Origin of the sequence: Candidatus Deianiraea vastatrix, from assembly GCF_007993655.1 — a bacterium.
Lineage (GTDB): Bacteria > Pseudomonadota > Alphaproteobacteria > Rickettsiales > Deianiraeaceae > Deianiraea > Deianiraea vastatrix.
In genome coordinates this window covers 1-111,984 of record NZ_CP029077.1, presented here as the reverse complement: position 1 = coordinate 111,984, position 111,984 = coordinate 1, and the positions used below count along the sequence as shown (strand labels likewise).

At 33.8% G+C, this 111,984-nt stretch carries 91 protein-coding genes, 1 tRNA gene and 1 pseudogene; 42 read left to right on the top strand and 51 right to left on the bottom strand.

The genetic code is table 11. From position 1 onward, the window contains the following. Window positions 1–117: 117 nt before the first annotated feature. The 3 genes from deia_RS00455 to deia_RS00445 all read right to left on the bottom strand — a co-directional run bounded on the left by deia_RS00455 (window position 118) and on the right by deia_RS00445 (window position 2,133). The gene (locus deia_RS00455; protein ID WP_146820214.1) at window positions 118–456 is read right to left on the bottom strand and encodes a ribosome-binding factor A; all 339 of its coding nucleotides are present in this window, start codon (window positions 454–456) and stop codon (window positions 118–120) included. Window positions 457–468: 12 nt separating this feature from the next. After that, window positions 469–750 (bottom strand): 30S ribosomal protein S21, encoded by a 282-nt coding sequence (locus deia_RS00450; protein ID WP_146820213.1) that lies wholly within the window; start codon window positions 748–750, stop codon window positions 469–471. A 99-nt stretch (window positions 751–849) separates the two neighbouring features. Then, window positions 850–2,133, bottom strand: a complete 1,284-nt coding sequence (locus deia_RS00445) for an N-acetylmuramoyl-L-alanine amidase (RefSeq protein WP_146820212.1) — start codon at window positions 2,131–2,133, stop codon at window positions 850–852. Between the two features lie 123 nt (window positions 2,134–2,256). Here deia_RS00445 and deia_RS00440 point away from each other — a divergent pair. Continuing rightward, window positions 2,257–2,344: transfer RNA gene (locus deia_RS00440), tRNA-Ser, on the top strand. 453 nt (window positions 2,345–2,797) lie between these two features. Here the strand turns inward: deia_RS00440 and deia_RS00435 are convergent. After that, a complete protein-coding gene (locus deia_RS00435; protein ID WP_222912630.1) occupies window positions 2,798–3,118 on the bottom strand; it encodes a recombinase family protein in 321 nt (106 codons plus the stop codon). A gap of 339 nt (window positions 3,119–3,457) precedes the next feature. Between deia_RS00435 and deia_RS00430 the strand changes: the two genes are divergently transcribed. Next, window positions 3,458–3,805, top strand: a complete 348-nt coding sequence (locus tag deia_RS00430) for a hypothetical protein (RefSeq protein WP_146820211.1) — start codon at window positions 3,458–3,460, stop codon at window positions 3,803–3,805. A 63-nt stretch (window positions 3,806–3,868) separates the two neighbouring features. Here deia_RS00430 and deia_RS00425 read toward each other — a convergent pair whose 3' ends face one another. The 9 genes from deia_RS00425 to deia_RS00385 all read right to left on the bottom strand — a co-directional run bounded on the left by deia_RS00425 (window position 3,869) and on the right by deia_RS00385 (window position 12,127). Further along, window positions 3,869–4,681 (bottom strand): TrbG/VirB9 family P-type conjugative transfer protein, encoded by an 813-nt coding sequence (locus deia_RS00425; RefSeq protein ID WP_146820210.1) that lies wholly within the window; start codon window positions 4,679–4,681, stop codon window positions 3,869–3,871. Beyond that, entirely contained in the window at window positions 4,672–5,631 is a 960-nt protein-coding gene (gene rfbD / locus deia_RS00420; RefSeq protein ID WP_161982752.1) for a dTDP-4-dehydrorhamnose reductase, read from the bottom strand. Before rfbD ends, deia_RS00425 begins: the two co-directional genes overlap by 10 nt. A 191-nt stretch (window positions 5,632–5,822) precedes the next feature. Further along, window positions 5,823–7,697, bottom strand: a complete 1,875-nt coding sequence (gene dnaK, locus deia_RS00415; protein WP_146820208.1) for a molecular chaperone DnaK — start codon at window positions 7,695–7,697, stop codon at window positions 5,823–5,825. Window positions 7,698–7,814: 117 nt separating this feature from the next. Then, complete coding sequence (locus tag deia_RS00410; RefSeq protein WP_146820207.1) at window positions 7,815–8,282, bottom strand: hypothetical protein; 468 nt, start codon at window positions 8,280–8,282, stop codon at window positions 7,815–7,817. A gap of 141 nt (window positions 8,283–8,423) precedes the next feature. After that, window positions 8,424–8,672 (bottom strand): hypothetical protein, encoded by a 249-nt coding sequence (locus deia_RS00405; protein WP_146820206.1) that lies wholly within the window; start codon window positions 8,670–8,672, stop codon window positions 8,424–8,426. Window positions 8,673–8,795: 123 nt separating this feature from the next. Beyond that, window positions 8,796–9,878 (bottom strand): flavodoxin-dependent (E)-4-hydroxy-3-methylbut-2-enyl-diphosphate synthase, encoded by a 1,083-nt coding sequence (gene ispG, locus deia_RS00400; protein WP_146820205.1) that lies wholly within the window; start codon window positions 9,876–9,878, stop codon window positions 8,796–8,798. Between the two features lie 4 nt (window positions 9,879–9,882). Continuing rightward, window positions 9,883–10,224, bottom strand: a complete 342-nt coding sequence (locus deia_RS00395) for a hypothetical protein (protein ID WP_146820204.1) — start codon at window positions 10,222–10,224, stop codon at window positions 9,883–9,885. Window positions 10,225–10,227: 3 nt separating this feature from the next. Next, window positions 10,228–10,776 (bottom strand): Panacea domain-containing protein, encoded by a 549-nt coding sequence (locus deia_RS00390; RefSeq protein WP_146820203.1) that lies wholly within the window; start codon window positions 10,774–10,776, stop codon window positions 10,228–10,230. A gap of 145 nt (window positions 10,777–10,921) precedes the next feature. Then, window positions 10,922–12,127, bottom strand: a complete 1,206-nt coding sequence (locus deia_RS00385) for a pyridoxal phosphate-dependent aminotransferase (protein ID WP_146820202.1) — start codon at window positions 12,125–12,127, stop codon at window positions 10,922–10,924. A 155-nt stretch (window positions 12,128–12,282) separates the two neighbouring features. Here deia_RS00385 and deia_RS00380 point away from each other — a divergent pair, with 155 nt between their 5' ends. From deia_RS00380 to sdhA, 5 genes are all read left to right on the top strand, one after another. Continuing rightward, window positions 12,283–12,834: an ImmA/IrrE family metallo-endopeptidase gene (locus deia_RS00380; RefSeq protein ID WP_146820201.1), complete on the top strand. Its 552-nt coding sequence runs from the start codon at window positions 12,283–12,285 to the stop codon at window positions 12,832–12,834. Then, a complete protein-coding gene (locus deia_RS00375; RefSeq protein WP_146820200.1) occupies window positions 12,831–13,136 on the top strand; it encodes a hypothetical protein in 306 nt (101 codons plus the stop codon). The genes deia_RS00380 and deia_RS00375 overlap by 4 nt, the downstream gene beginning before the upstream one ends. Window positions 13,137–13,148: 12 nt before the next feature. After that, window positions 13,149–14,243 carry a redox-regulated ATPase YchF gene (gene ychF / locus deia_RS00370; protein WP_146820199.1) on the top strand — a complete coding sequence of 365 codons (1,095 nt, stop codon included), beginning with the start codon at window positions 13,149–13,151 and terminating at the stop codon, window positions 14,241–14,243. 73 nt (window positions 14,244–14,316) lie between these two features. Then, window positions 14,317–15,948: a membrane protein insertase YidC gene (gene yidC, locus deia_RS00365; protein WP_146820198.1), complete on the top strand. Its 1,632-nt coding sequence runs from the start codon at window positions 14,317–14,319 to the stop codon at window positions 15,946–15,948. Between the two features lie 68 nt (window positions 15,949–16,016). Beyond that, entirely contained in the window at window positions 16,017–17,795 is a 1,779-nt protein-coding gene (gene sdhA / locus deia_RS00360; protein ID WP_146820197.1) for a succinate dehydrogenase flavoprotein subunit, read from the top strand. Window positions 17,796–17,918: 123 nt separating this feature from the next. Here sdhA and deia_RS00355 read toward each other — a convergent pair whose 3' ends face one another. The 6 genes from deia_RS00355 to sucC all read right to left on the bottom strand — a co-directional run bounded on the left by deia_RS00355 (window position 17,919) and on the right by sucC (window position 23,393). Further along, window positions 17,919–18,515 carry a hypothetical protein gene (locus deia_RS00355; protein ID WP_146820196.1) on the bottom strand — a complete coding sequence of 199 codons (597 nt, stop codon included), beginning with the start codon at window positions 18,513–18,515 and terminating at the stop codon, window positions 17,919–17,921. Window positions 18,516–18,620: 105 nt separating this feature from the next. Beyond that, window positions 18,621–19,286: a phosphatidylserine decarboxylase gene (locus deia_RS00350; RefSeq protein ID WP_146820195.1), complete on the bottom strand. Its 666-nt coding sequence runs from the start codon at window positions 19,284–19,286 to the stop codon at window positions 18,621–18,623. A 64-nt stretch (window positions 19,287–19,350) separates the two neighbouring features. After that, entirely contained in the window at window positions 19,351–20,520 is a 1,170-nt protein-coding gene (gene odhB, locus deia_RS00345) for a 2-oxoglutarate dehydrogenase complex dihydrolipoyllysine-residue succinyltransferase (protein WP_146820194.1), read from the bottom strand. Between the two features lie 279 nt (window positions 20,521–20,799). Continuing rightward, a complete protein-coding gene (gene sucD / locus deia_RS00340; RefSeq protein ID WP_146820193.1) occupies window positions 20,800–21,681 on the bottom strand; it encodes a succinate--CoA ligase subunit alpha in 882 nt (293 codons plus the stop codon). Window positions 21,682–21,685: 4 nt separating this feature from the next. After that, a complete protein-coding gene (locus deia_RS00335; RefSeq protein WP_161982751.1) occupies window positions 21,686–22,231 on the bottom strand; it encodes a phosphotransferase-like protein in 546 nt (181 codons plus the stop codon). Continuing rightward, window positions 22,221–23,393, bottom strand: a complete 1,173-nt coding sequence (gene sucC, locus deia_RS00330; protein ID WP_146820191.1) for an ADP-forming succinate--CoA ligase subunit beta — start codon at window positions 23,391–23,393, stop codon at window positions 22,221–22,223. The genes deia_RS00335 and sucC overlap by 11 nt, the downstream gene beginning before the upstream one ends. Window positions 23,394–23,502: 109 nt before the next feature. Between sucC and deia_RS00325 the strand changes: the two genes are divergently transcribed. After that, window positions 23,503–24,723 (top strand): 3-deoxy-D-manno-octulosonic acid transferase, encoded by a 1,221-nt coding sequence (locus deia_RS00325; RefSeq protein WP_146820190.1) that lies wholly within the window; start codon window positions 23,503–23,505, stop codon window positions 24,721–24,723. Here deia_RS00325 and ilvB read toward each other — a convergent pair whose 3' ends face one another. Continuing rightward, window positions 24,724–26,415 (bottom strand): biosynthetic-type acetolactate synthase large subunit, encoded by a 1,692-nt coding sequence (ilvB, locus tag deia_RS00320; RefSeq protein ID WP_146820189.1) that lies wholly within the window; start codon window positions 26,413–26,415, stop codon window positions 24,724–24,726. Between the two features lie 171 nt (window positions 26,416–26,586). Here ilvB and deia_RS00315 point away from each other — a divergent pair, with 171 nt between their 5' ends. Continuing rightward, a complete protein-coding gene (locus tag deia_RS00315; protein ID WP_146820188.1) occupies window positions 26,587–28,074 on the top strand; it encodes an ABC-F family ATP-binding cassette domain-containing protein in 1,488 nt (495 codons plus the stop codon). A gap of 28 nt (window positions 28,075–28,102) precedes the next feature. Here deia_RS00315 and deia_RS00310 read toward each other — a convergent pair whose 3' ends face one another. Next, window positions 28,103–29,089, bottom strand: a complete 987-nt coding sequence (locus deia_RS00310; RefSeq protein ID WP_146820187.1) for a PIN domain-containing protein — start codon at window positions 29,087–29,089, stop codon at window positions 28,103–28,105. A 182-nt stretch (window positions 29,090–29,271) separates the two neighbouring features. Between deia_RS00310 and deia_RS00305 the strand changes: the two genes are divergently transcribed. Together deia_RS00305 and deia_RS00300 are read left to right on the top strand one after the other, a co-directional pair. Beyond that, window positions 29,272–30,264, top strand: coding sequence for a ribonucleotide-diphosphate reductase subunit beta (locus deia_RS00305; protein WP_146820186.1), 993 nt, complete (start codon window positions 29,272–29,274; stop codon window positions 30,262–30,264). 3 nt (window positions 30,265–30,267) lie between these two features. Beyond that, window positions 30,268–30,987 (top strand): phosphatase PAP2 family protein, encoded by a 720-nt coding sequence (locus deia_RS00300; RefSeq protein WP_146820185.1) that lies wholly within the window; start codon window positions 30,268–30,270, stop codon window positions 30,985–30,987. Between the two features lie 223 nt (window positions 30,988–31,210). On the opposite strand, the gene deia_RS00295 is transcribed toward deia_RS00300, so the two are convergent. Beyond that, complete coding sequence (locus tag deia_RS00295; protein WP_146820184.1) at window positions 31,211–33,355, bottom strand: MORN repeat-containing protein; 2,145 nt, start codon at window positions 33,353–33,355, stop codon at window positions 31,211–31,213. Window positions 33,356–33,466: 111 nt separating this feature from the next. Here deia_RS00295 and deia_RS00290 point away from each other — a divergent pair, with 111 nt between their 5' ends. Then, complete coding sequence (locus deia_RS00290; RefSeq protein WP_146820183.1) at window positions 33,467–35,020, top strand: porin family protein; 1,554 nt, start codon at window positions 33,467–33,469, stop codon at window positions 35,018–35,020. Window positions 35,021–35,031: 11 nt separating this feature from the next. On the opposite strand, the gene deia_RS00285 is transcribed toward deia_RS00290, so the two are convergent. After that, window positions 35,032–36,561 (bottom strand): hypothetical protein, encoded by a 1,530-nt coding sequence (locus deia_RS00285; RefSeq protein ID WP_146820182.1) that lies wholly within the window; start codon window positions 36,559–36,561, stop codon window positions 35,032–35,034. 107 nt (window positions 36,562–36,668) lie between these two features. On the opposite strand from deia_RS00285, the gene gltX reads away from it, so the two are divergent. Beyond that, on the top strand, window positions 36,669–38,045 hold the full coding sequence (gene gltX / locus deia_RS00280; protein WP_146820181.1) for a glutamate--tRNA ligase: 1,377 nt from the start codon (window positions 36,669–36,671) through the stop codon (window positions 38,043–38,045). Window positions 38,046–38,051: 6 nt separating this feature from the next. On the opposite strand, the gene deia_RS00275 is transcribed toward gltX, so the two are convergent. Then, window positions 38,052–39,317, bottom strand: a complete 1,266-nt coding sequence (locus deia_RS00275; protein ID WP_146820180.1) for an ABC transporter permease — start codon at window positions 39,315–39,317, stop codon at window positions 38,052–38,054. 96 nt (window positions 39,318–39,413) lie between these two features. On the opposite strand from deia_RS00275, the gene mreC reads away from it, so the two are divergent. After that, complete coding sequence (gene mreC, locus deia_RS00270) at window positions 39,414–40,253, top strand: rod shape-determining protein MreC (RefSeq protein ID WP_146820179.1); 840 nt, start codon at window positions 39,414–39,416, stop codon at window positions 40,251–40,253. Window positions 40,254–40,259: 6 nt separating this feature from the next. Here mreC and dut read toward each other — a convergent pair whose 3' ends face one another. The 10 genes from dut to deia_RS00220 all read right to left on the bottom strand — a co-directional run bounded on the left by dut (window position 40,260) and on the right by deia_RS00220 (window position 52,546). Continuing rightward, a complete protein-coding gene (gene dut, locus deia_RS00265) occupies window positions 40,260–40,751 on the bottom strand; it encodes a dUTP diphosphatase (RefSeq protein WP_146820178.1) in 492 nt (163 codons plus the stop codon). Window positions 40,752–40,755: 4 nt separating this feature from the next. Beyond that, window positions 40,756–41,748: an alpha/beta fold hydrolase gene (locus tag deia_RS00260; RefSeq protein ID WP_146820177.1), complete on the bottom strand. Its 993-nt coding sequence runs from the start codon at window positions 41,746–41,748 to the stop codon at window positions 40,756–40,758. Window positions 41,749–41,856: 108 nt separating this feature from the next. Further along, on the bottom strand, window positions 41,857–42,468 hold the full coding sequence (locus deia_RS00255; protein ID WP_146820176.1) for a M15 family metallopeptidase: 612 nt from the start codon (window positions 42,466–42,468) through the stop codon (window positions 41,857–41,859). Between the two features lie 8 nt (window positions 42,469–42,476). Next, entirely contained in the window at window positions 42,477–43,736 is a 1,260-nt protein-coding gene (locus deia_RS00250; RefSeq protein ID WP_146820175.1) for a pyruvate dehydrogenase complex dihydrolipoamide acetyltransferase, read from the bottom strand. Window positions 43,737–43,811: 75 nt separating this feature from the next. After that, window positions 43,812–45,194: a phosphomannomutase/phosphoglucomutase gene (locus deia_RS00245; RefSeq protein WP_146820174.1), complete on the bottom strand. Its 1,383-nt coding sequence runs from the start codon at window positions 45,192–45,194 to the stop codon at window positions 43,812–43,814. 85 nt (window positions 45,195–45,279) lie between these two features. Beyond that, window positions 45,280–48,150, bottom strand: a complete 2,871-nt coding sequence (locus deia_RS00240; protein WP_146820173.1) for a class I tRNA ligase family protein — start codon at window positions 48,148–48,150, stop codon at window positions 45,280–45,282. Window positions 48,151–48,198: 48 nt separating this feature from the next. Beyond that, the gene (locus deia_RS00235; RefSeq protein ID WP_146820172.1) at window positions 48,199–49,107 is read right to left on the bottom strand and encodes a PLP-dependent cysteine synthase family protein; all 909 of its coding nucleotides are present in this window, start codon (window positions 49,105–49,107) and stop codon (window positions 48,199–48,201) included. Window positions 49,108–49,259: 152 nt separating this feature from the next. Continuing rightward, the gene (locus tag deia_RS00230) at window positions 49,260–50,255 is read right to left on the bottom strand and encodes a hypothetical protein (protein ID WP_146820171.1); all 996 of its coding nucleotides are present in this window, start codon (window positions 50,253–50,255) and stop codon (window positions 49,260–49,262) included. 156 nt (window positions 50,256–50,411) lie between these two features. Continuing rightward, window positions 50,412–51,944 (bottom strand): phosphoethanolamine transferase, encoded by a 1,533-nt coding sequence (locus deia_RS00225; RefSeq protein ID WP_146820170.1) that lies wholly within the window; start codon window positions 51,942–51,944, stop codon window positions 50,412–50,414. Beyond that, window positions 51,941–52,546, bottom strand: coding sequence for a diacylglycerol/polyprenol kinase family protein (locus tag deia_RS00220; RefSeq protein WP_146820169.1), 606 nt, complete (start codon window positions 52,544–52,546; stop codon window positions 51,941–51,943). Before deia_RS00220 ends, deia_RS00225 begins: the two co-directional genes overlap by 4 nt. A 118-nt stretch (window positions 52,547–52,664) precedes the next feature. Here deia_RS00220 and dapA point away from each other — a divergent pair, with 118 nt between their 5' ends. From dapA to deia_RS00190, 7 genes are all read left to right on the top strand, one after another. Next, window positions 52,665–53,552: a 4-hydroxy-tetrahydrodipicolinate synthase gene (gene dapA, locus deia_RS00215; RefSeq protein WP_146820168.1), complete on the top strand. Its 888-nt coding sequence runs from the start codon at window positions 52,665–52,667 to the stop codon at window positions 53,550–53,552. Window positions 53,553–53,685: 133 nt separating this feature from the next. After that, window positions 53,686–57,249: a hypothetical protein gene (locus deia_RS00210; protein WP_146820167.1), complete on the top strand. Its 3,564-nt coding sequence runs from the start codon at window positions 53,686–53,688 to the stop codon at window positions 57,247–57,249. Between the two features lie 87 nt (window positions 57,250–57,336). Then, a complete protein-coding gene (gene folE, locus deia_RS00205) occupies window positions 57,337–57,909 on the top strand; it encodes a GTP cyclohydrolase I (RefSeq protein ID WP_146820166.1) in 573 nt (190 codons plus the stop codon). 11 nt (window positions 57,910–57,920) lie between these two features. Then, the gene (locus deia_RS00200) at window positions 57,921–58,928 is read left to right on the top strand and encodes an ABC transporter transmembrane domain-containing protein (RefSeq protein WP_146820165.1); all 1,008 of its coding nucleotides are present in this window, start codon (window positions 57,921–57,923) and stop codon (window positions 58,926–58,928) included. Window positions 58,929–58,935: 7 nt separating this feature from the next. Beyond that, window positions 58,936–59,940, top strand: a complete 1,005-nt coding sequence (locus tag deia_RS05855) for an ABC transporter transmembrane domain-containing protein (protein WP_246117022.1) — start codon at window positions 58,936–58,938, stop codon at window positions 59,938–59,940. Between the two features lie 9 nt (window positions 59,941–59,949). After that, window positions 59,950–60,753, top strand: coding sequence for an ABC transporter ATP-binding protein (locus deia_RS05850; protein ID WP_246117021.1), 804 nt, complete (start codon window positions 59,950–59,952; stop codon window positions 60,751–60,753). An 88-nt stretch (window positions 60,754–60,841) separates the two neighbouring features. Then, window positions 60,842–61,744 carry a hypothetical protein gene (locus deia_RS00190; RefSeq protein ID WP_146820164.1) on the top strand — a complete coding sequence of 301 codons (903 nt, stop codon included), beginning with the start codon at window positions 60,842–60,844 and terminating at the stop codon, window positions 61,742–61,744. Here the strand turns inward: deia_RS00190 and deia_RS05770 are convergent. Together deia_RS05770 and rho are read right to left on the bottom strand one after the other, a co-directional pair. Then, complete coding sequence (locus tag deia_RS05770) at window positions 61,722–61,886, bottom strand: hypothetical protein (RefSeq protein ID WP_153259909.1); 165 nt, start codon at window positions 61,884–61,886, stop codon at window positions 61,722–61,724. The two genes, deia_RS00190 and deia_RS05770, sit on opposite strands and share 23 nt — an antisense overlap. Window positions 61,887–61,946: 60 nt before the next feature. After that, window positions 61,947–63,281, bottom strand: a complete 1,335-nt coding sequence (gene rho / locus deia_RS00185) for a transcription termination factor Rho (RefSeq protein WP_146821470.1) — start codon at window positions 63,279–63,281, stop codon at window positions 61,947–61,949. A gap of 594 nt (window positions 63,282–63,875) precedes the next feature. Here rho and yajC point away from each other — a divergent pair. The 3 genes from yajC to deia_RS00170 all read left to right on the top strand — a co-directional run bounded on the left by yajC (window position 63,876) and on the right by deia_RS00170 (window position 67,847). Then, window positions 63,876–64,244, top strand: coding sequence for a preprotein translocase subunit YajC (gene yajC, locus deia_RS00180; protein ID WP_146820163.1), 369 nt, complete (start codon window positions 63,876–63,878; stop codon window positions 64,242–64,244). Window positions 64,245–64,315: 71 nt separating this feature from the next. Beyond that, window positions 64,316–65,482, top strand: coding sequence for an aspartate aminotransferase family protein (locus deia_RS00175; RefSeq protein ID WP_146820162.1), 1,167 nt, complete (start codon window positions 64,316–64,318; stop codon window positions 65,480–65,482). Between the two features lie 250 nt (window positions 65,483–65,732). Then, the gene (locus deia_RS00170; RefSeq protein ID WP_146820161.1) at window positions 65,733–67,847 is read left to right on the top strand and encodes a RelA/SpoT family protein; all 2,115 of its coding nucleotides are present in this window, start codon (window positions 65,733–65,735) and stop codon (window positions 67,845–67,847) included. Window positions 67,848–67,933: 86 nt separating this feature from the next. On the opposite strand, the gene deia_RS00165 is transcribed toward deia_RS00170, so the two are convergent. After that, entirely contained in the window at window positions 67,934–69,694 is a 1,761-nt protein-coding gene (locus tag deia_RS00165) for a hypothetical protein (RefSeq protein ID WP_146820160.1), read from the bottom strand. Window positions 69,695–69,879: 185 nt separating this feature from the next. After that, complete coding sequence (locus tag deia_RS00160; RefSeq protein WP_146820159.1) at window positions 69,880–71,133, bottom strand: M16 family metallopeptidase; 1,254 nt, start codon at window positions 71,131–71,133, stop codon at window positions 69,880–69,882. Between the two features lie 114 nt (window positions 71,134–71,247). On the opposite strand from deia_RS00160, the gene deia_RS00155 reads away from it, so the two are divergent. Genes deia_RS00155 through murG form a run of 3 tightly spaced genes read left to right on the top strand, consistent with a single transcriptional unit; the run spans window position 71,248 to window position 74,853 of the window. After that, on the top strand, window positions 71,248–72,462 hold the full coding sequence (locus deia_RS00155) for a trans-sulfuration enzyme family protein (protein WP_222912629.1): 1,215 nt from the start codon (window positions 71,248–71,250) through the stop codon (window positions 72,460–72,462). A 2-nt stretch (window positions 72,463–72,464) separates the two neighbouring features. After that, window positions 72,465–73,643, top strand: coding sequence for an FtsW/RodA/SpoVE family cell cycle protein (locus deia_RS00150; protein WP_146820157.1), 1,179 nt, complete (start codon window positions 72,465–72,467; stop codon window positions 73,641–73,643). A 7-nt stretch (window positions 73,644–73,650) separates the two neighbouring features. After that, complete coding sequence (gene murG, locus deia_RS00145) at window positions 73,651–74,853, top strand: undecaprenyldiphospho-muramoylpentapeptide beta-N-acetylglucosaminyltransferase (protein ID WP_146820156.1); 1,203 nt, start codon at window positions 73,651–73,653, stop codon at window positions 74,851–74,853. Window positions 74,854–74,864: 11 nt separating this feature from the next. Here murG and deia_RS00140 read toward each other — a convergent pair whose 3' ends face one another. Both deia_RS00140 and nuoH read right to left on the bottom strand, forming a co-directional pair. Further along, window positions 74,865–76,259, bottom strand: coding sequence for a TraB/TrbI/VirB10 family type IV secretion system protein (locus deia_RS00140; RefSeq protein WP_146820155.1), 1,395 nt, complete (start codon window positions 76,257–76,259; stop codon window positions 74,865–74,867). A gap of 50 nt (window positions 76,260–76,309) precedes the next feature. Continuing rightward, window positions 76,310–77,296, bottom strand: coding sequence for an NADH-quinone oxidoreductase subunit NuoH (nuoH, locus tag deia_RS00135; RefSeq protein WP_410519470.1), 987 nt, complete (start codon window positions 77,294–77,296; stop codon window positions 76,310–76,312). Window positions 77,297–77,403: 107 nt separating this feature from the next. On the opposite strand from nuoH, the gene deia_RS00130 reads away from it, so the two are divergent. Both deia_RS00130 and uvrC read left to right on the top strand, forming a co-directional pair. Beyond that, window positions 77,404–78,600, top strand: coding sequence for a hypothetical protein (locus deia_RS00130; RefSeq protein ID WP_146820153.1), 1,197 nt, complete (start codon window positions 77,404–77,406; stop codon window positions 78,598–78,600). A 3-nt stretch (window positions 78,601–78,603) separates the two neighbouring features. Next, a complete protein-coding gene (gene uvrC, locus deia_RS00125) occupies window positions 78,604–80,397 on the top strand; it encodes an excinuclease ABC subunit UvrC (RefSeq protein ID WP_146820152.1) in 1,794 nt (597 codons plus the stop codon). Window positions 80,398–80,404: 7 nt separating this feature from the next. On the opposite strand, the gene deia_RS00120 is transcribed toward uvrC, so the two are convergent. From deia_RS00120 to fabF, 5 genes and pseudogenes are all read right to left on the bottom strand, one after another. Next, window positions 80,405–80,593, bottom strand: a complete 189-nt coding sequence (locus deia_RS00120) for a hypothetical protein (protein ID WP_146820151.1) — start codon at window positions 80,591–80,593, stop codon at window positions 80,405–80,407. A 5-nt stretch (window positions 80,594–80,598) separates the two neighbouring features. Next, window positions 80,599–82,902 (bottom strand): ATP-dependent helicase, encoded by a 2,304-nt coding sequence (locus deia_RS00115; RefSeq protein WP_146820150.1) that lies wholly within the window; start codon window positions 82,900–82,902, stop codon window positions 80,599–80,601. Window positions 82,903–83,319: 417 nt separating this feature from the next. Further along, window positions 83,320–84,300, bottom strand: a pseudogene (gene virB11, locus deia_RS00110) (P-type DNA transfer ATPase VirB11); the annotation flags it as partial. A gap of 113 nt (window positions 84,301–84,413) precedes the next feature. Further along, on the bottom strand, window positions 84,414–85,430 hold the full coding sequence (locus deia_RS00105; RefSeq protein WP_146820148.1) for a type I glutamate--ammonia ligase: 1,017 nt from the start codon (window positions 85,428–85,430) through the stop codon (window positions 84,414–84,416). 113 nt (window positions 85,431–85,543) lie between these two features. Then, the gene (gene fabF / locus deia_RS00100) at window positions 85,544–86,830 is read right to left on the bottom strand and encodes a beta-ketoacyl-ACP synthase II (protein ID WP_146820147.1); all 1,287 of its coding nucleotides are present in this window, start codon (window positions 86,828–86,830) and stop codon (window positions 85,544–85,546) included. A gap of 269 nt (window positions 86,831–87,099) precedes the next feature. Here fabF and acpP point away from each other — a divergent pair, with 269 nt between their 5' ends. The 4 genes from acpP to deia_RS00080 all read left to right on the top strand — a co-directional run bounded on the left by acpP (window position 87,100) and on the right by deia_RS00080 (window position 91,180). Next, window positions 87,100–87,336: an acyl carrier protein gene (gene acpP, locus deia_RS00095; protein ID WP_146820146.1), complete on the top strand. Its 237-nt coding sequence runs from the start codon at window positions 87,100–87,102 to the stop codon at window positions 87,334–87,336. Between the two features lie 16 nt (window positions 87,337–87,352). Further along, the gene (locus deia_RS00090) at window positions 87,353–88,318 is read left to right on the top strand and encodes a polyprenyl synthetase family protein (protein WP_146820145.1); all 966 of its coding nucleotides are present in this window, start codon (window positions 87,353–87,355) and stop codon (window positions 88,316–88,318) included. Window positions 88,319–88,484: 166 nt separating this feature from the next. Further along, a complete protein-coding gene (locus deia_RS00085; RefSeq protein WP_161982750.1) occupies window positions 88,485–90,881 on the top strand; it encodes a penicillin-binding protein 1A in 2,397 nt (798 codons plus the stop codon). 2 nt (window positions 90,882–90,883) lie between these two features. Next, window positions 90,884–91,180, top strand: a complete 297-nt coding sequence (locus deia_RS00080) for a PLP-dependent transferase (protein WP_146820143.1) — start codon at window positions 90,884–90,886, stop codon at window positions 91,178–91,180. Between the two features lie 25 nt (window positions 91,181–91,205). On the opposite strand, the gene deia_RS00075 is transcribed toward deia_RS00080, so the two are convergent. Beyond that, window positions 91,206–91,838 carry a ribonuclease D gene (locus tag deia_RS00075; protein WP_146820142.1) on the bottom strand — a complete coding sequence of 211 codons (633 nt, stop codon included), beginning with the start codon at window positions 91,836–91,838 and terminating at the stop codon, window positions 91,206–91,208. Between the two features lie 104 nt (window positions 91,839–91,942). Here deia_RS00075 and deia_RS00070 point away from each other — a divergent pair, with 104 nt between their 5' ends. The 3 genes from deia_RS00070 to deia_RS00060 all read left to right on the top strand — a co-directional run bounded on the left by deia_RS00070 (window position 91,943) and on the right by deia_RS00060 (window position 94,272). Beyond that, window positions 91,943–92,104: a zinc-finger domain-containing protein gene (locus deia_RS00070; RefSeq protein WP_146820141.1), complete on the top strand. Its 162-nt coding sequence runs from the start codon at window positions 91,943–91,945 to the stop codon at window positions 92,102–92,104. Next, entirely contained in the window at window positions 92,094–93,131 is a 1,038-nt protein-coding gene (locus deia_RS00065) for a glycosyltransferase (protein ID WP_146820140.1), read from the top strand. Before deia_RS00070 ends, deia_RS00065 begins: the two co-directional genes overlap by 11 nt. A gap of 73 nt (window positions 93,132–93,204) precedes the next feature. After that, the gene (locus tag deia_RS00060) at window positions 93,205–94,272 is read left to right on the top strand and encodes a serine hydrolase domain-containing protein (RefSeq protein ID WP_146820139.1); all 1,068 of its coding nucleotides are present in this window, start codon (window positions 93,205–93,207) and stop codon (window positions 94,270–94,272) included. Window positions 94,273–94,297: 25 nt separating this feature from the next. Here deia_RS00060 and deia_RS00055 read toward each other — a convergent pair whose 3' ends face one another. Continuing rightward, window positions 94,298–104,269 carry a TrbL/VirB6 family protein gene (locus deia_RS00055; RefSeq protein WP_146820138.1) on the bottom strand — a complete coding sequence of 3,324 codons (9,972 nt, stop codon included), beginning with the start codon at window positions 104,267–104,269 and terminating at the stop codon, window positions 94,298–94,300. Window positions 104,270–104,396: 127 nt separating this feature from the next. Between deia_RS00055 and deia_RS05765 the strand changes: the two genes are divergently transcribed. Both deia_RS05765 and deia_RS00050 read left to right on the top strand, forming a co-directional pair. Further along, a complete protein-coding gene (locus deia_RS05765) occupies window positions 104,397–104,585 on the top strand; it encodes a hypothetical protein (RefSeq protein ID WP_161982747.1) in 189 nt (62 codons plus the stop codon). 5 nt (window positions 104,586–104,590) lie between these two features. Then, window positions 104,591–105,490, top strand: a complete 900-nt coding sequence (locus deia_RS00050) for a hypothetical protein (RefSeq protein WP_146820137.1) — start codon at window positions 104,591–104,593, stop codon at window positions 105,488–105,490. Between the two features lies 1 nt (window position 105,491). On the opposite strand, the gene deia_RS00045 is transcribed toward deia_RS00050, so the two are convergent. Both deia_RS00045 and deia_RS00040 read right to left on the bottom strand, forming a co-directional pair. Then, entirely contained in the window at window positions 105,492–106,055 is a 564-nt protein-coding gene (locus tag deia_RS00045; protein WP_146820136.1) for a hypothetical protein, read from the bottom strand. Next, window positions 106,052–106,612, bottom strand: coding sequence for an NADH-quinone oxidoreductase subunit J family protein (locus deia_RS00040; RefSeq protein ID WP_146820135.1), 561 nt, complete (start codon window positions 106,610–106,612; stop codon window positions 106,052–106,054). The genes deia_RS00045 and deia_RS00040 overlap by 4 nt, the downstream gene beginning before the upstream one ends. Before the next feature lie 118 nt (window positions 106,613–106,730). Here deia_RS00040 and deia_RS00035 point away from each other — a divergent pair, with 118 nt between their 5' ends. From deia_RS00035 to deia_RS00020, 4 genes are all read left to right on the top strand, one after another. Further along, window positions 106,731–107,315: an OmpH/Skp family outer membrane protein gene (locus deia_RS00035; RefSeq protein ID WP_146820134.1), complete on the top strand. Its 585-nt coding sequence runs from the start codon at window positions 106,731–106,733 to the stop codon at window positions 107,313–107,315. A gap of 11 nt (window positions 107,316–107,326) precedes the next feature. Beyond that, complete coding sequence (gene lpxD / locus deia_RS00030; protein ID WP_146820133.1) at window positions 107,327–108,406, top strand: UDP-3-O-(3-hydroxymyristoyl)glucosamine N-acyltransferase; 1,080 nt, start codon at window positions 107,327–107,329, stop codon at window positions 108,404–108,406. Beyond that, complete coding sequence (locus tag deia_RS00025) at window positions 108,396–108,845, top strand: nucleoside deaminase (RefSeq protein ID WP_146820132.1); 450 nt, start codon at window positions 108,396–108,398, stop codon at window positions 108,843–108,845. Before lpxD ends, deia_RS00025 begins: the two co-directional genes overlap by 11 nt. A gap of 141 nt (window positions 108,846–108,986) precedes the next feature. Beyond that, complete coding sequence (locus tag deia_RS00020; RefSeq protein WP_146820131.1) at window positions 108,987–110,024, top strand: DUF2497 domain-containing protein; 1,038 nt, start codon at window positions 108,987–108,989, stop codon at window positions 110,022–110,024. A gap of 88 nt (window positions 110,025–110,112) precedes the next feature. Here the strand turns inward: deia_RS00020 and gmk are convergent, their stop codons facing one another. Beyond that, on the bottom strand, window positions 110,113–110,715 hold the full coding sequence (gene gmk, locus deia_RS00015) for a guanylate kinase (RefSeq protein ID WP_146820130.1): 603 nt from the start codon (window positions 110,713–110,715) through the stop codon (window positions 110,113–110,115). Next, a complete protein-coding gene (locus deia_RS05810; RefSeq protein WP_187694790.1) occupies window positions 110,716–111,984 on the bottom strand; it encodes a DnaA ATPase domain-containing protein in 1,269 nt (422 codons plus the stop codon).

Genomic DNA, 111,984 nt, shown 5'->3' with positions numbered 1-111,984 from the left:
GCTCACCCCCAAAAAACCCTTTCGCAGTCGAGGTAAATTGTGATTTCGGGGATGTGTTTAGGGTTTGGAAAAGATTTCAAGAAAAATACGCCAGGTTTAGTTTGGAAAATTGGAGGCTCACCCCCAAAAAACCCTTTCGCAGTCGAGGTAAATTGTGATTTCGGGGATGTGTTTGAGATGCAGGTCTGAAGATATTTTTTTCTTTATATGCAGAATTATAGTTTTGTCAACCTCAAGTTTTTTGTCTAGAACCGGTGCGATAATTTCGCTAGTAAAAAATTCCGACCACAAAAATATGTCAACTTTTTTCAAGTCTGAAGATGCAACAACCCTTGAGCAAAAAACAAAAAAACCCAATAGGCATATAGGATTTTCAGTAATAAATGAGGATACACAACGCAAAACAAGAGATGAAAATCTTTTTTGCCGCACAGATGGATTGTTAATTTTTATCATTTAGCACTGAATTTACTGATTTTGTAACTCTATTTTTTGATGTGAAACCGTATATGATATGCTTGAATTATTATCAACTTGACCAATTTTCCCAGATCTTGCTTTTTGTCTTCTATTGTAAGCCTGCAGTTGTTTATATTTTTTTCTCTCAGCACATTTTAAATGATATTTTTTTATCTTCAAACGCACAAAAGTACCCTCTTTTTGCATTATGTGTCTCAGCTTGCCAAGCGCCGATAAAACCTCATTATCATTACCATTTACACTAACGGAAGGCCCAGTATTACTATTCATAAAAAATCAGAATGCAGGGATTAGTAACATATAAAATATATTTTGCAAGGGTTTTTTTGTTTACTTAAAAAGAAAAATTGATGTACAATGTATAAATTATCACTGCACACTGTAACGAAGACTACATTCACTTTTTCTTTTTCTCAAACTCTCAACACAAGACTGATTTTGTGTATTTTGACTATGCTGCATTTGACAATACTGCTTACTTTCATTATATTGATTGCCTTGCATTTTATTATAAATTTGCTCTTGTTTATTGATCTTTTTTATATTATTATCAATAAAATTTTCCAATTTCACACTATGTGATATTCTTGTATAATCATAAAAATTCAGCCCACCATCTTCCGTCTTCCATTTTTCTTTCTCCTGTTTGCAAAAATTATCATACTGCTGTTCAGATGTACCAAGCACAGTAAGAAATAATTCTCTGTCTGCATGAAAAAGGTAATCCATCATGCAATTATGTAAATTTGCAGAGGTATCAAGATATCTATACCCAACATCATGTAACTCCTTCGCACACTCTTCGTAGCCACCATTACCAAAAATATAGCCAACAATTTTCTCATGATTCGGTGATTTTTGCGGCCAAGATTGCACACCAGGAACACTTTCTTCAATACTTTTAAGAAACTCTGGTGGCATTTGATTGTAGCATGGATCGGTTTTTCTACATGGCGAAATTGTACCATGCGTTGCTACGAATTTAATATCTGGATATTGAGTTTTCAAATATTGCAATAATAAAATCAATGAATCGTATTGGCCCTGATTTATCTTATTATATTCAGGTGTAAATATTTCTATTCCAATTGAATATGGATTCAGATTTTTAAGATCTTTAAAATGACTAACTCCTGCGTGAAATGTAAGAAGATCTGCAGGAACAAGGCAATGTATTTTACCATTAATATCAATGCCATAATTTGCACTTACCCCATATTGATGATATACATCAATAGCTTCTTTAGCAGGAAGTGATGTTGTGTGAATAACTATTGATGAAATAGATCTGTCTTTATTTACACGAGCAATACCCTGTTTGAGATTTTGCGATGACTGTATTCTTGTGTCATCTTTTAGCAAATTTAACAGCTCAGGCATTTCTTTTTGATTAAGTTCAGTCAATCGATTAATTAAGCCGCTCATTTCTTCTTCATTAAATTTATCACCATTTTTATTATAATCTTCTACAAAAGCTTTTAAAGCTTTTATATCTGTTTCTTCTATACCTGTTTCATTAAAAAATTCTAATGCATCGTTTAAACCTGGCATACTTTTTTTAAGATCATCTGATACATAATCTTTTAACAAATTAATAACTAACCTTGTTTTATTAAACATGTAGTCCTCTTTAATATTAATACCTTGTTGCATAAAAAAATAAATACCCTAAATATTATATTAATTATTTTATTTGTCAATAGTAAATTTTAATATACATATAAATCTTATGAAAAAAAACTTGATTATTATTTTTTTTAATCCACAATCCACATTGGACAGATGGTCGAGCGGTTTAAGGCTCCGGTCTTGAAAACCGGCGTGGGGCAACCCACCGGGGGTTCGAATCCCTCTCTGTCCGCCATGATGGATGACTATCTAAATTTACTATTAGTTTCTTAATCTGATGATGTATAAACTTGATGGCTAAATACTTCTTGGTTATTGTTTAGCTTATCAGATTTATATTCCTTCAAGCTCAATAATGAATCTCTATTTACTTCCAATTTCAATTCATCATCTTTGTAAATTACTTTGCTAATTAAGTGCCTTATAAAACCTTTTTGCTGTTGATTTGTTAAAGTGCTCCAACAAAAAATCTTTCCTGATTTAGCCTGCCATTGTTTGGTGTTTATTCCCAGAGTTTAACTTCTCTTTGAGAAGATTAATTGATTTTACTTTAAGATATGATTCAAAAAGGTAATTTACTGTTTCCATTTCTTCTGCATTTGGTATCAATTTTCTTTATACCCAAGTGGCACAATTCCATCCATCCACATGCCTTTCTTTTTACTTGGGTATATTTATCTCTGATTCGCTATCCCGTAACTTCACGTTCAAATTGAGCAAAGGATAGTAATATATTCAATTTCAATTTACCCATTGAGTTTGTTGTATTGCAACTTTGGGCTACCGAGACGAATGAAATGTTTTGCTTCTCAAAAGTCTCCATTATCTTGAAGAAATCTGATAGGGATCTTGATAGTCTATCTAGTTTATAAACCACCACGCAATTGATATATCCGCTTTTACTATCTTGCTTAAAGCCAATTGTTAAAACTTGTAAAAATTCCCCATCCGAATCACGATTTGTCACCACCCGGTTGTTAAAAAATGCATTTGCGCTTAAGTTTTTCATGTTTGAAAAAAAATTTGGGTTTTTGCTCTAAATAAAAAATTAATCTGGAAACAAAAAACTTATAAAATACATATAAAATCAGCTTAATTGACCTAAATTTCGATGAAATTACGCAACAATTTTTTTGATCATGACATTTTTGCAAACTTGTTTGTACAAGAGTGAGATATAGGGGTTGGTAATGAAAAAATAAAGCTTGGTTTGACGTTTTTGCCTAATACGAAAATATTTTAAAGTCAAAAAGTGAGAAAATTAGCTCAAAATAATAAAAAATTAATAAAATATTTGACAAATAAAATAGTGATAATGGTTATGTCATAATATAATTTTTCGCTTAATATGAAAGACATTTTTAGATTTTACCTTGGCATTGTTTCATTAATTTCAGTAATAGCAATTACTATAACATTTTCCGCACTTACAATAAATGTTGCTAAATTCCTCATAATATCCGATAATGAATACATTGACTATAAGAAAAGTAGTGATTTGTGTAAAAATCAAAAAAAATACACCCAAAGTGAAATTGATATATGCAATGAAAATATCGGTAAAAAGCAAATTAAAGATAGAAGATTTAATGTCAAAAGTAATGCACTTGAATGGATAGTATGGCTATTTTCTTTTACCGTATTATTTATATTTCATTATCCAAAACTTTGTAAAATTAGCAAAGATTTCAAATAGCATATAAATAGCCAATTTTCTTATCATTGTGTTTGAAGCGATTTTTTTGAATATTTGATAGATTTACTTTATATCCTTTGAATTGACAGGCTTTTTCATTGCAAAATCGTTATTACTTTTTTTCATAGATTCATTAAATACGCACACTATATCAGAGCCATGTCGTAATGTTAATATTTGCGATATTGACTCAAGTATTACATAATCTCCAATAATTCTAAAATTTGCTATTTCCTCATATCCTTTGCTATCTACCTTAAATACAGCTGGCAGTGTAGCATTTTTATCCTTAAACTCAAGATATGTAAACTGTCCATCGTCAAAAATTTTAATTGGAGCTATTGTGTCAGATCCAGCTATGGTATAGTTAAAGTTATAATTTTGCGGTTTGCTTAAATCTGGAGCCGATTTTGTTGCATATTTAATCACAGTTGTTTCCTCGGTTTTTCCATCAGCATTAGATTGCTCTTTTGGATATTGAAACGCAACGCCAAAAGCAAGCCTTGGATCAAAAGGATTTTTCGCAATTTTGACATGGAATTCAAAAAAATATGTCCTTTTATTTGTTAAAATAATTGCTATAGTGTCTCCATCTTCGGATATCGGTTTTAAAAATAATTTTGAACCGTTTGTCTCAAATGACCATTTATCTTCAACGGCGGTCGAAACATTACTCACCGTTTCACCATCCTCAAATTCTATATAAGATGGAATATTTAAAAAGCCAGTATACTTAAATACAGCATTTGGATAATAACGCCAATATTTCAGTCTTTTCTCTGCGCCGTATGCCTGTGGCTCTATCGTTGTTGCATAAGAATTGCAATTTGCAAAAATAAATATTATTATAAATGTTATTTTTAGTATTACTTGCATGGATTACCTGAAAGACATTTAAACGCACAATCAAGAGAATATATCCAATCTTTCATTTCTATACCAAGTTTATTTTTTATCTTTGTTGCATCAAGCCTTGAATTTAAAGGCCTTTGAACATCTTTATGATCTGAAGCAATTGGTGTAATTTCAATATTATGCAATTTATCGGAAATACCATGTAAATCTGCATATTCTATAACTTTTTGCGCAAATTCATACCTTGATGTAAAGCTATTTGGACAAAGGTGGTATATGCCAAAAATATCATTTACAACCTGAGTTTTATCATCTTTAGAAATATGCATTTTACTTTTCCAAGTTGGAATTCTATGCAAAACTTCATATGTGCATTTTGCAATATCAAAAGCATTTGAAGGACCTCCAAATTGATCATTTACAACCGATAACTTACCATTTTCCTCTGCCCATTTAATTACTTTTGCAACAAAATTATTTTTATCAAAAACGGAATATACCCAAGAAACACGCAATATAATATACTTTTCCAATGTCTCAATGATAGCTTTTTCGCCAAGTAGCTTACTTTCGCCGTAATAATTTACTGGATTTGGCACATCATTTTCATCATACAAACCATCTTTATTCCCATCAAAAACGAAATCCGTTGAATAGTGTAATAGCGGTATATCTGCTTTTCTGCAAAACTCAGCAAGCATTCTCACGCATGTTGAATTAACTTTTAAAGCCATTGCCTTGTCTTTTTCCGCTCTTGCAACATCTGTGTATGCCGCAGCATTTATAATACACGATACTTTTTTTCCATCTAGTGCCTCGTAAAGCTGTATTTTGAATAACCTTTCATCCGAAAAATCAAGACTCCTTCTATTTAAAATCATAGTCTGATTCCTCGGCATTACACGCTCAAGAGACTTACCAACTTGCCCATTACCAATTACAACGGTGATAAAATTATTACTTGACTTCACAAGAGGAACATACAACCCAAGGCATTATATATTCAGCAATATAATAATCAAGTATTTTTTTAAATGGCGTTTATTTTAAATCTTAATACGATAAAAATTTGCTTTTATTAATGGGTATTTACAGAAGATACAGGATTATAGAAGTAAAAAACCCCGCCGAAACGGGGCTTTATGTTGTTTTGAGTTTAAAATCAACCAACATCTTTTGGACCTTCGCTGCCAGATGAAGAGCTTTCAGATGATTCACTTTCTGCCTCATTATTTCCCTTGCCATACATAATTTCACCAATTTTCATCAGTGCATTTTGTAGTGCATCGGTTTTAGATTTCACTGCATCAAGATCGTCTTTTTCACGAACATCTTTCAGGTCTTTAATAGCATTTTCAATATCACTTTTTTCTTTTTCCGGAAGCTTGTCTTTATATTCGTTTAAAGATTTTTCCGCTTGGTGAATAGCAACATCAGCTTGATTTTTTGCCTCGGCAAGCTCCTTTTTAGTCTTGTCTTTTTCAGCATTTTCCTCAGCTTCTTTTACCATCTTTTTAATTTCATCTTCAGAAAGACCGCCGGATGATTTAATGGTAATTTTTTGCTCTTTTCCAGACGATTTATCCTTTGCCGAAACATGTAAAATACCATTTGCGTCAATGTCAAAAGACACCTCAATTTGCGGCATTCCGCGTGGCGCAGGAGGAATTCCATCTAGCATAAATTCGCCAAGATTTTTGTTATCTGCCGCCATTTTTCTCTCACCTTGGAAGACTCTAATGCCAACTGAGTGTTGATTATCATCTGCCGTTGAGAAAACTTGCGACTTTTTAGTTGGAATTGTTGTGTTTTTCTCAATTAAAACAGTCATAACGCCACCCATAGTTTCAATACCAAGTGAAAGTGGAGTAACGTCAAGCAATACAACATCTTTTACATCACCTCTTAAAACCCCACCTTGAATTGCCGCACCAATTGCAACAACTTCATCAGGATTTACCCCTCTGTGCGGGTCTTTTCCAAAAAATTCCTTTACTTGCTCGATAACTTTTGGCATTCTTGTCATACCACCAACCAAGACAACTTCATGAATATCAGATGGAGAAAGCCCAGCATCCTTCAATGCTTTTTTGCATGGCTCTATAGTTTTTTGAATCAAATCATCAACTAATTGCTCAAGTTTCGCGCGGCTAAGCTTTATATTCATGTGCTTTGGACCTGTAGCGTCTGCTGTAATGTAAGGTAAGTTAATGTCAGTTTCAAGAGCGCTTGAAAGCTCAATTTTCGCCTTTTCCGCCGCCTCTTTTAATCTTTGCACAGCAAGTGGGTCTTTTGCAATATCAACACCTGTATCTTTTTTAAATTCATCGATTAGATATTGTTGAATGCGATAGTCAAAGTCTTCACCACCAAGGAATGTATCACCATTAGTTGATTTTACTTCAAATACACCACCGCCAATTTCAAGAACCGAGACATCAAATGTACCGCCACCTAAGTCGTAGACTACGATTTTTTTATCACCCTTTTTATCAAGGCCGTAAGCAAGAGCCGCAGCCGTTGGTTCATTGATAATACGCAAAACTTCAAGACCTGCGATTGTTCCTGCGTCTTTTGTTGCTTGTCTTTGTGCATCATTAAAGTAAGCCGGCACTGTAATTACAGCTTTTGTAACTTTTTCACCAAGGTAAGCCTCCGCAGTTTCCTTCATTTTAGTTAGTACATAAGCACCCATTTGGCTTGGTGAATATTCTTTGCTGTCAATTCTTATCCAAGCATCACCAGATTTTGATTTAATAATATCAAATGCTGAGTGCTCTTGTTGTTTTTTAACCTCTAAGTCTTCAAACGATCTACCAATTAGTCTTTTTGATCCATTTACAGTTTTTTTAGGATTAGTCACAGCTTGTCTTTTTGCAACCGTTCCAACTAAAATGTCTTTGTCTGTAAAGCCTACTATTGAAGGAGTTGTATTTGCACCTTCAGAGTTCATAATAACCTTTGGTGTTCCGCCTTCCATAACTGCAACGCACGAATTTGTTGTTCCAAGGTCGATACCTATAATTTGTCCTGACATATAAAATAAAACAATGTTCAAGATTTATATATTCAATTTTTTTCAAATTTCAAGAGATGTGAAAAAAATAATTTTATTTTTTACTAATTATAGAAAAAAATATTTACCAAATCAAAATCACTTAACTTGGAACTGTAATTTCTGTTTTTTGTCTTTTTCTTTTTGCTGCCATTTATTCAGATCGTTTGTTATTTTAACTTTCTCTACCGTGCCACCATTGTTCTTTGAATTTTTATTGTATGTGTCTTGATATGTTTTGCCATAGTGCTTAATGTTACATTGCGCCACTATTAGTAAATTATCATTATCATTGTTTCTTGGCGTAACCTGTATCACCAACCCTCTTTCGGTGAAAGGTCGCGATGCCCTAGTTACCGAAAGTATGCGCGGTATGCCTGATACAACAATGCTAATATCTTTAAGCTCTGGAGTGTTTTTAACCTTGAGAAATACATCTTCAGCAAAGCAATTTTCTGGATTATCAGTTACATATTTTCCATCAAGAAAAACATCAACTGGTCTTCCTCCTTGTTTTACACTTTCCTCAAAACCTTGGTTTAAAATTATCAAATTACTATTTTTCATTTTTGCAGTTCCACACCCGAAAACTTTAACTGTTACTGACTTAATTGATTAATTTTGACTATAAATCGCCTTGCATATTTCAGCTATATCAGATGAATTGAATTTTTCCAAAGAAAGCTTACCATTATTACGTTCCAAATATTATAATTCACCTAAAAATGTCAATTTTAATTCTTTTATTTCTTTATGACTTTCTTTAATACCGTTATTAATTGTTTTTATAACCCCTTCTGTGCCTTTATATTCCTTTGAAACAGGAAAATCCAAATCAAAAGAAATGCGATATGTATCATAATATTCGATATGAGATCTTTCACCCTCATTCTTGTTACTTGCAAGAGGCATAAAAACCTTAAAAACACTTGAATCTTTTTGTTTTTGTTGTAACATATAATAAATTAAATCTCGCTATTATACCGCAAAATTTAGCAAATGTCAACTAAAAATTGATAATTTTTTTCACACAACATATCAATAATACATAACAATAGTTTAAGATTTTAGTAAAAATTTTTACTCATTATCCATTTCCAACGCAAGTTTTATTACATGATCTGCAACATCACTTCCCGCTGGGATTTTATGATCTGGTTTGCCGTTTATATAAACAAGATGTTGCCCAGAGCCAGCGCCAGTTATTCCGATATTTGTATGTTTTGCTTCGCCTATTCCATTTACAACGCACCCAAGAACGGAGATTGAAATTGGTTTTACGATATGCGCCGTTGCGGCCTCGATTTTTGCAATTGTTTTGCATACATCAAATTGCTGACGAGCGCAAGATGGGCAAGAAATTATATTTACCCCACGATTACGCAGCTTTAAAGACTTTAAAATGTCGTATGCAACTGCTATTTCCTCTTCTGGACTAATGGAAAGTGAAACACGCATAGTATCTCCAATTCCCTGCATAAGCAAATGACCAAGGCCGATGGACGATCGAACTGTGCCAATATTCCTTGTTCCTGCCTCGGTTATTCCAAGATGAAGTGGGTAGTCACACGCAGCTGAAAGCAATTCATAGCTTTTAATTGCAAGCATAACATCTGATGCTTTAACGCTTATTTTCGTCTGGTAAAAGTCCAAATCTTCAAGGATTTTAACTGACTCCATTGCGCTTTCAAGCAGGGCATCAGGGCATGGTTCTTGATATTTTTCAAGCAGTTTTTCCTCCAAACTTCCGGCATTTACGCCAATTCTTATACTGCATCCATTATCTTTTGCAGCTTTTACAACCTCTTTTGCACGATCAATTGAGCCAATAGTTCCAGGGTTTATGCGAAGGCATTTAGCCCCATTTTGCGCCGCTTCTATTCCGCGTTTATAGTGAAAATGAACATCTGCTATTATTGGAACTGGTGAATTTTTCGAAATTTCCCGCATTGCATCGGTTGATTCTTTATCCGGCACAGAAACACGAATTACTTCAGCCCCTGCCTTTACGCATCTTTCAATTTGTTCTAAAGTTGCTTTTGCATCGCTTGTTAAGGTGTTTGTCATGGTTTGAACAACTATAGGATTTCCCGCGCCAATTTTGACATCTCCAACCGAGATTTCCCTTGTTTTTTTGCGATTTATTTTATATTCGAAGGACATATGGTTATAGTTTATTGCGTTTTTCTTCTGCCTCAAAAAGGCCACGAAGTATTATATAAGTCAGCCCGACAATTGATGCATAAAATGTGCCAAGTAATGCGATTAAGACGGTGGAATCTAATTTAAAATTACCATCTTTATATCCAGTTTTATACAAAAGATCAAATATGAAGAATGTACATACACAGCTATAAATTCCAACACAAAGCATCATCCAAAATCTCCATTTATGCTCATCTTTTGCTTTTTTAAGCGCAAAAGACTGTTCTTGCTTGGTGTGAGACTGTTTTTTGACTTTTTTATTTTCTGATTTTTTAAAAATTTTCCAGAATTTGAAATATTTCATCCGTTATACACAAAAAACCTCTTCCATTTCAGCCTCAAAAATTGATAAATCCTTTAAATCACTCAGTGCTTTATCTTTAACATCATTTCCATTGTCTGTCACGGTATACCAAGCTCCATCTTTCATGTGGCTTAAATTTCTTAGCTTAATTGCACTTTTATCACCAAGCGCATCCAAAACTGCAACAATCGATTCTTTTACGCCATCTTTTAATTCTGTTGCAATTGTAACATTCTGACCCTCTTCTTGTATGAATTCTTCAATTGCATCACTTCCATAATCTTTAAATGCATGATAAACAGCCTGATTTACAGGACCATGTTTCCAGAAAGAAATTAAATCTGGTTTAATTAAAAACTGTTTATTTTTTATAAAATGATATCCGTTTACATAGTATATCAATTTTTGAAGATGCATATTTGTAACATCATCTATATCATTTCCATTGCATATAGCAAGTATCAAATTTGCAAGACCACATGGGTTTAATCCACGATTACCATTTATAAGCGGAACCTGTTTTATATCGGTAATGTTATTAGTATTTTCCATACAAAAAACAAATTGTAACTAAAAAATAATCTTATTATTATTAAAATCAAGAATTAAATTATGTTAATTCATAATAAACATTTTATTTCAGGGAAGCAATTTAACAGTAAAACAATATCTTTGTATTCAGTAGTTTTTGCCAAAACTATCCAAGCGACATTATAAATTCACGAATTTTCTCAATCCCGCTTTTGATAGTTTCCATGTCTGTTGAAAACGATAGTCTAAAGTGATTTGGCGTTCCAAATGCCTCGCCGCTTACCGTTGCTACATATTTTTGTGCAAGTAACTCATTGCAAAAATCATTACCAGAGCTAATTTTTACACCATTTTTTGTCACCCTCCCAATTAAGGCAGAAATATCGGAAAAAGCATAAAAAGCGCCCTGCCCCATCAAGGTTTTGATGCCGTCGATTTTTGAAAGCTCTGCATATACAAAATCACGCCTTTCTTGCATTATTTTTCTCATTTCCAGTATTTTAACCATACTTTCGCTTGAATTGAGTGCAATTTGAGCCGCATATTGCGCCATTGCATTTGGGCTTGATGTTGATTGAGATTGAATTGTACGCATTGCGCCTATTAAATTCTTGTTTTTACACGCTCCATATCCAATTCTAAAACCAGTCATGCAATAGGATTTTGAAACGCCATTAATTATCATCACTTTTTCACTTAAATCTGGCGCAATATTTAAAATATTTGTAAATTTCAGGTCATCAAAAATTATGTGTTCGTAAATATCGTCAGTCATAATATTTACATGTGGATTTTTACGCAAAACATCAGCAATTTCCGCAAGACTTTCAGGGCTATAGACACTTCCAGTCGGATTTGAAGGCGAATTTAGCATTAACCACTTGGTTTTTGGTGTGATTTTTGCCTCTAAATCAGCAGCTTTTAAGCAGAAATTATCCTCCATTTTTGTTGGCACTAAAACTGGAACGCCGTCAAACATTGCAACTATATCAACATAAGAAACCCAAGATGGAGTTGGAATTATCACCTCGTCACCTGCATTTATACTTGCCATCATGGCGTTAAAAATTACCTGTTTTGCACCTGTTCCAACGCTTATTTCGGAAATATCGTAATTTAAGCCATTTTCACGCAGTAACTTACCGCAAATCGCCTTGCGAAGATCGATGGTTCCATCGACGATTGTATACCTTGTCATGCCTTTTTCCATTGCCTCGTTTACAGCATCGCATATATGCTTTGGAGTTGGTAAATCCGGCTCTCCAACACTAAAATCAATAACATAAATGCCCTGATTTTTCAGCTCTTTTGCACGATTTGACATAGCAATGGTAGGTGATGGCTTAATTTTTGAAAGCAAATTTGAGATCATATACCAATAATTTGAAAACAATATAAAGCAGATTTTTTACTTTGCAAGTTTTTTCTTATTTGTAATTTAATTTTTAATTTTTGTTCTTGAAAAATAAAAAATTGCTTCCATAATGCAAACAAGATAGGTTTCACCTTGTTAATTTTGTTTTGTTTATGAGTAAGTATCATGTGAATGCAAGTACATCGAAAGATGATATTCATCATATATTTTGGACTTTACATGCAGAATACGTTAGTCTTGGCAAAATACCTATTCCAATTACAGAAATATGTGATAAAATGAACATTACAATAAATAGAGAACAACTTCAAGAGGAATATGACGGAAATATAAAGGTTGATAATGACAATTTTATCATCACAATTAATACTGTAAAACGGAGTGTGCAAAGGCAATTTTTTACTCTTGCACATGAAATTGGACATTTATTAAATGATAAAAACAAATTAGTTGAAGAAAAAATGATTTGCGACAGAAAAGATGATTATTCAAATATTGAAAAAACAAAAAGGGCTGAAATTATCAAAATGGAAAGACTTGCAAATATTCGTGCCGCGGAAATATTAATGCCAGAAGATGTATTTACAAAATATTTTATACACAAATCTTATAAATACACCAAGGAATCTATAGCAAAAATCTTTGGCGTTTCCGTTATGGCTGTTTCTGTGCGTGCAAATGAATTGGGTTTATCAATTTTATGAGAAATAATAAAGAGAATTTCTTTGAATTAATTGAGCGCGAATCGGTGGAAGCGGAAGAAATTGCCGATTTAAGGCACTATAGAACATTGCGAAATATATCTACTTATACAACTTTTGTAATAATTTCATTGTGGTTGATTTTTATTACAATTGTTGTCATTTTATCAGGATTAAGTATCTTGGAAATTGATAAAAATGTAATGATAACACTTCTTGCAACAACAACGGCGAATGTAATAGGTCTGCCGTGGGCGATTATTAAAGGTGTTTTTAAATATGAAAAAAATGATAAAAAAGAATAATTTGTTTTATTTATGCCCCTAAACTGTGGAATTGTAGGTCTGCCAAATGTTGGAAAGTCAACCTTGTTTAATGCGATTACAAATACAAGTAATGCCCAAGCCGCAAACTATCCTTTTTGCACAATTGAGCCAAATTCCGGCATTGTTCCAGTTGGCGACGAGAGGCTTGAAAAGCTTGCAAAAATCGCTGGATCTGAGAAAATTATCCCAAATACTATAGAGATAATCGACATTGCAGGGCTTGTAAAGGGCGCAAGCAAAGGCGAAGGTCTTGGTAATCAATTCCTTGGCAATATTCGCCAAGTTGACGCAATTTTGCATGTTGTTCGATGCTTTGAAGACGACGATATTATACACGTTGACGGAAATGTCGATCCACTGCGCGATATTGAGGTGATTGAAACCGAGCTTTTACTTGCAGACATCGCAGTTCTTGAAAAGCGCGCGGATAATTTGCAAAAAAAGATGAAAACTCAAAAAGATGCAGGATTAGAGCTTGAAATTGCAAAAAAGCTGATTAATGCTATGAATAATGGCACTATGGCAAGTAATGTGTCTCTTTCAAATGACGAAATACAAATTGCAAAAACATTTCAGTTAATTACGCAAAAACCTGTAATTTATATCATAAATACTGACGAAAAAGGCCTTAAAAACACCAATAAATACGCACAAAGCGTTATGGAATTTGCTAAAAAACGCAATATAAATACCGTAACAATTTGCGCAAAAGTTGAGGCAGAGCTTTCAGAATTTGAGGGAGAAGATAAAAAAACAATGCTTGCAGAACTAGGGCTTACGTCCAGCGGTCTTGAGAAAATCGCACGCTCTGCATTTGATATTCTTGATTTAATCACATTTTTTACAATCGGACCAAAAGAAGCTCATGCTTGGAGCATAAAACGCGGCGGTAGCGCGCCAAACGCCGCTGGCGTAATTCACACAGATTTTGAAAAAGGCTTTATAAAAGCTGAGGTAATATCATATAATGACTATGTAACCCTTGGCGGCGAAGCGGGTGCAAAGCAAGCTGGAAAATTTCGCCTAGAAGGCAAAGAATATCTAATCTGTGACGGAGATATTGTGCATTTTAAATTTAATGTTTAATATTTTCTACTTTTTATTAATTTCTGTTGACTTTAATTTAACCTTTGTATAAAAATAAAAAAAATTTATCAAAATGAATACACAGCTTGAGCAAATGCAGCAAATAAAAAGACTAGTTTTGGTATCGGCAATTTGCATGTTTATCCTGATGTTTTTTAGCGATAATGGCAAAAAACAAAATGTAAAAGATGTTAAAAAAACTACTACCAACGCTCAAACTGAGGAAAAAAATAACAAGGTTGTAAAATTTAAAAGCCGTGATGAAGCAATTCAGCAAAGAAATAGTGAAAAGCAAATAAAATTTGAAAATGAATCAATATCTGGGTCCATTTCACTAAAAGGACTAAAAATCGACGATCTAACGCTAAAAAATTACCTACAAGACGAAGATAAAACCAAAAATGTAAATATTTTATCACCAGTTTCTGCACCAAATTATTACTATATAGACTTCGGATGGACTGGCGAAAATGTTCCAAATAAAGATACAATATGGAATGTGCAAAAAAATGAAAATCAAATGATCTTTACAGCTAATATATCATCAAATATCTTTAAAGTTGTAATGCAAATGCAGGAAAAATATCTGTGGAAAATAGAAATGTCAAATTCACAAAAAAATAACAAATTAAATCCATACATCAGAATTCGTAGATCTATAAACGACCTAAAACAATCAGCAACAAACATACACGAAGGCATAATCTTGGTTAAAGATTCAATTTTAAAAGAGGAAAAATATAGCGATATAAATAACAGAATTTCCCTTGATACAACTTCAAAATCTTGGATTGGATTTGGCGATAAATACTGGTTCTCTGGCATTATATCAACAAATTCCTCACAAAAAACAATAAGCTATGGCACAATATCTGATTGTAAAAAATGCTATCAAATCGACATTATATCAGATGAAAACGGTGAAAAAGCAGAATTCATGATATACAGTGGCGCAAAAGAATTTGACGAAATTAAATCAAATGAAGAAAAGTACTCAATCCCACTTTTTGATAGAGTGATAGATTTTGGTTGGTTTTATTTCTTAACAAAGCCTATACTAATATTAATTAAATTCTTGTATAACCTAGTTGGCAATTTTGGTATTGCAATTATAATGCTAACGGTATTTATAAGAATACTTCTATTTCCTCTTGCTCATAAATCCTATAAATCCATGGCAAAATTGAAGGTCGTAACGCCAAAAATAAAAGAATTGAAAGAAAGATTTGGTAGCGATAAAAAGGCATTTAATATGGCAATTGTCAATCTTTACAAAGAAGAAAAAGTCAATCCTGCAGCTGGCTGCCTTCCAATGTTTTTACAAATTCCAGTATTTTTCGCCCTATATAAAGTTTTAATCGTTGCAATTGAAATGAGAGATGCACCTTTTGCCCTTTGGATAGTGGATTTATCAGAAAGAGATCCAACTTCAATATTTAATTTATTCGGACTTCTCGGTTTTCATGTACCGGCTTTCTTGCAAATTGGAATATTGCCAATATTTATGGGATTTACCCTATATTTACAACAGAAATTCAGCCCGCAACCCGCAGATCCAACCCAGGCTAGGATGATGAAAATACTGCCTCCGTTATTTACGATTTTATTTGCAAGCTTTCCGTCAGGTCTTGTTCTTTACTGGAGTATAAATAATCTAATTAGCATACTTCAGCAATGGATTGTTGCCAGAAATTCAAAATCATAGAAAGTTCTAAAATAAAACTTGATAAATAAAAAAAGGTTTTTAAAATACATTATATCTTAATTTGTGCAATGCAGAGTTATAAAATACAAGAACATGAATACGATGTTGTGGTAATTGGAGCTGGCGGCGCTGGACTGCGCGCCAGTCTTGGAATGGCATCAAAAGGAATAAAAACTGCCTGCATTAGTAAGGTATTTCCAACAAGAAGCCATACAGTTGCGGCGCAAGGTGGGATTTCGGCTGCACTTGGAAATATGAGCGATGACTCATGGCAATGGCATATGTACGATACGGTAAAAGGTTCGGACTGGCTTGGAGATCAAGACGCAATTGAATATATGTGCAAAAACGCAATTGACGCTGTAGTTGAGCTTGAGCATTTCGGGCTTCCATTTTCAAGGACTAAAGATGGCAAGATTTATCAACGCCCATTTGGCGGAATGACGAAAAATTTCGGCGAAGGCGGCCCTGCACAACGCACATGCGCCGCGGCAGACAGAACGGGACATGCCATGCTTCATACCCTTTATCAGCAATGTTTAAAGCACGATGTTGAGTTTTTCGTAGAGTATTTCTCAACAGATTTAATTCAAGGGAAAAATGGCGGATTTTCAGGCTGTCTTGCTCTCGATCTTGCAACTGGTGAATTACATTTATTTAAAGCTAAGATTATAGTTCTTGCAACTGGTGGCTATGGAAGGGCTTATTTTTCAGCAACATCGGCTCATACTTGCACTGGCGATGGGGGTGGAATGGTTGCGCGAAGCGGGCTTTGCCTTGAAGACATGGAGTTTGTTCAGTTCCATCCAACTGGAATTTATGGCTCTGGATGCTTGATTACCGAAGGAGTTCGTGGCGAAGGCGGATATTTAGTCAATTCAAACGGCGAAAGATTTATGGAGCGCTATGCACCAAGTGCCAAAGATTTAGCATCGAGAGATGTTGTCTCAAGGTCTATGACAATTGAGATTAATGAAGGTCGTGGCTGTGGAAAAGATAAGGATCATGTGCTTTTACGCCTTGATCACTTGGACGCAGATGTTATACATTCTCGTCTTCCTGGTATTGCGGAAAGCGCAAAAATTTTCGCAGGAGTTGATGTCACAAAAGAGCCAATTCCGGTGCTTCCAACCGTGCATTATAACATGGGGGGCATTCCAACTAATTACCACGGACAGGTGACAAATGAAAAATGCGAGATTGTAGCAGGCTTAATGGCAATTGGAGAGGCGGCATGTGTATCTGTTCACGGGGCAAATAGGCTTGGGTCAAATTCCCTGCTTGACTTGGTTGTTTTTGGAAGGGCGGCTGCAATTTGCGCAAGTGAAATTCTTGCAAAAGGCGAGCTTTCATCGGAAATTAACAAGAGTAGTCTTGAGCTTGCAATTGCAAGATTTGACAAGATCCGCCATAGCAATGGAGACATTACAACGGCGGAGCTTCGCTTGCAAATGCAAAAAACCATGCAGCAACACGCGGCTGTATTTCGTGATGAAAAAACACTTAGCGATGGCTGCGTTAAAATGCGTGATATATTCAAAAGTTTTGCAAACATAAAGACAACAGATAAAAGTTTAATTTGGAATAGCGATTTAATCGAGACTTTTGAGCTTTCAAATTTACTTTATCAGGCGTTAGCAACTATTAATGGGGCTCTGCTTCGAAAGGAATCACGCGGTGCGCATGCAAGGGAAGATTTCCCAGACAGGGACGATAAAAACTTCATGAAACACTCCATGATTAAAGTTGAGAGTAACGGCGAAGTTGATGTGAAATACAAAGATGTTCATTTATTTACGCTAACCGATGAGTGCGAGGTTATTGAGCCGAAAAAGCGGGTTTATTAAGCATCAAGCATGCTTGATTTATAATTTTTACACAATTTTAGGAAGCAGATTTTTTAATGATTTCCATAATTTATAAATTCTTGATTTTTTAGAGTAAAAAGATTTGTTTTATCAATTCCTCGTTTAATTATATAACAAATTCTGACCATTTCTAGATTGGAAATTTGCTTTCTGAAGTTGTTTTATCATTTTTTGCATTGTATCTTTTTGCGGATAAATTATTTGCCTTGGATTATGAATTTTTGGCTTTGGATTGCCGATTTTATATGGATTTAGTGTTTGCTTTGGTCTTGGATTTTGTTGAAGTTCACGCACAAGCTTATTGAGTTCCGAATTTTCTTTTTCTAATAATTGAATTTTCTTTCTGCGGTCTTCCAGGAAAATTCGTAGTAATTCACATTCTCTCTGCTGTATCGTGCGTTCTAGCTCTTGTTTGTTTGCTAAATATGAAAAATTTTCCATCATTGAAGTATGTCGTGTATTCCCTCCCTCGCTTTGTAACCGATCAAGTTCGTCTTGCTGCATTTTATTTACATCTTTAAGGTGAGAAAATTTTATAACAAGACCCTTATATTGTTTTTTCAAAGAATCATATTTACCAAATAAATTGTTATATTTACTGTTAAGATCTTCATATTCCTTACGATGTTGTTCGTCTAAAGCATTTATTTTTTCTGATAATACAGCTCTATCCAGACCACATGCTTGACATTGACCCATAAAAAAACTAAAAACAATTCATTCTAAGGCTATTTTCATAAAAAGCAAGGGGTTTTGTATATAAATTATGAATAAAATGCAATATTAAAATCAATTTTTTCAGAATTAAATTTTTGCAATAATGGTTTCGCCACCAACGGTAATTTGACCCTCTACAACATTTACAATATACTTAGTTGGCATGTAAATATCCATTCTAGACCCAAATCTAATAATACCATATCTATCACCAATATTATATTCCATGCCATCTTTTGCCTCAGATACAATACGACGGGCAATTAAACCAGCAATCTGTACGCAACCTATCTTGTCATTATTTTCCGTCTGTATAACTATAGCATTTCTTTCATTTTCAGCAGAAGATTTTTCAAGCTCTGCACTAATAAATTTACCAGGAATATAATTTGTCTCTATTATTTTTCCACCAACTGGAACGCGGCTTACATGTATGTCAAAAACACTTAAAAATATACTAACTTTTAGCATTTCTTGCCCAGCTAATGACTTTATTTCAGCAGGAGCCTCAACAATTGCAACCTTAGTAACTTTACCATCACCAGGTGCTAAAATAATTCCAGACTGCTTAGGAATCATCTTTTCTGGATCTCTAAAAAATCCTATACAGCACAAAGTAAGGAAAAATGAAATCGTACATAAAACCGAATTCATGAAAAATAAAATAACGGTAGCTATCGCAAACATTATTACGAAACGCTCACCTTCTTTATGAATGCTTATTACATAACTATCTCCAATTGGGAATCTCATGGTAAAATATCAAATATGATGTATTAGAACTAAATCAAAAATAAAATAAAAGTCAAGAAAAAAATTACAAATCCAAAACCAGCCTTCTTGGATCTTCAATTAATTCCTTTATACGAACTAAAAATGTTACAGCTTCCTTGCCATCAACAATTCTGTGATCGTAAGATAATGCAATATACATCATTGGGCGAATTACAATTTCGTCATTTACCACAACTGCACGCTTTACTATGTTATGAAGACCTAAAATGCCTGATTGCGGCGGATTAATTATTGGGGTTGAAAGAAGAGAGCCATAAACCCCACCATTTGATATAGTAAATGTTCCGCCTTGCATTTCGTCAACCGATAATTTTCCATCGCGAGCTTTTTTGCCGTATTCAACTATTTTAGATTCAATTTGCGCGTAAGACATTTTATCGCAGTCACGCACCACTGGAACAACAAGTCCATTTTCCGTTCCAACTGCAACACCAATATCGTAGAAATTCTTGAAAATTATATCAGCTCCATCAATTTCTGCGTTAATAGCTGGTATTTCACGAAGTGCGGCAACTGCAGCTTTTACAAAAAAAGACATAAAACCAAGCTTTGCACCATATTTTTTCTCAAATTTCTCCTTATATTGATTGCGCAATTCCATAACGGCAGACATATCAACCTCATTAAAAGTCGTCAGTATTGCAGCGGTATTTTGTGAATCTTTCAAACGCTTTGCAATAACTTGACGAAGTTTTGTCATCTTCACACGCTCAAAAGATTTGCTTGATGTAAAATCACTTTTAGCAGCTACCTCACAAGGTTTTGACGATGCAGATTGATTTATTACATAGCTTAGCACATCTTCCTTTAAGACCTGCCCTGCTCTACCTGTTCCGTTTATATCTTTTGCACTAACATTGTTTTCATGTATTGCTTTTTGCGCAGATGGAGACGGATTTCTATCGCTTGAAGCTACATTTTCTTTAGCAGAGTCTGACGCAGCAACACTTGCAACACCACTTGGATTTATAGCCCCAATAACATCGCCAGCATGCACAGTATCTCCTTCTTTAAAGGCATATCTCTCAATAACTCCATCAGATGCAGCACAAACCTCAAGCATAACTTTTTCAGTCTCTATTTCAACGATTAATTCATCTTTTTTCACAGCCTGACCAATTTTTTTATGAAATTTTGCAATTGTCGCCTCAGTTACAGACTCGCCAAGCGTTGGAGTTAATATATTAATCATATTTAAAATCAGTTCTTTAATATATCATAAAACTATTTTTACTATTTTCAAGAAAAAAATTATTTTTTACAAATAATACTTTTTCAAATTCTTAAATCGGCAAAATTAAACGCAACAAAGTAAACAAATTTACCAAAGCATCAAAAAAACATTCGCATCGCTTATTTCTAAAAGCAAAAGTAAAACGCTAATCTTTATCTTAGAATGTAAAAAGCCATAAAGACAAGACTTTAGCTTATTTTAATCAAAAAATAGCATCTTAAGATAGCTCAAAACAGACTATTTAGCCTTACTTATCGCATCAACTAAAGCCTGACCTATACGAGCCGGAGACTCAGAAACAATAATTCCCGCAGATTTCATCGCTTCCATTTTTGAGCCGGCATCGCCCTTACCGCCGGAAACTATAGCTCCGGCATGGCCCATTGTTCTGCCTTCTGGTGCTGTGCGGCCTGCGATAAATCCAGCCATTGGCTTTTTAATCTTCGATTTTTTGATAAATTCACACGCATTTTCCTCAGCCTCGCCGCCAATTTCACCTATCATTATTATAGCCTCAGTTTGCTCATCCGCAAGGAACATTTCGATGCAATCTGTAAAATTCGTGCCATTTAAAGGATCTCCACCTATTCCAATGCAAGTTGACTGTCCAAGACCGATATTTGTCGTTTGGAAAACCGCTTCATAAGTGAGGGTTCCAGAGCGAGAAACTATTCCAACTTTTCCAGGTTTATGAATGTGACCTGGCATAATACCGATTTTACATTCACCAGGAGTGATAATTCCAGGGCAATTTGGACCAATTAATCTAGATCTTGAATTTTTTAGTGCATTTTTAACCTTTAACATGTCGTGAACTGGAATTCCCTCAGTTATGCAGACTATAAGAGGAATTTCCGCGTCAATTGCTTCAAAAATCGCATCGGCAGCAAAAGGCGGCGGAACATAAATCACGCTGGCATTGCAATCCGTCTTCTTTTTTGCATCCAAAACCGTGTCAAAAACTGGCAAATCCAAGTGCGTAGATCCACCTTTTCCAGGGGTCACCCCGCCCACCATTTTTGTTCCATAAGCTATGGCCTGCTCACTATGAAAAGTTCCCTGCTGACCAGTGAAACCTTGACAAATTACCTTTGTATTTTTATTAACAAGAACCGACATATCATTAATTAAAACTTAAACTCACACCTATTTTAGCCAAAATCTGCTTTGCAATATCATTTGCCGACATTTTTATAGTATCAAAAACTTCACTATAAAGCGATTTACATAATTCAAAAACACCCTCATGCTCAATAATCGCTTTTTCATTTCTTCTTGGGTTGTCATTTTGCACCTTAAATCTTTTTAGCCTTTCAGTTAACGCACATTCAATTCCAGCAAATAAAACCTTTTGATTTTGAAAAAAATCAAGATGCTTTTTAGCAATTAAAACAGCATCATCGCCATTAAATATTGTGTCAATTACGACATTTTTTCCATTTTTTAGGAAAATATCTGCAGTTTGGAGCAATATATCATCACAAATTTGTCTTCCAATATGCCTTAGTGTTGATTTCTGATCTAGTATTGTAGATAGATAATTCTTAGCCTCATCAACTTGCAAATGCACAAATTTATCATCCGATAACTTGCAAATCTCTTTAGCAATGGTGCTTTTCCCGCTGCATGATGGACCGTTTAGAATCACAACCATAATATTAATTACCAACAGCGGAAACAATTTTTTGCGCAGCGTCATCTAAATCGTCTGCCGATATTACATTTAAGCCAGATTCATTAATGATTTTCTTTCCAAGCTCAACATTTGTTCCCTCAAGGCGAACAACTAGTGGAATTTTAATCCCAACCTCTTTAACGGCAGCCAAAATGCCATCTGCAATTATATCGCAACGCATAATTCCGCCAAAAATATTGACCAAAACGCCCTTTACATTTTCATCTGATAATATAATTTTAAACGCCTGAGTGACTTTTTCCTTATTCGCACCACCGCCAACATCAAGGAAATTTGCAGGCTCCTTGCCGTATAATTTAATAATATCCATAGTCGCCATCGCAAGACCAGCTCCATTTACCATGCACCCGATATTTCCATTCATTTTCACATAATTTAGGCCGTATTTTCCAGCTTCAGTTTCAAGCGGATCTTCCTCGTTTGGATCGCGAAGCTGTGCAATATCCGGATGTCTAAAAAGCGCATTTGCGTCAAATCCAAATTTTGCGTCAAGGCATATCAAAGAATCTTTTTCATCTGCAACTAATGGATTAATTTCAATCTGCATCGCATCTTTTTCGATTAAGATCTTATACAAACCTTCAACAATTTTGCCAAATTCCTTTAATTGAGTCGCTTTTAAGCCAATTCCAAAGCCAAGTTGACGCACGTGCATAGGCAAAAGTCCAGATTCTATGCCAACTTTTGCTTTAATTATTTTCTCAGGAGTTTTGTGGGCAACCTCTTCAATTTCAACCCCGCCCTCGCTTGATGCAATAAAGACTACTGCAGCACTTGCTCTATCCAAAACAGCCGATAAATAATATTCTTTTGCGATACTTGAGCCAGATTCTATATACAGTCTTTTGACAATTCTGCCTTCTTTTCCGGTCTGATGTGTTACCAAATTCATTCCAAGCATTCTTTGGGCTTCTTTTTTTACATCATCAATAGTTTTTACAACCTTGACACCGCCAGCTTTTCCCCGTCCACCAGCGTGAATTTGAGCCTTCACAACAAACACTGATGCTCCATCTTTTTGCAATTTTTCAGCCGAAGAAACAGCTTCATCAACGCTAAAAGCAGCGTAGCCAAAAGATGTTGGAACGTTATAACCGCGAAGAATTTCTTTCGCCTGATGCTCGTGTATATTCATAATATTTGTCATCAAAATGCCATCATTACTAGTTTATAAAAAATAATTTGCAAGTTTTTTCTTGAAAATAATTTTAAAACTTTTATCAAAGGTTAATTTTGGGTGAAAAATGTTAATTTATCAAATAATAACGCTAATTATAGTAATATTTTACCCATTAATACTCATCTTTCGCGCCTTTACCAAAAAAGAAAATTTACACTCAATTATAAACAGATTTGGGCTATTTTGTCCGATTTTTACTCGTAAAAATGTGATATATATTCATGCAGCAAGCGTTGGAGAGGCAAAAAGCGCTTTTAAGATGATAGAAACTTTAATTAAAGACGGATATTTTGTGAAAATCACCGTGATGACAAAAACAAGTTTTTCAATGCTGATGGGGGTTTTTGGCAAAAATAAAGCAATCCATATATCTTACATTCCATTTGATTTTGCACCATTTGTACTGATTTTTTTAGCAATTTTACGCCCAAAAATCGTCATTTTTATTGAATCTGAAATATGGGCAAATATGATATTTTTCTCAAGATTTTTTGCAAAAAAACGAGTATTTATGGTCAATTTACGCATGTCCGTCAAAAGTATTTCAAGGTGGCATGGTATAAAAAAGTTAATAAATTTCAATCCAATTGGATATTTTAAGCATATTTTCACAGCCGAAGAAAAAATAGTTGAAAACATTAAAATATTTAACAAAAATGTAGACTTTATCGGCAATATTAAGGCAGATTATGTTCCAATTTACAACCCTAAAATCGATATTAAAAAATACATTCAAAATGAAGTTCTGTTGATTTCAAGCAGCCATGAAGGTGAAGAGGAAATTGCGCTAAAAGCTATACTGGATCTAGGTTTTCAGGTAATAATAGCACCACGTAGACCACATAGAGCAATTGATGTATTAAATATAGTCAAAAACTACGATAAAAAGCCTATTTTGCTCACAAATTTTCTAAAAAATCCCCATGAAATCACAAAAGACGACATATTAATAGTCAATGAAATAGGCTGCATGGCACATTTTTACGATATTGCAAAATTAGTTTTTGTTTGCGGAAGTTTTGTGCCAAATATTGGCGGACATAATCCACTTGAGTCAATTTTCCATAAAAAACCAGTAATTATCGGTAAATTTCATGAAAATTGCAAAGAAAATGTCAATAATTTAAGTGGAAAATGCCTTGAAGTCTCAGATAATGAAAATATCACAAAAATAACGCAAAATATCATTCAAAATTACAATAAATATATACAAAATATTGAAAAATTCGTATCTAGTCAGCAGTGCGTAAGCGAAAATATTATTAATAAAATAATGAAATATTAACTATCCAAGCAGCATCTCACTATGCCCTGCCCCAGGTGGAATCATCGGATATACATTTTCGTCTCTTTTAGTTCGAACAACAAGCAAAAATGCACCATTATGACTCATCATTTCGCAAATTCCCGCGTCTACTTCAGATGGTTTATCAACGAATTTTGCGCAAATTCCAAAAGATGCACAAAGTGCGATAAAATCTGGGCAAATTGGAGTAAAATCCACTTCCGTGTGTCGATTTGAGTAAAATTCATCCTGCCATTGACGCACCATTCCAAGAAAATTGTTGTTCAGCATTACGATTTTCACCGGCAAATTGTATCTCTTAATAGTTGCAAGCTCCTGCATATTCATCATGAAAGAACCCTCACCAGTAATGCAAATTACAGCGTTTTCAGGCTTTGCAAACTGCGCCCCAATTGCCGCAGGAAGACCAAAGCCCATAGTTCCAAGGCCTGCCGATGTAATAAAGTGCTTTGGCATTGAGGTTTTTAAATATTGCGCCGCCCACATTTGATGCTGTCCGACATCGGTTGTAAAATATGGATTTTTCTCTTTTGTAAGCTCATAAACCCTTGAAAGCGCATATTGCGGCAGGATTTCTGCGTCATTTTTCTGATCAAAACCAAAACAATTTCGCCCTCTCCAGTTTTCAATTTCAGCCCACCAAGGCTCAAGATTTTGCATAGTTTTGCCATCTAGCATTTTCAAGATTTTACTAATTGCAATACCGCAATCCCCGCGAATTGCAGCGTCAACTTTAACATTTTTGTTAAACTCAGATGGGTCGATATCTATATGAATTTTCTTTGAATTAGGTGAAAATTTCGCAAGATTTCCTGTCACTCTATCGTCAAAACGAACCCCTATTGCAATTAGCAAATCTGCATTATTCATCGCCATATTTGCCTCATAACTGCCATGCATTCCAAGCATTTGTAAATTTTGTTTATCACTTCCTGCAAAAACACCAAGCCCCATAAGGGTTGTTGTCACTGGAAAGCCTGTTTTATGAGCAAGTTTTGTCACATTTTCAGACACCTCATCACAGCTTGCCGAAATCCCGCCGCCAAGGTAAAAAATCGGCTTTTTTGCAGCTAAAATCATGTCAATTGCGGGCATTAATTCCTCTTGGCTAATATCAGTTTTTACAAAATAAGAATCGCGAATTTTATAGTCTACATCGGCATAATCGCTATAAATTGCGGCGTGCACATCCTTTGGAATGTCGACCACAACAGGGCCTTTTCGTCCAGTGGATGCTATATTTATCGCTTCGCTTACAATTTTTGCAACATCTTCAACCTTTTTAACCAAGTAATTATGTTTAGTTATCGGCTTTGTTATGCCAATTACGTCAGCTTCTTGAAAGGCATCAGAGCCAATAACATAAGTTGGAACCTGCGAAGTTATTATCAAAATTGGCGTTGAATCAAGCATAGCATCGGCAATTCCGGTAACGCCATTTGTTGCGCCGGGGCCAGATGTCAAAAAAACAACTCCAAGGCGACCTGTTGCACGAGAAAACCCTTGTGCAGCATGCATTGCAGCCTGTTCATGACATGTTAAAACATGCTTTATATCGCTTTGCTGATGAATTTCGTCATAAAGAGTCAAATTCGCCCCGCCAGGATAGCCAAAAACAGTCTCTACACCGTGCTTTTTTAGTATTTTTAACAAAATTTTGGCACCATTCATATTTATGAGGTATTTTTAGAAATAAAAACCAAGGAAATTAATTGTCAAGCATAAATGCACATAATAAAATATTCCAAAATAATAGATAAAATCTAGAAACAAAATATAACGAAGTTTTGCTTGCATTTTATTTATTTAGCTTAACATTTAAAAAAACTACATTTACTGAGTATGATAAATATCCGTGAACTTTCTATAGAATTCAATGGCAGATGTATTTTCGAAGATGTTAATTTCTCGATTAACCCTGGTGAAAAAATCGGTCTAATAGGGCGAAATGGAACAGGAAAAACAACATTTTTAAAGCTACTACTTAAAAAACTTGAGCCAAGTTCTGGTAAAATTGAAATTCCAGACTACTATAGAGTGGGTTACCTTGAGCAGCACTTTGATTTTACCCATCCAACCGCGGCTGAGGAGGTTTATAGCGTTCTTCCACCAGAGCGTGAATCTGAGGCTTGGAAAGGCGACATGATACTTATGGGGCTTGGGTTTTCTGGTGAGCAAATGTTTCAAGATCCAAAAGAATTGTCAGGCGGTTATCAAGTTAAGGTAAATCTTGCCAAAATGCTTCTTATGGAATCTGAACTTTTAATATTGGATGAACCAACAAACTACCTTGATATTTACTCAATTCGCTGGCTTGCGGACTTTCTTAAAAAATGGGAGGGCGAATTAATATTAATTACACACGATAGAAATTTTATGGACAAGGTAATTACGCATACTCTCATTATTCACCGTAATAATTTTAGAAAAATTCAAGGAAAACCGCAGAAAATTAAAGAGCAAATTAAACAAGAAGAGGAAATATATGAAAAAACACGCCTTGCCGAGGAAAAAGAAAGGAAAGAGCTTGAAGACTGGATACGAAGATTTGGCGCAACAGCAAGTAAGGCAAGTCAAGTGCAATCAAGAATAAAAATGCTTGAGAAAAAAGAAGTTCGTAAAAAACTTGACAATATTCAAGATCTTGACTTTAAATTCAGCTTTACGCCATATGACACAAAAGACGATGTTATACAAGTAAAAAACCTAACATTTGGCTTTGAAGAAAGTAAGGATTTAATAACCAATCTTAGCTTTGAAGTTAAAAAAGGTGATAAAATATGCATAATCGGGCGAAATGGACAGGGTAAATCAACTCTTTTACAGCTAATTGGTGGAATTTTAACACCAAAAGAAGGTGAAATTTCGATAAACGAGAAGGCTAAATATGGATACTTCGGGCAGACAAATGTTGAGCGCCTAAATCCAGATCTTGCAATATGGGAAGAACTTCAAGAGTCAAGCCCTGAGTCAGACTACGGAACAGTTCGCAGAATTTGTGCATATATGCTATTTCCAGGGCAACTTGCTGAGAAGAAAATCGGTGTGCTTTCAGGTGGTGAAAAAAGCCGTGTTATGCTTGGAAAAATCCTGCTAAATAAAGTAAATTTACTAATGCTGGATGAGCCAACAAACCACTTTGACATGGAATCTTCTGAAGCCCTGCTTGATGCAATTAAGGAATTTGAAGGCGCAGTTTTAATGGTCACCCACGATGAGGAATATCTCTTTGAAGTTGCAAACAAGCTTATTGTCTTTGACGGCGGCAAAACCTTCCTTTTCCACGGCGGATACAAGGAATTCTTGAAGGAGATTGGGTGGAAGGAGTAGTTAGGGGGTTTGGTTTGCTTTTAAATTTTTAATACTCCTTACATTCCAAAATATTGAAGTTGTCAATTTCCATATCTTCGTAGTTTTTACTACATTTAAAATCTGCCGTTACTTTTGTTTCACAATACCGATAAAACTCGTGTGGCAAAGGAACTTTGTAATAAAAATCATCCCATACTTCAACATCTTGTAGCCAAAAAAAACTCACATGAGCTTCAAAGAAAATCTTGCCTGTTATTAAATTATTTTCATGTTTAATATTGTCTATTGTAATAATATTAATTAATTCTGTTGATCCGTCAAGTTCGTAAGCGTCAGGTGAAAGATAAGCATTGCATTCTATTTCAGCTTTAATAATTTCCTCCACAGAAAACAAATGATTCAACAAAGCATGTTCTAAGTCCTTATCTTTCTTCAAATGCGCATCAAATCTTTGGTTAATAGCTTTAAAATCTGGCAATCCACGTATAAAAGAAATATTAAATTCATTTTCTCCAATACCTTCAAAATCTCCATCTTTTGATACAAACCAAACATCGTATTCATTTTTATTTAACTCAGCCCATTTTTTAACATATATTAGATTTAAAACATCTTTCCATGAGTTTGTCTTCTTATGAAATGGCGGTTGTTTTTTATACTCCCTTTCACAGCCAAATTTTATATCATCTGGACTCAATTGAATATCTATTGATTTGCAATGCTGAATATATTTTTCAATTGTTTCTTTGTAATAATCTCTATATTTATGAATATTTTTGGTAATTTCATCATCGTCCTCCTTATCAAAAGAAATATAATCTGAAAATATTTTTGCCGTTTCCTCAAATGAAATTAAATTATTTATTTTATCTTCAATTTCTGATTTAAAAATTTGAGTTTTTAGAAATATAACATTTTCATTTCGTAATATGTAATCATAAATTTGATGCATCATCTTTGGTATTGGTAAATATTTTTCACCTTGACGCTTGCAAAAATAATTCGTATCTATAAATATAGCTAATTTTTTCATATCTAATTCTCAAAATCACAAACAGCGTATAGATATATATAATCACAAAACCCAACTTTTCAACCCCGAAAATAAAAATTCATAATACACTAAATGGCAAAATACGCAAAATACTTGTAACTAAAAAAGTGTTGCAATTTATTTTCTGTGTATTAAAAAATCCTGACAATTATATTATTTTTATGTCGCTGCTAAAAGAAAGAAAGAATTTTAAACCATTTGACTATCCTTGGGCTTTTGATGCCTGGAAAATGCAGCAACAAACGCATTGGCTGCCAGAAGAGGTGCCTATGTCAGACGATATTCGTGACTGGAAAAACAGGCTTACTCTTGCAGAAAAAAATCTCTGCACCCAGATATTTAAGCTATTTACCCAGATGGATATTGAGGTAAATGACTGCTATATGCAAAGATATGCCAATATTTTCCAGCCAGTTGAAGTAAAAATGATGCTTGCGGCGTTTTCAAATATGGAAACTATACATGTTGTTGCCTATTCTCACCTTGTTGAAACCCTTGGAATGCCTGACGATATATATATCGAATTTCTAAAATACAAAGAAATGAAAGATAAATGCGACTATTTACACCAAATTAAACACGACAGCATAGAGGGAATAGCAATTACACTTGCAACTTTTGGCGCATTTACAGAAGGAATGCAGCTTTTTGCCTCTTTTGTAATACTGCTTAATTTCACAAGATTTGGAAAAATGAAGGGCATGGGTCAAATTATTACTTGGTCAGTTCGAGATGAAACCCTGCATTGCCTAAGTATAATCAGGCTTTTCCATGAATTTATAAACGAAAATCCACAGATTGATTTAAAAAAATTACACAAAAAAATACAGAAAATAGCACAAGAAATGGTTATAAATGAAGATAAATTCGTAGATCTTGCATTTGAAATTGACGGCGCCGTTGAGGGTTTGTCTGCTGCGGAAGTTAAAGAATATATCAGATATATCGCAGATAGAAGGCTTATACAGCTTGGAATTGAGCCTGTTTTTGGTGTTAAGAAAAATCCAATAGGGTATTGGCTTGACCCAATTTTAAACGGGGTTGAGCACGCTAATTTCTTTGAGGTTCGCTCTACTGAGTATTCAAAATCTGCAACAACGGGAACTTGGGAAGATGCCTTTAAAATTCATGAAAGAACCCTTTTTGATTCGTAAAATATGCTAAAATTTCTAAAAATCCGCAATAGATTCGATAAAATATCCCTGCTTTTTGCGCTCATAACCCTCTCGTTTGTTGCAATTTTCAAGCTTTTTCCAGAAAAATTTGGAATAGACTGGACAAAAAGTAAAAAACAGATACACAAAAATATCGATCTTTTACACGATGAAAACGGCAGATTGCTTACCAAGCACGAGGGCAAAATAAAGTACTTTAAAATGCTTGGAAAGACTGACGAGCAAATCAAAGCCGATGAGATAGCAACGTATTACCTGCGTGGCGCATGGGTTTTTCCACAATTTATGCCACAATTTTTCAATGTTTCCGCAGTTGGAGGCTTGTATAACGTCTCTCTTGCCTCAACCTATGTCATAACGCATGCACTAAAGGTCGCGGTACATAAAAAACGCCCGGATGGTGGAAATTACAAGTCCTTTCCGTCTGGCCATACCTCTGGAACTGTTGTTCTTGGGGGATTTTTGCACAGATTTCATGGAATAAAAATCGGCGCACCATTTTATCTTTTAGGAATTGCAACAGGAGCTAGCCGAATTTACGCTGACAGACACGATATTTATGATGTTACAGCCGGCGCTATAGTTGGATTTTTCTGCGGGTATTACATAAACTCAATTTTAATTGCAATTGTAAATCGCATATTACCAAAAAGCAAAAGATTGCAGAGGTTGCATCGATATCTATTTGAACCATTGAAATAAAATCTCAATAGATTTAAGTAACATTGACTTTCAAAATGCAAAAGCTTGAGCTATTTGTCAGATTTTTCTGCGGATATTATGTCAGTTCGATATACATAACACCGCAGTAAAGAAGGCTACAGAGAATACATACTATCTTTTTGATAATTTACGATAAATATTGCAAATTACCTCGTCTAGATTACTGTCTCCCCGTAACATCTTGGTTGTTTTATTAAATTTGTTAAACAGCTTTAATATTATTATTACCTAGATTCCTCTCTTCTTGCTGCTTCACAAAACTACCTACTGGTGCTACTTGGCTCACTTCCCGTTTTTGTATGCAAGGACTTTGATATGGTGTAGCGCCACTTACCGGTGCAACTGGATTCTTATTATGGGAATCTTTGTCGATAACTTTGCTTTTATGAGACAAATCATCATCTTGTGCTAAGCTAATCTCATTAGCAACGTCTACCTGAACAGCTTCATCTCCACTGCAGCAAGAAAAGAAGTTTTTAATTCCAGACCAAACCTTTTTGCACCAACCCCAAATTCCACCTTGCTCCTGTTCTGGAGTACCAGACTGTTGAACACTGCCAGATACTTCTTCGTTAACTTCTTGGATTGCATTAATTTCTTCTCTTTTTGTGTAAATAATTTCATTTTCAACATACAACTCTTTACTGGTAATCTTGCCATTGTTGCATTGAACTTCATAAGTAGTTTCCTTTTCAAAATATCGACCACTACCATGCATTACAATATTGCCATTATCGTCCACTTTCACATCACCATCATAATAACACTCACCTTTGTCATTAAATAACTTGCCATGTGAAGGTTCACCAGATGCATTAAAATTTCCCTCATAGATTTTATATTGCCCCTCGGGATTGCTGTTACTTTGCTTTAATTCTTCTTTATAACCATATATAATTCCATAAGATCTTATACCATTGCTCCAAGTTCCTTCGTATATAAGTCGTTCACATTTATCATAAAGTTCACCTTGGCCGTGTATTTCATCATCTTTCCATTCTCCTTCATATATGACTTGACTATTTTGATCATAAAGCCTACCGTAGCCATGTCGGTTCATATTACCATTAAACTCTCCACTATACACCAAAATTCCGTTTACATAATATTCACCATTACCTTTCGGCTCACCATTTTCAAAATCCCCTTTGTAACATCCTCCATCAGGATAATACAATATACCTTGGCCGTGCATTGTGTCATTTTCAAAATCCCCTTCGTAACGTTTTTCTCCTTGATCATAATATATACCACGTCCATGTCGGTTCATATCACCATTAAACTCTCCATCATACACCAAAATTTCTTTTCCATCTTTTTTTACATAATATTGACCATTACCTTTCGGCTCACCATTTTCAAAATTCCCTTCGTAACGTCCTCCATTAGGATAACAATAATAACCTTTGCCGTGCCTTTTGCCATTTGCAAAATCCCCTTGATAAAATGAATAATCATCTGCATATAACAATGTACCTTTGCCTTCTTGCTTGCCATTTACCCAATGACCATCATAGTAAGATCCATTAGGAAAATAAAGCTTGCCTTTGCCATGCATTGTGTCATTTTCAAAATTCCCTTCGTAAGTTTTTATTAGCACATCTTTATCATTTTCCTTTTTATACCAAAACATCTTACCTTTGCCATTTATTATCTTCTTTCCTTCACTCATCGCACCTTGGTACTCTACTTTCCATCGATTATCATCACGAATAGTGACAACATTTCTATTTTGCTGTAATATAACTTGTTGTTGATTTTGTACTTGTTGTTGATTTGAAGACTGTAGATCTTGCTGACTACCTTGTACTTGTTGGATATTTGGTAAAGGCTGTTGTTGATTTAAAGACTGTGTAACTTGCTGATTACCTTGTCCTTGTTGTCTTTGCTGGGAAACAGGATTGGCTTGAGTATTGGTATTACCTCCTTGTTCAGGTAATCCTGCTTGTTGATAAATATTTTGTCGTTCTGACTCATTCTTTTGCCGCTGATATTCAGCAGCTAAAGTTGCAAATTTTTTATAACTTGTTTTATCATATGATTGTCCTTGGGCAGATTTGGATGTATATTTTTTATTATCATCAATTTCCGACAATTGATTAATATCGGTAATTTTTCCATCTTTCAATTCTACTTTCAAAGCAAATGGTATGGGACTAGCCTTGTGTGTATAAAAAAAGCCAGTTGCAATATCTCCATTTAGTTTTCCACCAAATTGAACATTTTTTTCTTCATCATCATGTTTAAAAACAATGTTTATCGTGCCATCTTCTTGTATTTTTACATCTGTAAATTTTAGTGTTTTTTGCCCATCAAGACTAAGGAATGGTTTAGTATTTTGCTGCATAAATAAAAAAATAATTTTACTATTATACCACAAATTTTATATAATGTCAAGTAAAAAAAACTTGCATTTTAATTTCTTGTAAATATTTTTTCAAAAATCATTGCAATATAAGTGAAAATAGCTCTTTTTATCCTGACATTTCTACTCTATCAAAGCCTTGCTCTTGCAAAGGATGAAGAGGTAAAAGACAAGGTATTTTTATCACTTGGCGGCTATGTTGACTCAAATTTTGCAAATACATCTCAAAGCGAGGCTTACTCAAGATCTGTAATGCCAAACTACAATTCCACTCTCGATTCAGTAAATAGGCAAAACTCAACAACAAGCCTACAAACCAGAACGCATTCAAGAATAGACTTAAGCGGCGGGGTAAATCTTGCAAATGGAACAAAAATCGGTGCAACTGTAGTCATGAACTCACTAATTACCCAAAGCGATGACGACAAGGGTAGCTATGCAAATCAAAACTTTGTATTCCTTGAAACAGACTATGGCCGCACGGAACTTGGTGTTTCTCCGTCAGCTTCTTCAAGAATGAGAGTGGACGCAGTTTCAATTGCTCGCGCCACAGGTGGTATTGGCGGTGATTGGTGGAGATTTGTCGGCATGCCAACTTTTAACACAAGCGGGCTTACAACAGCTGCTGCAAATGAGCTTTCAGCAGGCTATATGCCAATGTTTATCTTTGCTCCAATGCTTCCAAATGAAGCAGGTTTTACAACAGGTGCCTCGTCTTCAATGTTTATTTACCAAGGTCAAAATCAGACAAATCCACAAATGACAAATGGAAAATACGATGTAATGTATTATAATCGCCAGCAACCAAGATATGGATATGGCCTGCAAAACGGAATAAACTATTTCACGCCTCGCTATAATGGCATTCAATTCGGGCTTTCATTCGCGCCAGATACAGGAAATGCAGGCGGTGTGGCCCAAAGCAATTCATCATTCCTCAGAAACGGCGCAGGAAATCAAGTTGGCATAGGCGGAAGAACAACATCTGCATCAGGGGATGTAAGAAATTACATAAGCATGGGGCTAAACTACAAAGAGCAATTTGACAACCTTGGCGTTGCAATTGGTGCAACTTATGAGACAGGAAAAGCAGAAGATATATACAATCCATACGGCATAAACGGCGGCTGCGGCGGCTTTGGCGGGTCTTGCGTAAATGGATATAACGGAAGACGCAATCTTTCAGCTTGGTCAATTGGATCAAAACTTCTATACGGTGGATTTTCGCTTGCCGGATCATACGGTTCATGGGGTAACAGCTTGCAGCCAAATGCAAACTTTACAAAAGACTCAAGCGGAAATTATCTATATCCATGGCTAGTTCCGTTTAACAGCGATGGCTCTGTAAGATCTGACTATCAAAAATCAGGATTTTATAACTATGGCGTAGCATACGGCTTTGGACCAATCAACTTTAGCATAACTCAAATTCACACAAACTATGTCGGCAATAAAATGGATGCAACTTCGTTTGGAACAGATTTTAAAGTCGGCACTGGAAAATTTAAAGGCTTTATTCCATATATAGAATATACAATATTTAAAATGCAAGGCGCACCTGTCTATCTTCAAAGCATGGGTCAAACATTCACGCCAATTGAAAATAAGGGCTCAGTACTACTCACCGGTGTTCGCGTAATATTTTAATTTTATCCAAACTACTTTTGATATTGTTGCTGCACAGGTGGTTTTTTTAATTTCTGTGTTAATTCATCGTTTTTGCTAATGGTTACTCTGCAAAGATACGAGTTTTCCTTAATTTTCCCATATTGATTCGCCTCTAACTCCGTTACATTATATACACTAATATTACCACTTGAATTTTTATACACAAATTCTCTATAAACATCTCTGCTAAGCTTAGCATAAGCTGCCTTGTCGTCTATCTTCATTTTAAACTCCATTTGCATCAATTCTTCATTGCCTTGATTATTAACCAAGCTAAGATTGCAATTGGGAATTTCCTTACCATATTCTTTGCTTATATTGTCTTTAAATGATTGAAATCTAGATATCTCATCCGCATTTTTATCATAGCTTTCATCTGAGAATTTTACCAACTCAATATTGTCAATATAATCAATCTTCTCTTCAACCACTTCTATTGCCTGAAGTTGTTCTTTTTTATGACGCTCTTCTCGATATTCTGCAAAATCTTGATTATTGTTTTTTACTGCATCCCACGATTTCCTTGAAAATTTAAAAACTGCTTCGTTGTCTTTAAATCTCGTTAATCCTTTACCACTACCATTACTATAAAGTTGATAAAAATATCGGTAATCTTTTGAACTTGCATTAAAATCAATGAAGCATGAATTAGGTGTCACAGAGCCTTGATGTGGGTGGGGAATTGTACCATTTTTCCTAAACCGAAATTCCTGAACATTATAATGGTCCGCATTTACACCCATTATTCCAATGAGCAATCTTTTCGTTAGTTTAATATTTTTATTTATTTCCTCTAATGATTTTACCTTTACAGATTGTAATTTTGATAATTTTTCTTGCGTGAGTAATTCTAAATTAGAAATATCGTTGTCTAAAAATACCGCATTCTGAAAATCACAATCCTTCATGATTCCTATAATATATTGTTTGGGAACGAAATAGGTGGATTTATTCGCACCATTTGAAACCATTGTAACATTATCCCCGGATATAGTAAATTTTTCATAGTACGGAATTTCATTACCTTGATTATCAATAAAGAAATGCTGAGTATATATTCTAAATTCTTTTACACCAAATTTACTATGAACAAACTTTGCAAATTCTTTTTTTTGATCATCGGTAAAACCAGTAAGTGCTGGGCTTAAGAACCAAAGTTGTGTATCTGGATTGTCTTTGAAGTGCTGTACAAGCATTTGTATATATTGGTCATTACTGAAGCACTCTCCAATCTCATCTGCCGTTATAGGTCCTAGTTCATTATATTTATGTTCACGCATCAGCGTAGTAACTAAATCTTGGCTTTTAACTTTGTCAGTGAGCCTATTTTTATGATTCTGGTATGTAATTGATGACGTGTAGTTTTGTAATATGCAATTAACAATACAGCTATCTATATCAGAAACAACCGTTTTAACGCCTTTCATGTTTTTTTGAAAGTCATTGTAAATATATTCATGTGTTGGAAATTCGATTAGTTCTTGATCACCATTAATTTGCACTGGTTGTTTTTGATCCATATAAAAATAATTAACTGAAATCATGATATAAGTAAATTAATAATTGTCAAGTAAAAAACCTTGACTATTAAAAAAAACGCCGTTACTAATGAAAAAATGCTGGTTTTATGATACGAGTTAGATTTGCCCCATCGCCAACTGGAATGCTTCATATTGGAGGCGCAAGAACTGCCCTTTTTAACTACATTTTTGCAAAATCAATGGGTGGGAAATTCGTTATGAGAATTGAAGATACAGACAAAGAACGCTCAACAAAAGCCTCAGTTGACGCAATTTTAGACGGCATGAAATGGCTTAATTTAAACCCGGATGAAGAGATAGTTTATCAATCCTCACGGTACGCAAGACATCTTGAAGTTGCAAAAAGCCTTATAGAATCAGGCAATGCATATTATGCCTATGACACAAAAGAGGAGCTTGACAAGCAGCGCGAAATTGCAGAAAGTGAAAAAAGAAGCTTTAGATATAGCGGAAAATGGCGCGATCAAAGCCTTCCAAAGCCAGACGGCGTAGAGCCTGTAATTCGCATTAAAGTTCCACAAGGCGAAATAAAATTAAATGACATGATAAAAGGCGAAGTTACCTTTACTGACGAGGCTTTTGACGATTTTATTATAGTTCGCTCAGATGGAACGCCAACCTATATGTTCGCAGTTGTCGTAGATGACATTGACATGAAAATAACGCATGTTATTCGCGGCGACGACCATTTAAGCAACACTCCAAAACAAATGGTGATTTACAACGCAATTGGTGCAAAAATGCCGGAATTTGGACATCTTCCGCTAATTCACGATGAAAGTGGGAAAAAAATGTCAAAACGAAAAAACGCAGTTGCGGTCGCAGATTATGCAGGTCTTGGAATTTTGCCTGATGCACTTAAAATGTATTTGCTAAGCCTTGGCTGGAGCTATGAAGGTGATTTTATTACACAAGATGAAGCAATTTCACGCTTTAAAATCTCAGATGTTGGCGCGTCACCATCCCGTTTTGATATGCAAAAATTATATAGCGTAAATTTACAACACATTAAAATCACGAAAGATGCAGATTTAATCGACTTAATTTGCACGCAAGTTGAGCTTCAATCTCAAATAAAACTAGGCAGTAATGAAATTTCGATACTTGAAAAAATCATGCCAGAGCTTAAAAAATGCAATAATCTAAACGAAATTGCCGCAAACGCTGTAAAATATGTAACAAAAGATGTTAATTACAGCCCAGAAGCACTTGAGTTTATTCAAAAAGACAAGATTATAACTGCAAAAATCATAGAATTTATGCAAAGCACAGACCTTGATAATTTTAAAAGCAAATGGGATGAATTTCTGGTGCAAAATGGCTTTAAATTCGGACAAGTTGGCCCAATTCTTCGCTCAATCTTAATCGGAATTACAAGCTCAACGGCGTTAACTGCTATAATCTCAGCCCTTCCAAAAGAGGTTATTTTGCATAGGCTTGATGCGGTAAAAAATACCCTATAATACTAATTAAATCTGCCTTAATGTATCCGATATTTTCACTCTGCTTGCTCTAACTGCAGGTAAAATAGACGATATAATCGTAAAAAACAAAGACATGCAAACTACAAAAATTACATCAGATATAAATACCTTCGATGGCAAATATGATAAAAAGTATACAGCACCATTAAATAGCTCGACACCGCTAAAACTTTCTAAAAATCTTTTAATACCCTCAATATTACTTGCAAACAATACACCAACAATAACACCGCAAATTGTTCCAAAAATACCTATAATAGAGCCAGATATAAAAAAAATCTGCGCAATATTCCTACGCCCAACCCCCATAGAAAGCATGATTGCAATATTCTTTATCTTTGACATCACCAAACTGTTCATATTGGCAAAAATACCAAACATCGATACGATTAAAAATAAACTTAATATAAACGACATCACAACTCTCTCAACCTTCATTGCGCTAAATAAGCCATCATTACTTGTCTGCCAATCAAAAATAATACCTTTCCACAGTCCCTTTGTTTCAACAAAATGCCGAAATTCATCAACCTTTAAATGATCTTTTAAGTAAATTTCAACGCCAGATGCACCATTTTTATACTTAAACAGAATTTGCGCCATTTCAAAAGATGTAAGCACCATACTAGAATCTGTTAAACTTGTTCCAGTTTCAAAAACGCCACATATAAAAAAATCCTTATACCTTGGCACAAAACCAAAAATCGTTTTATCTCCAATCGCAGTTACAAGCGATACATTCTGCCCTACCCCAATTCCTAAACTTCTTGCAAGTAGGCTGCCAATTAATACTCCATTTTTGCCATTAAAAAGATCTTTATCTTCGCAGTCCGGATGTAGTAATATCGATTTATACAAATCGCTTTTATATTCAAGATCTTTTACTAAATATCCCCTAACCAATACACCACTTGAAGCATTATTCCTAGCATTTATCAGCATTCCCTGGCCTTCAACTACAGGATTTGCATATACAACATTATTAACATCTTTAAATTCATCAACAACTTTGCTATAGTATTCAATATTACCAAAGCCATCATTACTAAGCGTTATATGAGCATTTGTGCCAAGAATCTTCTGCGAAAGCTCGCTTACAAAGCCATTCATTACAGATAAAACAACTATCAAAGTTGCAACGCTAATTGTAACACCAATGCACGAAATAATACTTGCAGATGAGAAACTCTTATGATTTTTGCTTGATTTTAAATATCTATAAGATATACTTACAATTGTACTTTTTCTCATATCTAATGCACTTTAAATCTTTTTATATTATTAAATTAAAAAAGCAATTGATTTTTATTTTATTTTTATTCCAAATTAATAGCATGATTTATAAAAATGAAAAAATTTCGTAATTTTGAAGAACATGAAATTGGATTAATTAATATTATTAATCTTGGAATACTTAATAAATATGTCAATAGAATACGCTATATTTTTGGATGCATATATGGAATATCGGCAATTTATTTTTCCATCAACTACACTCAAAATAGAGATATTATAGCAATGTCAATAACAACTAAAATGAATTCATTGGTTACATTTTTCCAGTTTCCAATGTATGCAATTAGATCAACTTTTAACCTTGTTGAAGATATATTTCTTGTCTACCATGATAATATTATACTTAGGGAAAATAATCAGAAATTACGAGAAAATCTGATTTATCAAAAAATGATATATGATAATTTAATTACATCATCCAAATTATCCCAAGTAAATATTAAAATATCAGATTCAATTAAAAATTATCAAATCGCATATTTTTCAGAAGCATCAAATGTTGTAATACTGAAAACAGGAACAGATCAAATTAAAGATTACTCACCAGTGCTATGTAATGGCGGTCTTGCAGGCAGAACAATTTCATCATTTAACGGAATGACAAAAGTTGTTTTAATACAAAGCTCCAAATCATATATTCCAGTATCAACATCCATTACTGGAACAAAGGGTGTTGCCTCTGGTAATGATAGTAACATAAAAATGATATATACCAACGAAACGCCAAAATCTGGTGAAATTGTATATACTATGTCAGGCGATAATCTCTTTTACAGTGGTATACCAATTGGTATAATATCAAAAGTTGTAGACAATGAAACAATTTTTATAGAGCCGTATTGCAATATATCAAAATTAAATCAACTCAGCGTTATAACTGGATCAAAGTAAATAAATCTATCTCGTGCCACTTGACCCAAAGCCGCCGCTTGACCTTTCGGTGTCTTCAAGATTTTCTGTAAATTCAAATTCAGCCTTAATTACTGGGCAAATTACCGCTTGTGCAATTCTGTCGCCTTGTGTAATTTTAAAGGATACATCGGATGTATTTAGTAAAATAACCCCGATTTCACCACGATAATCGCTGTCAATTGTTCCAGGAGTATTAACTATTGTAATTCCAGATTTGAGCGCAAGACCAGATCTTGGGCGGATTTGCATTTCAAAACTTGCGTCAAATGATGTTGAAATTCCAGTCTTTACAAGACATCTTTTGTGTGCGCCAAGCTCAAAATCGCAAGCACTTAAAGGCATTTCGTTGCCATCTTGTAAAATTGACACAGCACGTAAATCAAAACCGCTAGAAAACTGCGTTGCATATTGCAATAATTTACCATTTTCATATACATTTTCTGCAATCTCAGATATAAATTTTACTTTTAGTTTCATATAATTATTTTAAAGCCTTTGTAATTTCAATTTCGTTATTTTTGTCATATTTACCATGTCCAGCGCCATAAATAGTGATAAATTGTGCATTTGGAAGCAGTTTTTTTAGCTGCCAGCCTTGATTAAAAAAAGCATCAAGGTCATATCTAGACTTAAGTATGACAGTTGGAATATTGTCATTTATAATCTTCATTTTTTCAGCATTTATCCAATTATTTTCATCGAGGAAAAAATTATTTTTTGTATATGCCAAATAAATCTGCATTTCAAGCATGGCTTCATCTGTAATTTCCTCAGGCTTTAAAGGCTTTTCAAGCTGATTTTCATTTGTAAACATTTTACTAATTGGAATATGGAAATTATGAAATTTTGCAGCTGCAATTTTGCGAAGATTTTCATCTTTTTGCACGCAAATTAAATCATAATACTGCGATAAAATGTCCTTTTCACTTGGCAAAATTGATATTAAATCTTCATAATAGTCGGGAAATATAATTTTATTAATATTAATCCAGTTTTCATCGTCAACTTTGCGTGCTAAAAATACTCCGGAAAGAATCATTTTCTCTATATTTTCGGGATATTTTTGAGCATAATTTAAAGCAAGTGTAGAGCCCCAAGAATATCCATAAATTCTATATTTTTTAATATCTAAATGCGAAATTAAGAGTCTTGCATCTTCTATAATATCCTGTGTTGTATTTTCCTTAAAAACACCGACTGGAATTGACTTTCCACAGCCTCTTTGATCAAATAATATAACATAATATTTTTTAAGGTCAAAAAATCTTAGCATTTTTTGGTCCATTCCATTACCTGGCCCCCCATGAAAAACCAACACCGGAACTCCGTTTTTATTACCATGAGTTTCATAGTAAATTGATACTTTTTCATCAATTTTTAAATATCCAGACAAAACTGGATTTTTCGCAAATGCTACCTTATCAGCAAATAAAAAAATACAGCATGCAAAAAAGGTTTTAATGTATTTTTTCAAACAAAAATAAAAAACAATTGCTAATTTGTAAACCAATTTTTTTAAATTGCAAGATGTCTTTTTATATTAATAAATCAATATCTCAAAGCGATAAAGAACAAATAAACATTACATTTTTGGATATTTACTGCCATAATCTGGATATATTTCATAAATTCTTAAATTATAATGCCACCACTCACTTGGAAGTGGGGTAAAGCCGGAAATTGCCATAATTCCAGCAAGAATGGTCCTGTTTTGCAAGATTTTTGGGTCAATATTCGGGTTGTGGTGCGCCTTTTCCTCAAATGAGTCAAATTCCGTACCCATGTCAAGCTCTTTATTGGTTTTTTTGTCAACAAGAGTGACATCAAGCGCAACGCCACGAGTATGACTTGCAACTCCGCTATCTGGATTACTTACATAAATCTCATTTGAAACCTCAGTATATAATTTTCGCTGAACACTAAGCGGGCGAAAACCGTCAAATAATTTAATCTTATAGCCAAGTTTATCAGCATACAAAGTTGCAATTTTCAGGTTTTTTGCAGCATCTTTATGTAGGTAAACATTCGCATTTTCGTATATTTTACGCCCAAGAAAATTATTACTTGTTGCATATCTTATGTCAAATATAATATCGTAGTCATGTTGATTTATTGCGACTAAATCAGTAGATTTTGTACACTTGCAGCCTGTAATGATGGCAAAAAGTAGCAAAAATGACAGTAACCTAAACATAAAAAATTTTACAAAATCCCAAGTATAGGATTTTCAATTAAATTCTTTAGCTCGGACAAAAATTCTGCAGCTTTAGCGCCGTCAATCACGCGGTGGTCAACGGAAATTGAAATATTCATGACATTTGCAACTTCAATTTGCCCAGATTTTACAACAGGTTTTTGGATAACAGCCCCAACTGCCAAGATGCAGGCTTGAGGTGGATTTACTATCGCATTAAAGCTTTCAATTCCATACATTCCAAGATTTGAAATTGAAAAGCCTCCACCTTGAAATTCCTCAAGCTTTAATTGATTTTTTCTAGCCCTTGATGCAAGATCTTTAATGTCAGCAGAAATTGCTAGAACACCCTTTTGATCGGCATTTTTCACAATTGGTGTAATAAGGCCATCCGGAATTGAAACCGCAATTGATATGTCAATATTGTTATACTGACGCACAAATCCGTCCATCCACGACGCATTTACAAAGTTTTTATTGCGAATAGCCATTGCCGTAAGTTTTACAACAAGGTCGTTTACTGAAATCTTATATGCAGGCTTTCCGTCTTTGTCTTTTGGCGCAGTAGAATTTATCATTTCCCTTGAAAGCAAAAGATTATCAACCACACAGTCGCATGAAAGGTAGAAATGTGGTACATTTTGCTTTGATTCCTGAAGTCTTTGAGCTATAACATTACGCATTGTTGAAACTTTTTCATCCGTATACTCAACTTGATTTCTTCCAATTTGACTGCATGGAGTTTGAAAACTTTGAACATTTGCACACTCAACATCACGCTTTACAACTCTTCCATGAGGCCCTGTGCCTTGAATTTTTGAAATATCAACGCCATTATTTGCAGCTATGTTTTTTGCAAGTGGTGATGCATAAATTCTATCAGATTTCGCCTCTTGTGCTAAAGGTTGTTTTTGGTTGCTAGCTGTGGTACTTTTTATTTCTTTTTCAACTGGCGGTTGTTTTTGAGTCTCTTGTCCATGCTGCATTCCCTTAATTTGATATGTATCCAAAACCGATTTATCTTCGCCTTTTTCCAAGATTAAGCCAATTACAGTATTGACTTTTACATTCGAAGTGCCGCCTGCGACAAGTATTTTTCCAAGAGTTCCGTTTTCAATTGACTCAACTTCCATCATAGCTTTGTCTGTTTCAATTTCAGCAAGCATCTGACCAGATTTAATCTCTTCACCCTCTTTTTTTGCCCATTTTGCAAGATTTCCCTCTTTCATTGTTGGCGATAAAGCCGGCATTAAAATTTCAATTGGCATGCGTAAAAATCAAATTCTAAACCAAATAAATAGCAAAAAAAATAAAATGCAAGTTTTAATTCAATCGCATACAATTTATTGCTTTAAATTCAATTCATATCTATTCAAAACTTCATGCGTAGTATCAAATAATTTCGCAAGATTTTCGCTGTTATCTGCTTCAAAGCGAATTACAAGGCAGTTTGTTGTGTTTGAGGCGCGAACAAGAAGCCATCCGAAATCAAAATTAACACGAATGCCATCTATGTCGATAAAATCTGTATATTTTGCCTTAAAATCATGGATGATTTTTCCCATAATCTCAAATTTTTGGCTCTCATCAACTTTAACTGTAATTTCAGGGCTGGTAACGGTTTTTGGCAGGGCATCAATTAAATCTGAGATTTTTACTTTATGCTTTTGAACAATCTCAATTAATTTCATGCCGGCAAAAATTCCATCGTCATAACCATAGTATCCATGCTTATAAAACACATGTCCAGACATCTCACCTGCAAGAGCGGCGCCGGTTTTTTTCATTTTGTCTTTAATTAGCGAATGTCCACTTTGCCACATTATGCCGTTTCCGCCTAGCCTTTTTATCTCGTCAAAAACAACTTTACTTGCCTTAACATCAGAAATTATCGTAGCATTTGGAACTTCAAGTAGCAAAAATTTTGATAAAATGCAAAGCAAGGTGTCTCCATATACAAAACGCCCTTTATCGTCAACTATGCCGATTCTATCTGCATCTCCGTCAAGACCAATTCCAAAATCTGCTTTTTTCTCAATGACAAGATTTGCAAGATCTTTCATGTTTTTCTCAATTGTTGGATCTGGGTGGTGATTTGGAAAATTGCCGTCAATATCGCAAAATAGCAAATTATCCTGTGGAATTCCTATCTTTTTTGCAACATCTGTTACAATCTGCCCAGATGCGCCATTTCCAGCATCAATGCAAACATTTACCGAGCTTTTATCTATAAAACTTGTTATTTCATCGATATATTTTGCACTAATATCAACATTTGAAACGCTTGCATCGCGACCTGAATTTAAAAACGCACCACTTTCGCAAATTTTGCCTATTTCAAGCACGCTATCGCCGTAAAATGCTTCATCTTTAATCATAATTTTAAATCCATTATAGTCTTTTGGATTATGAGATCCGGTAATCATTACCCCTGCATTTTGCCCCAAGTTATATACAGAAAAATACAAACACGGTGTTGGAACCAGGCCAACGTCAATCACGCTTACTCCACATTTTGTTATGCCAGATACAAGGCTATCACGCAATTTTTCAGACGAAAGCCTTCCATCACGCCCGACGCATATAGAAAAAATACCCTTTCTAATGAGAATTGTTGCAATTGACATGCCAATAAAAACTGCATCATCATAGCTTAAATCAACGCCAATTATGCCACGAATATCGTATTTACGAAGAATATTTTTATTTAAAATGTGTGCATTCATGATAGTAATATTTTTTTTAGTCAAGATATACTATTTTTATATTGTCAAGCTTTTTATATCAATTACACAAAATAATGGATTAAAATTAAAGTGTTACAATAATTTCATCACTATTTGCAACCTGCATGCTTGATAAATCAAAAATTCCAGCATAGGAAAGGTCTTTTATGCCATCGGATGTCTTTATGTCGTCGAAGATTTTTGCAAGTCTCTCTGGAATTTGAATTTCTTTTACCCCTGTTTTAAGAGACACATTTGCATCAGATTTCGCCTTGCGAATTGCGTCTAAAATCTCAGTAATTGCGTCATATTTATCAATTACAGCCTGCGAAAATTCAAGATTTTCAAGTACAACTGCAAAAAATCCACGGGAGTTTGGCGATGTAATTCTGTTATTTTTCCCCGAAACCTTCTGTGCTAGTGTAGAATTTTGCCATATTTCATCGCAGATATTTGGAAGGAATACAGCAAACATCCCAAGAATACGCAAAATAACAAAATACATAACGCTTGCAACGCTATTTTGCCCTTTAATAATGATTATTTTCTCATTTTCATCAATGGTTTTTTCACTATAAATTTGCGCAAGCAGCCCATAAGATCTAACTTTTGCAAGCTCAAGATAATTATCGCAAAAATCCGTCCAGAAAAATTTCTCAACCACGTCAAGTGCTTTAGAATATTCAAATTGAGCCATGAAATCTGAATATTTTGTGCATACTGCAGAGATTTTTTGAATAATTGCCGCATCTATTTCATTGCTGCATTTTAGAGCTATATCAATTATTTCATCGTGATTTTTTGCCTTTATTTCCGATGTTTCAATAGTTTGCATGCAAAGTTTTGCGGCATTTTTTAGCTTCGTTACAAGCCTTTGCCCGACTTTAATTTGCCCCTCGCTGTATGGGGTATCTGCGCCAAGAGTTGAGCTTCCAGACCAATATCTTACCGCATCACATCCAAAATTTTCGATTAAATCAGTAGGTGTTACAATATTTCCTTTAGATTTACTCATTTTTGTTTTATCCGACGCAAGGCACCAGCCAGAAAGCATTATGTCCTTCCACGGTAGATGCTCAAAGTTTGGCTTATCGCACTTTAAAAATTTATCCCCAGATTTTACAATAATATAATCTTTATCAGCAATTTCAATAGGCAAATCTGACGCATGAATGTCAATTTCACTAGTCTCGCTCGTGATTTTCGTTCCAAGATTTAAGTAAGATTGAACAAGGGTTACAAATGTCCAAGTTCGTATAATCTCATGTGCTTGCGGGCGAAGTGACATTACAGGATCGGCGTTTTTTCGTATAGGATTTTTTTCAAGATTAAGTGAGTCATTTTGTAAATTTTCGTGTAAAATGGTCGATAAATGCGGCGAAAGCCCAGATGTAAACCAAGTATCTAGCACCCATGGGCAGTTTTCATTGACCAAGAGTGGAAAATTATCACTATTAATGCAATTCCATTGCATCTCATCGTTAGCTTCACTTTTGACTGGAACTGGAATTCCAAAAAAACGATTTCGCGAAATACACCAATCTTGCGACAAGCCATTTATCCAGTTTTCAAGCTTGATTCTCATCGATTGTGGGTGAAAATTCACAAGTTTTGACATTTCAAGCAGAATATTTTTAAACGGCAAAACACGAATATACCATTGCTGCGCTGGAATTATTTCAAGAGGGCGACCGGAACGCTCAGCGCACTTTACAGGGTGGGAAATGTCTTTTTTTGATACTAAAAGCCCATCATTTTCAATTATTTGCACAGCTTTTTTACGCGCTTCTTCAACTTTAAGACTGTCAATACTGCCGTTTTCTTTGGTTATTTGTGCATATTGTGCGTTAACTTTTCCATCTTCGGCAATGATAATAACCTCAGTTAGATTGTGTCTTTTTGCCCAAATTACATCCTGCCAATCGCCGTATGTACAACACATAACAACGCCGGTTCCTTTGTCAATTTTCACATCTTTATCGGCTAAAATTGGAACTTTATGCAAGCCAATTGGAACAATTGCAGATTTACCATTTAGGTCAATACCGATAGACGAAACCTCAGTTCCATCGGACATTTTTACAACAACTTGCTGTCCAGTTTTTTTGCCATTAAAACGCTCGTCATCTGGGTTAAAAAGCAATGCACGACACGCCGGAATCATCTCAGGACGGGTGCTCATCACAAGTAGTTTATCGCCATTTTCGATTGTAAAATGAAACTCAGCTTGCACGCCAACCATTTCTTTGTCTTCAATTTCTGTATTTGCAGTCGCAGTTTTATCAGCAGTACACCAATAAACAGGGGCGTGTTTTGTATAAATTAGCCCTTTTTCAAATAAATTGTTAAAAGTTGTCTGTGCGATTTTCGCAGAATTATCCGATATAGATTGATATTTATAGTCCCAGTCTACCGAAAGATTTATCGTGCGAAACAGTTTTTCAAATTCAATTTCAGCATCATTTACTATTATTCTGCAAATTTCAATAAACTGCGATTTTTCACATATTCCATCGTACTTTTTGCCACTAAAATTTAATAACTTTTCTTTAATTTCGCCGTCATTTTTGATAAATTTTTCAAGATCTGATACAGAAATTCCAGTTAGATTATGAACAAGAGTTGCATTGTTTTTACTTGGATTTTGAGCAAAATTATGCACAAAATCACGCGTTATTTGCACTAAAGTTTCAACGCTTTTGTCGCTGTATTTAAAGCCAACTTTTACCCCAGTTATTTTCTCAACTAATCTTTCAGTTGGAAGCCCATTATCGTCAAATCCTATTGGATAAAACACATTTTTCCCACTCATTCTCTGAAATCTTGCGATAAAATCTGCATGGCAATACGAAAAAACATGCCCCATATGCAAATGCCCAGAAACAGTTGGAGGAGGGGTGTCTATTGAAAAAACATTACTATCTTTAGCATCAAATTTATAATTACTATCTGACATATTTTACTTTTTAATAATCAAATTTACAACTTTTTTTATACACAAAAATCACACATCAAACATATCTGTGGACAAATATCTTTCGGAAAAAGATGCAACCATAAATACAATGTTTTTGCCCTTGTTTTCTGGCTTTTTTGCCTCAGTTATTGCTGCAAATGCCGTAGCGCCGCTTGTAATACCGCCTGCAATTGCGTTTTCTGATAAAATTTCCAAGCCAATTTTAGCTTCATCTTTTGAAATATGCGTGATTTTATCTATTAAATCTGCTTTAAAATTATTTGGTATGAAATTTGGCCCAATTCCTTGAAGACTGTGAGTTGAAAATTGACTACCGCCACACAAAATATCGTTTTCCACAGGCTCTATCGCAATTGATTTAAAATTTGGATTTTTGTACTTCATATAATGGGAAACACCGCTTATACATCCACAAGTTCCCGCTCCTGCAATGAAAATATCGACATCGCCTTTCATTTGATCGTAAATTTCACGACCTGTATTTTTATGCTCTTCAAAATTTGCCAAATTTGAGTACTGATCAAGGTTTAACGCATTTTCCATTGACGCAACAATTTCCTTGGCTTTAGCAATAGCACCGCCAAAACCAAGTTTTGCATCTGTTAAAACAACCTGCGCACCGTATATTTTTGCCATTTTTCTCCTTTCTATACTCATGTTTTCAGGCATGGTTAAAATAAGCCTATATCCACGAATTTTACACACAAAAGCAAGGGAAATACCCATATTTCCGCTTGTTGGCTCAACTAATGTTGTATCTTTATTTAAAATGCCTTTACTTTCAGCGTCTTTTACCATTGCAAGAGCAATTCTGTCTTTTAAAGAATGAGTTGGATTAAAATATTCAAGCTTTGCAAAAACATTACCAAATAATGCATCTTTGGTTTTAACCATTACAATAGGCGTATTTCCAATTAATCCAAGCTGGTTTTCCATATATTTTCTATCAAATAATATGTCTTTAAACAAGCCTAGTATATAGAAAAAATAATTTGCAAGAATTTAGTGAAAAAAGTGTATAAACAAAAAAGCCCAGTTAATTTTCATTAACCAGACTCTTTTGTGCATAAAATGCCTAATATAATAAATTACATTATATTGCAATCAGATAGCCAACTTTTATTCTGCTTCTTTTGCAAGTCTTGAACATGCTTCTTTTGCAATTCTCGAGCTTCATAACCAGGAAACTCGTCATTTACTGCTCCAGTGCGACCTTGTGAAGGTTGAAGATTGATAACACTACTCATTCCATAAGGCACATCTTGCTCATTTACGTTATCCTTAGGTTTTTGACCAGATATAATTTGAGATTTTCTGATATTGAGTTTATGCCCACCTTCATGTTGGTTTTTATATGCATCAAGTTGTATAACTTTTGTATCTTCTTTTTTCTCACTACGATCTTCGTTTGGCACTTCAACTTGCTTAAATTCAGGAATTTGAACTTCAGCCATATTAATCTTATACTCTTCTTTCTCTTGTCTTTCGATGTTTTCAAGTTGCAGAGATCTTGGAATTTCTTTATGCTCTGCTCCTTCTATGACTAAAATTGGCTTTTGATTTCCTCTAAGGTTGTCTGGATCAGTTGCTTGTGCAAATAATTGCTCAAAAGAAACTTCTGGATTTTTTGCACAATATTCTGCAACTTTTTGTGCACATTCTTTAATTTTAGCAAGCGAGAATGATGAACATTTTGATGCACATTCAAATACAGATTTGAGGAAAGCCGCAGGAAGTTTGCATGTTAGTGTATCACGAACTAAAACCGCTCCACAAGTAAGCGATGTATTTACAGTAGCAAGAGCAAATGCAATAGCTAGCAAATCTAGATTTACCGCTGAACCTATTATTGCAGCGTCTAAATATGGCCCTACAGCATCATCATATTTTCTATTTGTGAATTCTGAGAATAACATAAATGCCATCAAATACGCGAGATCGCGCCCAATCACATATAAAACATATCCCTCATAATCAGCAAATGGACAACATATCATAGCTAATATACTTGCATTACGGGAGTCCATTTCCTCAAATGTATCACTTTGACAAAAGTCTTGAAAGTACTCTGTTAGATTTTGCATAATAATAAAAAAAAATTAATATAAAACAATAAATTTAACTATTATACCACAATTTTTCATTAATGTCAAGAGAAATAAACTATTACTTTATTTTTTTGGGTTGATGTCTTTGTAAAAACCCTCGTATTAATTGATTATTTTGCTTAAAATTATTTTTTAATTTTTCTTAAATATATCAAGATTTTTGTCATAATATTTCGTTTTTACATTCAAAATGCCAAGAGTTGTATGAAATATATTATCATGTGAATATTGACTATTTTTGTCAATTTTCGATAAATTGTAGTATTTTTTCTCAAAACTATCATTTGCCCATATTATAAAAGGTATTTCCTTTTGCTCTTTTGGTGCAAGATTGTATGGAAAGCCATGTAAAAATAAGCCATATTCACCCAAAGATTCACCATGATCAGAGGCGTATATCATTATTACAGGCTTTTTTACACCTTTTAATTTCGATATTATTGTATGTAAGAAAAAATCAGTATACAAGATTGTATTATCATATGCGTTAAATAGCTCCTGGCTTTTGCATTTAGAAACATCTGCCCTGTTACACGATGGCTTAAAATGATTAAAGTTTTCAGTATATCTTTGAAAATACAGCGGTCCATGTGACCCATTTTGATGTAAAACAATAATATCTTCATACACGCTAAGATTTTTTAACTTTCCTTCAAAAGATTCAAGCATAATTCCATCGGGTGAGCCATTAAAATACTGTTTTTCAACATCATCGCATAGCCCATAACAGCCACCAAAATTATTCTCAAGCCACGATATTTTTACATTCAATCTCTTTAGCATTGATATCATATTTTCATATTTTAAATGATCAAAATCTGACTTTGCACTTGGGGAAAAAATACATGGAACCGACACATTGGTTGATGTTCCACATGAGGTTGCATTTAAAGATGTAATCTTTTCCTTTTCAAGCAGTGGATTGGTTTTTCTGCTGTATCCATATAGTGAAAAATTCTTCTTTCTTGCCGTCTCTCCAACAACTAAAACAATTAATACATCGTTATTTTTTGTAATTACAGCATCGTCAATTAAAATTGGCTTTGCTTTAGATTTAAATATATATTTTGCATAGGTAATAGATGAAGAAATGAAATTCGATGGCACAAAATAACCACCAAGTGAATTATGCTTTCTAAAAAATGCCGCAAGTTTAACATAATTTGGTAAAATAACAACTAGAGCAAGAAACAAAGCAAGGAGTAAAATTCTTATCCTCAAAGAAATTGATATACTCTTAACCTTCACCCTTGTTATAACAATAATTGGAATAAAAATTAAGAATACAAAATATACAATCATTTTCCATGAAAATAGCCCAATAACTTCGTTAAAATCTGTGGAAAATACATTTGCAATCATAAATCTATCAATTACAATGCCATATGTTGATATAAAATATGAACACAAACCACATATAAATATAATTAATATCGATAATATTTTCACAGTAATTTTATAGAAAATTAATGTAAAAAATATAAATAAAAGTAAATATACCCCAATAAAAATTGTAATAGGTAAAATTGCATCAGCAATATTTTCTATTTCTGCAAATTTTAATATCTTCCCCCATGTGTATAAATTATTGAATATTAATACAAAAAATGTAAATATCGCCGTAAACGCAAATATACTACACCCTGATTCATCTTTTTTTTTCATAAACCAAAACAATTATAAACATTATACGCAATGCAAAATCCCACAGGAATTAAAATATTATCATCAACTCTTATTTTCTTGCTATAAAGCTCAAGAATTGCAGATATTAGTGATGCAAAAATTAATGCAGGCATGTAAAGATATAGGTGTAAATAGCCACTATATGAAATCACAATAGCAGATATTACAAAAGCAAAAAGACCGGAAATGCCTTTATTTCCTACAATTTTTCGAGATGGAATAAGCATGCCACAAAGTGATGCGCATGTATCTGATATTATCAGTATAAACATCGATATTATAGCAAGATTTTTCTCAAACAATAATACAACAATCAGGCAACCAATTACAAAATATGTCGATCCAAGCAGCGTTTTTGCCTCAAAAGATCTTATAAAATCTGTAAAAAATCTTTTAAATAAAGTAGATATTGCAGAAAATTTTAACCTTAAAATATCAAATACAAGGCAAATAATTGCAATACATAACATTACACAAGTCATTTGTTTTTTATCCAGAAATACAAGATATAACAAGGGAAATATACTGGAAGACATATGTATAGCCTTTCTTTTTAGCTCATTTTTCAATACATTTGACATCTTATAAAACTAACTCAAGCCTAAAATATCGCTATAAAAATAATTTGCAACAAAATACCAATAAAAAAATTTGACAAATATTTTTTATAATATATTATTTATCAAATTTCGTAAAGTTATGTTCACTGGCGTTGCAACTGCAATAATCACACCATTTAAAAACGGTGAAATTGACATAAAATCCCTTGAAAAAATAGTACAGTTCCAAATAGATAACAAAATATCGGCAATATGCCCGTGCGGAACAACTGGCGAGATAGCAACTCTTACCATCGATGAATACAAAAAAGTGATTGAAACTGTTGTGAAAATTGCCAAAGGAAAAGCTTTTATTTTAGCAGGAGTCGGAGGAAATGACACCGCAAAAGTCATCAAAAACATCGATATAGCAACCAAATGTGGCGCAGATGGAGTGCTTTGCGTTATGCCATACTACAACAAACCAAGCCAAGATGGACTAATCGCCCATTTTTCCGAGATTTCATCAAATTCAAGCCTTCCAATAATGCTATACAACGTTCCAAGCCGCACTGTAACTGATATTTCAGACGATACAATAGCCCGCCTTGCGGCAAAATGCAAAAATATTGTCGCTCTAAAAGATGCAAGCGGAAATCTTGAAAGAGTAGCTCTGCTTCGCCAAAAACTCAAAGAAAATAATGTAAATAATTTTAAAATCTACTCAGGTGACGACATAACAACTCTTGCATATATCGCAATGGGCGCGGTTGGTTTAATTTCAGTTGCATCAAACATAATACCAAAGCAATGCGAAGAGATGGTAACACTTTGCCTTGAGCAAAACTTCGAAAAAGCACGAATACTACAGGATAAATATGCAAAATTATTTGACGCAATGTTTATAGATACCAACCCCGCACCTGTGAAATTTGCGCTTTCTAAGCTTGGTTTTTGCGACAATGAACTTCGCCTTCCGCTTGTAAAAATGAATGAAAAATGCGAGGAAATTGTTGAAAAAACACTGAAAGAATGCAATTTATTATAAAAAAATAATGCAACTTTCAAGCTAAAACCTGCAATAATAAGTAAAATTATCAAAAACAACTAATATTTTAGCATAAAAACACTTGACAATAATAAAAATAGTATGTTTAATGCAAGGTATATTTTTTTACCCTATGAACAACCTAGATTTCGTCTCAGATCCTATAGAAACTAACTCAAGTGCGATGCAAAAAATGTTTGAACAAACTTACAGTGAATACAATGCAAAATTAGAAGAATATAATACAAAATTAGACAATATTCCTCCTAAGGCACAACAACAATCAAATAATTCAATGAATAATATGGGTCAAACATTATTCGAATACTACAAAAAAACATATGATCTATATGAAGATATTAGGGCAAATAAAGCTTTAATTGAATACTTTGAGCAACAAAAAGCGTTGATGGTAATTAGTAAACATAGTAATACAATGAATTTGATTGATTCACATATACAAGCATTAAAAAGTAAACAAAACAATTTAGAGAAAGAGCAAAAACAATGTGAAGAAGATATAAGTTACCTTTTAGATTGTTATATAATAGATAATAATGATCGTACAGATATCAGGAACAGTGCATTTAAACAGAGTAAATCTGGCAAAATAAAAAAAGGATGTGAAGACATGATTTACATGATCATCGGTTATAATGCATCAGAGAAATATATTAAAGAACAAATTAAAGAACAACCGAACAAAAAAATTCAGAACCTATTCGAATCATCATTAAAAGATAGTGAATTCTTAAAAAGCATGGATAATCCCATAGGTATGGTATACAAGAAAGTGACTGATTTACTGAATATTGATGGTCAAATAATAGATGATAAAGGTCAAGTCTATTATAATAAAAACAAAGGAGAACAAGATACACTAAAGAAAGATATAGAAGTTATCAACAGTAAGATTACCGAACTTACCATAGAACATGCCGGAAAAGCCCTGCAAGTACAACAACCAAAAACTCAGCTTATAACAAAACAAACTTATAACGCAATAAAAAATCAAACACAACACAACAAACCCAATACACAAGAACAACAAAAAAAGATTACATCAGACATAAAACAAATTGAGAAAGAAAAAAAAGAATGTGAGAATAGTCTCGCGGAAAAAACTGAGAAGCTAAAAAAATTACAAAACACAATACAAAACAATGATAAACAAGATCTAAAGAATCAACGTCTTTATTTAGCCATAGAATACCAAAAAAGCAAAGAGGTTATAGAGGAGCGAAAGAAATATATTGATCAACAACAACAAATGTATGATGATATAACAAATACAATAAACAAAACAGAACAAGCAACTTTAAACGATGACGATTTAATAAAATGCGCTACTATGGTAACAACCGCACAAAACAAAATGACCGAAATAGAAAAAAAAGGCTTGATTAAAAATCGTAATTATAATGGCGTACTACTCACAAAACTCAATAACATAGGCAAAGACGAGTTAACATCTTGGACACAAGAAGACAAAAATACTTTTGTTATGCAACTTGTGTTACTTCTAATAGATATGAAAGTTATATTCAACGCGAAAATTCATGAGGCAAAAGAAAAAATGAATAAAGAAATGGAACTATACAAAGAAAGAGTTCAAGCATTAAATATTAAAACAACATTCTTACAAAATCAGGCATTAGCAAAAATACAATCAGATAGTGTGTCTTTAGACACAAAATTGCAAAAAATAGCAACGGCGCTCTCATTAACTGAAGATTTAAATGATGCCGTCTTAACTGATAAACCGCACGCAAAGGCTGTCACCCATGAGAACATTGATACATCAGGAAGCAAATACATTATAGCAAATATTCAGACTTTAATCGGCAAAAATAAAGACTCCAAGATTGCTGGAAAACAAGATCATAAAATGACAGAAAATGAGACAAATGAGACGAATAATTTGTTTTTTTCACAACAATACGAAACAACACATACAATACAAAGACAACGTTATAGTTCAGTTCAATTAGGCGCAAGCGATAATAAGCTGGTTACTGATATGGTTGCTAATAAGTCGGTTGCTAATGAGCTGGATGCAAATATCCCACCGCCACCACCAAGGATACAGCAGAGATCCAATTTTGATAAAAATAATCTTAATAAAAAGAATCTTCTTCAGCAGACCCCAGAGACCGCTGCTACTGGCACTAGCACAGCTGATAGTAGATTTCTCAATACAATGCATCCAAAAGTTTTCCAAGTAGCAGTACAAGAGGAAGCAAATGATGAACAACAAGACAATAACAATCATGCTTCAAATATTAATGCAGATATTAATGCAAAAATTAAAGAAATACAGCAGAAACCGGAAGATATTGCGAAAGAAGAAAAATTTATCTTAGAACAGTGCAACAGGGATGATATTAATTTGACATTACCACCCAAACCATCTTATCTCGGAGATAAGAAACAGGAGCTAGAGCAAAAATTACAAGCATTATTATTACAGCAGCAGCAGGAGCAACAGCAGCAACAGCAACAGCAGCCACAGCAGCACCAAGAGCAAGAGGAAGAGCACCAAGAGCAAGAGGAAGAGCAAGAGGAAGAGCAGCAAGAGCAAGAGGAAGAGCAGCAAGAGCAGCACCAAGAGCAAAGAGGAAGGATAATTCCACGCGAGAGAAAAACTTTTCAAAGTAATAGCACTATCAACAAGTTTGTTCTTAATAAAAAAACCCTACATTTCAAAAAACCAATTATTGGAAATGAAACGACGATACAAAAAGTAAAATTGCTAAAAACTAAAAATATACAAAGTATTTGGGGCATGCAGCACAAAAGGCAAGAAGAGATGAAAAGAAAAATGCAAGAACTCAAAGCTCAAGAACAACTCAAAGCTCAAAAGCAAGAAGAGATGAAAAGAAAATTGCAAGAACTCCAAGATCAAAAGCATCAGAGGAGTACAAATCAGGAGCACAATATTTTTAGCACACAGCAGGTAGAAAAGAAAGTAAGTCGTCAGGTACAAAGTCGTCAATTTAACCAATCTGTGCAACAGCAACAGCAACAGCAGACGCAGAAACAAGATGCTTTGGAACCTTTGGAAAATACTTTAACAATTAAGCAATTACAAAATAATAAACAAAATATAAATATATTTCAAACACAGGAAGTAAAGAATAATCAACAATCTATAGATAATAGGTTGATTGATACAGCTGAGCAGAAGACTACTGGGCAGAGGCAGTATGTTGCTGGGTATGATAATGTGTGCGATAATACGACATTTGATCCAAGTTATCGTATAATTCATTCGCGTGATGCAGAACAACAATTTCGACAAACTATATCTCGTGGAAATAAAAAAGACAAACCTTTTAATGTTACTCGTATTGGTGGTGGATATTATAATCAACAAAAAATATCAACACCTATGGAAAATAATGAGCAGACTTATCTCATAATTAACGGTCAAACGGTAGAGAAGAATGATCAACCGAACCAACTGCCAAAATCTAAAATTAGTCAACAAGGGCGCAAGTTTTATCATAGTAATGTAATGGATCCATCAGTCCAGCAATATCAATACGATACAGTTAAGCAGGTTACTCTATTCACGAAAGCTACTGGAAATGGTATAAATGATGCTCTGCCGCCTATTAGTAGTGGTACCAACAAGGTTCAGAATTTACAAGAAAATAGGCGCAAGGCAGTACAAAGTTTGATAAAGCAAAACTAGCCCTATCGAGCAAGCTATGATATTAAGTTTAAAACTATCTTGCTTTTTAAATTTCAATATCATAGCCTTTGATAAAGGTGTTTGTTTATGAGTATTTCACGCAGTGATGCCGAAAAGGCAGTTTTAACTTTACTTGAATATATCTCCAAAGGCAAGGCAAATGACGAGGTTATGAAAAATACTCCATCTAGAGTAATTGACTCATTTGAAGAGCTATTTGGCGGATATGACATTGATTTTGACAGTGAATTTGGCAAAAATTTCGACAATAGCTTTAATTACAACAACTTTGTAATGATAGACAATATCAATTTTTCCTCAACATGCGAGCATCATTTGCTGCCAATTGTTGGCGTTGCACACATCGCGTACATTCCAGATAAAAAGGTGATAGGGCTTAGTAAAATTTGCAGAATTGTCGAGGCTGTTTCACGCAGGCTTCAACTTCAAGAGCGAATGATGGTTGAAATTCTTGACATAATGACGAAATATATCAAGCCAAAGGGCAGTGCGATATTTATCCGCGCAAATCATGGCTGCATGTCTCTTCGTGGCGTTAAAAAACACAATTGCAATACCACAACTATGCTTTTTTCCGGTCAATTTGAAACTGATATTGCAAAAAAACAGGAGTTTTTAAGCGCTATTCCAGTTAAATAATTATCATCTATATGACGCAAATCACGCCAATTTCATTTATAAAACAGGTTATTAAACCGTATCGCAAGTGGTATGTTTTTCTTTGCCTTGCACCACTTTTTCAAGGGGTGTATTTTGCCTTAAATAACTATATTATAAAAACAATAATAGACACAATAACTGGTGAAATTTCGGGTTATGAGATTTTCATTTTGCCACTTTCAATATTCCTTGCAATTGAGATTCTATCACGATTTTTGTGGTCTTTGCATGATTATTCTGAATATAAATTGCATGGAAATATTTTTAGAGATCTTATCATAAAGACTTATGATTACTTGCAAAATCATTCATACACCTATTTTCAAAATAACTTTGGCGGCTCACTTGTTAGTAAATTAAAGGGGATTTCTGATGGATTTTATCAATTTTGGGATAAAATTTCCCATAATTTACTTGAAAGCTTCTCAATTATCCTAGGAAATATTATTATGATAGCCTTTTTATCAATGAAATTATTACCGCCGGTATTATTATATATAATAGTTATGGGCTTAATATGCTATATTCAATCGGCAAAATATGATAAAATGGCTTTTGTCAATAGAAAGAACTGGCATTTATTACTTGGCAAAGTGTCGGACAAGGTTACAAATATGTTTACAATTTTTCAATTTGCAAAAAAAGATTCTGAAATTAATGAAATTAAAAATCATTATGAAAAAATTGGCAAACCTGATGTTGACAAACTTAATTATTATAACTATAAAACATGGCTTTGGGTTGGCATTGTTAATACTATTATGACTTTGGGTATTTTTATATATGCAATTTATTTGCGTAAAATTGATGCCATAAGCACTGGGGTTTTGACAATTACTATATTAATTGTTTTAAAATGCGTTCATGAAATTTTTTCCTTAATTAACAACGCACTTTCATTTATTCAAAACCTTGCAGACTTCAAAGCATCCCTTGATGGAATTTTTGTAAAACAAGATGTAATTGACAAAAAAGACGCACGGGATTTGGTTATTTAGTTATTTTATGAAAGAGCCATTATTATTTTTATATAAACACATTAAACCTTATAAATGGTGGTATGTTTTGATTTTACAAGCGCCATTTTTAACAGGCTTTTTTCCTGTATTTAACAACTATTCTTTTAAATTGGTTATAGATGCTTTTACAAAAGATGTGCCAAATAATAGACAAATTATATACGCTATCATAATGTTTTTTGGTGCACAAATATCACTTGATCTGCTTTGGAGAATATCGAATTTTGCGGAAAGAAAATGTGAACCTTTTGTAAGACGAAATATAATTCTTGATGTGTATAATTATGTTCAAAATCATCATTATTTTTATTTTCAAAATACACAAACTGGCTCTGTAGTAAGCAAAGTTAAAGGCATTTTAGGCGGATATGATAGTATATTTTCAACCCTGCATCACAAATTGGGGTGCTATTTTTTCTGGACATTATTTCCAATCATTGGTCTATTTTTTGTCAATTATATTATAGGAATTGTTGTTTTAATATGGGCTATTTTGTTTGTTTTAATAATCTATCCCGTGATTAAGAAGCTAAACCATTTTTCAAACATTGAAGGCGATGAAAAACATTTACTTTTTGGAATGATCTCTGATAATGTTACTAATATTTTTACACTATTTGCTTTTGCCAAAAGAACAAGAGAAATAAAAAATTTAGAGCATAAAATAGAAAATGGCTTTGTAAAAGCTCAGATTAAAACATATAAATATGACATGAAATTTAATATAATTGCATGCTTGCTCTATTATCCAATGCTTATTTTTGTTTTTCTTTTTATGCTACATTGCAAAATAAAAGGCATTATTACCGCAGGAGATTTTGTATTTATTTTAAGCACATTTTCAATGACGATATGCCATAATTTATGGCAATTTGTATCAAATATGGCAGATTTTATGAAAGAAATAGGCGATTTCAAATCATCATTTTCAATAATGCAGGTAAAACAAGATGTAATTGACAAAAAAGACGCACGGGATTTGGTTATTTAGTTGTTTTTTATGAAAGATTTTATTAATTTTAAGAATATTGAATTTAGTTACGAAAATGCAAATAAGGTATTTGATGGCATGAATTTACAGATTGCAAAAGGGCAAAAGGTTGGTTTAGTTGGGCATTCTGGCGCTGGAAAATCGACTATTGTTAATTTATTGCTAAAAAATTTCGCAATTACGAATTACAAATACTTCGACAGATCGGCAACAATAGGAAGACAAAATAGCGATGAAGGCGGTGATATTTTGATAAATGGGCAAAGTATTTACGATGTTTCGTCAGATAGCCTTCGATCGCAAATCTCTCTTATTCCCCAAGATATAATGCTTTTTCATCGCACAATTGGTGAAAATATCGCTTACGCAAAAGATAATGCAACTCAAGATGAAGTCGAAAATGCAGCTAAAATGGCAAATATTCACGATTTTATCATCACTTTGCCCGAAAAATACAATACACTAGTTGGCGAGCGTGGCATAAAACTTTCCGGCGGACAGCGTCAAAGAATTGCGATTGCAAGGGCGATTTTAAAAAATGCTCCGATTTTGATTTTAGACGAGGCAACTTCCGCGCTTGACTCCCAGACTGAAAGTGAAATTCAAAAGTCAATAAATGCGATGCTGCTTGCAAATAATGCGACGGTAATTGCCATTGCGCACAGGCTTTCAACAATTCGCCACATGGATAGAATTGTTGTTATGGACGGCGGAAAAGCCGTTGAAGACGGCTCATTTTCCGAGTTGATGGCTATAGAAAATGGAAAATTCAAGGATTTATGGCAAGGACAGGTAAATGGGATGGTTGTATGAAAATAGAAAAATAAGAAAGATTTTTCTTGACTTTAAGCTTTAAATAAAAAAAACTCAATCAAGTGTGCAACTATTTACTTTCCAAAATATGAAAAACCTTGTTATTATATTGCTTTTATTTCTAAGTTTTGACGCAAATTGCCTTGCAAAACAAGCTCCGAAAGAAGCTATTTTTATAATAATTGGCGCTGGCGGAAGGATAGATCAAGAATACAACTCTTACGCTCAAGAACTTAATCAAAAAGGCTATAAAATCAATATTTACAGCTTCGATCCTTATTATGGAAGCGAAGATCAAAGTGTCGATAAAGAACTTGATGTGAAAATAAAAGAATGCACGCCAGACTTTAATAAATGCGAATTTGTAAAGGAAAAATTCAACGATAAAAGATTTCTGAATATAAATTACACCGTTTATCAAGATGTAAAGCATGATTTTATATTTGAAAAACGACAAAATCCAAAAAATACCGTTAATTTATTTAGATACACAACTGGCGTAAAAAGCAATAATAGAAACGGAATTTTTGTTAAAAAACTTACACAAGATGCAATTGCTGGTCATAAAAAAATTGTATTCATTGACGCAGTTTGGTGCGGCGGATTTCAACCAATAACAAAGCAATTATTTGATAAATATAAAGACAAAATCAAGTTCATTCACGCTGTTCATAATAAAGTTCAAATCATCACGCAAGAATTAATTAATATGTCAAATGATGCAGATGAATGCTATAACTCTAAAGCGGTTTATAAATACAGCTGTGTATTTAATATCAAAGAGAAAATGAAGAAATATTTCAATGAAAATGCCGAGATTTACAATAAATTCTATAAAAAATACGATAAATTTGATGACATGACAAGTGATAAGCAAGATGAATTCATTAAATCAACCAATAACGAGGGGTTTGTCAAAGGTGGGAACTGTATAAACGACATCCTAAACGATAGTAAATTTGACGATATTAATGCAGATGCTGTAGCATAGTTATAAATACAACAAAATAAAACAAAAACCCGTGACGAACGGTTTTGCCCATGAACATCGTCTCTAAAAAGCCAGTAAAGCCCTCGGATTTTTTACCTTTTTCGCCTTCAGCTTTTGAATTTTCCTTTGTTTTATCGCTCATATTTTAAACAATTTTTTTCCAAGCATGGAAGTGTAAAATGCAAAAAATAAATCGCAAGCTTTATTGCATAGGGCCGTTCATTTTCTTGAAAAAGTCCTCGTTGTCTTTTGTCTCTTTGATTTTTTTCAGCAAAAACTCAAGAGCCTCGTGTCCGGAGCCCATTCCGCTCAAAATACGGCGAAGCATCCACATCTTTGTAAGAGTTTCACTTGAGACCATTTCCTCTTCTTTTCTTGTTCCGGATTTGAGAATGTCAATCGCAGGAAAGACGCGTCTGTCGGCAATTTTTCTGTCAAGAACGATTTCAGAATTACCCGTTCCCTTGAATTCCTCGAAAATAACCTCATCCATTTTAGAGCCCGTGTCAACCAGTGCTGTTGCAATAATAGTCAGCGATCCGCCCTCTTCAATATTACGCGCGGCACCGAAAAATCTTTTAGGACGATGAAGCGCATTTGAGTCCACCCCGCCTGATAAAATCTTACCAGATGATGGCATAACATTGTTATATGCGCGCGCAAGACGAGTGATTGAGTCAAGCAAAATTACAACATCCCTGCCCTGCTCGACTAACCTTTTTGCCTTTTCGATAACGATTTCAGCAAGCTCAACGTGTCTTTTTGCAGGCTCATCAAAAGTGGAGCTTACAACTTCACCTTTAATGGTTCTTTGCATTTCGGTAAATTCCTCAGGACGCTCGTCTATTCCAAGATAAATCAAGTAAATTTCCGGATGATTTTTTTCAATTGCATGTGCAATAGACTGCATAAGCATAGTTTTACCACTTTTAGGCTGGGCAACTATTAATGCTCTTTGCCCTTTACCAATCGGACTTATTAGGTCAATAACCCTTGTTGAAAAATCATTATTTTTAATTCCAGTGCACTCAAAATTTAGCCTTTCTCTTGGATAAAGCGGCGTTAAATTGTCAAAATTCACTTTACTTACCGGCTCATCACTAGACCTTCCGTTAATTTCCGTTAAACGAAGCAGTGAAAAGTATCTTTCACCTTTTTTTGGAACGCGCGCATAACCTGCAACTTGATCTCCAAAACGCAAGCCAAACTTGCGAATTTGATTATTGGATATAAAAATATCGTCGCTGCAAGCTGCATAATTATAGCTTTGCGAGCGAACAAACCCATGTCCGTCGTGCCCAATTTCAAGAATTCCCTCAGAATATATCAATTTTCCATGAAAAACTGACTGTTTTAAAATCGCAGTTATTAAATCCTGACGCAACATTCTATGGTAATTTTGCACGCCGTATTTTTCAGCCATTTCATTTAGCTCATTCATGCGTTTCTCTTTCAGTTTTTTTACAATTATTGTATTTTCCTCTTTAGGCGGATATGCAAAATCGGCTTCATTTGGGTCAATATCCTGCACCTGCATTATAATATTTTCATCTTTTTGCACCCGATGGTGATGTCTTTTTCCCTCAACTTGCTGCACAGACTCATCGCCAAGTAGACCCTGTTGCTCTTCTTTTTTTTCAACCGGCTTATCATCAAGTAAAAATTCAATAGCCGATAAATCTGGCATTTCATCTTTCGAAACAGAAGACATTAAATCACTTTTACTCGATTCATCCTGAGTTTTTACCGCCTCAGGCGCTGTAATTTTCGGCTTAATGGATATTGAAATTTTGTCCTTAAAAAGCTTCTTTTCTTCCGTCTGCGTGGCTGTATCTATCACACTTTTTTCAGCTTGAACATCGCCTAAAGGAAGTTCGCTAGCCACCTCATCTTTAGCTTCAGGCTTTGCTTTTGGAGCTCTTAAACGCTTTTTTTCAACTAAAACCTCAGGGGCTTCTTGGTTGTTTTTATTTTCTGTCATGAATGATTATTAAAACGATTTTTTTAAATCTTTAACCCAAACTAAAATGAAAAAAATAATTGTCAAGAAATTATTTACTTTTTTTAAAAATAAAAAGTACTTGATTTTTAAATTCCTTACAAGATAATAACACTATAAATTATAATTAATATGATAAATTTCTTAATCTCAAACGCAAACGCATCTGAAGTTGCTGCAGAAGTTGCTCAGCCTTCAATATTTCAATCAATAATGCCAATATTAATGATTTTTGTTGTGTTTTACTTTTTCATTATTAGACCTCAAAGTAAAAAATATAAGGAACAACAAGGAATGATTAACGGCACAAAAGAAGGTGATGAAGTTATAATACTCTCTGGCGTTTTTGGCAAAATATCGGCTATAGAAAATAATGAAACATGTATGGTTGAAATATCAAAAGGTAATGAAATTAAAATTTATAAAACAGCAATTGTCAGAAATATATCATTTGAAGAAAGAAGAAAAAATGATGTTATTAAAACAATTGCAAAAAAATAAACACACCAAATAATATAAAAATCCTTCTTGCATTTTAAAAAATTGGCTTTTTATTTAACAAAAACCTTTTTATGGAATATCTTTTACCTGTTGTAAATCGATCAAATTTACTTATAACGCACGGCAAAGGTGGGTATTTGTACTGCGAGAAAGGTGAAAAATACCTTGATTTTATCTCAGGAATTGCAGTTAATGTCTTTGGGCACGCGGATGAAAAAATAACCGAAATCCTTGCCAGCCAATCAAAAGAAATGATGCATATCGCCAACTATTTTCGCACATCCCAGCTTGAATATGCAGCAAAAAGATTAACCGAGCTTTCAATAGGCGGCAAGGCTTTTTTCTTAAATTCAGGCACGGAAAGCGTTGAAACTGCAATTAAAATCGCCCGCAGATATTTTTGGCATAAAAATAGCGATAAATACGAGATAATATGCTTTAAAAAGTCATTTCATGGAAGAACTATAGCATCAATTGCAGCGCAAGGAAATGCTAAATATCTTGAAGGTTTTGAGCCAAGATTGCAAGGCTTTTTACACGCAGATTTAAACGACATAAATTCAGTCAAAAACCTTATTTCATCGAAAACTGCAGCAATAATGCTTGAACCAATTCAGGGCGAAGGCGGCGTTATGGCATGCACGCAGGAATTTCTTGCTCAAATTCGAAATATATGCGATGAAAACGACATTTTATTAATCTTAGACGAGGTGCAATCTGGCGTTGGACGAACAGGAACGCTATACGCCTTTGAGCAATTTGGCATAAAACCTGATATTTTAATCACAGCAAAAGGGCTTGCTGCTGGCTATCCCGTCGGTGCCTGCGTTGCATCAAATAAAGTTGCACCTTGCATGACGCCAGGTAGCCATGGGTCAACTTTCGGTTGCAATCCAATGGCAGCAAAACTCGTTGGATACGTCCTAGATGAGGTCTCAAAACCCAAGTTTCTTGAAAATGTCAAAACTGCAAGCGAAAAAATCATCCAAGCAGTCAATAAAATACAAGAAAAGACAGATTTAATAACTGAAATTCGTGGTAAAGGCTTGCTTCTTGGAATTAAAATTAACGAAAAAATCACAAATCAAGATTTTGTTCTAAAAGCACGTGAAAATCACTTATTACTTGCGCCATCGTCGGCTGACAACATTATTCGCCTTCTTCCAAGACTTAACATCACAGATGACGAAATTGCAGATTTTGGGGAAAAACTGCAGAAAACCTGCGATTTTTATTGAATAATTTTACCTTTTGCGTGAAATAGCATTTAATTCAAAATAAACAATTTAGCAAATAAAACTCCGAAATGAAATGATTCTTGATGATGCAATAAACATCACTATCTATCAACAAATATCATAAATACTAAGAAAATCTCTATAAAATCTGTAACTTTTCTAAACAATCATCATTCTTTTATTACATTTCCTGTTTTTTCTTTACAATAAAAAAAATTTGTTTACAATTGTCTATAGATTTAGCTTTTGTATGTTCCCAAAATACATTACATATTCAGATTTTCAAAGTAATGTAGTTGCCATGAACCAGTTTGCTGATACGAAAAAAATCGCCCATGCGTTTGAATATGCGAAGGAAAAACACGGAGATCAAATGCGAAAATCCGGCCATCCATATTACACTCATCCACTTGCGGTTGCAAATATTGTCGCCCTTATGAAGCTTGATGATGACAGCATAATTTCAGCCCTGCTGCATGATGTTGTTGAAGATACCCATACAAGTCTTGAGGAAATATCAGGGCTTTTTGGTGAAAATGTTGCACAAATTGTCGATGGAGTCACAAAACTTGGGGCTATTCGCTATAAAACAGATGAAATTCAGCAAGCAGAAAACTTAAGGAAGCTATTTTTTGCCCTCTCACGAGATATTCGTGTATTAATCGTGAAATTATGCGATAGACTGCACAATATGATGACTATGGAATCTATTACAAGTCAGAAAAAAAGAAGGGCAAAAGCAATTGAGACTTTAGAAATTTACGCACCTCTTGCACAAAGAATTGGGATGTATCAGATTAAGGATTGCCTTCAGGATTTATCTTTTTCGATTATAAACACACGGGCAAGAAATTTTGTGATTAAAAGAATTGAAGAGCTGAAAACAAAAGAAAGTGAGGCCAAAATGCAGGAAAGACTTGATTTTATTGAAAGTGAATTGCAAAATGCAGGAATTTGCGCAAAAATAAAGTTTAGAATAAAAACACCTTATTCTATATGGCAAAAAATGCAAAATAAAACCGCAAGTTTTGATAAAATTTACGACATTTTTGGACATCGCGTTATAGTGGAAAATCAAGAACAATGCTATATGGCAATGAAGAAAATTCATGAAATATACAAATTTGTGCCAAATTCATTTATGGATTATATCAGCAATCCAAAGCAAAATGGATATAGGTCACTTCATACCTCGGTAATTGATGAAAATGGCGTTTTGCTTGAGTTTCAAATAAGAACGAAGCAAATGCATGACGAGGCGGAATTTGGTCTTGCTGCGCATTGGGGTTATAAAAGCGGCGAAAATGTGATAAATTCTGATGATTTTAAGCAAAAATGGGTTGATAAAATTTTAGAGATTTTAAACTCAAAATCGCCGGTCAATGACATTTTGGAATACGCAAAACTTGAGATGTATCAAGACAAAGTCTTTGTTTTTACGCCAAATGGAGATGTAATTCACATGCCAAGTGGGGCGAAAATCCTTGATTTTGCATTTTTCGTAGACGAAAATCTTGGCAGGCATTTCCACGCGGCAAATATTAATAATGTCGTAACACAAAACCTTGATACAATGGTTAAAAATGGCGATAGAATTGAGATAATAACAGCAAAAAACCCAACTGTATGCCTTGAGTGGCTTGCCTTTGCAACAACAGGTCTTGCAAAATATGCAATAAAAAAGCACTCCAGCAAAGCAAATGACGAGGAATATAGCGGAAAAGGTCTTGAGTTAATCAAGAAAGCATGCCATGTAAAAGGCGTGAAATTTAGCCAAGATTTAATGCAGCTTATGATGAAATATTCTGGTCAAAAAGACTTATCGACGCTTTGCATAAAAGTTTTCAAGGGAACAATCGACCCTATGCAGTTAATTTACAAAATATTTCCAAATATCAAAGCACTACGCCTGCAAGATCATGTTGCAAAAATTGCATATAAGCATTACAGAAATCCAATTTTTATAAAGGAATTACCAAATGTTCGCTGTTTTGCTGCAAAATGTTGTAATTTTTCGCCAAATGATGCAAAAATCGTCTTTACCTCAAGCGGCGTATTTATACACGACGGAGAGTGCAAAACCCTTGATGTTTGCGGCACTGCTAGCATTATAAGAAGCAGTATTAACCCAATATATAAGGAGATTTTTAGTGCAGAAATAACCTTCGTAAAAGATGAACATAAAACAGTAGAAATTTCAGAAATAGCAAAAAATTACGCTATCGAAATTGAACAAATACAGCACTTATGGAAGCAAAATCTATCTAAAATTAAGATAAATGCAAGATCCAATGCAGAAATTAACAGCTTTTATAACACAATAAGCCAAGCATTTGGCATGCTTGAAATTGAGGTAAATCAATAAATAAAATAGCAATAATTCATTGCACATTATTTACTAAATACCTCCTCAATACCAGAGCCAAAACCGTTATACTACTTCCACTACTACTACTTCTTTAAACTTTGTAAATTACTACTGCCTTTGCTAAATTGACTTAGATGACTACCTTGTTGAGAATTTACTTTTGATTGCACTTTTGACAATATTGCTTCATATGCTAACACTTGGCAAAGTCGGTTACAAAGTTCATCAGTGCAAGTATTGTCATTTTGTAAGATAATATCTGCTCCTTTATTAAACTTCTTCAATACATCCTTTGCTTCATCATTAGTCATTTTCATAACAAACTGCATAATAATATTTGGCTTATTTGCAGCTAACTTATTCTGCATCAAATATTGCCTTGCATTTTCCCAAAATGAAGCTTCAAGTCCCTCAAATGTAATGACACTTTTAACCATCGATTGTGGCATATAAACATTCGATTGTTGCTGGTAAATATTTGATGGTATTTGCGAAACAACTTGACTGTCTTTTTGTATTTTCAAATTTTTGCCTAGATGTGCATAAATACAATCTACCAAATCCTTAAGAGCCTTGTCATAATCTATGCATACATCATCAAGAAATTTCAGCCCTTTGTCACTTGTTACATTATTCATTAACAAAGAAACTGATTCTTCGTTTTTATCTTTTTCATATGCGTTAATCAGTCTGGCTAAATCATCAAGCTGTATTCCTTGATACTCTTCTGGCAACACAATACCCTTTAATTCATTTATTGTAACATCTTGCCTTTTATTACCAAGATATATTGATGACATAGATTGAAACTGTGGTTGTTGATTTAAAACTTGCTCGCCATACATCATTCCTGCAACTTTATACATTATGCTACGAAAAAACTCATATATATCGCATTCATCATTACTTTTAATATCTAAAGTATAAAGAACATCACTCCCAATAAGTTTTTCAAATAGTGTGGGATTATTGAAGTTTTGATTTATTACCGCAATAACATCATCTTGGTGAAACTGACTAAGATGTTTTAGTATTTTCTCAAAAACCGTTTCACTATCATTAGGATGACAATAAGACAAAACTATTTCAATATCTCGATTATTAATAGCACTTTGGCCACCAAACGATGCAGTCTGGTTTAAATCTTGCGAAAATTGTTGCTGCCCTTGTTTTTGCGTATCAAGATAACCAGACAATTCTAATAATCTCTGCAAACAATCTGGATTTGATAAAACATTAATTATGTAAGGTTTTAAGTCAACATCATTGTACATTGCATTAATCATTTCTTGTACCGCAAGTCTATACCGATCATTTGAATAAATCTCACAAATCAAGGAAACTTTCTCTCGTAGTTCAGACGATAATTGAGTCAAAATTTGCTGTCTCTGTGCTTCAGTTGCATTCATAAAACCAAGCAAACCAACGGAAAACTCGTGATTGCGTGGAGATGATAAATGATTTCTAACAATATCAAGATTAATAGAACCAGGAGCAAAGCTTTTATTGTCCAAACCTTCTCTTCCATATATTAATGAACTTCCACGCCCTCCACTCAAAATAATTCCATTGATACACCCACTAATAATATTTGAATTATTATCACTGACATTGCTAGTCCAAAGTCGTTTCCATATACTGCAATATTGTTTATCAATTGCAGCTGCGCCACGTGCAACATTTACAATACTTTCCATAGCCCATTCGTCTGTTATAGTAGTTTTATTCTTGCCAAAGCGCTTTTGCACCTCATTTTTTAACTTTTGCACGTCTTTACTTTTAGATAAATCATTAAAAGCCTTTTTAGTACCTTGTTCGATGTTTTTAAAATCTTGTTGTTTCATAAAAAAAATAATACAGGCAGAGCATACTATCAATTGTTTAATTGTCAAGAAAAATATATATTAGATTATCTTATTTTATTACTGAAAAATTCTTTTATAATAAACATATTACGGAAAATAGCTATAAGAAAACAGATCAATTTATTTAATTTAGATATTTGTTTTAGAGAAATTAATTGCGTAAATTACTTTATCACCACATTTGCAACATCGGATTTAACGCCTTTTAGGTTGCCGTAAAGCGTCATTGTTGGTGTGCTTTTAAAGATTTTTTGCGCCATTTTATATAAATCGTCCTTTGTAATGGCTGCAATTTTATTTAAAGCCTCTTCATAAGGCAAATATCTTCCAAGGTGCAAGAAATCCGTACAACCCTTTTGCGCACGCGAACTTGTGCTTTCTTTTGCCATTACAATACCGGCTTTTGCTTGTTTTAAGACCCTTTTCATTTCATCATCTGTTATATTTTCGCAGATTTTAAGCAGTTCTCCCCTTGTTGCAGAGACGAATTCATCAACTTTTTCAGGCGAAGTTCCAGCGTAAATTGTGAAAACTCCACAGTCGTCATATGAGTCATTCCAAGCGGAAACTGTGTAGACTAGGCCGCGTTTTTCGCGTATTTCTTGGAACAATCTTGAAGACATTCCACTCCCCAAAATTGACGATAAAATCGAAACTTTATAAATATCTTCGCTTGAATATTTTTCAGACTCAAAACCAAGCAGGCACTGAACTTGCTCAAGGCTGTCTTTATGCTTGAAATTTTGCCCACCTGTATACCTTGCAACATCGGCGTTTTTCACGCTTTTTGAATCAAGTTTTGTCAAATATTTTTCCGCAAGACGTAAGACTTGGTCAGGATCAACATTGCCGCAAACCGATAAAATGCTGTTTTCAATTGAATATTGCCTATCTAAATAGTCAGTAAAGTCTTTTTTCTGCAGATTTTTTATATTTTCCGCAGGTCCTAAAATTGTTTTTCCAAGCTGGCAATTTGAAAAAGCAGTATCATAAAAATAGTCAAAAACAACATCATCTGGCGTGTCCATAGTCATTGAAAGCTCTTGTAAAATAACACCTCTTTCCTTTTCGATTTCCTCTTCCGGGAATATCGAATTTTGAAAAATGTCAGATAAAATGTCAATTCCAAGCTCTAAATCTTCTTTTAACAATTTAATATAATAAAGCGTTCGCTCTTTTGAAGTATAGGCATTAATTGACCCCCCTGCGTTGTCAACAATTTCGGCAAGCTCGATATAATCACGAGTTGTCGTTCCTTTGAAAGCCATGTGCTCTAAAAAGTGAGATATTCCATTATTTTGTGCATTTTCGTTTCTTGAGCCAGTTTTCACACCAAGAACAATACTTACGGTATCAACTTCCTTCATTACATCAGTAAAAACCCTTATATTTCTTGATGTTTTTGCTAAACTTTGCATATTTTTTTAATTAAACATACACTAATATAAACGCAAAAAAATATAAATCAAGAATTACTTGACAAAAAAAATATTATGTTTATTATTGCACATGGAAATGAATTTTATTGGTTTATGTCGTCGAAAAAAGAAGTTAGCATCGAAACAAAATGTATACACGAAAAGGGATTTGTTGATAAAGGACAAAAAATGTCTATGGTTATGAACCCAATTTATCAAGGCTCTACAATTTTATACGAAAATTACGCAGAATTTACTAAAAACTGCCGAAAAGATATAAGAAAAGTTGAAGACCTAAACCCATTCCCAGAATACGGACGCATCGGAAATCCAACAATTTTTGAACTTGCAAACACAATGTCTAAACTTGAAAAAGGCGACTTTTCAATAATCACAAACGGCGGAATGAGCGCGGTTACAACTGCGATTTTATCTTATGTCTCAAGCGGAGATCACATACTTTTATCAGACGGAACGTACACAAGCACGAAGAAATTTATTGAATCAATTTGCCCAAAATTTGGTATTGAATATAGTTTTTATGATGGTTTTAAAGGTGAAAAAGATATAGCGTCAAAGATGCAAAAAAATACAAAAGCTATATTCTTTGAATCTTGTGCATCTGGAACTTTTGAGGTTGAAAACATCGATTTAATCGTTGAAATTGCAAAAAAACACAAATGCGTTACCATTTGCGATAATACACTAATGACGCCAATTTTATTAAATCCAATAACCCTTGGTGTTGATGTCGTTGTGCACTCACTTAGTAAATTTGTACTCGGGCACGCAGATTGCATGCTTGGGTCAATTACAACAACCAAAAAACACTTTAAAAAGCTATATGATTACTCAACTTTAATCGGCAATCACGCGTCATCGCAAAGCGCCTATATGGCTCTTCGTGGCATTAAAACTTTAGCACTTCGTGTAAAAGATTCCGTTCAAAGATTAAAGCCTGTAATTGACTTTCTTGAAAAACAAAAATGCGTCAGCGAAGTATTACACCCACTTGCCTTTACAGATAAAATAAGATCTGCAAATGTCAAAAAATACTGTAAATATGGCGTTCCAAGTCTATTTTCAATCGTTCTTGACAAAAAATACGATGAAAAAAAACTTGCTAAATTCTTCGACTCAATGCAGCTTTTTGCTCTCGGTCTTTCATGGGGTGGGTTTGAATCTCTTGCAATTCCATACGGACTTTCCCACAGAATTGGCAAAATTGCCGAATATAACAACAAAACGGTAATCAGAATTTACATAGGAATGGAAGATAGCAAAGATTTAATTGACGATTTAAAAACTGCATTTTCTAATCTTTCCTAGGTATGAAAAAAGCTAGAGAAATACTTGCAAAATTAATATCTTTGGTATTTAATGCCATCATTAATTTTCATAAAAAATACATCTCAAACCTCGACAAGCCAACACTATACTGCATTTTTGCAATTGTAATCTTTGGTTTTATATCTCTTCTTACCGTTTCCCCTGCAATTTCCGCAAGAATTGGCATTTCAAAATATCAACTACTTACAAAACAATCGATTTTTATTGCATTATCTATGTTTTTAATGATATGGATTGCAAATAAATCAAGTGAAGCATTAATTTTCTATTCAAGCGTATTTTTTATACTTTTTACAATTCTTGTGTTTCTTGTATTACCAATTGGAATCGAGATAAAAGGCGCATCAAGGTGGATTGGCGCAGGCTTTTTATCCATACAGCCATCTGAGATTTTAAAGCCATTTTTCGTAGTCGTTAACGCCCAAATTTTAGCAAAAAATAACGAACTAGAGCCAAACAAAAAACAAATATACAAATCCATGGGAATAACTGCATTAATATCATCTTTACTAATTCTTGAACCAGATTTTGGAATGATGCTGCTTTACTGTTTTACATCAGCATTTCAAATGTTCGTGGCAGGCGTTAAATTACGATTTTTATCAGCCGTAGCACTTATTTTATTCCTATTTTCGGTCGCAACTTTTATGCTTGTTCCCCATGTGCAACAAAGATTGCTAAATTTCTCAGGCGAGGAAACAAGTTATCAGATTAAAAAAGCACTAAAATCAATACAAGAAGGTGGATTTTTAGGTAAAGGACCTGGAAATGGAGATATAAAATATACACTTCCTGACTCACATACAGATTTTATTTTTTCCGTTATTTGCGAAGAATTTGGCTATATTTTTGCTGCATCCCTTATTTGCCTTTACTTTTTTGTAATAATTCGAAATTTAATGCTAATTACATTTATTTCACGATTAAAACGAGATACATTAATAGTCTACGGCTGTATTTTCATTTTCATGACACAAGTTTTTGTAAATATTGGCGTAAATATTCGCATACTTCCAAACAAAGGAATGACGCTTCCATTTATAAGCTATGGGGGTTCTGCAATCCTTGGAATGGGAATTTTATTTGGCATAGTATTATGCTTGACAAAAAATATTTATGGTTTAAAGTCTCCATACAGAAAGATTTTTGGTCCTTTTTAGTTTGTTTATGAAAGAATTTAAAACAATTGCAATTGCCTCAGGTGGAACAGGAGGGCACATCTTTCCAGCCCTTGCAACAGCGGAAAATCTAATGTCTCGTGGCTATAAAGTTACTTTTTTTACAGATTTACGCTTTCACAATTATGCGCGCCACTTTGTAAATCTTACATCAAACGAAAAATTTTCCCTAGTTGTGCTAAATACAAGACAGTCAAAAACTGGACTCTTTGCAAAAATTGCAAGCTTTTTTCACACAATAAAAATGATCTACATCGCATTCAACCTACTTAAAATATCAAAAGCAAAACTTGTTATAGGCTTTGGAAGCTATACATCGCTTCCCGTTGTAATAGGTGCATTTTTCAGATTGATTCCATCAATTTTACACGAACAAAATGCCTTTATTGGTCTTGCAAACAGAATATCGTCAATATTTGCAAAAGTTGTTATGACAACCTTCCCACATACCAATGGATTTTACAGATTTACACTCAAAAAAGCAGTATTAACCGGCATGCCTGTTCGAAAAGACATTTTAGAATTATACTACGAAAACACAAATTACAACATAAACTACAACGCATTTTTTAGAACATTTGATCGCATTAATATTGTCATTTTAGGCGGAAGTCAAGGTGCATCAATTTTCTCTAAAATCTTCCCAGAATCCTTAAAATACCTAAATATCGAAATTATTGAGAAAATTTTCGTATATCATCAATGTAAAGACTTGGAAGTTGAAAGCCTTGAAAAGAAATATCGAGATCTTGGTATTAAATATCACATTAACACCTTCTTTCCAGACGCAGGAAAACTAATGACTATGGCGCATCTACTTATAACACGAAGTGGCGCAGGAACACTGTGCGACCTTGCAATTTGCGGCTGCCCATCGCTTCTTGTGCCATATAAATACGCCAAAAATAACCATCAATACTTAAACGCAAAATATTTCTATGAAAATGGCTCTGCACTGCTTCTTGAAGAAAATGAATTTACCCCAGAAAAAGTTGCACAGGTTTTAACTGGATTATTTAGCAATGATCAAGAACTTTTAACTCTTAGTCAATCAGTAAAAAAACTTGCCATAACATCAGCGCACGATAAAATTGCAAGTATTGTTCAAACCATTATTGGCAATGGAAATTTAGATAACGGTAACGACAATAATCCATCTAGTATAAAAACTAATAATGTTGGCATTGGATGATTTTATCCAATTTATAAAGTCTGCTTCTTGTAATCTGGAACCACTATATCTTGATTTACAATAACTTTTATTCTCGTTCCCTGAGGAAGAGTTACAATTGGCGCAAGAGATATTGCACCATTGGTTAAATTATTCACTATATCTGTAGTATTTGATATAACAGACTGAGCCGCCATATTAATAGGATTTATATTACTTGTTGCAACAGAGCCATTACTATTTACAACCTGCGTCTGCCCATTTGTGTTGCCTGTAATTTTTTCAAGTGCAATTGCTGCTCCAAGTGTTACAAAGCTTAACAATATAGAATTACTAAATATCTCACTATATCGATTATCAACATCGCCCTCAATTCCCGCGCGACCAAACTGATCTGACGCGCTCGATGACATTGATATTATAACCCCATCTGGCCTAATTACCCTGCTCCAAGTTATATTTAATCTAGACTGTCCACGTGTCACAGTGCTACTATATGTACCATAAACTCTCGTACCTTTTGGTATTAATATTTTAGCACCAGCCTCAGCAAAAACATCTCTTGATACAATCCCTCTCACAGGCCCGGGAAGTTGTGAATTAATTGCAGTCTCAAGTACAACATCCATCATTTTTCCTATCCCAATTGTGTTTTCAAGATTTGCAGTTGTAGTAATTGTAGCATTTGGATTTTGCGAATTTTTCGAAACCTCAACAAGCTTCGATGTATCGTATATAATAAAATCTTTCTCACCAGTTCCACCTGATTCTTTCTTCTTCCCAGATGACTGAGAACCAGAAGAATTTCCATTTGAAAACGCAAACATCTCTTTCTTTTTCGCCTCTACAACTACATCAGGATTTTGCACAGGAGTATCGCTACTTGGTTGGCTTGCTACAACTGGATCTGGCATTTTTGGCATATCTAAAGATGGCGGCGGCGGAAGTTGATTATTGTTATTTATAGTAATATTTGTATTGTTGTCTTTTAAAGCATTTTTATCTTTAATCAATTCTGGCTTTGAAAAATTAAAATCTGGTAATGGCGGAACATCTGGCGCCGAAACAGATGGAATAGATGGATTTGAAACATTTTTTGCAGACTGTGCATCAAATTCTTGAATTTCTTTCGGAGCAACTGCAGATTTGTTTTTACTATCTGGAATTGGATCTTTAGCAAAATTCTGCGGCAAATCTGGTGGCTGTTGAACTTGAGACTCTTCATCTTTTCCACCATCATCCTTTTTAGAGCCTCCATCATTGCTAAAAACAACATTATATAACATAAAAACAACACCAAGAATGGCTAAGATAATTTGAACCATCCTTTTAATTTTGGCTTTTTTTACCTTTGCGCCTTGGCCAGAACTATCCGCCTCCTCTTCATCCAAATCTTCAGCAGGTGTATTATCTTTTTTCGCTTGCATGATGAAAAATATCAATCGTTTTTAACATTGTGAGATTAAAATTACAAAATTCAAGCAAAAAAATACTTAAATATTGCAACTAACACAAAATATCCAAAACTAATAGGCATAAATACCTTCCAGCTTAGCTTCATTAGCTGATCGTATCGATATCTTGGAAGCGCCGCGCGAACAAGAATGAACATAAAAAGCAAGAAGCAAACTTTTAATAAAAACCAAATTGGACCTGGGATAAATGACAAAACTTCAAAAGGCGCAAGCCAACCCCCAAGGAATAAAATAGTGCAGAAGGTTGACATTAAAATCATATTTGCATATTCGCCAAGAAAGAAAAGCACGAATGGCATTGAAGAATATTCTATATTATACCCCGAAACTATTTCAGATTCAGCCTCCGGAAGATCAAACGGATGTCTATTTGTCTCGGCAAGTATTGAAATAAAAAATATGATAAAAACTGGGAAAAGCGGTATACAAAACCACATATTTTGTTGTGCATTAACAATTTGTGTCAAATTTAGCGACTCTGACAGCACAAGAACGCACAATATGCAAAATCCCATAGCTATTTCATACGAAATCATTTGACTTGCAGACCGAATTGCCCCCAAAAAAGCATACTGCGAATTACTTGCATATCCTGCAATTATAATGCCATAAACCCCCATAGCCGATATTGCAAGCAGGTAACTTACCCCAACATCAATATTTGCAAGCACGAAATTTTGAAATGGAATAACGCTCCAGCCAAGAAGTGCAAGTGAAAAAGTCAGTATTGGTGCAAAAAGAAACAGAAATTTATCAGAATTAGACGGCAAAATAACCTCTTTATTCATCCCCTTTATCGCATCGGCAAAAGATTGCAAAATTCCAAACGGCCCAACAACAGATGGCCCAACACGAAGCTGTATCGCCCCTATTATTTTACGCTCTGCATAAACTAAAAATGCAACCATTATCACAACCGGCAAAATGACGCATAAAATCTGGAAAATTGTAAGTAAAATAGAGTATTCTTGCATCGTCAAATATATCATTTAAAACACTATATACACAAAAAATATTATTTTCAAATGTTTTTATTTTTTTTCCTTGATTTTTATTATTATTTGTGTTCCAATAGTTTGCCATATTTTATTACAAAATGAAACGCAGAAAAATTAAAAAAGGAGTATCTGGTTACTTTATTCAGCTTATAATATTTCTAATCGTCGTTTCCGCTTTAATATCAATTGCAGTTGCAGGTGGTAAAAAATTAATATCATTCTACTATGTCTCAAGTATTGTAAGAGAAATAAGATCTATATCAGAAGCAGATGTAAATTATTACTCTTCAATTGGATATTACGCCGGAAATACACCATCTAGTGCAATGACTGGTATTTACTCTAGCTTAAAATCAAGTGTAACAACAATGGAAAATGCCGCACTATCTGATCAATCAGGCTCAAATGGCCTAACTCTAGTTCAGCAAAATGCAGTTATTCGCCCACAAGGTGACATACTGGTTGGTAATAATTCTCGTATAGCAACAGCACAACTTGTAATGGGTGGATTTCTATCGCCATCTCTAGCAAGTGGAACAAGAGCTTCAACAACGTTTACAGATAATACAATTGTTTTACAATACTCTGCAACGCCTGCAAGTATGAAAGGTTTAATTACATCAAAAGTTTTCTCAGGACTTGCATATGTCATACATAAAGATAAATGTGACGATGGAAGTACATATTGCGATCATGGTCCAAGCCCGATTTTGTATCATAAAAATTACAACTATACATCAAGATGGTCTGGTACTCGAAGAATAGCTACAGTATTATACTCTCAAGATAATAAAATGTCATTTCCATCATCGACTAATTTAACATCAAATAGTAATTTTTTCACTAATGGACTAATGTTTTCCACTTTAGATAATCAATCTTCTAGAATTACATCAAATCTTGCATATATGATAGACGCAAAAATAGATGATGGCTTGCCATATGGACCAAATAGTAAAATGATTGGATCTGATATAATCTCAAGTGTTACACTTCAATATGCATACTTAAAAGATGCAACCTATGCAAACAATCTCTCTTTTGGCACAACTGGAACAATGGTATTTGCTACAACAAACTATGGTTGCACAGATTTATTAAGTAAAGATGGCGGATTTACCATTAATTATAAATCATCCGCAAGTGCAACGGTTGCTACAACAATGCCACTATTTAAAGACATCACAGCATACGCAATAACAAATTCTAAATACTCTTCTGGTGATTTATCAATGAGCCAAGCAAGTGTAAAAAATTGTAATCTCGAAATTAAAATCGATGGTACAGATGATTAGTAAATGAGCGAAGTTTTAAAAGAAAAAATTAAAACTGCTCCAAACTTACCCGGCATATACATAATGCTTTCAGAAAATAGCGATGTGCTTTATGTCGGTAAGGCAAAAAATATCCAAAATCGCCTTGAACAATACCTAAATCCAAGCCATGTCAGAACTCAAAAAATGGTTTCTCAAATAAGCGATATTCGCTTCATTACAACAAACAGTGAAGAAGAGGCGCTAATGCTTGAAATGTCGAATGTAAAATCAATGAAACCAAAATACAATGTTTTACTAAAAGACGACAAATCATTTCCGGAAATATTTATATCAACCGGTGAAGACTTTCCATCAATTTCAAAACATCGCGGTAAAAGAATAGAAAAAGGCGAGTATTTTGGGCCATTTGCAAGCTCGGATGATGTATATAAAACAATAGATGCAATCGAAAAATTTTTCCAAATTCGCACATGCTCAAATTTTGAATTCAAAACAAGAAGCAGACCATGCATGAAATATCAAATCAAAAGATGCACAGCGCCATGTGTTCAAAAAACCTCAGCTCAAGAATACAAAACGCAAATAAAATCAGCAATTTCATTCCTTCATGGCAAAAATGATGAATTAAAAACTCAACTCTGCAAAAAAATGCAAGAATACTCTCGCGATATGGAATTTGAAAAAGCCGCTCAAATTCGCGATACAATAAGCTCAATTTCGAAAATTCAAATGTCTGATAATATACAAATTTTGGAAACTGATAACATGGATATTTTAGGTGTGCATGAGCAATCAGGCAAGCTCTGCATTCACTTGTTCTTCATAAGAAATGGATATAATTTTGGCAGCAAGCCTTATTTTTTTGAGATTCGCGAGTTTGATAAATCTGAAATCTTGTATCAATTTATTCACCAATTTTACCTTTCAAGCAAGCCTCCTGAATATATTATTTTATCCGAAAATGTCAATTATAATAACGAATTATCAAAAATCCTATCCACAAAAATTATAGCCCCAAAAGACTCACGCCTTGAAAAAATTGTAAGCTTTGCAAATCAAAATGCAAAAAACTCACTTGAGCAGCAAAATGCGACAAGTGGAATAAACGAGACTTTCATGACCCAAATTGCAGCACTTTTCAATCTATCCAAAACCCCAGAAAGAATCGAGGTTTTTGATAATTCACATATTTTTGGAAAACAGGCAATAGGTGCAATGGTAAGCATCAATAAAGACGGATTTGACAAGTCAAATTACAGAAAATATAATTTTGACATGAATGTAAATACAATGAATGACTACGAAATGATGGAAAATATGCTATATCGCAGGGCTTGTAAAATTCTTGAAATGAGAGAGAAAAAGCAAGACAATATCCCAGATTTATGGCTTATAGACGGTGGAGTTGGGCATTTATCGGCCGTAAAAAAAGCACTTTTAGCAGCAAATCTTGATATTGACTATATTTGCATCTCAAAAGGTGTAGATAGAAACGCAGGAAATGAGCTTTTTCATACGAAATATGAGCAAAATATTCAAATAGATAGGAAATCAGAAGTAATGTTTTACCTGCAAAGAATTCGTGATGAAGTTCATCGTTTTGCAATCACATCACATCGTAAAAAACGCGATAAAGACACGATAAAATCCGTTCTTGATGAAATTCCAAATATAGGTGTAAAGCGAAAAAAAGCCCTGCTTTTGCATTTTGGCTCGCCGCAGCTTGTAAAACAGGCATCGATATCCGATTTACAAAAAGTTGAAGGGGTAAGCGAAGCCGTGGCAAAGACAATATACGACTTTTTTCATGATTAATACTCTATTATTTATCATTTAATGCAATTAGATTTGAATTAATCTGTGAAGATAAAACCTTAATTTCCTCTGCATTAATGCCAAGAAATTTAGACGCTTCATCTTCCGATGTAATATTTGCTAAAGTATAGTAAAGCTCTATTAAGTCATCAATACTATCTATTTCATTATCTCTTAAAACATCTTTATATTTCATATTTTCTAAATAACAACTTTTAAAAAACACTTATCAAGTATCATCCTTTTGCCATCGGTAAATTTCACTTCAACAAATTTCCCAAGCTGCTTGACAATCTCTCCATTTCCATATTTTTCATGGCTTACTTTTGCTCCAGGTTTGATATTTTCATTGTAATCCGCTCCACCCAAACTTCTGCCATCTATACTTTTTTTTCTTGAATCACTTGCATCGGTCTTCACATGCCCACTATACTGCGCATGTGAATCAAGTCTTTCAACATGTGTAAATATTGCCTTCTCAACCGATCTTCTGTTATAATTATAAGAGTCATTATTTTGATAAATATTTGCCTCAAATCTTGGCTTTTGATATTCATTTGCAATACCACTTCTGCCGGTTTTATTTACTCTCTCGTATAATTTTGGGTCAATATCTGTTATAAATTGTGACTTTGGCGAAACATTCATTTTTCCAAACATAAACCGCATTGTTGCGTTTAAAATTGTAAGATTTCGCTTTGCACGAGTTATTGCAACATACGCAAGGCGACGCTCTTCCTCAAGCCCGCGATTTCCAGATTCCTCAACAACTCTGCGATTTGGAAACAATCCATCCTCCCATCCCGGCAAAATAACGCAGTCAAATTCAAGCCCTTTTGATGCGTGAATCGTCATAACATTTACAACATCTGTCTCGTCAATTGAGTCGCTGTCTGCAACAAGTGAAATATGGTCAAAAAATTCCTGCAGAGTTGGAAAGCGTGAAAGATTATTGATTAAATCATCTACATTATCAATCTTTTTCTCATAACTTGGGTCAGATTTTGCTTCTTCCCGCATCATTTCCATATAGCCAACATCTTCAAGTAAAGTTATGCAAATATGTGCTATAGAAATAGATCCACTTGCCATATCAAGCCTTGCTTTTTGAATGCTATCTAGCATCTTTGCTAGACTTTCTGATATTTTACCGCTAAGCAATTTTTGCTCAATCATTACTCTCACAGCTTGTAGAATATGCAAATTATTATTAAACGCAAAATTTACTATTGTTTCAAAGGTTTTTTCACCAATTCCACGCTTTGGAGTATTAATTACACGCTCAAGAGCTACAAGATTTGAGTCAGAAAGCAGAAAATTTATATACCCAATCGCATCTTTTATTTCTTTTCTTTCGTAAAATTTAACCCCGCCAATTATTTTATACGCTATCGAATATTTAACTAAAGCCTCTTCAACACTACGCATTTGTGCAGTTGTGCGAAGTAAAATTGCTATATCTTTTTTAAAATTAACATCTCCATTTTTAAGCGAATTTATAATAATTTGTGCAATTTCCTCAGACTCCTGTCTATCGTCGTATACATCAATGATTTTCACACTTCTTGTGTCTTTTAAATGAGACTGTAGGTTTTTTTCATACCGCTTCGTGTTTTCCGAAATCACACTTGATGCAAGGTCTAAAATGCCTTGAGTTGATCGATAATTATCTGTTAAAGTGATAATTTTTGCATCTGGAAAATACTTCTTAAAATTTAAGATATTTGCAATATCCGCCCCACGCCATGAGTAAATTGACTGGTCATCATCGCCTACGCAACATATATTTTTATGCCTTGAAACCAGCATGGATATTAAATTATACTGCGTTTTGTTTGTATCTTGATATTCATCCACCAAAACATACTTAAACTTCTCTTGAAAATAGGACAAAACCTCAGGACTTCTGCGGAAAATTTCAATCACAAGCAGCATTAAATCATCAAAATCAACCATATTTGAAGCCCTTAAAAGCTCTTGATATTTCGGGTAAATTTTTGACATATCAATATCGCCCTGATTATACTTTGAGCAAGCATAGCTATCGCTAACATCGACGTTTTCCTCTTTTAACTTTCCTATGTTATGTGCTATTATTTTAATTGGCGCAGATTTTTCCGATAATCCAAAAAATTCAACCGCGCGTTTCATAAGCTGCCTTTGATCCCCGCTATCTGCAATAGTAAATCCCCTTTGCAGCCCAACTAATTCGTAGTGAATTTTTAAAATTTTCAGGCAAATTGAGTGAAAAGTGCCAATCCATGAATCAAAAGACGCATTCATATCAACCATGTGCTCTATCCTCTCTCTCATTTCGCCAGCTGCTTTATTTGTAAAAGTTACCGCTAAAATTTGGTCAAGGCTTGCAAGATTGTTTTGCACGATATAGGCAATTCTATTTGTAATAACCGTTGTTTTCCCAGTTCCAGCACCAGCTAAAACAAGAACCGGCCCATCTGTTTGCATCACGGCATTTCTCTGTCCGTCATTTAAATTGCTTAACATATAAAAATTAGCTCATAATTTACTAAACTAAAAAAATTTATATGCAATATTTTTTTATAACTTATTTTCAAAAATAATAAAATATAGCTTACAATTTATATTTTCTGTAGGTATTATCTAATAACTGCTTCATTACGCAACCCACTTTTTGACTAAAACCTCCTTTCCATCCTTTATTTTCTTTACAACCTGATATTGCCTGCCATCTGGTGCTGTTTTAATTATTGGCTTTTCATTTTGATTATCATCCTGCACACTTTCCCCACTTGTCTCCTGTATACTGCCATCCGCCTCCTTTTCAGCCTCATCAGCCTTTTGCATCTCCTGTTTTTTCGCATTTGCATCTGCAATAATCTCGGCCGCTTCTTCAACTCTCACGCCATTTGCCTCATCAATATTGCGTGAATACTTCGTCGGCTTTCTGCCCTTGAAATAAACCTCAGAAATAAACCTAACCCCGCCAGTTGCAGCTCTTTTTAACTGTGCAACAACCTCAACAACATGGTGAATATACGCCTTAATTTCTGCAGGCGGCATTCCAAGCCCAGCCTGCATCACCATAAGCTTTAACTGCTCAAGCGCCATTGCAGGTTCATCCGCGTGCACCGTCGCAATTGACCCAGGGTGACCCGTATTTATCGCGCGCAAAAAGCTAAATGCCTCCGCCCCACGAAGCTCACCAATTATAATCCTATCTGGCCGTAAACGAAGGCACGCCTCAATTAAATCCTGCACAGTTACATGCGCGCGGCCCTGCCCGCCTTTTGACGCAAGTAAATGCAGGCGATTTGGGTGATTTGAAAGATCAATTTCCCTTGCATCCTCAACCGTAATAAGCCTTTCATCATGCGGAATAGACCGAAGCAAGGCATTTGCAAAAGTCGTCTTACCAGTTGACGTTCCCCCTGAAATAATCAAATTTTTCTTCCAAAGAACGCTTTTATGCAAGAAATTCTTTATATCCCCTTGATCTAAAAACTCCGATAGTAACAAATCATTTGGATCTTCCTGCGCAGCGGTTGCCGTCTGTGAAAACGCACCCATTTTTTCGTAATCATCAAGGCTCCACGCAAGCGAAGATGGCTTTCTTATTGCATATGCTATCATTCCCTGCTCACATGCAGGTGGAATTAAAATCTGAACACGGTATCCATTTGGAAGAGTTGCCGAAAGCACAGGCTTTTCCTCACTAATCATCTGCTCTGTTGACCTTGCAACAAGATTTGCAAGCCCACGAAGTTGATTAAAATCAAGCTCTGGAACCTCATGACGACTTAATTCTCCACGCTTTTCAACCCATATTTCACACGGCCTATTAATCGCAATTTCATTTACCCCGTCAATAGAGAAAAACTGCTCAAAATGCTTAAGGTATGTATTTAAAGCAATATTATTCATTATTTCAAATAGGTCAGCAGATAATAAAATTGAAACCAGATTCTAAAAGTCAAGTTTTTTTTATAAAAGGCATATTATCATTCATTTTTTCTATATTATAGTATAGTTATAGTTTATTTAATATATAGCACTTTATTAATATCGCCAATAAAACCTTGTATTATGGAAGAGACTTTACTGCCAATATACATTTTTTTTGCATCTTCGAGATTTTTTGGAATAATTTCGAGCAGATCGTCATACTTTCTGTCAAATGCATCGCCATAAATAGGCTCACTTGGCTCTAAATTATTGCATATTCCATAAGTTATCGCATAAACCAAGCCGCAAAAAAGCTTATACGGATTGCTATCTGGGCATGGCATACGAAACTCAATTCTGGCATCTTGCATGTTCATTATTTTGCTGTAAGGAAGACGAATCATGCAGGTTCTATTGTTCATCCCCCATGAAAAATTTGTTGGATAATTTCTGTGCATTTGCCCAAATATAGGTCTTGTAAAGCGAAAATATGAATTTTCGTCATCTCCAGCTGATAAATAAACCAGCGCCTTTGCATTTTCCATAATGCCGCCTATTGCATTTTTAATAAGAGGCGAAAAATTACCAAAATGCTGAAAAATATTGGAATATTTGTCATTATAAAGCGAAATATTAACATGCATACTGTTTCCCGCGTCATGTGCAAATGGTTTTGCCTTTGTGATGAAGTAAAATCCAAGACTTTCTGCAATCTCGCAGGCGTATTTCTTAAATCTTACAATCCCGTCAGCGCACGCAACAACATGGGGAATTTTTTCAAAAGTTATTTCAAATTGATTTTTTCCATCTTCGCTTTCAACATCTGTAATATTTACATCAAATTCCTTCATTTTATCTTTTATCTTGGAAGAAAATTCACGAATTTCGTCATCTTTATAGCTAAATTTCCGATAGTTTTGAAATTCTTTAGGCAGCGGCTTTTTTATCTCACTTGGATTTAGGGCAAAATCACTTTTTTGCACAAGGTAAAACTCAAATTCTATACCGGTTTGGAAAAATATTTCTGGAATGTCAAGAGTCGTAAGCAGCGAAGATGAAGATATATTCCACACATCAATTAAATTATTTCTCTCTTTTGTGTAATCCATTTTAAAGCCTTTTTATAATTAAATACAACAAAAAGTATAATTCAAGTATTTTTTACCTCTATCTTTCAATAAAAATTCAACCTATTTCATCGGTTAAATCTGCAAATTATCAATTATTCAACCTTTTTAAACAGCAAAGACGCATTACACCCACCAAAGCCAAATGAATTGGATAATACCGTCTTCACACTTGCTTTTTTAGAAGTTTTTGGACAAAAATCAAGGTCGCATCCGTCAGATGGATTTTCAAGATTAAGAGTTGGCGGAATTATGCCAGTTTCTATCGCCATTATTGAAAATACCGCCTCTATTGCAGCTGCCGCGCCAAGTAAATGCCCAGTTGCCGATTTTGTTGAAGATACTATTGCATTTTTTGCATTTTCGCCAAGCAATCTCTTTAGTGCTTTGACTTCAATTTCATCTCCCATAGGCGTTGATGTTCCATGGGCATTAATATAATTTATATCGGAAGGATTAATTTTTGCTTTATTTATAGCTATTTTCATAGCAGCAAGCGCGCCATCGCCCTCAGGATGCGGAGCGGTTAAGTGATATGCATCAGCGGAAGCGCCATATCCTGCAAGTTCGCAGTAAATTTTCGCCCCACGCTTTTTTGCATGTTCGTATTCCTCAAGCACTAAAACAGCAGCCCCTTCACCCATAACAAAGCCATCTCTGTCGCGGTCCCACGGTCTTGACGCTGAAGTTGGATTGTCATTATTGGTCGAAAGTGCACGAAGTGCGTTAAATCCGGCAATTCCAAGCGGCGAAATTGCAGATTCAGCTCCGCCAACTACCATAATATCAGCATCATCACATAAAATAGCCCTTGCACCCTCGCCTATTCCATGTCCAGCCGTTGCGCAAGCACTAACTACGCCAAAATTTGGACCACGAAAGCCATATTTCATAGAAACCTGACCCGAAATCAAATTTATCAATACAGATGGTATAAAAAATGGGCTTATTTTTCTAATACCCTGCGAATGCAAAATTTTATCGTTATCCTCAATAGTTGCAAGGCCTCCAATACCAGATCCAAGTAAAACACCAACTCTATCTTTATTTATATTCTCGCTATTTATTCCAGACTCTAAAACCGCCTGATCTGCAGCATGTATGCCATATATTATAAACTTATCCATGCGTTTTACTTCCTTTTTATCAACAGCCTCCTCAGGATTAAACAAATTTTCGTAAACATGACCGCTTTTGCCTTCAAAATTACCGCCTTGCCACTTAATTTCCGCTGCAATTTTAGTATTTACAATGGACGAATCAAAATTATCAATATTTGAAACAAAAGAGACAGAATTGGTGATTTTATCCCATACTGACTTAACATTATACCCACCCGGTAAAACAATTCCCATTCCAGTTACAACTACGCGACGGCTCATAAATGCAAATATTTTTTTTATATTATGTAATGAAAAATTATTTTGCAAGTGTTTTTTCATTATATATAATTATATTATACATATTTTTAATAAATATACCAAAAAACCAATAAACAGCCATCATCAATAAAACAGAATGCTATTTTGAATAATAAAAACAAAACTATATACTTATATGAACGATAATAACTATATATTTTTTATTTTATAAATAAAGATTTGACTTTTATATTTTTGGCTTAACAATAGCTTAAATGTTTTTTTAATTCATGAACGATATTAATTCTAGGGTTCTGAAAATTGTTTCAGACCAAGTTGGCGTTAGCGAGTCAGATATTAAGCTTGAAAGCTCTTTTATTGAAGATCTAGGTGCCGATAGCCTTGATACAGTTGAACTTGTTATGGCTCTTGAAGAAGAGTTTAGCATAGAAATTCCAGATGAAGATGCTGAGAAAATTAGAACTGTACAAAATGTTGTTGATTATATATCAAAAAAAGTAGCATAATTATTATTATGCTATTATGGACTACAAAGATTATCTATTTGATGTAAAGGGATTTATAGCAAATAACCTTAGCTATGATTCACCTTTCGTCAAGGATATTGTGTCTAAAATACCCTATTCATCTGGAAAGATGACTAGGTCTCTTATTTTATATAGTTTATCTAAAATCTCATCAGATATAGATGAAAATATTCGTAATAAGGCGGTTTTATTCGGCTCAATAATAGAGATTTTACACCTTGCTACCATTGTTCACGATGATGTAATAGACGATTCATCCCAAAGGCGTGGATCTTTAACTCTAAATAAGGCAGAAACAAATAGAATATCAATTTTAGCCGGAGATATATTGTTTTCTACAAGCTTTAAATTAATGGCTGCGCAAAATGATAATGAAATAACAAAAATCATCGCAAATGCCTGCGAAGATGTTGTTTGCGGGGAAATAGAAGAGGAAATCTTGATCTCAAATTCAGATATACAAATGCAAGACTATTTAACAATTATAGATAAAAAAACAGCACGCCTATTTGAAATCTCAGCCGAAATTGGCTCAATAATTGCAAATTCAAATCTCGTTGAAAAGGCTAAAATTTTCGGTAAAAACATAGGAATTGCTTTTCAAATTATTGATGATTTAATAGACTATTTTTCCACAGAAAAAGATTCAGGAAAGCCTCAATTTTCAGACATAAAAACAAAAAAATTTACAATTCCAGTCATAATGCTAAAACAATATGCTACTCAAGATGAAATGAACACGGTCAACCAAATATTTACCAATAAAAATCACACTGCATCTGAAGATGATATAAATGCCATTTTGGCTCTAATGAATAAATACGAGATAAAATCTAAAATTATAGACGAATCAGAAAAATATGTAAATCTTGCAAAAGATGCGCTTTTAACCTTTAACGACTCAAAAGATCGTTCAATTATGTTGCAGTTTTTAAATGAAATATCTTATAGAAATAAATAATATGCGTTGGATTGGAATTATTGGAATATTTAAAAAAATAAAAAGAATTTTAATCAAAATTTTCTTATATATAATAACAGGAATAATAAATTCACTTACAATAATATTTGTTAAACTTTTTTCCCCCTTTCTTGCAAAAAGAAATTTATTCAAAAGATTTATAATAATGATATTCGTAGTTGGATCAATTGTTGCAATTTCAATTTCTTTCTATGCGTATATTTTATGGAAACAAGAAATAGATATATCTGCAATGAAAAATTATCGCCCTATAATGTCTAGTAAAATAGTTGATATAAATGGTAAATTAGTTGGTGAATTTGCAAACGAAAGGCGTATTTTCATTTCAATTGATAAAATTCCAAAACACCTCATCAATGCTTTCATATCAGCAGAAGATAGAAATTTCTACACGCATCAAGGAATTGACCTCCAAGGTCTTTTTCGTGCTTGCATTACAAGTCCGATATATTTTTTATCAGGTCGTAAAATCCACGGCGCATCAACAATAACTCAGCAAGTCGTACGAAATACTATTCTTTCAAAAGAACGAACTTTAACCCGCAAACTAAAAGAAATGATACTGTCTTACAGAATTTCCAAAATAATGTCTAAAGAAGAAATAATGGAAATTTACCTCAATCAAATATATCTTGGCTCAAAAAGCTACGGCGTTGAAGCGGCAAGTAATGAATATTTTGGCAAGTCTGTTCAAGATATAACTATATCAGAAAGCGCATTAATTGCATCCCTTGCAAAAGCACCCTCAACTCTTGATCCAAGAAAAGGTAAGGCCGCTACATTAAATAGACGAAACTGGATTATAAAATCAATGTTTGAAGAACAGTATATAACAAAAGAAGAAATGAATGAATCACTTGAACAACCAATTAATCTTAAAAATAAAACCTTTACAAGAAAACCATATTCATACATAGAATATGTAACTTATTATCTTGAAAATGAGAAACAAATTTTACGCGAAAATCTTGAACAAGATGGCTATCTTATAAAAACAAAATTTGATTACCAAATATATGATATGGCGTATAAAGCACTAAATAATGGAATCAAAAATTATGATAAAAGACATGGATATAAAGGCCCTATTGGAAAATGCGAAGATGTTCGTAAAATACAAAAATGCTTAGATAGCTTCAATACTCCAGATCTCCTTGGTGAAAATAAAATTGCAGTAATTACAAATATAAGTAACGACTGTGTTGAAATAGAAATGACAAAAAATGAAAAATCTAAAATTGCATTCAATGATCTAAAATGGGCACGAAAAAGACTGGAAAATCTACAACTTGGACAAGAAATTAAAACTCCATCTGATATTTTTGAAATAGGTGACATCATTGTTGTTGAAAAAAATGGTGATAAGTATACACTTGACCAAATACCGGAAATAAACGGTGCGGTAACGATTATTAATCCACAAACCGCTGAAATAATTGCCATGGTTGGGGGTTATTTAGATATTCCCGGCAGCTTCAATAGGGCATTTCAGGCAAAAAGACAGCCAGGATCAGTTGCAAAACCTTTTTCATATCTTGCAGCACTAGAATCAGGCTTTAAACTAAACAACATAATCATAGACTCTGATGTACAAATTGCAACAGGTGGCGGTGGCGCTTGGATGCCTGTAAATAACACAAAAGATCACAGTGGCGCAATAACACTGCGTCGTGCATTTGAAAAATCATTAAATTCACCACTTGCTCGCGTAATGAACGATGTTGGCGCATCAAAATTGCCACCACTGCTTGCAAGACTTGGCATAACTGATAACGCAGAGCCAAATTTATCAACCGCCCTCGGCACTTTTGATACAACATTAGTCAATATATTAACTGGATATTCCATTATTATAAATGGCGGAATAAAAGCAAAACATTGCCCTATTGTAAGTATTGAAAAAATTGGCGATGCAGAAAAGTTTGAAAACACGACTAAAGAAAACGAAATTCCAAAAGATGAAACTGAGAAAACCAAAAATACAGATAATATTGAAGATATAATGGATGATTTATCAAATAAAATATTCGCATCTAATGAAGAAAGAGAGGTTGGAGATCAAATAATAGATCCACGACTTGCATATCAAATAACAAGCCTCCTGCAAGGCTCTGCAACAAGAGGTACAGCAGCGAAATTTGGCGCTCTGGCACCAGGTCTCTTGCTTGGTAAAACAGGCACAACAAATGACGCAAAAGACCTATGGTTCATAGGCGGCTCAACAGATTATTTAATCGGAGTTTACATCGGATATGACATACCAAAAAGCCTTGGCGTAAATGAATACGGCGCAGTTACGGCACTTCCAATTGCAAATGAAATAATGTCGCAAATCGTTAAAATATACCCACCAAAAGCCCCAATTGCCCCAGAAGGTTTGAAATTTATTGATATCGACATCGAAACTGGTAAAATTCCTTCACGAAAAAATGCAAAAACTATAAAAGAGGTTTTCCTAATTGAAGATACAATCAATAATGAGGAAACAAATAATGATACACAAGACTCTCAGGCTCAGGCAGACATTACCGGAATTTATTAAACATCACCAAAATCCAAGACCTAAACCCATTCCCAGAATACGGACGCATCGGAAATCCAACAATTTTTGAACTTGCAAACACAATGTCTAAACTTGAAAAAGGCGACTTTTCAATAATCACAAACGGCGGAATGAGCGCGGTTACAACTGCGATTTTATCTTATGTCTCAAGCGGAGATCACATACTTTTATCAGACGGAACGTACACAAGCACGAAGAAATTTATTGAATCAATTTGCCCAAAATTTGGTATTGAATATAGTTTTTATGATGGTTTTAAAGGGGGGCAAGGGGGGTAGTGTCGAAGGTGAGGAGGAATATCAATTAGTGATTATAAATCTCGCTACCAAGAAAGCCAAGTAAATCAGCTTTGCAGATGGTGTGTAAAAATGAAAAATACTCCCTTGCAAGCGGTAATCTTCCATTTTCATAAAGCATTTGCGTTAATTTTTCACGCATTTCATGAAGATAAATTACATCGTTTGCAGCATATTTCTTTTGCTCATGAGTAAGTTCCTCAGCCCCCCAATTGCTTGATTGTTGCTCTTTTTTAAGCTCTACGCCGCATAATTCCATAACAATAGTGCGCAGCCCATGATGATCTGTGTACGTTCTTGCAAGCTTTGACGCTATTTTTGTGCAAAAAATGTTTGGAATTTTTTCAATCTTAAAATAATGCATCATAATTGCAATATCAAATCTACCGTAGTGAAAAATTTTCTGACGCTTGGAATCTTGCAACAATGCTATCAAATTTTTCGCATTGTAATTGACATTTCCATTGTCATCTCTGCGAAACTGCACTAAATGAACATTTCTATCTTCGTCGCAAAGCTGAACAAGACAAAGGCGATCCCTTGGAATTTGCAAGCCCATAGCCTCGGTGTCAATTGCAATATCGCCGTTTAAAACAACATCATTTGGCAAATCTTGGTAATGTAAATTTATTTTATTCATATTTCACGCTAGACATAACATTAAAATCTACATTATTTTTTAATTTGCAAGTAAAATTGTCAATATTAAAAAAGCTTGCAAAATATTTTATTTCGTGTATAGCTATGAAAATTCTTAATTTTATGTCAAAAGAAGAAGATACAAAAGTTTCATGCGATGGGCAAGATAACATTAAACATCCAAAAATATATATCGAATATAAAGAAAATGAAAAAGTAGTAAAATGTCAGTATTGTGGTAAAATTTTTAACAAATATGAAAAATAATGATAAAATAATTCTAAATGCAATGATTGGCGCTGGCATTGGTGGGCTTGAAGAAATGGGTATAAAATATAGCGAGTTCCTGCCAAAAGTTGGATATAAAGTAATAAGTTTATTTAATGTAAGAAGCGTATTATACGATAAAATGAAAAATATTCCATATACATGCTTTATTTTGCCATTTTCAAACTATGATATTTTTACAGCATTCTCAATTGCAAAAATTGTCAAAAAATATAGTGTTACACATGTTATTATGCACGGCAGAAAGGCTCAAAAAATGCTCCTGCTTGCAAGATTTTTTATGAAAAAAAAGCCAAAATTTATTTTTATTGAACACTGCGAAATAAGTGAGCCGGAATCAAAAAAAACTGACATTATAGCAGTTTTAAATACAGGCGCTAGACAAAAAATGCTAAAATATGGCATACCTTCAGAGCGTATAGTAAATATCGATAACTTTGTCGATTTAAGCGATTTAAAATTCACACAAAGAGAGAAAAAAGATGTTCCAACAATAGGATGGATGCAAAGATTTCATCCAATCAAAGGGCTTGAAATGTTCTTAAAAGCAGTAGTCATTTTACAGAAAAAGGGCTATAATTTTAATGTCTCAATTGCAGGCGGGTCAATAAAAGATATAGACTTTCCGATGCCAGATGCTATAAATCTTGAGAAAATAGAATTTCTATCTTGGATTAATGATGTACAACATTTTATGGATAACATAGATATATTTTGCATATCATCCCTTGACGAACCATTTGGCCTTGCAACATTAAAAGCTCTTGCATGCGGCGTTCCCGTTGTTGCAACTCCAACATCCGGCTCCATAGAAATACTTTCAAGATCGGAAAATCCCGGTATTGTTTCATCTGAAATGTCAGAAGAGAGCCTTGCAATCGCTATAGAAAATATGCTAAATAAATCACAAGAGGAATTTGCAAGGTCATCAATGCAGGCATATCACGCCTCAAGATTTTACACTATAGATAATTGGGCAAAGACAATACATAATATCTTGCTATAAAAATAATCTGCATATTAATATCTTGACAATTATCACTATACAATTTTCATAACTTTAAATTTTTTATTTAAAGATGAAAATATTATTTACAATACTGTGTCTTACGTTTTGCAATAAGTCTTTTGCAAATGAGTGTGTCAACAAAATATTTCAAAATCTTGAAAATAATACAGCATCAAGCCCTGCAGCCGCAGTCTTAATAATTAAAGATAATGTAACAATATTTAAAAAAACCTTTGGATATAAAAATATTGAGCAAAAAATTCCCGCAGACTTAAATACAAAATTTGCACTTTGCTCTTTAACCAAACAATTTACCGCACAAGCAATTTTGCTGCTTGAAGAAAGAAAATTACTTTCTATAAATGATAAAGTATCAAAATATCTGAATTGGCTTCCAAAATATGCACAAAATATTACAATTAAACACCTTTTATTTAATACATCAGGAATTCCAGATTATGTAAACGACAACAAAATCGCAGAAAACGGCATAATGCCTCAAGATATGATGGATAAGAATATTGTCTTTAATGACGAATATATAAAACAATTTATTATTACAGAAAAACCAAAATTTAAATATGCCACTAGCTCATCATATTCAAATAGTGGATATTGGTTGCTTGGAAAAATTATCGAAAAAATATCTCATACCACATATAGACAATTTATAAATAATGAAATATTATCAAAAATTGGCATTCAATCATATGATAAATCAGAAAATACACCATATCAAGAATGGCCATTATTTAAGGCAATTCCTAACTATTTTGAAACTGTAGGTCATGGCACAATATCTGATGCTGGACTTAATATGTCAATCTCAGACTTTGAAACATATGCTAGATCTGCAATACTTGATAATAAAATTTTCCAATATGAAAAAACCCATGATAAATTTATCTCAAATAGTAAAATTAAAATATGGAATGACACTACATACTATGGATATGGTTTAATTCACTCAGATATCAATGGTAATAAAATAATATACCACGATGGAATGTTCTATGGTTTAAATACATATATGCTATATATGCCTTCTAAAAATCTTTTTATCACAACACTTTTTGCTACAAATACAAACAGTATATATCAAATACCTCTAATGATAGAAAGATGTTTTAATCAATAACACCATCTTGCAGTATATTCAATCTTTATCGATTATTATTGTTGTTGTTATTAATATTGTTAAATTGTCTCCTTGCCTCATTGCCAGCATTGCCTACGCTATCAGCAGTTTTTCTTAAAAACTCTCTTGCCTTTGCACGCTTTGACTCATCAATACCAAGGCTATTTAGTTGCTCATCTGTTACATTTCTCATATTATCTACCGATGAGTTTCGTATAAAATTCCTCATCTTATTTAAATGATTGTGCTTATCTGTACCAATTGCTTTAGAAAGCCTATTTCTAAATCTTCCCCATCTTGTATTTTCATCTCCACCATTTAACGCATTTGCAAGACCTCCTCTTAATGTATTTAATGCTCCTTTTTGCTCATCTTTATCTCTTGGGGCATTCATTCCAGCCTTTTCCATTTCTCTTGCTGACAATGCATCTGCAAGGCTATTTTTCATATTATTTTGTGCACGATTTGCATTAATATCATTTGCTCTATTGTTAATTGCTTCACGCGTTGCATTAGGGCCTAATTGCTTACGCGCCTCCTCAAGTGCTTTACTTGTATTCTGAACAGCATTTTGTGATTCTTTTTCTCTTTCTTTTGCTTCAACATTTTCAGCCTTTCGTTTATAATTATCTGAATTCTTATATTTCTCCATTGCTTCTTTGGCTTCAGCCTCAGAAGTTCCCCTCCATTGCTGTGTTTTTGCCGTTAATGCATCTCCTGCTTTATCAATTGAAGTCTCCATAACTTGCACCGGATTAACATTTGGCACATCTAATTTTTCTGTTATAGACTTAAACATATCCTTCGTATCAGCGCCACCCATAGCCCCTGCAAAATCATTTAATATGTCAAGTATTTTCTCACAAAACGCCACAAAAGCAAATATTATAAATGCCGTAATGATTGTAGGCATTCCAAAATTACCTCCACCAGATGAATTCATCATATCACTCAGTGATACATCACCTTGATGCATGCTCATTAATAAACTTGCATATTTATTTGCAGATTCAATAGCCCAAAAACCAAATAATGGTATAAATAATGTTATATCAAGCCCAGTAATTGATTTTACAATCGCACCAACATCTATTCCAAATAATTTCCAACAAACAGTCTGACCTATAAAAAATAACAGTATATAATGCATTACCATGCATACTATCGAAACACCAACTAGTGCAAATAACATATCAAACGGCCCCCTGATTACATTCTTTAACCACGAATCGTGATATTTTTTCGTTTTATCAAATAATCTAAATGGCATAACCAGTGGTGTTATAGCAACATACAAGGCAAATGTTATAACTGAAGAAATATAATGAATTACACCTTTTAACAATATTAAAAAGACCTTAACCAATCCTATCATAACAGGTATGCCAATAAAAAACCCTGTTGGAAACGGCGGTGTTGGGAATATCGCAAGAACCTTGAACCAAAATACTGAATTTGAAAATATCTCTAAAATATTATTCATCATCGCAAGTATAGGATATAGCGAATCTTCATTTCCAAGATTAAATCCAATTGCAACCAAAGACATCATACCAGATGTTATAAAATCAACAAACTTCGCCAATATATATTGAACTAAATTCCATCCACCAGGCGATGTTACACTAAAAACATACGCAATCTTAAAGGTTTGCTCAGAAAATACCTTCCAATTCACCTCAATCTTACCAGTCATAACATTCATCGCCACAAATACTACAAACAACATTAATGCCATATAATATGCCGCTTGATAAGCGGCACTATGCGTAATTGAATTAAATACCCTGTAAATCATTCCCGTTGTATAATCTCTCTCGGGCTGCGAACATACAGTCTTTTTTGGTAAATAAGCTACATTGTTTGAAGTATCTGCAGCTGCAATTGGCGTTACCGCAGATACAGTCAATTTCGATACCGATGCATGCTTTGACTCTCCACCAACATATTGTCCAACTTCACACGGCACTGTAACATCACAAACATAATGACTAACTTTCTTTGCAGAATATTCATCAGCAGTTGCGGGCACAGAATATTGACCAATGGTACATAAATATGCATAATTATTAGACCTTATAGTTTGACAATCACTCTGATTAATATCAGATTTCACAGATTGACAATTTGTAACATCTGAATACTCAAGCCTTGTAACAGCAGAATTCTTTACCTCACCCTGAATTGCTAAATATGAATATTCACCAGGTATTTTAATCTGATTTACTTTCTCTTCCTTTATTGTAACAGCAGTTGTATTTGCATCATAATTAAATGTTCTATCAACCATTGTGCATATTACACTACCATCCGATCCATTTTGTACACAATTTTTAATCTCCTTTGCTGGCGCAGGAGCATATAAAAATGCCCCATTTGAATAATCTTCATTGTTGTACATCGGAGCAAAAACATATTTTGTAGAATTTGTACCATCATAGTTTTTATCAGCAACCCAACATTGAAATGTCTGATTATCCTGTGATACTGTTGATCCAAGAGGTAAATAAACACATTTTAATTGTGATTGAAAATTAATAGCCGCACTACCATTAATAGAAAACACTGTACACTGCTTCATATTTGCAGTTGCTGCGCCGCAATTTCCATATTTCTTTGGCATATTGTTTTTCGTTACATTCACAGATATACTTGATGCTCCGCCTCCAGAAGCTGAATTAATCTGCTGATCAATATTTTGTTGCACTTCTGTCTTCTTAAACAATCTATCCTGAACAGCCTGTATATAACCAGTTTTATCAATACCATTACATAATCCATTTTCGCACCATAATGGATTTATCCCCATTCTTGAATCCGAGAATTCATCCGGTACTGTGGTCCAATACTTTAATGCATCATTATCGTACTTTAATACACTCTTCTCAAAAGAATTACCAGAAACACTAAGCTCCTGAGCTGTAACAGTATATGTATCAAGATATGCATAATACATATAATATGTCTTAACTTCTGCAAACTTGCCATCTTTTTGAAGCGCTGCCTTGTCTGCATCAACAATAGGGCATGATAAACCAAGATCAACTAAAATATACTTACTGTCAGCTGTTGAATTTGCAAACCATTTAACAAAACAATCAATGTTTTGATCATAAACACCTCCCGTATTACTCGTTGCACCAAAAGATTTCTCAAATAATGGTAGCATACTTGTAAGCCCATCTTTAACCCTCTTGTCATCAAGAGATTTTAAATTAATTAGTTTACCACGCATCCAACATGAATCGTCGGTAAAATCCTTCTTCAAAAGACAAGATTTTATTTTTTTATGATCTGGTATTAAATCTTTCATAGTAAAAGATTCACAGTCAATCTCACCCCATAAATTTTTACTTGGATCTCGATTACAAACATACAATTTTTTCGGTATAGGAATTGACCAATCTACCGCACTATATGATACAGGCCATGTACCAGCATCCATCATCGTTAAACCCTTAATAAAATCACCATTATTAGTCGATGCATCAAGATTATCAACTGTTCTAAAAACTCCATCAGGATATGCTATTTTCTTCCAACATGCAGTATTTGTAATTGGCTGCATTGCGCAATTTTTTAATGCAGCTGCATCTTTTAATCCACCTACTACGCCATAAATATTGCAAGTTTTCTTTCCACTTGTTGCACCTACAACACAATCACCATATCTTTGTGGCAAAGGCCAATCATACGCAGGAGCACCATTTGGCATTTCAATTGTTGAAATCGTTGCATTACCAAGATTAAAAATATCCTTACATGTTGCATTTGGATCTTTGCTTGTATCCAAAACATAACTTAATGTATAATTAATTGAAATCTTGTCACTAGAGCTATTGTCGTCAAGATTTATTAATGTTTTACTTGCATAATCATCATAATTCACAGCATATGGATCCATAAAACATGCCCCAAGTGACATTGTTGTTTGATCGGGCTTTTTGCTCAAATTATACGGCATTACGTCCTGCATTGTATACATTTTAAATTCGTCAGTCGTCATTGCACATTCAGAAAAATTAGTTGCCTCCCTAGAACGATACACATCAAACATTATATCCGTTGTTGATTTAATGGGAATGGATTTCTTTGACTTCATTAGATAAGAAAATTCGTCATCATTAAATTGAAACGCAACAAGATTAGGTCGTGAAGCCTTCTGATTAAAGAAATATGAACATTTTTTCTCACAATGTCTTATAAAAATATCACGATTTTTCATCGGCATAGATCCCTTGATTGCAAAATATTCTGTATTTTCAGAACTACTAACACCAACTCCATACTGATTAGGAGACATGTCAATTTGATCCCTACAAAGCCAACCATTACACGGCACATCCTCAAGTATAGTTTTCTGTAAAAATTTACCATTATTTTGTATTTTAATTTTATCAACAAACCCCTCTACACTAACAGTTGTAGGAATACTTTCATCCCAAGTACTAACCCAATTATCTGGATAAACTATTTCCTCAATACAATCACTATAATCTTGCTGTCCATTTGCTGGACCATAACCACTTTCGTCATTATTAAATATATACGCTGCATTAACTCTATTTAGCCATTTTGATATTTCCCTTGGAGATGTCCAAAGAGATTTTCTGCTTTGCATTTTGTACGCACAATTAGGTCCAAAATTGTTGTAATCACAAAGACCAATACTACTTAGCCATATCAACCTTCTATCGTCATCTTTTAATGTGTAAGTACCTATACTCAGCGCTGGCTGTATTCCATTGTCAAGTTTCTTATAATAATAACCCCATCCCGGAACAACTGCGCACTCAGCAGTTTTCGCTGGCGAATATCCATTTCTACAATCTGCATCCAAACATCTATCATTACCATCCATCTGTCTTTCATAATTTGCAAGACCAAAATCAAAACATGTTGTATTACTAAACTTGCTTGATGGAATAATTGATACATTGGAAAGAACTAATGTTGGATCATTTGGAATATTTTTATAAAAATACTGCACCGCATTTCCTCCAACAATCATATTGTCAGCTGGTATTTTGCCAAAAAACATTTCCCCATCATTAATCTTAACAGATGGAGTTTTATAACACGCATTTGATGCAGTTTTGTATTCTACATACGAAGATGTTGAACTTTTTGCCTTTTCATCAACCTCTTTTAATTTATCGGCACCACAATATGTTAATATTGTAGATCTGTGAAATGCTAACTTTTCCTCCAACTTCATTCCACTAAATACACCTTGTTTTTGTGGGTCCGGATCGTCCTCGTTGCCATAAGAATATACTATAGGAGAGGCTGCAGTCATTAGTGGTGCACAAGGTGCATTTGCTGGAAGTGTAATTGTATTTTTCACAACACAAGCCCTACCACTATATGATGTAAACGCCTGTAAAGATGGTGCAACAGCTCCGCTTGATCCACCTCCACTTGCACTAGCAGATGGCTCAGTTTTAAATGACATACTATAATTTGTGCTACCAGAACAAATCTCAGAAGCACCAGTTGCACCAGAATCTATATTTGTCACAGCAACTTTGGCTTTGGCTTGCTTGGTCGAAAAACCAACCGTTGTTAAATCTACATAAGTTTTACATTTTTCAGTTCCAGGCTTTGGCTTTCCTATAAACTGATTAAATATCATATCCAAAATACCCTCTTGAACAGATGAACCAAATCCGATCAATGTTCCAAGCAAAGATGCCTTGCTTCCGCCAGTTGGAACCTTAAGTAAAACCTGATAACTTCCACTATTGTTTGACCTCACGTTGCTGCCATCTGCAGAAACTGCCATTTTTTCATAAGAACTTGACATTGGAGAAATTGACTCTGGAACATCAAAATTTATATAACTTCCATCATGATCAGTCTTCACACCACTTGAATCTTTTGGTCTATCAAAAATAATCGCCCATACCTTTCCTGGATATTTCGACATAAATGACGCATTACCAGACATATCTGAATTTTCATAAAAACTTATAATTCTACCATCTTTCTTTAAAATTGCATCTTCAAAACTTTGCTTCGTAGGAAATACAACCTTTGGATGATAATTTGGATCAACCTTTCCATCAGACCCTATCGGTTGTATATAAAAATATAAAAATTTTCCAAACTTCGCAGGAGTTGAAGAATTTAAAATAGCAACAACATACGAATTTGGTCTTATATTATTAAATCCAGAAGTCGCATCAGTTGAACTCAATCCTTTTGCACCAGCCATATACATTGAAATTCTAGACTTACCAAAATCACTTGGAATTGTAATTGATGTATCCATTTGCCCAAGCCTTCCTGAATAATGCTTTTTTGAAGCAACACCAGTAGCCGTTGACGATATTGCAGCAGAAAAGCTATTCATAGACCTTACAACACCAGTATCTTCAGTCTCTTTCGTTACACCATCATCATTATAATAATTATCAATATTTGATAAACTATCTTCACAAACTGCTATTTTCGATATCGGTTGAAATGAGTATGAAACTAAATATGTATCACCATTTATCGGTGTAGTCTTTGAATTTACATTTGATGGATCTGGATTGTAACTATCAAATTGCGTTTTTGCAAGATCTGCATTTTGATCTTGACTATATATTACAGATCTATCATTTGTTGTATACGATGTAATAAAATTATCTTGACAACTTTGTCTATTTGAATTTTTCTTATCAATATTTGCAGCCTGCACTAAACCATTTGCAATAGCATTTTTATCAATTAAACACAATCCACAATTATCAAAATCAACTAACTCACGATTTACCGTGCTTCCTCCAGCATTATAAATATCAGATGATGTATTATAAATATTATAAACTTGTTTTTGCATTAAATTTTTGTAACTTGCCTGCCCAACCTTTTTCCCATTTGCCGCAGCAACATCATCTGAACTATATGACATCATATAACTTGCCGCAATCGTCCCAGACTTCGTCGATACAGAAACCTTTCTTGTACATACACCAAGTGAAATATCTCTACTTACCTGACAATCATTAACATTGGAATACCTTGATACATTACACTTTGTTGTATAACCTTTACCATTATTTAAACATCTATGTATTTCACCTTGAAATACCCTAAAACCCATTGCTATACCGCATTGACGCGTTTTGTCTGGGTGACAATATAAATTATGCGATGAGACACTAGGATTGTCATCTCCAGGGCCATTAAAATAACCTTGTGCAACATTATATGTCGTACTCGTTCCATCACCACCTACACCACAAAAAGCCTCACCTTGATAGCTTAGATTTCTTTTCTGATATGGTCTCCATTTTGCTCTTGCATTGCAATATATTGCTTTTCTTGTAGATGAAACAGGACTAGGGCTAAACCCACATGAATTATTAATATAATCTTTAATTAAAAACTCAGGTCTTACAAAAGTATCATCATAACTTGTACCCTCTTTATTTCTTGGCTTTGGAGCAGTAATTGCCTTATATATATTTGGTGTAAATTCAGAAAATGGATTTTTTCCACTTTTTGATACACATTTTACATCATCTTCTCCATAGTATAATTTATCATTTGTACGATTTAAAATATAATTTGCCGACTCAAAAGCAGATGGATCGTTCCCATCAAGATTATACCACTGTCCATCCCATTTTGCAGCATATGCCTCGCATCTATTTGATGGTGCAATACATGGCGCTCTTTCAAAACACCATCCATATTGAGATATTTTGTTTTTTACTACATTGTCATACTTTGTCTTTTCTGCACTAAATCCAGTTGGATTTTGCTTACTATCTATCAAACCATAAAAATCCCAATTTCTCTGATATAATCTGTTATCAGATACAGAAAAATATTTCTTCGTTTGATATGAATCAGTCCTCAATTGTATTTCATGATCGTACATAAACTCATCTTTTGGAGTATCGCCTCTCGTAGTTCCAAAAGATACACTCTCATCTTTTCCAAATGAAACAGGAAGCACACTCCATCCACTTCCATTATCCATATACACTAATGCATATTTATTGACATTATTACCAGCATAAACCTTGCAAGATGGAGAAATATCTCCAGTTAAAATTGTATCTTTATTATAAGACTTAGATTCAAGATTATTTCCATATCTATAATTCAATTCATAATCACCATCTATGAAATCTGAAAAAACATACTCTCCATCTCTCATTTTGTTTACATCCATTAATTCAAGATCATTTGGCTTAAAACCCCATATACTATAATTTTTCACACCAAGAACCCAATCTCCCCAACATGCATCACCACTAAATTCCGCCATATATGTTTGCACAGAACCGGAGCAACTACTTTTATATGCACCAGTGCTACATCCCGTTGTCACACCACCAACCCCATCTGGCGTACCATTTGCCGTCGAACAAGGTTGATATTTTATCGGATCACCCTCTTTCCAACCATCTAAATCCTGTATCTTTGGCTCATTTTGACACTGTAGTGTATCATTGTCACCTTTTAACATCAAATAATAAGCTTGATATGGGTCACTATAAAAAGCAGATGCAGCATTTAATGCAGTCCCCTCAGACAAATGATACGGAGTCTCTCCACAATTTGATAAATAAGTTTTCCATATTCCCTTTCTTAAATTTTGCTCTATTCCAAATCTTCTAACATTAAATCCATGATGCGCAAGTGGATCGTTACTCAGCGACTTAAATAAGAAAATTTGTTTTGGATATTGTGTTTTTATTGGTGGGTGATTACAAATCTCCAAATACCCATCTGGCATTGATTTTTTTGCACCCTTTAAATCATATCTATCATATGTATATACAGAATATGACTTTGTGTCTCTATCTACATTATCAACAACAAAATTTCTACCATTCCAGTCACTTCTTTGAAAATTCTGCACAACGGAATATTTTAATAGCCCACCATATTTTGCACCCTTGTCCGCCATTTGATATGTACTTGCAGCACTTTCACACGTAGTATTAAAATAAGTTCCGCTAAAAGCATTTATATTTGCATCTGGATAATCAGCATCGGACCAACCTATATATTCCATTCCATTCGCTCTTGTTTGCGGTATCTTGCTATTCTTATCAGATGTGCAAATAGCAAAACCACTGTTTGTATCATACATCTCATAATTTACATTCTTTCCAGCCTGCCTTTCACCTCTCACTAAATTTCCACTCGCATCCTTGTATTCAACATATCCACTGCCAAAAATCATATAATTCTCATCCTTTATTCTATCAGATGTATAAATAGGATCGCACCCTTCTCCACTTACAAAATCACACACCGGAGAATCGCCATTTTGAATATTTGAACTATAACTACTTGTAGAACCAACATTGCAAACCCAATTTCCAGGATCAGAGTACGCCAAAGCAGAGGCATCTGTAGATTTTTGCTCTATATGAAAAACTGTCATTTCCTTTGGATCTATTTTATATCCATCATTAGTTTTAATATCTCCAGATAAAAATATACTTACCATGCTTCCCGGCTCAAAAAGCGTTTTTGTTGACTTTATCGTATCAACACCAGATCTAATAACCTCAGGCGTTACACGAGAAACCATAGATTCGTATTTTGATGCAAGCTCCACAAACCCATCAACCTTTGCAGATATTGATGTTCCAGATGGTATAACAAAATCCACTGCATTTTCATCTTTATCACTTGACTTTGGCTTTACTTCAGTCCAAGCACCAAGATATGCCATGTTCTCAGTCGTTCCAGCTATTACAGATGGAATGCTTAAGTCACTATAAGAAGTTGAACCAGCGCTATTATTTGCAGCTCCAGTTGGATTATTCGCGGCCTGCATACCCTGTGCAACAAGACTGTCACTTGTAACAAGATAACTTGGTGGAAAAGCAGGAATAATCTGCTTTTGACTATAAACATAAGACCCAAAATCATCTGCAGGAATACATTCATCATTACTTCCGCAAGAAGAAAGTAAAATAAGGCATAAAAATAGCAATAACAGCCTTCTACCAGAAATGTTGCAAAATGCCTTAAACATTATACCAAAAAGTTTATCATATCAAGAATTTTAACTACTAGATAAAAAAATAAAAGTAAATAAAAAAAATTGACTTTCGTAAATAAAAAAGTTGACTTTTATTTTTTTTTAGTTAGCACAAAAGTATATGTTATTTATTTTTATGGGAGACGCAAAATTAGATTATACAAAAGATGTTTCAGTGTACAAAAATGAAATCCAAGATCAACTCCAACAAATTAACGATGCTATGATAAAATTAACAAATAAGCTATATAGCGCAGGAGTAATTACTCACTCTGTAAAAAATATGATACAAAATGTAGATATTGATTAGTATTTATGAAAGTTAAAATTGTAAATGTAAAAGATTTATTTAATCATTTAGCCTCCTTTTTGTTACATGATGTTGAAGAAATATCAAAAATGCAAAATGCGAGCCATATTAATATTGAAAAATTTGTAATGCACGCCTATCGTAAAGTTTTTACCGAAGCCGATATGCATCTAAAAACACTATTTCACAATACGCAGCTTGAGCTTTGGGATGAAATAATACCATTTAAAACATTTCAGAAAAACGGGCTTGTAAATATTTTAAGCTTCATAAAAAAAGACATTAAACCAAGTTTGTCTGAAATATCACGACAAATGGGCAGAAAGGATGAATTTTATAATCTTGATAACATATTTCATTGCTTTATAAGATCAATATCAAATGTTCCCTGCTTTTGTCGAGGAATGCAAGATTTCACAATAGATATGGCATTTCAGTCACTAAACACAAAAACTGGCATCAATGAAACTCATGAAGTAAATATATATAAACCATTTACAAAAGATTTATTAAAACTCACAAAAGATGGCGCTTATTTGAATAATTATAGACTTGTAAAAAAAGATTTGCAATCCTTTAAAGACGCCTTTATCGGCATTGTAAATCAAGATTTTAATAACTTAAAATACATGCCACATAAAATATCATCATGTACCCATATATCATTTTACAACGACTATTCCTCATGTATTGTTGACTTCTTCTGTGGAAAAATAGATTATATCGTTTGGTTTAAGAAAGATAAATTTACCCACGATATGATTACAGATCTTGGCTACTCAATTGAACTTATAGATAAAAATGGCTCAATAATGTTAAATAATGAAAATGCAGAAAATGCAAGTGGATTTATTGCAAGCTCAAAAAACAATATTAAATTAATTGAGGCTGTCCAGAAAATATAGTTTATCTATTTTTTAATAAATCAGAAGAACTATTTGCATAATTCTTAAATCGATCGTGTTTTTTGTTATATTTTTGAAATATCATCTCATAAAACCTTAAAAGAGCAAATGAGACTATTATTTCACCAAAAATATAAAATACACTTCTGCCATTGATTAATAAAAATGACTCCTGACATATTATAAAAGTGCACATTGAAGTCATATAAAGCATCTTTGAATCTTCATTAAATAACCTAAAATACCTTATTAAACCAGATTTTTTCAGCTTAAAACATGCAAAAACAGCAATAAAATATGATATTATACATACCCCGTAAATGCAGTCTAAAAAAGTCTCATGCAATATACTAAATCCAATAAGATAAAATATATTAAATTTCTTGCCAATTTTAAGATATATATAAGAAATTAATGAACAATCAAATATTCCAAGACATTGAACAATGACCGACTCATCTTTGATAAATCCAATAGAAAACATCATTGCAATTGTTACTACTATATAGTGCCAATAAATATCTAAAAAAGTGCGTTTTTTAATTAAAAAATAATTATCTCTCATACTTCAATACCAGACTTCATATCACTCTTGGCAACATAAGTCTTGCCTTCAACTATTTGCACCTTTTTCCTATTATTTTTATATCTTATTGTTGTTAAAATTGCACCAATTAATCCAGTTAATAAAATAAAACCTGTAAACAATACTTCAATTGCATGACCTTCATAAATATTCTTACCAAGCATCGATATTGACTCATTTAAGCTGACATATTCCATATCTTTTCTTCCAGAAAGCATAATAAATAAAATCATTATCCCAAAAATTGACGATATTAAAATTGCCACAGATTTACTAAGCTTTAAGCTGTTATCAACCTTATTGTTATTTCCAATCATCATTACAATAAATAAAAATAACATCGCTATAGCACCCATATATACAACAATTAATATTGTTGCTATAAATTGAGCATTTAGCATTATGCACAAAACAGCCGCAGAAAAGAAACATCCAATAAGTGATAATACTCTTTTGACTTGATCACGAAATAAAGAAGCACAGCAGCCAAAAAGCAGCATCAATACAGCAAAAAAATAAAATAAAATCGCAGCCATGTAAAAATAAAAAAGACAGCTAAAACATTACTATGGATAGTAAATTTATTTTGCAATAAAAATATATTGCAATTTAAAAAAATCATTTTATATTAAATAAAATCGTCTTTTTACAATTATGAAATTCCTATTATCACTTGCATTAATAATATTATCACAAGCCTACGCTAAAGCTACCGATACACCAAAAGTTTCAACAGGCGTTATAAATGTTAGACAATTTGAGGAGTCGTCCAAAAAAGTCAAAAGCTATAAAGACGCAATTAACAAAAAGAAGGAGAAATATCAAAATGAACTCAAACGCATGGGTGAAGAAATTAATGCAGACTCAAGTGCATTGCAATCAAAAATATCAGCTCTTTCAGCAGCTCAAAAGAAAGTTGAAGAAGGTAAAATACAATCTCGTATAGAGCAAGCAACAAAATATGCACAAAGAGCAAAAGCAATAATAGAACTTGCAGAATCTTATAGCGGCGAAGACCTAAATAAATGTATCATGAGAGATGTTGAAAAGGTTTCAAAAAGTAGCGGAATGGATGTTGTCTTAAACTCAAATTCAGTTTTATTTATTTCCGATAATATACCTGACATAACTGAAAAAGTAGTAAAAGAATTTGATAACTCTTCTTGCAAACTTGACATTGATAATAATTTTGCCAAAGCAAAAAAAGATGTCGAAAATGCAGAAAAAAATAACAAGTAATTTTAATATACATGAATAGATTTTTTAGCAAAGCAGTTGATTTTATAGACATAAAGTCTCTAATCCATCTGCTTGACCTTGACCAAGAAAAGAATTCACATCTTGACAAAACACAAAAAATCTATAATGTATCTTCATTACAAGATGCAGGAAATGGCGATATATCATTTTTGCAAAATAAAAAATACTACCATTCATTTCTTGAAACAAAATCTGAATTTTGCCTAGTAAGCGATGAAATAGCCAAAAACTACAATGAAATAGCCAAAAACTACAATGAAAAAACAAAAATAATAATCGCCAAAGACCCATATACATCAATTGCAAAGCTTGCAAATTATTTTTACCCAAATGTCAATAACCCAGTGATTTTAATAAATAAAAACCCAAATTTCCCCTTTGCAAATGTCGATATAACGGCACAAATAGGTCAAAATGTACAAATTGGACATGGCGTTACAATTGAAAAAAATGTAACTATAGAAGATAATGTTATAATATCACATGGCTCATTTATAGGTCATGGATGCAACATTAATAAAAATACAGTAATATACGAAAACACAAGCATTAGATATGCAACCATAGGTAGTAATTGCATTATACACTCTGGCGTAAAAATTGGTCAAGACGGCTTTGGCTTTGCAATTGACGATAAAACTAAAAGTCTATTTAAAATAACTCATCTTGGAATTGTAAAAATAGGAAATAATGTTGAAATTGGGGCAAATTCCTGCATAGATAGAGGCTCGTTTGATACTACCGATATTCATGATAATGTAAAACTTGATAACCTAATTCAAGTTGGGCACAACGCAAAAATTGGGCAATCATCAGTAATAGCGGCGCAAACAGCTATCGCAGGTAGCACATCAATTGGAATGGGGTGTATGATTGGCGGGCAAGTCGGAATTGCAGGTCATATCAAAATTGGTAATTTCGTGCAAATCGGTGGAAAAGCAGGGGTTATATCAAATATCCAAGATAATGAAAAAGTCGCAGGCCACCCAGCATTACCTGTATTTAGCTGGCTTAAAATAAATGCAATGTTAAAAAAAATGATTAAAAAACATCCAAATAATGACAAATAAATTCATGCAAGTTGCCATAGAATGCGCAATGAAGGCCTCAAATATCAACGAAATTCCAGTCGGAGCAGTAATAACATTAAACTCAAATATAATAGCAACCTCATATAACTATGTTCAAAATGGGAAAAATGCAGTATTTCATGCAGAAATGCTGGCAATTATTTCAGCATGCCAGTATTTATCTTCAAAAACGCTAGTAAATTGCGATCTTTACACAACTCTTGAGCCATGCTATATGTGCCTTGGAGCCATTGCTAATGCAAAAATTCGTAGACTCTATATAGGCTGTGAAGACGAAAGATACGGAGGCGTATTAAATGGTCTACAGGTTTTTAAAAATGGAAATATTAATCATAAACCAGAAATATACTGCGGTATAATGGAAGATGAATGCAAAAAAATTATACAAGATTTTTTTCAAAAACTTAGAAATAAATAAAATACCATTTGTATTGCCATTACCGAATATCACCAAAAAACTCAATAAATATCGTCATTCAACTTAGAATATATTTTAAGTAAAATAAATACTTGATTATTAAAAAAACACATATAATTCAATTACAAACCTATTTTTTTTATGTTTAATTTTGTAAAAAAGCAAAAATCACCTCAAGAAAATGAGATTAATGATGATGCAAAAGATAAAATACTAAATAGCATTAAAGAAAAAATCAAGAATAATGCCGACAATGACGATGTGCAATCAACTGAGCAAAATTTTCACAATGATATTCACGGCAACGATGATGACTATGATTTTGATATAGAAGAAGAATTAAATGAATTAGAAGAAGAATATAATAAATCTAGCGACGCAGAATTACAAGATGAAACTGAATTTGAAGACGAAGACCTAGACGATGATGAAATAGATGCTCTTGATGATGAAGAGATTGATGATATAGATGATGTTGAGGTTGAAAATGAAGATGTAGCTGCAGCAAATGACAATACTCAAGCGCAAGAAGATACTACTGATGATTTCGATGAAACTGAATTTGAAGACGAAGACCTAGACGATGATGAAATAGATGCTCTTGATGATGAAGACATTAGCGATATAGATGATGTTGAGGTTGAAAATGAAGATGTAGCTGCAGCAAATGACAATACTCAAGCGCAAGAAGATACTACTGATGATTTCGATGAAACTGAATTTGAAGACGAAGACCTAGACGATGATGAAATAGATGCTCTTGATGATGAAGAGATTGATGAAGATGAAGCATTGTCGGATGATTTTGAAATCACCAATGATCATGATAACAATATTCCGCAGCAAAATAATTCTACTGTAAATAATAATCATACATCCCAAACTACAAAAACTATTATGCCCGAAGATCATAATAAAATTGAATTACCAACCCAAGAAGACTCACTTTTATCGCAAGCAACCATGAATGCGGTGTCCCAGTCAATACATAAAGCAATTACCATGAAAAATACCGCTTCAAGTAGATCAATTGGCATAGAGGAATTAAAAAATGTCAATATGTATGATTTATTGGTATCAATTTTATCACCACAGATGAATACTTGGTTAAATCAAAATCTACCTAGTATTGTAAATGAAATTGTTGAAAAGGAAATTAAGAGATTAATGGATAAATAGTAGCATGCAAATCGTAAGATTAAAACTGAAAATTTATCCAATATTATAATAAACGAAAACTTTAAAACAATAGGTTGTAAAGCGAAAGTTAAGCTAAATAATCTGGAATCATGTTAATATATTTTCCACGTTTGCGACGAAGGGTTTCCGCGGTATATATTGATGTTATTTCGTTTTTTGCAACATCCAACCTATCGTTTATAATGATATAATCATATTCGCCAGCGAAATTAATTTCTTTTTTAGCACTTTCAATACGCTTTAAAATGGCATCCTGACTATCAGTTTTGCGATTACGAAGGCGATTTTCAAGTATTTCAAAAGACGGCGGCATTATAAAAACACTCACTATATCAAATTGATCGTGCGCCTTAATTTGCCTTGCACCTTGATAGTCTATATCAAATAAAATCGTTGTTTTCCCAAGAGTTTTAATTCTTTCAATCTCGCTTTTTAAAGTTCCATAATAGTTGCCGCAAAAATTTGCATGCTCCAAAAATTCATTTTTTGCAACTAAATCTTCATACTGTTGTATAGTCTTAAAATAATAATGAATACCGTCACTTTCAGATTGCCTTGCCTGCCTTGTTGTCACCGAAATTGACTCCCCAATTTCATCATTTGAGCAAAGTAAATGAGAGCAAAGTGTTGATTTTCCGGCTCCAGATGGTGATGATATTATAAAAAGCATTTATTTATCTAACATTTTTTCTATTTCGCTTATTGCAGTAAGAATCTCCTTGCTACTTTCTTCATTTTGCACAATATCAATTGCCCTTACTATATTTGTATGACTTTTTAAGTTAAAAACTGCCGCAATAGCCTGCATTGTCATATTTGTTTTCTTACGAAGCAGGTAAATTGCAACATATCTAGCACTTGAAACATCTTTTCCACCCCCACGCAGGAACATTTTATTTTTATCCACCGCAAACTTCTGGGCAACTAACGATATTATAGCGTCATGGGCAAAATTATCTTGACTACTTGTCGCAAATTCCTCAAAAAGGCTAAGATTATTCGATACAATCGACATTTTAATCTTTGATACACTTGCATCAATATCACGCATTGTCATTGATTTTTTCACAACTTTTTTTGCGTCAACCTTGCCTAAAATTCCATGCTGCGCGAGTAAATCCTGTCCAAATTTATACTTAAGCTCTATGCTTGGCTCTTCAAGTCTTACAGAAAGGCAAGACAAAAAACCTTTGACTTTAACAGCGATATTATTTGGTATTTCCATTGCAGAAACATTGGCCGAGGTAATCAAAACCTTGTTTGAATCAGCGAAAATTGAAGCAATACGCGACACTTCCGCAAGGCTACCTTTTTGCGTTGCAAGCTGATTTATATCATCTATTATTAAAAACTTCTTAGCAAAAATCTCTTTTCTAAAAGCATCAACTTCATTTTTCCGTACCGAACTTGAGTAAAGATTTACAAATTCGATTGCCGAAAAGAAAATTGCCTCGCTTCCCAGTTGATTAAAAATATGCTGCAATAATGCAGTTTTCCCAAAACCTGACTTACCAAAAATATGCAAAATTTTACCATGCACAACCGATGAATTTCTGTTTTCAAGCAAATAATTTACCGTAGAATAAGCTATTTTATTTGAATCATCAATAATAAAAGATTTCTTATAAACCTCATCTTTTTTTTCTGCCTCTAATTTTACAATATTTGAATGAGAAACAACCTTTAGTTCACCTCCAATGATATATGAAATATCGCTAATTTTATAAGTCTCAAGCGCTGCAAGCTTTATCTGTTTGTCATAATTCTTTTTTATCCATTGCAATTCCGATTGATTTTTAACCTTTACAAACAACTTTTCACCATCTACTTGAATGTTCAAATTTGCAAACCAAGTCTCAAACGCAGATTTGCCAATTGTCTCTGATAACATGCAAAGAAAGCTGTTATAATTATCATTTTCCGTCTTAATGACATTCAT

Coding starts and splice junctions, on each gene's coding strand:
- deia_RS00455 (WP_146820214.1), bottom strand. CDS start 456: ATGATAAAAATTAACAATCCATCTGTGCGGCAAAAAAGATTTTCATCT.
- deia_RS00450 (WP_146820213.1), bottom strand. CDS start 750: ATGAATAGTAATACTGGGCCTTCCGTTAGTGTAAATGGTAATGATAAT.
- deia_RS00445 (WP_146820212.1), bottom strand. CDS start 2,133: ATGCAACAAGGTATTAATATTAAAGAGGACTACATGTTTAATAAAACA.
- deia_RS00435 (WP_222912630.1), bottom strand. CDS start 3,118: ATGAAAAACTTAAGCGCAAATGCATTTTTTAACAACCGGGTGGTGACA.
- deia_RS00430 (WP_146820211.1), top strand. CDS start 3,458: ATGAAAGACATTTTTAGATTTTACCTTGGCATTGTTTCATTAATTTCA.
- deia_RS00425 (WP_146820210.1), bottom strand. CDS start 4,681: ATGCAAGTAATACTAAAAATAACATTTATAATAATATTTATTTTTGCA.
- dnaK (WP_146820208.1), bottom strand. CDS start 7,697: ATGTCAGGACAAATTATAGGTATCGACCTTGGAACAACAAATTCGTGC.
- deia_RS00410 (WP_146820207.1), bottom strand. CDS start 8,282: ATGAAAAATAGTAATTTGATAATTTTAAACCAAGGTTTTGAGGAAAGT.
- deia_RS00405 (WP_146820206.1), bottom strand. CDS start 8,672: ATGTTACAACAAAAACAAAAAGATTCAAGTGTTTTTAAGGTTTTTATG.
- ispG (WP_146820205.1), bottom strand. CDS start 9,878: ATGTCCTTCGAATATAAAATAAATCGCAAAAAAACAAGGGAAATCTCG.
- deia_RS00395 (WP_146820204.1), bottom strand. CDS start 10,224: ATGAAATATTTCAAATTCTGGAAAATTTTTAAAAAATCAGAAAATAAA.
- deia_RS00390 (WP_146820203.1), bottom strand. CDS start 10,776: ATGGAAAATACTAATAACATTACCGATATAAAACAGGTTCCGCTTATA.
- deia_RS00385 (WP_146820202.1), bottom strand. CDS start 12,127: ATGATCTCAAATTTGCTTTCAAAAATTAAGCCATCACCTACCATTGCT.
- deia_RS00380 (WP_146820201.1), top strand. CDS start 12,283: ATGAGTAAGTATCATGTGAATGCAAGTACATCGAAAGATGATATTCAT.
- deia_RS00375 (WP_146820200.1), top strand. CDS start 12,831: ATGAGAAATAATAAAGAGAATTTCTTTGAATTAATTGAGCGCGAATCG.
- ychF (WP_146820199.1), top strand. CDS start 13,149: ATGCCCCTAAACTGTGGAATTGTAGGTCTGCCAAATGTTGGAAAGTCA.
- yidC (WP_146820198.1), top strand. CDS start 14,317: ATGAATACACAGCTTGAGCAAATGCAGCAAATAAAAAGACTAGTTTTG.
- sdhA (WP_146820197.1), top strand. CDS start 16,017: ATGCAGAGTTATAAAATACAAGAACATGAATACGATGTTGTGGTAATT.
- deia_RS00355 (WP_146820196.1), bottom strand. CDS start 18,515: ATGGGTCAATGTCAAGCATGTGGTCTGGATAGAGCTGTATTATCAGAA.
- deia_RS00350 (WP_146820195.1), bottom strand. CDS start 19,286: ATGAGATTCCCAATTGGAGATAGTTATGTAATAAGCATTCATAAAGAA.
- odhB (WP_146820194.1), bottom strand. CDS start 20,520: ATGATTAATATATTAACTCCAACGCTTGGCGAGTCTGTAACTGAGGCG.
- sucD (WP_146820193.1), bottom strand. CDS start 21,681: ATGTCGGTTCTTGTTAATAAAAATACAAAGGTAATTTGTCAAGGTTTC.
- sucC (WP_146820191.1), bottom strand. CDS start 23,393: ATGAATATACACGAGCATCAGGCGAAAGAAATTCTTCGCGGTTATAAC.
- deia_RS00325 (WP_146820190.1), top strand. CDS start 23,503: ATGTTAATTTATCAAATAATAACGCTAATTATAGTAATATTTTACCCA.
- ilvB (WP_146820189.1), bottom strand. CDS start 26,415: ATGAATGGTGCCAAAATTTTGTTAAAAATACTAAAAAAGCACGGTGTA.
- deia_RS00315 (WP_146820188.1), top strand. CDS start 26,587: ATGATAAATATCCGTGAACTTTCTATAGAATTCAATGGCAGATGTATT.
- deia_RS00310 (WP_146820187.1), bottom strand. CDS start 29,089: ATGAAAAAATTAGCTATATTTATAGATACGAATTATTTTTGCAAGCGT.
- deia_RS00305 (WP_146820186.1), top strand. CDS start 29,272: ATGTCGCTGCTAAAAGAAAGAAAGAATTTTAAACCATTTGACTATCCT.
- deia_RS00300 (WP_146820185.1), top strand. CDS start 30,268: ATGCTAAAATTTCTAAAAATCCGCAATAGATTCGATAAAATATCCCTG.
- deia_RS00295 (WP_146820184.1), bottom strand. CDS start 33,355: ATGCAGCAAAATACTAAACCATTCCTTAGTCTTGATGGGCAAAAAACA.
- deia_RS00285 (WP_146820182.1), bottom strand. CDS start 36,561: ATGGATCAAAAACAACCAGTGCAAATTAATGGTGATCAAGAACTAATC.
- gltX (WP_146820181.1), top strand. CDS start 36,669: ATGATACGAGTTAGATTTGCCCCATCGCCAACTGGAATGCTTCATATT.
- deia_RS00275 (WP_146820180.1), bottom strand. CDS start 39,317: ATGAGAAAAAGTACAATTGTAAGTATATCTTATAGATATTTAAAATCA.
- mreC (WP_146820179.1), top strand. CDS start 39,414: ATGAAAAAATTTCGTAATTTTGAAGAACATGAAATTGGATTAATTAAT.
- dut (WP_146820178.1), bottom strand. CDS start 40,751: ATGAAACTAAAAGTAAAATTTATATCTGAGATTGCAGAAAATGTATAT.
- deia_RS00255 (WP_146820176.1), bottom strand. CDS start 42,468: ATGTTTAGGTTACTGTCATTTTTGCTACTTTTTGCCATCATTACAGGC.
- deia_RS00250 (WP_146820175.1), bottom strand. CDS start 43,736: ATGCCAATTGAAATTTTAATGCCGGCTTTATCGCCAACAATGAAAGAG.
- deia_RS00245 (WP_146820174.1), bottom strand. CDS start 45,194: ATGAATGCACACATTTTAAATAAAAATATTCTTCGTAAATACGATATT.
- deia_RS00240 (WP_146820173.1), bottom strand. CDS start 48,150: ATGTCAGATAGTAATTATAAATTTGATGCTAAAGATAGTAATGTTTTT.
- deia_RS00235 (WP_146820172.1), bottom strand. CDS start 49,107: ATGGAAAACCAGCTTGGATTAATTGGAAATACGCCTATTGTAATGGTT.
- deia_RS00230 (WP_146820171.1), bottom strand. CDS start 50,255: ATGCAAAATCTAACAGAGTACTTTCAAGACTTTTGTCAAAGTGATACA.
- deia_RS00225 (WP_146820170.1), bottom strand. CDS start 51,944: ATGAAAAAAAAAGATGAATCAGGGTGTAGTATATTTGCGTTTACGGCG.
- deia_RS00220 (WP_146820169.1), bottom strand. CDS start 52,546: ATGTCAAATGTATTGAAAAATGAGCTAAAAAGAAAGGCTATACATATG.
- dapA (WP_146820168.1), top strand. CDS start 52,665: ATGTTCACTGGCGTTGCAACTGCAATAATCACACCATTTAAAAACGGT.
- deia_RS00210 (WP_146820167.1), top strand. CDS start 53,686: ATGAACAACCTAGATTTCGTCTCAGATCCTATAGAAACTAACTCAAGT.
- folE (WP_146820166.1), top strand. CDS start 57,337: ATGAGTATTTCACGCAGTGATGCCGAAAAGGCAGTTTTAACTTTACTT.
- deia_RS00200 (WP_146820165.1), top strand. CDS start 57,921: ATGACGCAAATCACGCCAATTTCATTTATAAAACAGGTTATTAAACCG.
- deia_RS05855 (WP_246117022.1), top strand. CDS start 58,936: ATGAAAGAGCCATTATTATTTTTATATAAACACATTAAACCTTATAAA.
- deia_RS05850 (WP_246117021.1), top strand. CDS start 59,950: ATGAAAGATTTTATTAATTTTAAGAATATTGAATTTAGTTACGAAAAT.
- deia_RS00190 (WP_146820164.1), top strand. CDS start 60,842: ATGAAAAACCTTGTTATTATATTGCTTTTATTTCTAAGTTTTGACGCA.
- deia_RS05770 (WP_153259909.1), bottom strand. CDS start 61,886: ATGAGCGATAAAACAAAGGAAAATTCAAAAGCTGAAGGCGAAAAAGGT.
- rho (WP_146821470.1), bottom strand. CDS start 63,281: ATGCAGGTGCAGGATATTGACCCAAATGAAGCCGATTTTGCATATCCG.
- yajC (WP_146820163.1), top strand. CDS start 63,876: ATGATAAATTTCTTAATCTCAAACGCAAACGCATCTGAAGTTGCTGCA.
- deia_RS00175 (WP_146820162.1), top strand. CDS start 64,316: ATGGAATATCTTTTACCTGTTGTAAATCGATCAAATTTACTTATAACG.
- deia_RS00170 (WP_146820161.1), top strand. CDS start 65,733: ATGTTCCCAAAATACATTACATATTCAGATTTTCAAAGTAATGTAGTT.
- deia_RS00165 (WP_146820160.1), bottom strand. CDS start 69,694: ATGAAACAACAAGATTTTAAAAACATCGAACAAGGTACTAAAAAGGCT.
- deia_RS00160 (WP_146820159.1), bottom strand. CDS start 71,133: ATGCAAAGTTTAGCAAAAACATCAAGAAATATAAGGGTTTTTACTGAT.
- deia_RS00155 (WP_222912629.1), top strand. CDS start 71,248: ATGTCGTCGAAAAAAGAAGTTAGCATCGAAACAAAATGTATACACGAA.
- deia_RS00150 (WP_146820157.1), top strand. CDS start 72,465: ATGAAAAAAGCTAGAGAAATACTTGCAAAATTAATATCTTTGGTATTT.
- murG (WP_146820156.1), top strand. CDS start 73,651: ATGAAAGAATTTAAAACAATTGCAATTGCCTCAGGTGGAACAGGAGGG.
- deia_RS00140 (WP_146820155.1), bottom strand. CDS start 76,259: ATGCAAGCGAAAAAAGATAATACACCTGCTGAAGATTTGGATGAAGAG.
- nuoH (WP_410519470.1), bottom strand. CDS start 77,296: ATGATATATTTGACGATGCAAGAATACTCTATTTTACTTACAATTTTC.
- deia_RS00130 (WP_146820153.1), top strand. CDS start 77,404: ATGAAACGCAGAAAAATTAAAAAAGGAGTATCTGGTTACTTTATTCAG.
- uvrC (WP_146820152.1), top strand. CDS start 78,604: ATGAGCGAAGTTTTAAAAGAAAAAATTAAAACTGCTCCAAACTTACCC.
- deia_RS00120 (WP_146820151.1), bottom strand. CDS start 80,593: ATGAAATATAAAGATGTTTTAAGAGATAATGAAATAGATAGTATTGAT.
- deia_RS00115 (WP_146820150.1), bottom strand. CDS start 82,902: ATGTTAAGCAATTTAAATGACGGACAGAGAAATGCCGTGATGCAAACA.
- deia_RS00105 (WP_146820148.1), bottom strand. CDS start 85,430: ATGGATTACACAAAAGAGAGAAATAATTTAATTGATGTGTGGAATATA.
- fabF (WP_146820147.1), bottom strand. CDS start 86,830: ATGAGCCGTCGCGTAGTTGTAACTGGAATGGGAATTGTTTTACCGGGT.
- acpP (WP_146820146.1), top strand. CDS start 87,100: ATGAACGATATTAATTCTAGGGTTCTGAAAATTGTTTCAGACCAAGTT.
- deia_RS00090 (WP_146820145.1), top strand. CDS start 87,353: ATGGACTACAAAGATTATCTATTTGATGTAAAGGGATTTATAGCAAAT.
- deia_RS00085 (WP_161982750.1), top strand. CDS start 88,485: ATGATATTCGTAGTTGGATCAATTGTTGCAATTTCAATTTCTTTCTAT.
- deia_RS00075 (WP_146820142.1), bottom strand. CDS start 91,838: ATGAATAAAATAAATTTACATTACCAAGATTTGCCAAATGATGTTGTT.
- deia_RS00070 (WP_146820141.1), top strand. CDS start 91,943: ATGAAAATTCTTAATTTTATGTCAAAAGAAGAAGATACAAAAGTTTCA.
- deia_RS00065 (WP_146820140.1), top strand. CDS start 92,094: ATGAAAAATAATGATAAAATAATTCTAAATGCAATGATTGGCGCTGGC.
- deia_RS00060 (WP_146820139.1), top strand. CDS start 93,205: ATGAAAATATTATTTACAATACTGTGTCTTACGTTTTGCAATAAGTCT.
- deia_RS00055 (WP_146820138.1), bottom strand. CDS start 104,269: ATGTTTAAGGCATTTTGCAACATTTCTGGTAGAAGGCTGTTATTGCTA.
- deia_RS05765 (WP_161982747.1), top strand. CDS start 104,397: ATGTTATTTATTTTTATGGGAGACGCAAAATTAGATTATACAAAAGAT.
- deia_RS00050 (WP_146820137.1), top strand. CDS start 104,591: ATGAAAGTTAAAATTGTAAATGTAAAAGATTTATTTAATCATTTAGCC.
- deia_RS00045 (WP_146820136.1), bottom strand. CDS start 106,055: ATGAGAGATAATTATTTTTTAATTAAAAAACGCACTTTTTTAGATATT.
- deia_RS00040 (WP_146820135.1), bottom strand. CDS start 106,612: ATGGCTGCGATTTTATTTTATTTTTTTGCTGTATTGATGCTGCTTTTT.
- deia_RS00035 (WP_146820134.1), top strand. CDS start 106,731: ATGAAATTCCTATTATCACTTGCATTAATAATATTATCACAAGCCTAC.
- lpxD (WP_146820133.1), top strand. CDS start 107,327: ATGAATAGATTTTTTAGCAAAGCAGTTGATTTTATAGACATAAAGTCT.
- deia_RS00025 (WP_146820132.1), top strand. CDS start 108,396: ATGACAAATAAATTCATGCAAGTTGCCATAGAATGCGCAATGAAGGCC.
- deia_RS00020 (WP_146820131.1), top strand. CDS start 108,987: ATGTTTAATTTTGTAAAAAAGCAAAAATCACCTCAAGAAAATGAGATT.
- gmk (WP_146820130.1), bottom strand. CDS start 110,715: ATGCTTTTTATAATATCATCACCATCTGGAGCCGGAAAATCAACACTT.
- deia_RS05810 (WP_187694790.1), bottom strand. CDS start 111,984: ATGAATGTCATTAAGACGGAAAATGATAATTATAACAGCTTTCTTTGC.